At 66.9% G+C, this 115343-nt stretch carries 103 protein-coding genes and 1 tRNA gene (2 of these 104 running past the window's edge); 43 read left to right on the forward strand and 61 right to left on the reverse strand.

The window, feature by feature from the left end; genetic code table 11:
• Nucleotides 1-137 carry the 5' end (the start) of a 50S ribosomal protein L25/general stress protein Ctc gene (locus E3O06_RS13230; RefSeq protein WP_134503821.1) on the reverse strand. The gene continues 475 nt to the left of window position 1, outside the view, so the window shows 137 of its 612 coding nt (coding positions 1-137); it begins with the start codon at nt 135-137; its stop codon lies beyond the left edge, outside the window.
• Nucleotides 138-383: 246 nt separating this feature from the next.
• Here E3O06_RS13230 and E3O06_RS13235 point away from each other — a divergent pair, with 246 nt between their 5' ends.
• The gene (locus E3O06_RS13235; protein ID WP_134503822.1) at nt 384-1097 is read left to right on the forward strand and encodes a FadR/GntR family transcriptional regulator; all 714 of its coding nucleotides are present in this window, start codon (nt 384-386) and stop codon (nt 1095-1097) included.
• Nucleotides 1098-1104: 7 nt separating this feature from the next.
• Here E3O06_RS13235 and E3O06_RS13240 read toward each other — a convergent pair whose 3' ends face one another.
• Together E3O06_RS13240 and E3O06_RS13245 are read right to left on the reverse strand one after the other, a co-directional pair.
• The gene (locus E3O06_RS13240) at nt 1105-2505 is read right to left on the reverse strand and encodes a GntP family permease (protein ID WP_174843230.1); all 1401 of its coding nucleotides are present in this window, start codon (nt 2503-2505) and stop codon (nt 1105-1107) included.
• Nucleotides 2505-3017, reverse strand: coding sequence for a gluconokinase (locus E3O06_RS13245; protein WP_241980182.1), 513 nt, complete (start codon nt 3015-3017; stop codon nt 2505-2507). Before E3O06_RS13245 ends, E3O06_RS13240 begins: the two co-directional genes overlap by 1 nt.
• Before the next feature lie 251 nt (nt 3018-3268).
• Here E3O06_RS13245 and gndA point away from each other — a divergent pair, with 251 nt between their 5' ends.
• Together gndA and E3O06_RS13255 are read left to right on the forward strand one after the other, a co-directional pair.
• Nucleotides 3269-4672, forward strand: coding sequence for an NADP-dependent phosphogluconate dehydrogenase (gndA, locus tag E3O06_RS13250; protein ID WP_420898886.1), 1404 nt, complete (start codon nt 3269-3271; stop codon nt 4670-4672).
• An 85-nt stretch (nt 4673-4757) separates the two neighbouring features.
• Nucleotides 4758-5231, forward strand: a complete 474-nt coding sequence (locus tag E3O06_RS13255; RefSeq protein WP_134503824.1) for a hypothetical protein — start codon at nt 4758-4760, stop codon at nt 5229-5231.
• Here the strand turns inward: E3O06_RS13255 and E3O06_RS13260 are convergent.
• The 3 genes from E3O06_RS13260 to E3O06_RS13270 all read right to left on the reverse strand — a co-directional run bounded on the left by E3O06_RS13260 (nt 5203) and on the right by E3O06_RS13270 (nt 7739).
• Nucleotides 5203-6180: a ribose-phosphate diphosphokinase gene (locus E3O06_RS13260; protein ID WP_134503825.1), complete on the reverse strand. Its 978-nt coding sequence runs from the start codon at nt 6178-6180 to the stop codon at nt 5203-5205. The two genes, E3O06_RS13255 and E3O06_RS13260, sit on opposite strands and share 29 nt — an antisense overlap.
• Complete coding sequence (gene glmU, locus E3O06_RS13265; RefSeq protein WP_134503826.1) at nt 6181-7632, reverse strand: bifunctional UDP-N-acetylglucosamine diphosphorylase/glucosamine-1-phosphate N-acetyltransferase GlmU; 1452 nt, start codon at nt 7630-7632, stop codon at nt 6181-6183. It lies immediately after the preceding gene.
• A 35-nt stretch (nt 7633-7667) separates the two neighbouring features.
• Nucleotides 7668-7739, reverse strand: a tRNA-Gln gene (locus tag E3O06_RS13270).
• 122 nt (nt 7740-7861) lie between these two features.
• On the opposite strand from E3O06_RS13270, the gene E3O06_RS13275 reads away from it, so the two are divergent.
• Complete coding sequence (locus E3O06_RS13275; protein WP_134503827.1) at nt 7862-8353, forward strand: MarR family winged helix-turn-helix transcriptional regulator; 492 nt, start codon at nt 7862-7864, stop codon at nt 8351-8353.
• 13 nt (nt 8354-8366) lie between these two features.
• Here E3O06_RS13275 and E3O06_RS13280 read toward each other — a convergent pair whose 3' ends face one another.
• The 10 genes from E3O06_RS13280 to rsmI form a co-directional block, all read right to left on the reverse strand.
• Complete coding sequence (locus E3O06_RS13280) at nt 8367-9026, reverse strand: methionine ABC transporter permease (RefSeq protein WP_134503828.1); 660 nt, start codon at nt 9024-9026, stop codon at nt 8367-8369.
• Nucleotides 9026-10054 carry a methionine ABC transporter ATP-binding protein gene (locus E3O06_RS13285; RefSeq protein WP_134503829.1) on the reverse strand — a complete coding sequence of 343 codons (1029 nt, stop codon included), beginning with the start codon at nt 10052-10054 and terminating at the stop codon, nt 9026-9028. The genes E3O06_RS13280 and E3O06_RS13285 overlap by 1 nt, the downstream gene beginning before the upstream one ends.
• A 135-nt stretch (nt 10055-10189) precedes the next feature.
• Entirely contained in the window at nt 10190-11095 is a 906-nt protein-coding gene (locus E3O06_RS13290; RefSeq protein ID WP_241980185.1) for a MetQ/NlpA family ABC transporter substrate-binding protein, read from the reverse strand.
• A 182-nt stretch (nt 11096-11277) separates the two neighbouring features.
• Nucleotides 11278-13071, reverse strand: a complete 1794-nt coding sequence (locus E3O06_RS13295) for an ABC-F family ATP-binding cassette domain-containing protein (protein ID WP_134503830.1) — start codon at nt 13069-13071, stop codon at nt 11278-11280.
• Between the two features lie 29 nt (nt 13072-13100).
• Complete coding sequence (locus tag E3O06_RS13300) at nt 13101-14027, reverse strand: 4-(cytidine 5'-diphospho)-2-C-methyl-D-erythritol kinase (RefSeq protein WP_134503974.1); 927 nt, start codon at nt 14025-14027, stop codon at nt 13101-13103.
• Between the two features lie 48 nt (nt 14028-14075).
• The gene (rsmA, locus tag E3O06_RS13305; protein ID WP_134503831.1) at nt 14076-14951 is read right to left on the reverse strand and encodes a 16S rRNA (adenine(1518)-N(6)/adenine(1519)-N(6))-dimethyltransferase RsmA; all 876 of its coding nucleotides are present in this window, start codon (nt 14949-14951) and stop codon (nt 14076-14078) included.
• The gene (locus E3O06_RS13310) at nt 14948-15943 is read right to left on the reverse strand and encodes a TatD family hydrolase (protein ID WP_134503832.1); all 996 of its coding nucleotides are present in this window, start codon (nt 15941-15943) and stop codon (nt 14948-14950) included. Before E3O06_RS13310 ends, rsmA begins: the two co-directional genes overlap by 4 nt.
• Complete coding sequence (gene metG, locus E3O06_RS13315) at nt 15936-17522, reverse strand: methionine--tRNA ligase (RefSeq protein WP_134503833.1); 1587 nt, start codon at nt 17520-17522, stop codon at nt 15936-15938. Before metG ends, E3O06_RS13310 begins: the two co-directional genes overlap by 8 nt.
• Before the next feature lie 40 nt (nt 17523-17562).
• Complete coding sequence (locus E3O06_RS13320) at nt 17563-18570, reverse strand: NADP-dependent oxidoreductase (RefSeq protein WP_134503834.1); 1008 nt, start codon at nt 18568-18570, stop codon at nt 17563-17565.
• Between the two features lie 49 nt (nt 18571-18619).
• Entirely contained in the window at nt 18620-19492 is an 873-nt protein-coding gene (gene rsmI, locus E3O06_RS13325) for a 16S rRNA (cytidine(1402)-2'-O)-methyltransferase (RefSeq protein ID WP_134503835.1), read from the reverse strand.
• 39 nt (nt 19493-19531) lie between these two features.
• On the opposite strand from rsmI, the gene E3O06_RS13330 reads away from it, so the two are divergent.
• The 5 genes from E3O06_RS13330 to E3O06_RS13350 all read left to right on the forward strand — a co-directional run bounded on the left by E3O06_RS13330 (nt 19532) and on the right by E3O06_RS13350 (nt 25556).
• The gene (locus E3O06_RS13330; protein ID WP_241980187.1) at nt 19532-21133 is read left to right on the forward strand and encodes a dolichyl-phosphate-mannose--protein mannosyltransferase; all 1602 of its coding nucleotides are present in this window, start codon (nt 19532-19534) and stop codon (nt 21131-21133) included.
• Nucleotides 21134-21288: 155 nt separating this feature from the next.
• The gene (locus tag E3O06_RS13335; RefSeq protein ID WP_134503836.1) at nt 21289-22389 is read left to right on the forward strand and encodes a fatty acid desaturase family protein; all 1101 of its coding nucleotides are present in this window, start codon (nt 21289-21291) and stop codon (nt 22387-22389) included.
• A 106-nt stretch (nt 22390-22495) separates the two neighbouring features.
• Nucleotides 22496-23896 carry an L-serine ammonia-lyase gene (locus tag E3O06_RS13340; RefSeq protein WP_134503837.1) on the forward strand — a complete coding sequence of 467 codons (1401 nt, stop codon included), beginning with the start codon at nt 22496-22498 and terminating at the stop codon, nt 23894-23896.
• Nucleotides 23897-24067: 171 nt separating this feature from the next.
• Nucleotides 24068-24493: a LysM peptidoglycan-binding domain-containing protein gene (locus E3O06_RS13345; RefSeq protein WP_166788210.1), complete on the forward strand. Its 426-nt coding sequence runs from the start codon at nt 24068-24070 to the stop codon at nt 24491-24493.
• A gap of 97 nt (nt 24494-24590) precedes the next feature.
• Nucleotides 24591-25556: a sulfurtransferase gene (locus E3O06_RS13350; protein WP_134503838.1), complete on the forward strand. Its 966-nt coding sequence runs from the start codon at nt 24591-24593 to the stop codon at nt 25554-25556.
• A 19-nt stretch (nt 25557-25575) separates the two neighbouring features.
• Here the strand turns inward: E3O06_RS13350 and E3O06_RS13355 are convergent, their stop codons facing one another.
• The gene (locus tag E3O06_RS13355) at nt 25576-28089 is read right to left on the reverse strand and encodes a DEAD/DEAH box helicase (protein WP_134503839.1); all 2514 of its coding nucleotides are present in this window, start codon (nt 28087-28089) and stop codon (nt 25576-25578) included.
• A 111-nt stretch (nt 28090-28200) separates the two neighbouring features.
• On the opposite strand from E3O06_RS13355, the gene E3O06_RS13360 reads away from it, so the two are divergent.
• Entirely contained in the window at nt 28201-29781 is a 1581-nt protein-coding gene (locus E3O06_RS13360; protein WP_174843231.1) for a molybdopterin-dependent oxidoreductase, read from the forward strand.
• A gap of 6 nt (nt 29782-29787) precedes the next feature.
• Here the strand turns inward: E3O06_RS13360 and E3O06_RS17600 are convergent, their stop codons facing one another.
• From E3O06_RS17600 to E3O06_RS13390, 7 genes are all read right to left on the reverse strand, one after another.
• Complete coding sequence (locus E3O06_RS17600; protein ID WP_166788211.1) at nt 29788-29949, reverse strand: hypothetical protein; 162 nt, start codon at nt 29947-29949, stop codon at nt 29788-29790.
• Between the two features lie 92 nt (nt 29950-30041).
• Entirely contained in the window at nt 30042-30998 is a 957-nt protein-coding gene (locus E3O06_RS13365) for a ferritin-like domain-containing protein (protein WP_134503840.1), read from the reverse strand.
• Between the two features lie 149 nt (nt 30999-31147).
• Nucleotides 31148-31903, reverse strand: a complete 756-nt coding sequence (tatC, locus tag E3O06_RS13370) for a twin-arginine translocase subunit TatC (protein ID WP_134503978.1) — start codon at nt 31901-31903, stop codon at nt 31148-31150.
• 41 nt (nt 31904-31944) lie between these two features.
• On the reverse strand, nt 31945-32169 hold the full coding sequence (tatA, locus tag E3O06_RS13375) for a twin-arginine translocase TatA/TatE family subunit (protein ID WP_134503841.1): 225 nt from the start codon (nt 32167-32169) through the stop codon (nt 31945-31947).
• Nucleotides 32170-32295: 126 nt separating this feature from the next.
• The gene (locus E3O06_RS13380) at nt 32296-33939 is read right to left on the reverse strand and encodes an FAD-dependent oxidoreductase (RefSeq protein WP_134503842.1); all 1644 of its coding nucleotides are present in this window, start codon (nt 33937-33939) and stop codon (nt 32296-32298) included.
• Nucleotides 33932-36091 (reverse strand): molybdopterin oxidoreductase family protein, encoded by a 2160-nt coding sequence (locus E3O06_RS13385; RefSeq protein WP_134503843.1) that lies wholly within the window; start codon nt 36089-36091, stop codon nt 33932-33934. The genes E3O06_RS13380 and E3O06_RS13385 overlap by 8 nt, the downstream gene beginning before the upstream one ends.
• A gap of 7 nt (nt 36092-36098) precedes the next feature.
• Nucleotides 36099-37505, reverse strand: a complete 1407-nt coding sequence (locus tag E3O06_RS13390; protein WP_134503844.1) for an MFS transporter — start codon at nt 37503-37505, stop codon at nt 36099-36101.
• 254 nt (nt 37506-37759) lie between these two features.
• Here E3O06_RS13390 and E3O06_RS13395 point away from each other — a divergent pair, with 254 nt between their 5' ends.
• Nucleotides 37760-38545, forward strand: coding sequence for an RNase H family protein (locus E3O06_RS13395; protein WP_134503845.1), 786 nt, complete (start codon nt 37760-37762; stop codon nt 38543-38545).
• A gap of 2 nt (nt 38546-38547) precedes the next feature.
• Here the strand turns inward: E3O06_RS13395 and E3O06_RS13400 are convergent, their stop codons facing one another.
• Nucleotides 38548-39786 (reverse strand): exonuclease domain-containing protein, encoded by a 1239-nt coding sequence (locus tag E3O06_RS13400; protein ID WP_134503846.1) that lies wholly within the window; start codon nt 39784-39786, stop codon nt 38548-38550.
• A gap of 110 nt (nt 39787-39896) precedes the next feature.
• On the opposite strand from E3O06_RS13400, the gene E3O06_RS17605 reads away from it, so the two are divergent.
• Nucleotides 39897-40040 (forward strand): hypothetical protein, encoded by a 144-nt coding sequence (locus E3O06_RS17605; RefSeq protein ID WP_166788212.1) that lies wholly within the window; start codon nt 39897-39899, stop codon nt 40038-40040.
• A 169-nt stretch (nt 40041-40209) separates the two neighbouring features.
• Here the strand turns inward: E3O06_RS17605 and E3O06_RS13405 are convergent, their stop codons facing one another.
• The gene (locus E3O06_RS13405) at nt 40210-42114 is read right to left on the reverse strand and encodes an HNH endonuclease signature motif containing protein (protein ID WP_134503847.1); all 1905 of its coding nucleotides are present in this window, start codon (nt 42112-42114) and stop codon (nt 40210-40212) included.
• A 446-nt stretch (nt 42115-42560) separates the two neighbouring features.
• Between E3O06_RS13405 and E3O06_RS13410 the strand changes: the two genes are divergently transcribed.
• Nucleotides 42561-43457, forward strand: a complete 897-nt coding sequence (locus tag E3O06_RS13410) for an oxygenase MpaB family protein (protein WP_134503848.1) — start codon at nt 42561-42563, stop codon at nt 43455-43457.
• Nucleotides 43458-43465: 8 nt separating this feature from the next.
• Here the strand turns inward: E3O06_RS13410 and E3O06_RS13415 are convergent, their stop codons facing one another.
• The 7 genes from E3O06_RS13415 to E3O06_RS13445 all read right to left on the reverse strand — a co-directional run bounded on the left by E3O06_RS13415 (nt 43466) and on the right by E3O06_RS13445 (nt 51772).
• Nucleotides 43466-44323 (reverse strand): Cof-type HAD-IIB family hydrolase, encoded by an 858-nt coding sequence (locus E3O06_RS13415; RefSeq protein ID WP_134503849.1) that lies wholly within the window; start codon nt 44321-44323, stop codon nt 43466-43468.
• Between the two features lie 79 nt (nt 44324-44402).
• Nucleotides 44403-45824, reverse strand: coding sequence for a glycoside hydrolase family 1 protein (locus E3O06_RS13420; RefSeq protein WP_134503850.1), 1422 nt, complete (start codon nt 45822-45824; stop codon nt 44403-44405).
• 35 nt (nt 45825-45859) lie between these two features.
• A complete protein-coding gene (locus E3O06_RS13425) occupies nt 45860-47710 on the reverse strand; it encodes a beta-glucoside-specific PTS transporter subunit IIABC (RefSeq protein WP_134503851.1) in 1851 nt (616 codons plus the stop codon).
• A 199-nt stretch (nt 47711-47909) separates the two neighbouring features.
• Entirely contained in the window at nt 47910-48797 is an 888-nt protein-coding gene (locus E3O06_RS13430; protein ID WP_134503852.1) for a PRD domain-containing protein, read from the reverse strand.
• Between the two features lie 46 nt (nt 48798-48843).
• Nucleotides 48844-50121 carry a M18 family aminopeptidase gene (locus E3O06_RS13435; protein ID WP_134503853.1) on the reverse strand — a complete coding sequence of 426 codons (1278 nt, stop codon included), beginning with the start codon at nt 50119-50121 and terminating at the stop codon, nt 48844-48846.
• Between the two features lie 49 nt (nt 50122-50170).
• Nucleotides 50171-50908: a hypothetical protein gene (locus tag E3O06_RS13440; RefSeq protein WP_134503854.1), complete on the reverse strand. Its 738-nt coding sequence runs from the start codon at nt 50906-50908 to the stop codon at nt 50171-50173.
• Between the two features lie 99 nt (nt 50909-51007).
• Entirely contained in the window at nt 51008-51772 is a 765-nt protein-coding gene (locus E3O06_RS13445) for a DUF4386 family protein (protein ID WP_134503855.1), read from the reverse strand.
• Nucleotides 51773-51983: 211 nt separating this feature from the next.
• On the opposite strand from E3O06_RS13445, the gene E3O06_RS13450 reads away from it, so the two are divergent.
• From E3O06_RS13450 to E3O06_RS13465, 4 genes are all read left to right on the forward strand, one after another.
• The gene (locus E3O06_RS13450) at nt 51984-54131 is read left to right on the forward strand and encodes a RecQ family ATP-dependent DNA helicase (protein ID WP_134503856.1); all 2148 of its coding nucleotides are present in this window, start codon (nt 51984-51986) and stop codon (nt 54129-54131) included.
• A 145-nt stretch (nt 54132-54276) separates the two neighbouring features.
• Nucleotides 54277-55080, forward strand: a complete 804-nt coding sequence (locus E3O06_RS13455; RefSeq protein WP_134503857.1) for an amino acid ABC transporter substrate-binding protein — start codon at nt 54277-54279, stop codon at nt 55078-55080.
• 10 nt (nt 55081-55090) lie between these two features.
• Nucleotides 55091-55759, forward strand: a complete 669-nt coding sequence (locus E3O06_RS13460; protein ID WP_134503858.1) for an amino acid ABC transporter permease — start codon at nt 55091-55093, stop codon at nt 55757-55759.
• Nucleotides 55746-56615, forward strand: coding sequence for an amino acid ABC transporter ATP-binding protein (locus E3O06_RS13465; protein WP_134503859.1), 870 nt, complete (start codon nt 55746-55748; stop codon nt 56613-56615). The genes E3O06_RS13460 and E3O06_RS13465 overlap by 14 nt, the downstream gene beginning before the upstream one ends.
• 39 nt (nt 56616-56654) lie before the next feature.
• On the opposite strand, the gene E3O06_RS13470 is transcribed toward E3O06_RS13465, so the two are convergent.
• Nucleotides 56655-56951, reverse strand: coding sequence for a hypothetical protein (locus tag E3O06_RS13470; RefSeq protein ID WP_134503860.1), 297 nt, complete (start codon nt 56949-56951; stop codon nt 56655-56657).
• A 97-nt stretch (nt 56952-57048) separates the two neighbouring features.
• On the opposite strand from E3O06_RS13470, the gene E3O06_RS17610 reads away from it, so the two are divergent.
• Nucleotides 57049-57366 carry a hypothetical protein gene (locus E3O06_RS17610; RefSeq protein ID WP_166788213.1) on the forward strand — a complete coding sequence of 106 codons (318 nt, stop codon included), beginning with the start codon at nt 57049-57051 and terminating at the stop codon, nt 57364-57366.
• A gap of 255 nt (nt 57367-57621) precedes the next feature.
• Here the strand turns inward: E3O06_RS17610 and E3O06_RS13480 are convergent, their stop codons facing one another.
• The 3 genes from E3O06_RS13480 to E3O06_RS13490 form a co-directional block, all read right to left on the reverse strand.
• Nucleotides 57622-58161, reverse strand: a complete 540-nt coding sequence (locus E3O06_RS13480; protein ID WP_134503861.1) for a 5' nucleotidase, NT5C type — start codon at nt 58159-58161, stop codon at nt 57622-57624.
• A gap of 116 nt (nt 58162-58277) precedes the next feature.
• Entirely contained in the window at nt 58278-61367 is a 3090-nt protein-coding gene (locus tag E3O06_RS13485; RefSeq protein WP_134503862.1) for an AAA family ATPase, read from the reverse strand.
• Complete coding sequence (locus E3O06_RS13490) at nt 61364-62545, reverse strand: exonuclease SbcCD subunit D (RefSeq protein WP_134503863.1); 1182 nt, start codon at nt 62543-62545, stop codon at nt 61364-61366. The genes E3O06_RS13485 and E3O06_RS13490 overlap by 4 nt, the downstream gene beginning before the upstream one ends.
• A 148-nt stretch (nt 62546-62693) precedes the next feature.
• Between E3O06_RS13490 and E3O06_RS13495 the strand changes: the two genes are divergently transcribed.
• From E3O06_RS13495 to E3O06_RS13525, 7 genes are all read left to right on the forward strand, one after another.
• Nucleotides 62694-63482, forward strand: a complete 789-nt coding sequence (locus tag E3O06_RS13495; protein ID WP_134503979.1) for a DeoR/GlpR family DNA-binding transcription regulator — start codon at nt 62694-62696, stop codon at nt 63480-63482.
• A complete protein-coding gene (locus E3O06_RS13500) occupies nt 63479-64480 on the forward strand; it encodes a 1-phosphofructokinase family hexose kinase (RefSeq protein ID WP_134503864.1) in 1002 nt (333 codons plus the stop codon). The genes E3O06_RS13495 and E3O06_RS13500 overlap by 4 nt, the downstream gene beginning before the upstream one ends.
• Nucleotides 64477-66498, forward strand: a complete 2022-nt coding sequence (locus E3O06_RS13505; protein WP_134503865.1) for a PTS fructose transporter subunit IIABC — start codon at nt 64477-64479, stop codon at nt 66496-66498. Before E3O06_RS13500 ends, E3O06_RS13505 begins: the two co-directional genes overlap by 4 nt.
• A 93-nt stretch (nt 66499-66591) precedes the next feature.
• Nucleotides 66592-68328, forward strand: a complete 1737-nt coding sequence (gene ptsP, locus E3O06_RS13510; protein WP_134503866.1) for a phosphoenolpyruvate--protein phosphotransferase — start codon at nt 66592-66594, stop codon at nt 68326-68328.
• 43 nt (nt 68329-68371) lie between these two features.
• Nucleotides 68372-68650: an HPr family phosphocarrier protein gene (locus E3O06_RS13515; protein ID WP_134503867.1), complete on the forward strand. Its 279-nt coding sequence runs from the start codon at nt 68372-68374 to the stop codon at nt 68648-68650.
• 124 nt (nt 68651-68774) lie between these two features.
• The gene (locus E3O06_RS13520; RefSeq protein WP_241980189.1) at nt 68775-69047 is read left to right on the forward strand and encodes a hypothetical protein; all 273 of its coding nucleotides are present in this window, start codon (nt 68775-68777) and stop codon (nt 69045-69047) included.
• Nucleotides 69048-69049: 2 nt separating this feature from the next.
• Nucleotides 69050-69994, forward strand: a complete 945-nt coding sequence (locus tag E3O06_RS13525; RefSeq protein ID WP_241980191.1) for an FHA domain-containing protein — start codon at nt 69050-69052, stop codon at nt 69992-69994.
• Nucleotides 69995-70041: 47 nt separating this feature from the next.
• Here the strand turns inward: E3O06_RS13525 and E3O06_RS13530 are convergent, their stop codons facing one another.
• Nucleotides 70042-70548 carry a DUF2231 domain-containing protein gene (locus E3O06_RS13530; protein ID WP_134503868.1) on the reverse strand — a complete coding sequence of 169 codons (507 nt, stop codon included), beginning with the start codon at nt 70546-70548 and terminating at the stop codon, nt 70042-70044.
• A gap of 132 nt (nt 70549-70680) precedes the next feature.
• Between E3O06_RS13530 and E3O06_RS13535 the strand changes: the two genes are divergently transcribed.
• Together E3O06_RS13535 and E3O06_RS13540 are read left to right on the forward strand one after the other, a co-directional pair.
• On the forward strand, nt 70681-72552 hold the full coding sequence (locus E3O06_RS13535) for a gamma-glutamyltransferase family protein (RefSeq protein ID WP_134503869.1): 1872 nt from the start codon (nt 70681-70683) through the stop codon (nt 72550-72552).
• Nucleotides 72553-72720: 168 nt separating this feature from the next.
• Nucleotides 72721-72921: a hypothetical protein gene (locus tag E3O06_RS13540; protein WP_134503870.1), complete on the forward strand. Its 201-nt coding sequence runs from the start codon at nt 72721-72723 to the stop codon at nt 72919-72921.
• Nucleotides 72922-73048: 127 nt separating this feature from the next.
• Here the strand turns inward: E3O06_RS13540 and E3O06_RS13545 are convergent, their stop codons facing one another.
• The 8 genes from E3O06_RS13545 to E3O06_RS13580 form a co-directional block, all read right to left on the reverse strand.
• Nucleotides 73049-74311, reverse strand: a complete 1263-nt coding sequence (locus E3O06_RS13545; RefSeq protein ID WP_134503982.1) for an allantoate amidohydrolase — start codon at nt 74309-74311, stop codon at nt 73049-73051.
• Between the two features lie 2 nt (nt 74312-74313).
• Nucleotides 74314-75438 (reverse strand): FAD-dependent oxidoreductase, encoded by a 1125-nt coding sequence (locus E3O06_RS13550; protein ID WP_134503871.1) that lies wholly within the window; start codon nt 75436-75438, stop codon nt 74314-74316.
• A 38-nt stretch (nt 75439-75476) separates the two neighbouring features.
• Nucleotides 75477-76757 (reverse strand): ammonium transporter, encoded by a 1281-nt coding sequence (locus tag E3O06_RS13555; RefSeq protein WP_134503872.1) that lies wholly within the window; start codon nt 76755-76757, stop codon nt 75477-75479.
• Nucleotides 76758-76797: 40 nt separating this feature from the next.
• Nucleotides 76798-78117, reverse strand: coding sequence for an FMN-binding glutamate synthase family protein (locus E3O06_RS13560; RefSeq protein ID WP_134503873.1), 1320 nt, complete (start codon nt 78115-78117; stop codon nt 76798-76800).
• A 29-nt stretch (nt 78118-78146) separates the two neighbouring features.
• Nucleotides 78147-78863, reverse strand: a complete 717-nt coding sequence (locus E3O06_RS13565; protein WP_241980192.1) for a protein glxC — start codon at nt 78861-78863, stop codon at nt 78147-78149.
• A complete protein-coding gene (locus tag E3O06_RS13570; protein WP_134503875.1) occupies nt 78860-79789 on the reverse strand; it encodes a class II glutamine amidotransferase domain-containing protein in 930 nt (309 codons plus the stop codon). The genes E3O06_RS13565 and E3O06_RS13570 overlap by 4 nt, the downstream gene beginning before the upstream one ends.
• 21 nt (nt 79790-79810) lie before the next feature.
• Nucleotides 79811-81202: a type III glutamate--ammonia ligase gene (gene glnT, locus E3O06_RS13575; protein WP_134503876.1), complete on the reverse strand. Its 1392-nt coding sequence runs from the start codon at nt 81200-81202 to the stop codon at nt 79811-79813.
• 533 nt (nt 81203-81735) lie between these two features.
• On the reverse strand, nt 81736-82503 hold the full coding sequence (locus tag E3O06_RS13580; protein WP_134503877.1) for a gamma-glutamyl-gamma-aminobutyrate hydrolase family protein: 768 nt from the start codon (nt 82501-82503) through the stop codon (nt 81736-81738).
• Nucleotides 82504-82723: 220 nt separating this feature from the next.
• Here E3O06_RS13580 and E3O06_RS13585 point away from each other — a divergent pair, with 220 nt between their 5' ends.
• From E3O06_RS13585 to E3O06_RS13595, 3 genes are all read left to right on the forward strand, one after another.
• Nucleotides 82724-83455, forward strand: coding sequence for a PspA/IM30 family protein (locus tag E3O06_RS13585; protein ID WP_134503878.1), 732 nt, complete (start codon nt 82724-82726; stop codon nt 83453-83455).
• Nucleotides 83456-83598: 143 nt separating this feature from the next.
• Complete coding sequence (locus E3O06_RS13590) at nt 83599-84432, forward strand: arginase family protein (protein ID WP_134503879.1); 834 nt, start codon at nt 83599-83601, stop codon at nt 84430-84432.
• A gap of 36 nt (nt 84433-84468) precedes the next feature.
• Nucleotides 84469-85257 (forward strand): crotonase/enoyl-CoA hydratase family protein, encoded by a 789-nt coding sequence (locus tag E3O06_RS13595; RefSeq protein ID WP_134503880.1) that lies wholly within the window; start codon nt 84469-84471, stop codon nt 85255-85257.
• 98 nt (nt 85258-85355) lie between these two features.
• Here the strand turns inward: E3O06_RS13595 and E3O06_RS13600 are convergent, their stop codons facing one another.
• Genes E3O06_RS13600 through E3O06_RS13610 form a run of 3 tightly spaced genes read right to left on the reverse strand, consistent with a single transcriptional unit; the run spans nt 85356 to nt 87813 of the window.
• Nucleotides 85356-86060, reverse strand: coding sequence for an esterase/lipase family protein (locus E3O06_RS13600; protein WP_134503881.1), 705 nt, complete (start codon nt 86058-86060; stop codon nt 85356-85358).
• Nucleotides 86057-86824, reverse strand: a complete 768-nt coding sequence (locus tag E3O06_RS13605) for an alpha/beta fold hydrolase (protein ID WP_166788214.1) — start codon at nt 86822-86824, stop codon at nt 86057-86059. Before E3O06_RS13605 ends, E3O06_RS13600 begins: the two co-directional genes overlap by 4 nt.
• Complete coding sequence (locus E3O06_RS13610) at nt 86821-87813, reverse strand: diacylglycerol/lipid kinase family protein (protein ID WP_134503883.1); 993 nt, start codon at nt 87811-87813, stop codon at nt 86821-86823. The genes E3O06_RS13605 and E3O06_RS13610 overlap by 4 nt, the downstream gene beginning before the upstream one ends.
• Before the next feature lie 274 nt (nt 87814-88087).
• Here E3O06_RS13610 and E3O06_RS13615 point away from each other — a divergent pair, with 274 nt between their 5' ends.
• Entirely contained in the window at nt 88088-89575 is a 1488-nt protein-coding gene (locus E3O06_RS13615) for a dihydrolipoyl dehydrogenase family protein (RefSeq protein WP_134503884.1), read from the forward strand.
• Nucleotides 89576-89579: 4 nt separating this feature from the next.
• Nucleotides 89580-89939 (forward strand): Fe-S oxidoreductase, encoded by a 360-nt coding sequence (locus E3O06_RS13620; protein ID WP_134503885.1) that lies wholly within the window; start codon nt 89580-89582, stop codon nt 89937-89939.
• Between the two features lie 77 nt (nt 89940-90016).
• On the opposite strand, the gene E3O06_RS13625 is transcribed toward E3O06_RS13620, so the two are convergent.
• The gene (locus tag E3O06_RS13625) at nt 90017-91507 is read right to left on the reverse strand and encodes a catalase (protein ID WP_134503886.1); all 1491 of its coding nucleotides are present in this window, start codon (nt 91505-91507) and stop codon (nt 90017-90019) included.
• Between the two features lie 46 nt (nt 91508-91553).
• Nucleotides 91554-92036, reverse strand: coding sequence for a Fur family transcriptional regulator (locus tag E3O06_RS13630; protein ID WP_134503887.1), 483 nt, complete (start codon nt 92034-92036; stop codon nt 91554-91556).
• 109 nt (nt 92037-92145) lie between these two features.
• Here E3O06_RS13630 and E3O06_RS13635 point away from each other — a divergent pair, with 109 nt between their 5' ends.
• Nucleotides 92146-94203, forward strand: coding sequence for an MMPL family transporter (locus E3O06_RS13635; protein ID WP_134503888.1), 2058 nt, complete (start codon nt 92146-92148; stop codon nt 94201-94203).
• A gap of 31 nt (nt 94204-94234) precedes the next feature.
• Here E3O06_RS13635 and E3O06_RS13640 read toward each other — a convergent pair whose 3' ends face one another.
• Entirely contained in the window at nt 94235-95665 is a 1431-nt protein-coding gene (locus tag E3O06_RS13640; protein ID WP_134503889.1) for an amidase, read from the reverse strand.
• 77 nt (nt 95666-95742) lie between these two features.
• Between E3O06_RS13640 and E3O06_RS13645 the strand changes: the two genes are divergently transcribed.
• On the forward strand, nt 95743-96567 hold the full coding sequence (locus E3O06_RS13645; RefSeq protein ID WP_134503890.1) for an SDR family NAD(P)-dependent oxidoreductase: 825 nt from the start codon (nt 95743-95745) through the stop codon (nt 96565-96567).
• A 4-nt stretch (nt 96568-96571) separates the two neighbouring features.
• Here E3O06_RS13645 and E3O06_RS13650 read toward each other — a convergent pair whose 3' ends face one another.
• The 8 genes from E3O06_RS13650 to E3O06_RS13685 form a co-directional block, all read right to left on the reverse strand.
• Nucleotides 96572-97150: a GNAT family N-acetyltransferase gene (locus E3O06_RS13650; protein ID WP_174843232.1), complete on the reverse strand. Its 579-nt coding sequence runs from the start codon at nt 97148-97150 to the stop codon at nt 96572-96574.
• On the reverse strand, nt 97143-97865 hold the full coding sequence (locus E3O06_RS13655) for a uracil-DNA glycosylase (RefSeq protein ID WP_134503891.1): 723 nt from the start codon (nt 97863-97865) through the stop codon (nt 97143-97145). The genes E3O06_RS13650 and E3O06_RS13655 overlap by 8 nt, the downstream gene beginning before the upstream one ends.
• A 7-nt stretch (nt 97866-97872) precedes the next feature.
• Nucleotides 97873-98580, reverse strand: a complete 708-nt coding sequence (locus tag E3O06_RS13660) for a Type 1 glutamine amidotransferase-like domain-containing protein (RefSeq protein WP_134503892.1) — start codon at nt 98578-98580, stop codon at nt 97873-97875.
• Nucleotides 98577-99140, reverse strand: a complete 564-nt coding sequence (locus E3O06_RS13665) for a phosphoribosyltransferase (protein WP_134503893.1) — start codon at nt 99138-99140, stop codon at nt 98577-98579. Before E3O06_RS13665 ends, E3O06_RS13660 begins: the two co-directional genes overlap by 4 nt.
• A 99-nt stretch (nt 99141-99239) precedes the next feature.
• Nucleotides 99240-100379 carry a bifunctional 2-methylcitrate synthase/citrate synthase gene (locus E3O06_RS13670; protein ID WP_134503894.1) on the reverse strand — a complete coding sequence of 380 codons (1140 nt, stop codon included), beginning with the start codon at nt 100377-100379 and terminating at the stop codon, nt 99240-99242.
• Between the two features lie 9 nt (nt 100380-100388).
• Complete coding sequence (prpB, locus tag E3O06_RS13675; protein ID WP_134503895.1) at nt 100389-101318, reverse strand: methylisocitrate lyase; 930 nt, start codon at nt 101316-101318, stop codon at nt 100389-100391.
• Nucleotides 101318-102853, reverse strand: coding sequence for an MmgE/PrpD family protein (locus tag E3O06_RS13680; protein ID WP_134503896.1), 1536 nt, complete (start codon nt 102851-102853; stop codon nt 101318-101320). Before E3O06_RS13680 ends, prpB begins: the two co-directional genes overlap by 1 nt.
• 14 nt (nt 102854-102867) lie before the next feature.
• Nucleotides 102868-103581, reverse strand: a complete 714-nt coding sequence (locus E3O06_RS13685) for a GntR family transcriptional regulator (protein WP_338144864.1) — start codon at nt 103579-103581, stop codon at nt 102868-102870.
• 88 nt (nt 103582-103669) lie between these two features.
• Between E3O06_RS13685 and E3O06_RS13690 the strand changes: the two genes are divergently transcribed.
• From E3O06_RS13690 to E3O06_RS13700, 3 genes are all read left to right on the forward strand, one after another.
• On the forward strand, nt 103670-105598 hold the full coding sequence (locus E3O06_RS13690; RefSeq protein WP_134503897.1) for an AMP-binding protein: 1929 nt from the start codon (nt 103670-103672) through the stop codon (nt 105596-105598).
• 80 nt (nt 105599-105678) lie between these two features.
• Nucleotides 105679-106026: a DUF485 domain-containing protein gene (locus E3O06_RS13695; RefSeq protein ID WP_134503898.1), complete on the forward strand. Its 348-nt coding sequence runs from the start codon at nt 105679-105681 to the stop codon at nt 106024-106026.
• On the forward strand, nt 106023-107639 hold the full coding sequence (locus E3O06_RS13700) for a solute symporter family protein (RefSeq protein ID WP_134503899.1): 1617 nt from the start codon (nt 106023-106025) through the stop codon (nt 107637-107639). The genes E3O06_RS13695 and E3O06_RS13700 overlap by 4 nt, the downstream gene beginning before the upstream one ends.
• A 66-nt stretch (nt 107640-107705) precedes the next feature.
• On the opposite strand, the gene E3O06_RS13705 is transcribed toward E3O06_RS13700, so the two are convergent.
• Nucleotides 107706-108485, reverse strand: coding sequence for an SDR family NAD(P)-dependent oxidoreductase (locus tag E3O06_RS13705; protein WP_174843233.1), 780 nt, complete (start codon nt 108483-108485; stop codon nt 107706-107708).
• 29 nt (nt 108486-108514) lie between these two features.
• Here E3O06_RS13705 and E3O06_RS13710 point away from each other — a divergent pair, with 29 nt between their 5' ends.
• From E3O06_RS13710 to E3O06_RS13735, 6 genes are all read left to right on the forward strand, one after another.
• Nucleotides 108515-109627: an acyltransferase family protein gene (locus E3O06_RS13710; RefSeq protein WP_241980194.1), complete on the forward strand. Its 1113-nt coding sequence runs from the start codon at nt 108515-108517 to the stop codon at nt 109625-109627.
• 113 nt (nt 109628-109740) lie between these two features.
• Complete coding sequence (locus tag E3O06_RS13715) at nt 109741-111072, forward strand: bifunctional o-acetylhomoserine/o-acetylserine sulfhydrylase (RefSeq protein WP_134503900.1); 1332 nt, start codon at nt 109741-109743, stop codon at nt 111070-111072.
• A gap of 72 nt (nt 111073-111144) precedes the next feature.
• On the forward strand, nt 111145-112347 hold the full coding sequence (gene metX, locus E3O06_RS13720) for a homoserine O-acetyltransferase MetX (RefSeq protein ID WP_134503901.1): 1203 nt from the start codon (nt 111145-111147) through the stop codon (nt 112345-112347).
• A 71-nt stretch (nt 112348-112418) separates the two neighbouring features.
• Nucleotides 112419-113588 (forward strand): sensor histidine kinase, encoded by a 1170-nt coding sequence (locus E3O06_RS13725; RefSeq protein WP_134503902.1) that lies wholly within the window; start codon nt 112419-112421, stop codon nt 113586-113588.
• Nucleotides 113585-114898, forward strand: a complete 1314-nt coding sequence (locus E3O06_RS13730; protein ID WP_134503903.1) for a hypothetical protein — start codon at nt 113585-113587, stop codon at nt 114896-114898. Before E3O06_RS13725 ends, E3O06_RS13730 begins: the two co-directional genes overlap by 4 nt.
• Before the next feature lie 45 nt (nt 114899-114943).
• On the forward strand, nt 114944-115343 hold the 5' portion of the coding sequence (locus E3O06_RS13735) for a response regulator transcription factor (RefSeq protein WP_092111590.1). It continues 257 nt past the right edge of the window; 400 of the gene's 657 nt are visible here — the first part of the coding sequence; it begins with the start codon at nt 114944-114946; its stop codon lies off the right edge, out of view.

A 115343-nucleotide genomic window follows, 5' to 3' on the forward strand; every position in this document is an offset into this window, starting at 1 on the left:
AGCGACACGTGCACCGGCTCGGTGCCGTGGCCGTAGATGACGGCCGGGATCTTGCCGAGCACGCGCAGCTTGCGGGCCGCGCCCTTGCCGAAGCTTTCGCGCAGTTCAGCGGCGACGGCGGTAACTTCTTTAGCCATGATATTTCTCCTTGCGGGCGTGGGCCCAGGTCGTGGGATAGTGATTCAACTCGAACGCATGTCAGCGTGAGGAAAAGCCCAGGGCCTCGTCCGCCGCGTCGATAACGGATGCCGCCGGCCCACTATACTGGCCCGGCCGTATCCCTCGCCGAAGTTCGTACTCAAGCTTACACAGTTCGGGCGGAGCCTGCAGCCCGGGCGTGTCGCACGCCGCGCTGGTGACGACGCAGGCGTTAGGGTCGGAGCATGCCATCCAGCCTGCACAACCGCGTGGTCGAGGCGGTGGGCACCCCCATCGTCGACGGCCGCACGCCGGCCGGAACCGTCATGCTCGCCGACGAGATCGCGCGCACCCAGGGTGTCAGCCGATCGGTCGTGCGCGAGGCCGTGCGCGTGCTCGCCGCCATGGGGCTGGTCGAATCGGTCAAGCGCGTCGGAATCCGGGTGCGTCCGCAATCGGTGTGGAACGCGTTCGATCCTCTGCTCATCCGCTGGCGTCTGGCCGGGGCGGGGCGCGGCGCGCAGCTGCGTTCACTGACCGAACTGCGGGCATCCGTTGAGCCGATGGCCGCCGAACTGGCCGCCCGACACTGCCCGCAGGTCATGTCGGGCGAACTCATGACCGTGGCCGCGCAGATGCGCACGGTCGGGCGGTCCGGTGACCTGGAGCGTTTTCTCGAGTTGGACATCCACTTTCACCGGCTCGTGCTGCACGGATCGGGCAACGAGATGTTCGCCAAACTCGACGAGGTGATCGCGGCAGTGCTGTCGGGGCGCACCGGCCTCGGCCTCATGCCGGCCCACCCGCACGAAACCGCCCTGCAGTGGCACGTCGACGTGGCCGACGCCATCCAGGGCGGCCATCCCCTGCAGGCCCGCGAGTCGATGGAACTGATCATGCGGCGCACCATCGCCGAAGTGGAAGAGGCCTGGGCCGATACGCCCCGGCTCTTCTTCTAGACGCAGGTCAGAACAGGCTCGCCACGAGGTAGATGGCGAGGGCAATCGTGAAGCCGACGATTCCGACCAGGGCCTGACCGACGGTCCAGGTCTTGAGCGTGGTCTTGGTATCCATGCCGAAGAACCGGCTGACCAGCCAGAAGCCGGAGTCGTTGACGTGCCCGGCGAAGACCGACCCGGCGGCCAGTGCCAGCACGATAGCGGCGAGCTCGACCGGGTTGAACGTGCTGTTGCCCATCACGACCGGTTGCAGGAGCGCCGCGGTAGTGGTCAGGGCTACGGTCGCTGATCCCTGCGCGATGCGCACGAGAGCGGCTATCACGAAACCGGCCACGATCACCGGCAGGCCGATGGCGTCGAGCGACTCGGCCAGGGCGTTACCGATCCCGCTGGCACGCAGCACGCCGCCGAACATGCCGCCGGCGCCGGTGATCAGGATGACGGCCGAGACCGGGCCGAGCGCGCTGTCGACGACGGACTCGACGAGGGTGGCCGACTTGCGCTTCTTCCAGCCGAGCAGGGCCATGGCGAGCACCACGGTGATCAGCAGGGCCACCGGGGTCTCACCGATGGCGCGCAGGATTTGCACCCAGGCGTCGTCGAGGGAGACCAGCCCGGCGGTGGCGGCCATGTTGAGGCCGGTGTTGAGAAAGATCAGGCCGATCGGCAGCAGGAGCAGGGTCATGATGATGCCGACACGGGGCGCGGAGGCGAACTCGGTGAAGTTACCGGTGCTGCCGCGCAGGATGGACGGCACGGGGATGTCGTACTTGCGGCCGACGTAGCGACCGAACAGGTGACCGACGACGTACCAGGTGGGCAGGGCCACCAAGAGGCCGAAGATCAACACGAGTCCCACGTCGGCGCCGAGCAGGCCGGTCGCAGCGACGGGCCCCGGGTGCGGGGGCACGAAGATGTGCATGACCGAGAAGGCCACGGCCGACGGGAACGCATAGCCGAGGAAGGATCCGCCGAGGCGTCGCGCGACGGCGAAGATGATCGGCAGCATGACCACGAGGCCGGCGTCGAAGAAGATTGGAAAACCGAGCATGAGCGATGCGACCGCGAGGGCGATCGGCGCGCGCTTCTCTCCGAAACGGGAGATCAGGGCATCCGTCAGTACTTGCGCGCCACCGCTGGTCTCGAGCATGCGACCGAGCATCGCGCCGAGGCCCACGAGCAGGGCGACGCCGGCGAGGGTGCCGCCGAAGCCATCGAGCAGGGTCGGCATGAGGCGCACCGTCGGGATGCCGGTGGCGACGGCGGTGAGCAGGCTCACGATGATCAGCGACAGGAAGGCGTGCACCTTGAACTTCATGATGAGCACGAGGAGCACCGCGATGGCGCCGGCGGCGACGCCGAGCAATCCGGGGGTGCCGAGCACCCAGTTCATTTCAAGATCGGTCATCAGTGAGCTATCCCTTTGTGGATCAGGCCGACGAGCTCGTCGGGGGTATGGATGAGGTCGACGCGGAGACCCGCTTCGTCGGCGGCGAGGGGTTCGAGCGTCGCGAATTGCGAGTCGAGCAGGGTGGGCGGCATATATTCGTGGTTGCGGTGGGTCAGACGCTCGGCGATGAGTTCCTGGCTGCCGTAGAGCTCGGCGAAGACCAGGGTCGGCACGAAGGAACGCAGCAGGTCGCGGTAGCTGCGCTTCAAGGCCGAACAAGCCACGACGAGGGGGTCGCCCTGGTGCAGCGACGCCGCCAGCGTCTCGCCGATTCGGGTGAGCCAGGGCAGCCGATCGTCATCGGTGAGCGGATGTCCGGACGCCATCTTGGCGCGTGCCACCTCGCTGTGCAGGTCGTCACCGTCGAGAAAGCGCAAGGCCCTGGCCTCCGCCAGTGCGAGGCCGACGGTCGATTTGCCGCAACCCTGAACGCCCATCACGACGATAGGGGTGTAGAAGTGATCAGGCATGGTGCTCCTTCGCCGGCCGCTGCTTCATTGCATCGAATTACGACGCAACACGCACGTAATAAATCTGATTACAACGAGCACGCTAACACTTAAATCTGCTTCAATGAAATCGGGCCTGACCCCCGCTTGCGGGACCGATCAGGCCCGTGGGCTAAACTCGCAGGTGGTCTGCTCAATACAGCCCCGAAGGAGAAAACGTGTCAGAGTCCGGTTCAGCACAGGCAAATATTGGTGTCGTCGGTCTGGCGGTGATGGGCTCGAACCTCGCCCGCAACCTCGCCGGCCGCGAGGGAAACACCGTCGCGGTCTACAACCGCTCCCCCGAACGCACCCGCCTGCTCACAACCGAGCACCCCGAGGCCAACTTCGTCGCGTCCGAGAACATCGCCGATTTCGTCGCCTCGCTGAGCAAGCCTCGCACCGCGATCATCATGGTGCAGGCCGGCCGCGGCACCGACGCCGTCATCTCTCAGCTCTCCGAGCTGTTCGAACCCGGCGACATCATCGTTGACGGCGGCAACGCCGAATTCACCGACACCATCCGTCGCGAGAAGGAGCAGAGTGCCAAGGGACTCAACTTCGTCGGCGCCGGCATCTCCGGTGGCGAAGAGGGCGCCCTCAACGGCCCGAGCATCATGCCCGGCGGCTCGGTCGAGGCGTACAAAACCCTCGGCCCGATCCTCGAATCCATCGCCGCCGTCGTCGACGGTGTGCCCTGCGTCACCCACATCGGCACCGACGGCGCCGGCCACTTCGTCAAGATGATCCACAACGGCATCGAATACGCCGACATGCAACTCATCGCTGAGGCCTACGACCTGCTCCGCAAGGTCGGCGGGCACTCCCCCGAGGCCATCGCCGAGGTCTTCACCGACTGGAACAGCGGGGAACTCAACAGCTACCTGATCGAGATCACCGCGGAGATTCTGCGCCAGGTCGACGCGAAGACCGGCGAGCCGTTCATCGACGTCGTACTCGACGAGGCCGGCTCCAAGGGAACCGGCGTCTGGACCGTGCAGAACGCCCTCGACCTCGGCGTTCCGGTCGGCGGCATCGCCGAGGCCGTCTTCGCCCGCGCGGTCTCAGCGCACCCGGAGCAGCGCGGACCGGTGCGCGCCACCCTCACCGCTCGCCCCGAGATCGCCGTCGTCGGCCACACCTTCCAGGAAGACGTGCGCCAGGCCCTCTACGCCTCGAAGATCGTCGCCTACGCGCAGGGATTCGACGCGATCATCGCCGGTGCGAAGAAGTACAACTGGAACATCGACAAGGGCGCCATCGCCACCATCTGGCGCGGCGGCTGCATCATTCGCGCCCAGTTCCTCAACCGCATCGTCGACGCTTACATCAACGACCCCTCCATCCCGAGCCTGCTCGTTGACCCGTACTTCGCCGAGGCCGTTGCCTCCGGTGAGGCAGCCTGGCGCCGCGTGGTCTCGACCGCCGCGCTGTCGGGCATCCCGGTTCCCGGATTCGGTTCCAGCCTCAGCTATTTCGACTCGCTCGCGAGCGAGCGCCTGCCGGCCGCTCTGGTGCAGGGTCAGCGCGACTTCTTCGGAGCGCACACCTACCACCGCGTGGACATGCCCGGCACCTTCCACACCCTGTGGTCGGGCGACCGCAGTGAGATCGCCACCGAGGCGTCCACGCACTGATCATCCGCGTTGCCGGCCGGCAGCATCCATTTCTCACGCGCTGAGAACGGATGCCGCCGGCCGGCTCTGAAAGAAGGGGGCAGCCATGACTGATGATCACCCCGAGCTCTCCGGCTACGAGCCGAACGACAGCTACCGCCCGCTGCGCGGCAAGCATTTCGCGACCATTCTGCGGGTCGTCGTGGTTCTCGGACTGATCGCCCTCGTCGTTCCCGGTGTGCTCACGACCATGCGGGTGGCCTCCGACACCGCCGCCAACGCCTGCGCGACCGCGGTGGCCCAGTATTACCCCTCGGCCGTCGACTTCGACGCTCGCTTCGAGTTCGCCGGACCGGGTGGGTTCGGCTGGCAGTGCTACGCCGTCGACCTGAACGAGCGCGACACCTTCGTGACGCCGCTCGGCATCATCCCTCCGCGCCACGCCAGCTTGCCCCCGGAACGCCCACCTAATTTGCATCATCGAGGTGTGAGTTTCGACGCGAAAAATCGCAAAAATCGGGCTAAACCTCACACCTCGGCAAGGTTTGAACCTACGCGGCGCCGTCGAACATCGAGGTGACCGAACCCTCGTCGAAGACCTCGTGGATGGCGCGGGCCAGCAACGGGGCGATCGGCAGCACGGTGAGGGTCGGAAAGCGCTTCTCCGGCGGGATCGGCAGCGTGTCAGTGACGACGACGGCGCTGATGGCCGGGTTCTGCAACATGTCAACGGCCGGGTCGCTGAACACGGCGTGGGTGGCGGCGACGACGACGCCGATGGCGCCGGCGTCGCGCAAGGCCTCGGCGGCTAGGGCGATCGTGCGACCGGTGTCGATCATGTCGTCGACGAGCAGGCAGACGCGGCCCTCGACCTGGCCGACGATCTCGTGCACGGACACGCGGTTGGGCACGAGGGGGTCGCGGCGCTTGTGAATGATCGCGAGGGGCACACCGAGGCGGTCGCTCCAGATGTCGGCGACGCGCACGCGGCCCATGTCGGGCGAGACCACGGTGAGGGTGGCCGGGTCGAGCTTCTCGCGGAAGTGCTCGAGCAGCACCGGCATGGCGAACAGGTGGTCGACCGGGCCGTCGAAGAAGCCCTGGATCTGGGCGGCGTGCAGGTCGATCGACATGATGCGGTCGGCGCCGGCGACCTTGAACAGGTCAGCGACGAGGCGGGCCGAGATCGGCTCGCGGCCGCGACCCTTCTTGTCCTGCCGGGCGTAGGGGTAGAACGGCGCGACCACGGTGATGCGCTTGGCGGAGGCCCGCTTGAGGGCGTCGACCATGATGAGCTGTTCCATCAGCCATTCGTTGATCGGCGCGGTGTGCGACTGGATGACGAAGGCGTCAGAGCCGCGCACGCTCTCGTCGAACCGGGCGTACAGTTCGCCGTTGGCGAAGGTGCGTGCGTCAGTGTGGAGCAGCTCTGAACCAAGCTCCGTGGCGATGTCGAGAGCGAGCTGCGGGTGCGCTCGCCCCGAAACCAGTACTAGTCGTTTGTCGCCGCTGGTCTTGATTTCCGACACCTATTCTCCAGTCTTTTCGCTGCTTGTGGGGCGCAGGCTTGCGACCGCCGCCGTATCCGCGGCCGTGCCAGGACGGTTGGCGTGAACCCAGCCATCCATATTGCGTTGCGGGGCCACGTTGATGGCCAGTGCGCCGGCCGGAACGCTCTTGCGAACGACCGTGCCAGCTCCCGTGTACGCGCCGTCTTCAATTGTAATCGGCGCGACGAACACGTTGTGCGACCCGGTGCGCACGTGCGACCCGATTGCGGAATGGTGTTTGGCGACGCCGTCATAGTTGGCGAAGATTGTTCCGGCTCCGATATTCGATCCGACACCGACCGTGGCGTCGCCCACGTAGCTCAGGTGCGGCACCTTGCTGCCGGCACCGATCTGGGCGTTCTTGGTCTCGACGAAGGCGCCGATCTTGCCTTCTGCGCCGAGCACGGTGTTCGGGCGCAGGTACGAGAACGGGCCGACGGATGCCCCGGCCTCGATCACCGCGAGCGTCGCGTCGGTGCGGTTCACCCGCGCACCCGCGCCGATCTCGCAGTCGCGCAGGGTGGTGTCAGGGCCGATGATGGCGCCGGTGGCCACGACGGTGGCCCCCTCGATCTGCGTTCCCGGCAGCAGCGTCACGTCGGGTTCGAGCACGGCCTTCAGGTCGATCCAGGTCGTCGCCGGGTCTTGCACGGTCACACCGGCCAGCTGCCAGCCGCGCACGATGAGGGCGTTGAGCTTCTGTGCGGTGTCGCCGAGTTGGGCTCGATCGTTGATGCCGGCGACGATCCAGGCATCGGCGACGGGAACGGCGCTGACCTCTGAGCCGGCCCGGCGCAGCAATTCGATCACGTCGGTGAGGTACTTCTCACCCTGCGCGTTGGCGGTGGTGAGTTCGGCCAGCTGCTCGCGCAGCGCGGCCAGGCCGAACAGGTAGACACCAGCGTTGATCTCGGTGACGGCCAGTTCGGCATCCGTCGCGTCTTTCTGCTCGACGATGCGGTCGAAAGCTCCCTCGACCGAGCGGATGATGCGGCCATAGCCGGTCGCATCCTCTGGGTAGGCGGACAGCACGGTGCCCGCGGCGGCGCCCTTGCGGTGCGAGGCGATGAAGGAGGCGAGGGTGGCGGCGTTCAGCAGCGGCACGTCACCATTGATGACGAGGACGTCACCGTCGAAATCGTTTGGAAGCGCCGCGACAGCCTGTTCGACGGCACGGCCGGTGCCGGGAATCTCATCCTGGTCGACGATGGTGCTCTCGGGGAGGTCCTCGGCCACCACGGCGGCGAGCAGGTCACGTTCGTGCCGCACGACGGTGATGACGTGGGCGGCGTCCAGGGCGCGTGCGGTGGCCAGCACGTGGCTGACGATCGGCACACCGGCGAGCGGATGCAGCAGCTTCGGCAGGCTGGACTTCATGCGGGTCCCCTGGCCGGCGGCCAGCACGATGATGGCGAGGCGGGCGTCTGTCACAGGATTCCTTACGCAGTGGTGAGAGAAAGAAGAGGCTCCGCCACCAGGATTCGAACCTGGACCGAACAACTCCAAAGGTTGCCGTGCTGCCGTTACACTATGGCGGACCATGCTGACCGGGGCCAGCAACCTGTCAAGTCTGCCAGATTCTTAGCGCCGGCATGCACCGCTGGAGCCGTCAGACCACCCCCGGGCGAAGAAACCCCCCGGTAAGCGGGATAATGGAGCAATGCCTGGCCATGATGAAGTCGACCGAATCGTCGGTTCGTGGCTGCGCGAACGTCCCGATCTTGATTTCGCGCCGCTGCAGGTGCTCAGCCGGGTCGCCCGTTTGTCGAAGCACCTCGACCGGGCCCGCCGCACCGCGTTCTCCCGCTCGGAGCTTGCGTCGTGGGAGTTCGATGTACTCTCGGCCCTGCGCCGGGCCGGCACCCCCTACGAACTGAGTCCCAAAGCCCTGTTGCAACAGACCCTCGTCTCGAGCGGCACCATGACGAACCGCATTGACGGCCTGGTCGATCGCGGGCTGGTGAAGCGCCGCTCCGCACCCAACGATGGTCGCGGCATCCTCGTCGGCATGACGCCCGCCGGCCTTGCCAGAGTGGATGCCGCCATCACCCGGCTGGTCGACGCCGAAGCTGAGCTGCTCAGCACTCTGTCGGTGACCGACCAGGAGCGGCTGGCCGGTCTGCTCCGCAAGCTCAGCCTCGACTTCGACTAAGACCCCGCGACAGCTACCGGCGCAGGGCCTTGCGGGCGAGGTAGTTGCCGAAGAACTGCACGAGCTGCACCAGGACGATGATCAGCAGCACGGCGGCCCAGGTGACGACGGGCTCATACTGCCGGTAGCCGTACTGCAGAGCGAAGTTTCCGAGGCCGCCGCCGCCGACGAAGCCGGCGACCGCCGACATGTCCACGAGGGCGACGAAGATGAACGTGAAGCCGAGAATCAACGGGCCGAGTGCCTCGGGCAGCAGCACCGTGAAGATGATGCGAACCGGCCCCGCCCCCACGCTGCGGGCGGCGTCGATCACTCCGGGCGTGACCGTCAGCAGGTTCTGCTCGACGATGCGGGCCATCGCGAACGAGGCAGCGAGCGAAATCGTGAAGATGATGGCGTCGTTGCCGATGCCGCTGCCGGTGACGGCGCGGGCAAGCGGCTGGGCCGCGGCGAGAAAGATGATGAACGGGATCGGCCGGATCACGTTCACGAGCACGTTGAGAACAACGAAGATCGGCTTGTTGTCGAGGATGCTGCCGCCGCGGGTCAGGTACAGCCCGAGGCCCACGATGAGGCCGCCGATTCCACCGAAGAAGAGGGTCGCCGCGACGATGTACAGCGTCTCGCCCGTCGCCGTCCACAGTTCGGGCAGCAGGTTGGTGAGCGCATCCATCAGCGCACCTCCGTGACGGTCGTTAGCTGGCGTACCCGCTCGAGCGCGGCATCCACCAGCTCGTCATCGGCGTGTAGGGCGAGGGTGAGGTGCCCGAACGGGCGCCCCTGAATTTCGTTGACGCCGCCATAGATCACCTGGAAGGGAACGCCCGCGCGCACGAATTCGCCGAATACCTCTGACTGATCGACCGCGGTGTCGCGAAACGACAGCGTCACGATGCGCCCGGTGTGGCGTTCGCGCAGCACCTCAAGCTCCGGCGCGGAGGGCACGCCCTTCACGACGGTCGACACGAAGCGAGCGGATGCCGGGTGCTGCGGGTTCGAGAACACGTCGAACACGGGTCCCCGCTCGATGACCTTGCCCTGGTCCATGACCGCAACCTTCGTCGCGATGGTCTGGATCACATCCATCTCGTGCGTGATCACGATGATGGTGATGCCGAGCTCGGCGTTGACCCGCTTCAAGAGCGCGAGCACCTCGTGCGTCGTTTCGGGATCGAGCGCGCTTGTGGCCTCGTCGGCGAGCAGGATGCTCGGGGAGGTCGCGAGCGCTCTCGCGATGCCGACACGCTGCTTCTGCCCGCCGGAGAGCTGGTCGGGATAAGACTTGGCCTTGTCGGTCAGGCCGACGAAGCTGAGCAGCTCGGCGACCCTGGTGGCACGGTCCTGCTTCGGAAAACCCGCGACCTCGAGCGGATAGGCCACGTTGCCGGCGACGGTACGCGAGCCGAGCAGGTTGAACTGCTGAAAGATCATGCCGATGCCGAGCCGAATCTTGCGCAGCTCGCGCTCGGGCAGGGTCGCAATATCGCGCCCGTTGATATGGATTTCGCCGCCGGTGGAGCGTTCGAGGGCGTTGACGAGCCGCACCAGCGTGCTCTTGCCGGCGCCGGAGTATCCGATGATGCCGTAAATGTCGCCGGCCTCGACGTCGAGGCTCACCGAGTCGATGGCCATGACGGAGGCGCCACCCTTCGTGCTACTCGGGTAGCTCTTACTAACGTTCCGCAGCGACACAACGCTCATACGGACTCCTGTTCTGCTCTTCGTGGTGCTGACTTAAAGTCACGCGAGTGAGCAGTTTGTGCTCTTCCCGGACTCGGGAAGCGCCACAACTGCTCACTCGCGAAACGGGTACGCGTCGTGCTGGTGGTGCGTGAGCTACTTGGCGGCTTCGACGTCGGCGGTCACGTCGGCGAGGGCGGCTTCAAGTTCGGCCGTGGTCGCGGCGAGCGGCACCGCGGTGTCGCCGGAGACGGCCATGAGGCCGTCCTGAACGTCCTGGTTGGTCTGGAAGATCTCGATGAGCTTGAGGAAGGTCTCGTTGTCCTTGTCCTCGGCGCGGGCGGCGAAGACATTGATGTACGCGAAAGCACCCGCATCGGTCGGGTCGTCGGCGGCGAGGGCGCCCTCGAAGGTGAGGCCGGCCTTCTCTACGAAGTCATTGTTGATGACGGCCGCGGCGACATCGGCGAGCGACGCGGCGGTGAGCGACGGCTCAAGGGCCGTGACGGTGACCTTGGAGTTCTCCTCGTCGATGTCATCGAGACCCGAAAGGTTGGTGCCGCCACCGTCGAGGGTGATGAGGTCTTCGGCCTGCAGCAGCAACAACGCGCGGGCAAGGTTGGTCGCGTCATTAGGAACGGCGACGGTGTCACCCTCTTGGATCTCGTCGAGGCCGTCGTACTCAGTCGAGTACAGACCGAGCGGGTAGATCGCGGTTGAGCCGATCGGTACGAGGTCGGAGCCACTTGAGACGTTGTAGTCCGCGAGGAACACGAGGTGCTGGAACTGGTTCATGTCGAGCTCACCCTCGCTCACGGTGGGGTTCAGCTGCTGGTAGTCGGCGAAGTCGACGAGTTCGATGCTGATTCCCTCGTCGGCGGCGGCGTCCTGGTAGATGTCCCAGTACGGGTCACTGGCTCCGATGACACCGATCTTGATGACGTCGTCTTCGGTGCCGGTGGCAGCTCCATTGGAAGCTCCAGCACAGCCGGCCAGAAGGGCCACCAGCGGGATGACGGCGACTGCGGCGAGTATGGTTTTCTTGTTCACAGACTTGTTCACGATGATTCCTTCAGGCGATCTGGGTTGTGGTTGCTCCAGGCACACAACAACGACCGGTCAAACCAGAAGGCTGCGCCCACGATGAGCTACGTACCGCGGCTGCGCGGGTACCCCTTAACGATACGTGCCGAAGCTGCGACGCGTGGCCTGTGCCGACACACTGCGTCACAGCTTCTGCGAAACTAGCCCTCGATCAGCTCAGTAAGTTCGACCCAGCGCGTTTCGAGCGTGGCGATGGTCTCCTCGAGTTCGGTCAGCTTCGCGCCGAGCTCGCCGAGGCCGGCAAAGTCGGACTGATCGTGGGCGGCGAGCTTCTCATGCTTCTGGGCAATTCGCTCCTGCAGTTTGACGACCTTGCGGTCGATCGAACCGAGCTCCTTCTGGGCGTTCCGCAGTTCGGCGCCGCCGAGCGTGGGGATCTTCTTGCTCGCACCCGAGGCATCCGTCGGTGAACCGGATGCCGGACCGGCGACCGCCTTGCGGCGCACCTCCAGATACTGGTCGACACCGCCTGGCAGGTGACGAAAGCCGCCGTCCATGACCGCATATTGGTTGTCGGTGACGCGCTCGATGAGGTACCGGTCGTGCGAGACGACCAGCAGGGTGCCGGGGAAGGAGTCGAGCAGGTCTTCCATGGCGGCGAGCATGTCGGTGTCGAGGTCGTTGGTGGGCTCGTCGAGGATGAGCACGTTGGGCTCGTCGAGCACGATCAGCAGCAGCTGCAGGCGGCGCTTCTGTCCACCGGAGAGGTCCTTGACCTGGGTCGTGAGCTGGGCGCTCAGAAAGCCCATGCGTTCGAGCATCTGGCCGGGCGTGATCTCCTTGCCGCCGGCCATGTAGCTCGTCTTCTGGCGGCCGATGACGTCGCTCACGCGGTCGTTGCGAATCTCGTCGAGTTCGAACAGCTGCTGGGTGAGCACGGCGACCTTGATGGTCTTGCCGCGCTTCACTGTGCCGGTTGTGGGCTGCAGGGTGCCGGCGACCAGGTTCAGCAGGGTGGACTTGCCGGCACCGTTGACCCCCATGATGCCGGTGCGCTCCCCCGGCGCGATGCGCCAGGTCACGTCGTTGAGCACGGTCTTGTCGCCGAACTTCACGCCGATGTCGATGAGGTCGACGACGTCCTTACCGAGGCGCTGCATGGCCATCGACTGCATCGAGACGGTGTCGCGGGGCGGCGGCTCGTTTTCGATCAGCACGTTGGCGGCATCGATGCGGAACTTGGGCTTCGCGGTGCGGGCCGGGGCGCCGCGGCGCAACCAGGCCAGTTCCTTCTTCATCAGGTTCTGGCGCTTGGATTCGACGACGGAACTCATCCGGTCGCGTTCGACGCGCTGCAGGATGTAGGCGGCGTAGCCTCCCTCGAAGGGCTCGATCAGGCGGTCGTGCACCTCCCAGGTGATGTTGCAGACCTCGTCGAGGAACCACCGGTCGTGGGTGACGACGACGAGTCCACCGCTCTGCGCAGCCCAGCGGGTTTTGAGGTGACCGGCAAGCCAGGAGATGCCCTCCACGTCGAGGTGGTTGGTGGGCTCGTCGAGGAAGATGACGTCGTAGTCGCCGATCAGCACGGCAGCGAGGGCCACCCGGCGGCGCTGGCCACCGGAGAGGTCGTCGACGAGGGCGTCCCACGGGATGTCCCGCACGAGGCCGCCGATGACGTCGCGTACCTTGGCGTCGCCAGCCCAGACGTGTTCTTCGATGCCGCCGACAATGGTGTGGCCGACGGTCTGGCCCGAGGCGAGATCGTCGGACTGGTCGAGCATGCCGATGGTGACGCCGCGACGACGGGTGACGCGGCCCTCGTCGGGTTCCATCCGGCCGGCCAGCAGGCGCATGAGGGTGGACTTGCCGTCGCCGTTCTTGCCGACGACGCCGATGCGGTCGCCTTCGTTGAGGCCGGCGGTGACGCTGTCGAAGATGACGCGGGTGGGAAATTCGAGGTGCAGGGACTCAGCCCCGAGAAGATGTGCCATAGCCTCCGAGTTTACGGCACGCCGATGGGTTAGATGAGGCGGGCGCCGTGCACGGGTCCGGTGGCGCGAACGACCTTCAGGCGGCTGGCGGAGAGCGCGACCTGCAATTCGAGCGCGCTGTCGGCATCCGCTACCAGGAAAGCCACGGTCGGGCCGGAGCCGGAGAGGATGCCGGCGAGGGCGCCGTTCTGTTCGCCGAGCTGCAGCACCTTGCCGAGACCCGGGGCGAGGTGCAACGCGGGGGCCTGCAGGTCGTTGTGCAGCACATCGGCGAGCATGTGCGGGTCGCCGGCGCGCAGCGCCTGCAGCACATTGGCGTCGACGGATGGCTGGTGCTCGGCCGGGAAGATGTCCTGGGCGTGGCGATCGCGGTGCCGGTCGAGCTCCTGGTAGACGCCGGGCGTGGACATGCCAAAGTCGGCGAGGGCGAGCACCCACTGGAACTTGCCCTTGGCCAGGGCGGGGCTCAGCTGGTCGCCGCGGCCGGTGCCGATGGCGGTTCCGCCGGTGAAGGAGAAGGGAACGTCGGCGCCGAGCGTGGCGGCGATGGCGAGCAGCTCGTCCTTGGCGGCGCTCGTGCCCCAGAGGGCGTCGCAGGCGAGCAGGGTGGCTGCCGCATCGGCGGAGCCGCCGCCCATCCCGCCGGCGATCGGTACGTTCTTCTCGATCTCGAGGTGAACGCCGCCTCGATAGCCGGCCTTGCGGGCGAGGGCGCGGGCCGCCTTGATGGCGAGGTTGCTGCCGCCGGTCGTGAGGCCGGAGGTGTCGATGCTGCCGCTGAACTCCACCGAGAAGTCGCTGGCCGCCGTCGCCCGCACCTCTTCGAACAGGGAGACGGCCTGGTACGCGGTCGCGAGGTCGTGGTAGCCGTCTTCCATGACCGCGCCGACCTTGAGGAAGACGTTGATTTTGCCGGGGGCCCGCGCGTGCACGACGGTGGTGGCGGCGGTCGTCATCATGCTTTTAACTTAGCCCAGCCCGTCGGCCCGCACGGACCGTGCGGGCTACGCCGGCGCCCAGACCCGGGCGATGGCGAGAAAGTCGTGCACGGTCAGCTGCTCGCCGCGCGTTGTCGGGTCGATGCCGGCCGCGCTCATCACAGCGGATGCCGCCGCCGAGTCCCCGAGAACGACCGACAACGACTGACGCAGCATCTTGCGCCGCTGCTGAAAAGCGGCGTCGATGAGCGCGAAGGTCTTGAGGCGCAGTTCTTCGGATTCCAGCGGCTGGGGCCGCCGGTCGAAGGCGATGAGGATGGAGTCGACGTTCGGAACCGGCCAGAACACCTGGCGGCTCACCTTGCCCGCGGTGCGAAAATCGCCGTACCAGGCGGCTTTCACGCTCGGGCTGCCGTAGATCTTGTTGCCGGGCGGGGCGGCGAGGCGTTCGCCGACCTCGGCCTGCACCATGACGACACCGGCGCGAATCGACGCGAAGTGTTCGAGCAGGTAGAGCAGCACTGGTACAGAGACGTTGTAGGGCAGGTTGGCGACGAGCCGGGTGGGGTCGCCGGGCAGCTCGGTGATTTTCAGGGCGTCGGCGCGGATGACGGTGAGCCGGGCGCCGGGCTGCATCAGTTCGACGGTGAGCGGCAGCTGCTCGGCGAGGCGGTCGTCGATCTCGACGGCGACGACGCTCGCACCGACCTCGAGCATGCCGAGGGTGAGCGAGCCGAGGCCGGGGCCGACCTCGACGACGGTGTCGCCGGGGGCAACGCGGGCGACCTTGACGATGCGCCGCACGGTATTGCCGTCGATGACGAAATTCTGGCCGAGCTTTTTGGTGGGGTTGACTCCGAGCATCTCGGCGAGGTCGCGGATTTCGGCCGGGCCGAGGAGCGTCTTGACGGCTTTGGCCGCGTCAGCTGCATCGTCGGTCATGCCAGGCCTCCGCGGGGGGTCTGCTCGGGGCGGGGGTCGTCTTCCTGGCTGGCGAAGGCGGCGGTGACCGGTTCGGCGTCCCAGCGGCCGTAGACCAGCTCGGTGTTCGCGGTGATTTGGGCGGAGAGCAGGGAGACATCCGTTTCGAGGTGGGCGGCCATGCCGCGCAGCGTGTTGGGCAGCAGGTAGGGCGCATTGGGCCGGCCGCGGTAGGGCAGGGGGGTGAGGAACGGGGCATCCGTTTCTACCAGCAGCAGGTTGCGGGGGGCGGCGAACAGGGCGGCCCGCAGCATGGACGCGTTCTTGAACGTGACGTTGCCGGCGAAGGACATGTACCAGCCGTGATCGGCGCACAGCCTGGCCATGTCGGCGTCGCCGGAGAAGCAGTGGAAGACGGTGCGCTCGGGGGCGCCGACCCGCAGCAGGGTTTCGATCACGGCCTCGTGGGCGTCGCGGTCGTGGATCTGCAGCGCGAGGTTGCGCTCCTTGGCGATGCGAATGTGCGCTTCGAAGGAGCGAAACTGGGCGGCACGTCCTTCTTCGGGGGTGCGAAAAAAGTCGAGTCCGGTCTCGCCGACCGCGACGACGCGCGGCTGCCCGGCGAGTTCGTTGATCACGGCGAGGGCGTCGTCGAGGGTCCCGGCCGTCTCGAGCGCGGGCGCCTCGTTGGGGTGGATCGCGACGGCGGCGAGCATGCGCGGTTCGATCAGGGCTGCGGCGGCCGACCAGCGTGAGGTTTCAACGTCGCCGCCGACCTGGATCACTCCGCGCACGCCGACGCTCGAGGCGCGGTCAAGCTGTTCCCGGTAGCTGAGCGGATGCTCCCCGTCGCTGATTTCGAGATGGGTGTGGTTGTCGTAGACGGGCACCGTGAGCGGCTCCGGCAGCGGCGGGTAGCTCAGGTCGCGGCCCGCGGTGTTCTCGCGCTTGCGAATAGCACTGCCGTAACCGTCGACGCCGCCGCCGAGGCTGACCAGGGAATCACTAGCCATCGGCCGGCTCCACGATCGATTCGATGCGCGGGAACAACGGCTCGAGCGCGCTGACCTGGACGCCCCCGGTCCACTCCCAGGCGCGGTCGACGCGCTGGTCGGCGAGGGCGCCGTCGCCGCCGAGGGCGGTCCACAGCTTGCCGGTGGCGACCGGAATGACCGGGGACAGCAGCACGGTGAGGGTTCCGAGGCCGCGCACCGCGGTGTGCAGCACGGTGCCGAGGCGTTCGCGGCTGTCCGGGTTCTTGGCCAGCGCCCACGGCTCCTGCAGGGTGATGTAGCCGTTGAGCTCGTCGACGAGCTGCCACACGCTCGCGAGGGCGTCGTGAATGGCGAGGGTCTCGATGAACGATGTGGCGGCATCCGTCACACGCTGTTCGGTGGCCTGGATGGCCAGGTCCTCGGCCGTGAAGGCGCCGGCTGTGCCTTCAGACAGTGCGGGCACAACGCCGTCGCAGTACCGCACGACCATGGCGATCACGCGGGAGGCGAGGTTGCCGAAGCCGTTGGCGAGTTCGGACTGGTAGCGGGCCGAGAGGTCTTCCCAGCTGAACGAGCCGTCCTGCCCGAAGCTGATGGCGCGCATGAAGTAGTAGCGAAAGGCATCGGAGCCGAAGGTGTCGGTGATCTGGCTCGGGGCGATGCCGGTGAGCTTGGACTTGCTCATCTTCTCGCCACCGACCAGCAGCCAGCCGTGGCCGAAGACCTGCTTGGGCACCTCGATACCGGCGGCCATCAGCATGGCCGGCCAGATGACCGCGTGAAAGCGCAGAATGTCCTTGCCGACGATGTGGGTGGCCGGCCAGCGGCTCGCGAACTCCTCGTCGTTCTGGCCATACCCGGCCGCGGTGATGTAGTTCAGCAGCGCGTCGAACCAGACGTAGACGACGTGTGATTCGTCCCACGGCACCTTGATGCCCCAGTCGAAGCTCGAACGCGAGATCGACAGGTCGGACAGGCCGCGCTTGACGAAGGACATGACCTCATTGCGGGCCGCTTCCGGCTGCACGAAATCAGGGTTCTCCTCGTAGAGAGCCAGCAGTTGCTCGGCGAAGGCGCTCATCTTGAAGAAGTAGTTCTTCTCGTGCAGCAGCTCGACCGGCTTGGAGTGGATGGCGCAGACGAGCTGGCCGACGTACTCGCCGGTGCCGTCGACGAGGTCGCTGGTCTGTTTGTATTCCTCGCAGCCGACGCAGTAGTAGCCCTCGTACTCGCCGGTGTAGATGTGGCCCTCGTCGTGCAGGTGCTGCAGGAACTTCTGCGCGTTCACCTCGTGACGTTCGTCGGTGGTGCGGATGAAGTCGTCGTTGGCGATGTTGACGGTTTTAAGCAGCGGCTTCCACGCGGTCTCGACCAGGCGGTCAGCCCATTCCTTCGGCGTGACGCCGTTGGCGATCGCGGTGCGCAGAATCTTCTGGCCGTGTTCGTCCGTGCCGGTGAGCAGCCAGGCGTCATCGCCGGACTGCCGGTGCCAGCGTGCGAGCACGTCGGCGGCCACCTCGGTGTAGGCGTGCCCGATGTGCGGCACATCATTCACGTAGAAAATGGGCGTGGTGATGTAAAAAGAGCCTGCGGACATGCGTTCATCTTATGCGGCGAGCGGACCCTGACGTTTTGTGTTACTCGATGTAGGAGCCCTCCGTGACTGGGCCGGCGGTCGAAAGGTGGTGTCGGTGACCGAACACCGGCGGGAGCGCCTCGCGGTTGGGCGGAACCGGCGGGCGGTTCGGGGCATCCTTGGTGGCCTCGGTCTCGCGCAGGTCGATGCCGTGCACCTTCTGGTGCGGATACTCCACCGGCATCATGCACAGCACGATTTTGCCGTGGGCGTGTCCAGCTTCCAACTCTCGATAGGCGTCCCGCACTCGTTCGAGCGGGTAAATGGCCGCGACGGGAATCACGAGCTGATGGTCGGCGATCAGGCTGGCAATCTTTTGGAGAACGACGGTGTCAGTCGAGTCGACATTCATCAGCACGTTGTCGCCGAGCCGGTTCAGCTCGGCGTCGACGCCGTCTGGCGCGATCCGCTGCAATCGCTCGGCGAATCCTGGACCGTATTCCACCGGGATCACGCCGATTTGGCGGAGGTAATCAAAACTGTCCGGGCTGGCGGTGCCGATGACGCGCGCTCCGCGTCGTTTGGCGAGCTGCGCCGCGATCACGCCGACACCGCCGTGGGCCGCGTGCACGAGCACCGTGCGACCGGGACCGGGGTTTGCACCGGAGACAGCTTGCCAGGCGGTCGCTGCGGCGACATAGAGGCTGCCGGCGATCTCCCAGGGCAAACGCTCTGGCTTGTGAATCACGTTCCCGGCCGGAACGGTGACGAAATTCGCCTGCGAACCGCGCACGGTGTGACCAAGCACCGCGTCGCCGATTTTCCACCCCGTAACGCCCGCTCCGGTGCCTGCGATAAAGCCGGCGAAGTCGCTGCCCTGCCCCGCCGGAAAGTGCGCAGGCCACTCCTTGTCGAGTCGGCCTTCCCGGATGCTGGACTCGCCCGGATTCAGTCCTGCCGCCATGACCTCGACGACTACCTCGCCGACACCAGGTACAGGCGTGGTTATCTCAACCAGATCGAGAACTTCCGGCCCCCCATAGCGGGAGAATTGCACCGAGTGCCACATAAAAACCTCCCGAGGTTAGTCGCAACCGCGCGACTCGCGCTTAGCGAAATTAACGCTGAGGAAGGATCGGGTATTCCGATTTTTTCACGGCAACCTTGCCGGGGCCGGCCTTGGCCTGCAGCGCGTGTTCGTACAGTTGGCGTTTTCCGAGGCCGCTGGCCGCCGACACGTCGGCCGCAGCCTCCTTCAAACGGATGCCGCCCGCCACCAGGTCGAGTACCTCGGCCACACCCATGGCGAGGTCCAGCACCCGAACTTCAGCGCCCGCGACGACGATGCAGATTTCGCCGCGCACGCCCGCCGCCGCCCACTCGGCCAGCTCTGCCGCCGTGCCACGCTTGACCTCTTCGAAGAACTTCGTCAGTTCCCGGCAGACCACGACGCGGCGGTCGTCGCCGAGCGTGGCGGCGAGGTCGGTCAGCGAATCGGCCAGACGGTTGGGCGATTCGAAGAACACCATGGTGCGGCGTTCGGCGGCGAGGTCACGCAGCAGCTTGACCCGTTCGCCGTGCTTTCGCGGCAGGAACCCTTCGAAGGTGAACCGGTCGGTCGGCAGCCCGGAGACGGCGAGTGCGGTCAGTACGGCGGACGGACCGGGCAGGGCGGTGACCTGCACGCCGGCCGCCACCGCGGCATCCACCAGATGAAAGCCAGGATCGGACACGGTCGGCATTCCGGCGTCGCTCAGCACCAGGATGTCCACGTCGCGGGCCAGTTCCACGAGTTCGGCCGCCTTACCGCGTTCGTTGTGGTCGTGCAGGGCGATGAGCCTGGGCCGGTTCTCGATACCGAGGGCTTTGAGCAGGTGCACGGTGACGCGGGTGTCCTCGGCGGCCACGATGGTGATGGTCGTCAGGGTCTCGATCAGGCGCCGGGAGGCGTCGCCGAGGTTTCCGATCGGGGTGGCAGCAAGGATGATCATGGGTCCAGTCTCGCAGTCGCTGCTCAGTACGATGGTCAGGTGCTGGCAACTAGTCGATGGGTTCACTGGATTCGCTGGATGCACTGGATGCACTGGATTCGCTGGATGCACTGGGGCGCGCCCCTCCTCGTGGTCCTGCTGGCCGCCGGCTTACGTCTGTGGAACCTCGGCATACCGCATGCGCTCGTGTTCGACGAGACCTTCTATGTGAAGGATGCCTGGAGCCTGTTCAACAACGGCTACGAGTCCACCTGGCCGGCCGACGCCAATCCCCTGTTCGAGGCCGGGCAGACCGACATCTTCACGACGGATCCCTCGTTCGTGGTGCATCCGCCGCTCGGCAAGTGGCTCATCGCACTCGGCATGAACCTGCTCGGCCCCGGCAACCCGTGGGGCTGGCGCCTGGCGACCGCCGTGGTCGGGGTGCTCGCGGTCGTGCTCATCATGCTCGTGGCCCGCCAGTTGTTTCGGTCGCGGCTGCTCGCCCTGATCGCCGGTTTTCTGCTCGCCATCGACGGCCACGCCATCGTCATGAGCCGCGTGGCCCTGCTCGACAACTTCGTCATGTTCTTCGCCCTGCTCGGGGTCGCCGCCATTTTGCTGGACCGGCAGTGGCACGAGACCCGCCTGGCCAGCCGACTGGCCGGCCTGGTCGAACCGGGCTGGGGCCCCACCCTGTGGTGGCGCCCCTGGCTGCTCTGTGCCGGCCTGGCCTTCGGGCTGACCAGCTCCGTAAAATGGTCGGGATTGTATTTTCTGGCCGCCTTCGGCATCTATCTCGTCGTCGTCGACGCGCTCGCCCGGCGCCGGCACGGGGTGTCTTTCTGGGTCAGTGCCGCCATTCTCAAGCAGGCCCCTGCAACCTTTCTGCTCTTGGTGCCGGTGGCGGTCACCACGTTCCTGGTGTCGTGGACGGGCTGGTTTGTCACCCGCGGCGGGTATTACCGGGAGTGGGCCGATGGGGCCGACGCAGCCTGGACCGGGCCGCTCGCCTGGGTTCCGAACACCTTGCAGAGTTTCTGGCACTACCAGGCGGCCGCGTACACCTATCACGTGGGGCTGGCCACGCCCCATCCGTACCAGGCCAATCCGTTGACCTGGCTATTCATGATTCGGCCGACCAGCATGTACTACCAGGGGTCGAGCCAGGGCGAATTCGGCTGCCAGTTTCAGAGCTGCTCGGAGGCCATCACCTCGGTCGGCAACCCGCTCATCTGGTGGGCGGCAACGGCTGCGCTGTTCTACCTGGTCTATCGGCTCGCGCGATATCGGGAGTGGCGGGTCGGCTTCATTCTGATGGGCATGGTCGCCGGCTATCTGCCCTGGCTGATGTATTTGAATCGCACGGTCTTCCAGTTCTACACGATCGCCTTCGAGCCCTACCTGTTGCTGGGCCTCACCTGTGTCATCGGGCTGCTCCTGGGGCGAATTCCCGATCAGGCGCGGCCCGAGCGTCGACACTCAGCACATTCGCAGGTGTACGAATATGACCGCCCGTCGAGTGCCGGAGCCCTCGCAGCCGTGACCGTCGGGCTGGGGGTCGCGCTCCTGCTGACCGCATTCTTCTTCCCCGTGTGGACCGGAATGCGGACTCCGTTCGCGTTTTGGCAGCTCCACATATGGATGCCAAGTTGGCGATAGATCGGTCGAATACATTCCATTTTTGGCATATAATCACTGGGAAACGCGTGTGAATTGGGCACGATGGCGGGCTTCACGAACGTAGACTGACGCCTATCTGCTTTACGAGTAATTGCTCACGTCCCGGCTGAGAAGTCCCGATCCACTAAGGCCTCATGTCGGAAGCACTAGCCGCACCCTCGGTCCGCATCATCAGGACCCGGCCGGGTGGAGACACGAAGAACCCCACTACCGAATATTCGGCACTCTTGCACACCGTGCGTAATCTTGGCCTTCTCGGCCGTCGCACCGGCTTCTACTGGATAGTCTTCTCCATCCTCGTGGCGGCCACCCTCGGCGCTGCAGCTGGTTTCGTTCTGCTCGGTGACACCTGGTACCAGCTGATCATCGCTGGCGCACTCGGCCTCATCTTCACCCAGTTCGCTTTCTTGGCCCACGAAGCCTCGCACCGCGCCGTGTTCACCTCCGGCAAGGCCAACGACCGGGCCGGCCGCGTCCTGGCGAACCTCTTCGTCGGCATCAGCTACGCCTGGTGGATGACCAAGCACAGCCGTCACCACGCCCAGCCGAACGTCATCGGCAAGGACCCGGACATCGAGCCCGACTTCATCGTGTTCCGCGAAGAAGACGCCGCGAAGGTGAGCCGGATTGGCGCCATCGTCACCCGCAAGCAGGGCTATTTCTTCTTCCCTCTGCTCATGTTCGAAGGCATCAACCTGCACATCCAGGGTTTCAAGACCGTCTTCGGCAAGAACAAGGTCAGCGAACGCTGGGTCGAGATCACCATGCTCGTCACCCGCCTCACCGCCTACTTCGCCGTGATCTTCTACTTCCTGCCGCTCGGCATGGCCTTCGCCTTCATCGGCGTGCAGATGGCCGTCTTCGGTGTCTACATGGGGGCATCATTCGCTCCCAACCACAAGGGGATGCCGCAGCTTCCGGCCGAAAGCAAGGTCGACTTTCTGCGTCGCCAGGTGCTCACCAGCCGCAACATTCGCGGTGGCACCTTCATCGACACTTACATGGGTGGCCTCAACTACCAGATCGAGCACCATCTGTTTCCGAACATGGCCCGGCCGCACCTGCGCAAGGCGCAAGAGATCGCCAAGGAATACTGCCTGACGCACGACGTGAAGTACACCGAAACCGGTGTCTTCGAGAGCTACGGCATCGTCATCGCCTACCTCAACAAGGTCGGCCTCGCGGCGCGTGACCCCTTCGATTGCCCGATGGTGCAGCGCTTCCGCACGCACTAGAAGCACGGTGTGCGCCAGTGGACCTGTCGGGTAACGCCCCGCACCTCACGGTGCGGGGCGTTGTCGCATTGAGCACCCTCGCGTGCGGGTGCCGTACCATGAGGGCGTGACTGCGTACGTCTCAGCCCTGGACCTGTTTTCCATTGGAATCGGCCCGTCCAGTTCCCACACGGTGGGTCCGATGCGCGCTGCCCGCGTGTTCGCTGAAGACCTCGTGGCGACCGGCCGCCTGAATGAGGTGGGGCGCATCCGCTGTTCTCTGTTTGGATCTCTGGGTTCCACCGGTCTGGGCCACGGCACCCCGGATGCCGTACTCGCCGGCCTGACCGGACTCCGCCCGGAAACCTGCGACCCCGACGAGGTGCGCGCCGCCTGGTCCGGCCTCACGGATGGAGCCACCCTCACCCTGCTCGGCGGTCATACCATTCCAATCAGCACGAGCGACGTACGATTCGAGCCGCGCACCCGACTGCCGGGGCACCCCAACGCCCTCACGCTCACCGCCTGGCCGACCGACAGTGCAGCGACGGACGATTCATGGACTGGCGCCCCGCTGCTCGAGGAGACGTTCTACTCGATCGGCGGCGGTTTCATCCGCCGGGGCACCGAGCGCTCGAGCGCCCAAACCCGCGTCGCCCAGCCGCTCCCCTACGATTCCAGCGCCGAGCTGCTCGCCCTGTGCGACGCCCACGACCTCGCGATCTGCGAGGTCGCCCGCCGCAACGAAGAGGCCATCCACGGCGCCGCAGCGCTCAATGCAGGGCTCGACGCCATCTGGGAGGCCATGCACACCTGCGTGCAAGCCGGACTCACCGCCACGGGCGTGCTGCCGGGCGGCCTCAAGGTCAAGCGTCGAGCCGCCGCGGTACGTATGCGCCTGGAGGAATATGACGTCCAGCCACTGCGCGATCACGATACCTCAACCGAATGGCTGCATGCGTTCGCGCTCGCGGTGAACGAGGAGAATGCGGCCGGCGGCCGGGTCGTCACCGCGCCGACCAACGGGGCGGCCGGCATCATCCCGGCAGTCGGCCACTACTATCTGCGTTTCGTTCCCGGAGCGGATGCGGCGGGCATCCGTCGCTATCTGCTCACGGCCGTCGCGATCGGCTCGCTGGTGAAGGCCAACGCGTCGATCTCCGGGGCGGAGGGCGGCTGCCAGGCCGAGGTGGGCGCCGCCTGCGCGATGGCCTCCGGCGCGCTCTGTGCCGTGCTCGGCGGCACCCCCCGGCAGGTCGAGAATGCGGCCGAGATCGCCATGGAACACCACCTCGGGCTGACCTGCGATCCGGTCGGCGGCCTCGTGCAGGTGCCCTGCATCGAGCGCAACGCGATCGCCTCGTCGACCGCCGTGTCAGCGGCCCGGCTGGCGCTCCACGGCGACGGCACCCACCTGGTCTCGCTCGACACCGTCATTGAAACGATGCGGCAGACCGGGCTCGACATGATGACGAAGTACAAGGAAACCAGCGAGGGCGGGCTCGCGGTGAACGTCATCGAGTGCTGACCCGCCACCTGAACGGGGGTAGCCCGCATGGTTGTTGCGCCACCTTGTCGGCCTAAGCTGGCTGAACGCGTGCATCGACGAGGTCGCCGTGCGCCTTTGAGAAAGGCTTGAACCATTCGCAGCTCACTCGCACGCCGCCCTTGGGGCATCATCGTTGCCGCTCTCCTGCTCGTGACGGTGGCCGGTTGTGCCGGCGAACCGGCCCCGGCCGTCACGGTGACCATCACGCCGACCGTCACCCCCACGCCGACACCGAGTCCGACGCCGACACCCACGCCGACTCCTACCGAGGAGGCGGCGCTCATCCCGAATCCACAGGTGCCCGACCTGGTTCCCAACGCGGAGCCGGTGCCGCTGCCGCAGGGACCGGCCGCGGACCTCGGCAGCACCCCGGGAGCCCGCGGCACCACGACCGCTGACGGGGCCGGAGCCCTGCTCACTTACACGGTCGTCGAGGGCGACGCGTTCTTCGACATCGCGCAACGATTCAACGTTCCGGTGCAGCTGATGCTGACCATGAACCCCTCGGTGCCCGGGCTCGGCGAGAACATCTACATCAAGCAGATCATCAACCTGGACTGGACCACCACTCGGTAGCCGGTTGAGTGGAGGGCTAGCGCGTCTGTGTGTCGCCGGATGACTCACACCGGCACCGGTTCCTCCCCGTGTCGGAGGCCCCCGCTAGCCTTGGACCATGAGCGCACCCGTTCCGTCCTCGCCCGCCGTGTCCAGCCCCGCCGCGTCTAGCCCCGTCGTGTCTAGCCCCGTCGTGTCTAGCCCCGTTGTCTCCACTCAATGGCTGGCCGACCACCTCGGTTCCGACAACCTGGTCGTTCTCGACGCCACGGTGTTCGCCCTGGCCCCGTCCTCGACCGAAGCCGGCGCGGCTGGGCCACGCTACCTCAGCGGGCGTGACGATTACCTCACCAAGGGACACATTCCCGGCGCCGTGTTCGCCGACCTGTTCGACGTCTTCTCCGACCCGGCCGGTGACTACGATTTCTCCCGGCCGAGCGCAGAGCTGTTTGAGGCGGCTGCGGCATCCGTCGGTATCGACAACGGCACGACCGTCGTCGTCTACGACGCCGTGGTCGGCCAGTGGGCAGCGCGCATCTGGTGGCTTTTCCGCTCGTTCGGCTACGACGACGTCGCCGTACTCGACGGCGGTCTCACCAAGTGGCACGCCGAGACACGTCCGTTCGCCACCGGCGGCACGCGCCCGCGGAACGCCGGCGGTTTTGTGGCCAAGCCACGCCCCGAACTGTGGGTCGACAAGAGTTTCGTCGAGTCGATCGTTGCCGGTAAAGCGGATGCCGCCCTCGTCTGCTCGCTGCCGCCGGCGGAATTCGCCGGAACGGCCGGGTCACGCCCGCGCGCCGGGCACATCCCCGGCAGCATCAGCCTGCCGGCGGGCGCGCTCGTCGACCCCGCCACCAATGCGTTCCTGCGCGGGGACCGGCTCACCGCCACGATCGCCCCGGCTGTCGCGGCCGTCGGGTCATCCGGGCACCTGGTGACCTACTGCGGCGGCGGTATCGCCGCGGCCGCGAGCGCCCTCGCGCTCGTCCGCGCCGGTAACGAACACGTGTCGATCTACGACGGCTCGCTCAACGAGTGGGCCGCCGACGCCTCGGCTCCGTTAAGCGCGCCCGGCCGGTAGCTGACAACAGCTGAGCGCGCTACAGCCGATTCACCCCGGTCACGCGCACGACCGCCGCGCCGAGCTCGTCGGAGTCGGCGAGGTTCACACTCGCGCTGATCCCCCAATCGTGGTCGCCGGCCGGATCGTCGAGAATCTGCCGCACCGTCCACTCCTCGGCACCCTCTTCGATCATCAGCAGGTCGGAGCTGCGCGCGTTGCCGCCGGTGAGCAGCTCATCGTGCTCGGCGAAGTAGCCGTCCATGGCATCGGCCCAGACATCGGCCGAGTAGCCGTGCTCCCGGTCGAGTTCGCCGAGCTCGTCGTAGTGCTCGAGCGCGGCCAGCTGCACCCGACGGAACAGTTCGTTGCGTACCAGGATGCGAAAGGCGCGCACGTTGGTGGTGAGTCGACGCGGGGGCGGCGGCAGAATGGCGTGCGCTTCGGCCTCGTGCGCGGCGAGGTCGGGGTGCAGCAGTTCTTCCCACTCGTCGAGCAGGCTCGAGTCCACCTGGCGCACGAGTTCGCCGAGCCACTCGATGAGATCGAGCAGGTCTTCGTTCTTGGCTTCGTCGGGGATGGTCTGCCGCGCCGCCCGATAGGCGTCGGAGAGATAGCGCAGCACGACACCCTCGCTGCGGGCAAGTTTGTAGAAGGCGATGAACTCGCCAAACGACATGGCCCGCTCATACATATCCCGTACAACGGCCTTGGGCCGCAGTTCGAAGTCGGCGATCCACGGCTGGGAGGCCTTGTACGTGTCGAAGGTGTAGTTCAGCAGCTCTTCGAGCGGCTTAGGATGCGTGATCTCCTCGAGCAGCGCCATCCGCTCGTCGTATTCGATGCCCTCACGCTTCATCGCGTTCACGGCCTCACCCCTGGCGGCGAATTGCTGCCCCATGAGTACCGGCCGGGGGTCATCGAGGGTCGACTCCAGAACCGAGATCATGTCGAGCGAGTAGGTGGGCGATTCCGGGTCGAGCAGCTCGAAAGCGGCCAGGGCGAACGGTGAGAGCGGCTGGTTCAGCGCGAAGTTCGCCTGCAGGTCAACGGTCAAGCGGATGTTAATACGGTCGTTGAGCTTGTCGAAACGCTGCTCCACAATGCCCGCCTCGCGCAGGGTCTTGTAGATGCCCAGCGCACGCCGGGCCAGCACCAGCTGGCGCCGCCACGGTTCGTGGTTGTCGAACACGAGCGAGTGCACGTGGGCGAAGGCGTCGCCGCCGCGCCCGATCACGTTGATCAGCATCGCCGCGGTCATCTGCATGCTCGACGACAGGGTTTCGGGCTCGGCATCGACCAGGCGGCGAAAGCTCGGTTCGCCCCAGGACACGAAGCCGTCCGGCGCCTTCTTCCGCACGATTTTGCGCTTCTTCTTCGGGTCATCGCCGGCCTTCTCGATGGCCTTGAGGTTGTCGCTCTCATGTTCCGGCGCCTGGATGACCACGGTGCCCGCCGTGTCGTAGCCGGCCCGCCCGGCCCGTCCGGCGATCTGGTGAAACTCGCGCACGTTCACCTGGCGCATTTTCACGCCGTCATATTTGGTCAGGGCGGTGAATAGCACGGTGCGGATGGGCACGTTGATACCGACGCCGAGGGTGTCGGTGCCGCAGATCACGCGCAGGTAGCCGCGCTGGGCGAGCTGCTCCACCAGCCGGCGGTACTTCGGCAGCATGCCGGCGTGGTGCACACCAATACCCATGCGAATGAGCCGGGACAGGGTCTTGCCGAAACTCGTCGTGAACCGAAACTCGCCGATCAGCTCGGCGATGACGTCGCGCTGTTCGCGGGTGGCCACCTTCGCGCTCGCGAGCGCCTGCGCGCGTTCGAGGGCTGCGGCCTGGGAGAAGTGCACGATATACACCGGCGCTTTGTCGGTATGCAGCAGTTCCTCCACCGTTTCGTGCACCGGCGTCTGCTCGTAGTAATAGCTCAGCGGAACCGGACGCTCCACCCCGGTGACCACGGCCGTGGGCCGCCCGGTGCGCCGGGTGAGGTCATCGCTGATGAATTTCACGTCGCCGAGGGTGGCCGACATGAGGATGAACTGCACCCGAGGAAGCAGCAACAGCGGCACCTGCCAGGCCCAGCCACGTTCCGGGTCTCCGTAGAAGTGGAATTCGTCCATCACGACGAGGTCGACCTCGGTGTTCTCGCCGTTCCGCAGCGCGAGGTTGGCCAGAATCTCGGCGGTGCAGCAGATGATCGGGGCATCGGCGTTGACGCTCGAGTCGCCGGTCATCATGCCGACGTTTTCGGCACCGAAGGTTTCGACCAGCGAGAAGAACTTCTCACTCACGAGGGCCTTGATCGGCGCGGTGTAGAAGCTGCGCTTGCCGGCCGAGAGCGCCGCAAAGTGCGCACCGACGGCCACGAGCGACTTGCCGGTTCCGGTCGGGGTGCTCAAAATGAGGTTGGCACCCGAGACGATCTCGATGACCGCCTCTTCCTGCGCCGGGTAGAGCGTCAGCCCCTGCTCGGTCGCCCAGCTTTCGAAGGCCTCGAAGAGCACGTCGGGGTCGGTTTCGTTTTCGAGGCGTTCAAGCACAGACATAGTCCCTCAAGACTGCACTACCGAAGCAGCAAGATGTGACGGATGTCTGACGAAACCGCCTCGACGTCCCCGCCGGGTGGTAATCCCAGCCGCCGGTTCTAGGCTGGCAACATGGCCTCCCCCATTACCGTGAGCACCCCGACCCGGCGGCACGCCCCCGTGGTGCGGCGGTTCTGGCGGCCGGCGGCCGCCGGTCTTGCCGCCGCCATCGCGGGACTCGGCCTGGCCGAATTGACCGCCGCGTGGCTCGCCCCCGGCGCGAGCCCGGTACTCACCGTCGGCGCCCTCATCATCGATATTGTTCCGCCCGCCGTCAAGGAACTCGTCATCGGCCTGTTCGGCACGGCCGACAAGATCGTGCTGATCGTGACCATCGTGCTCGTGCTGCTTCTGGTCGCGGCCCTCGCCGGCATCCTCGAGAGTCGACGCCCGCCGTTCGGCCGCCTGCTGGTGGTACTCATCGGCGGGATCGCCCTGTTCGCGGCGCTCTCCCGTTCCAGCGCCTCGACCCTCGACGCCGTGCCCGCCGTCGTCGCCATGGGCGCCGCGGCCATCGCGCTCACTTTTCTCTGCACCCGGCTGCCGAGTCCCCCGGCACCGGCCGAGGCTGCGCCCGGCCCCGACCGCCGCCGCTTCCTCGTCTACACCGGCATAACCGCGGGCATCGGCGTGCTCGCCCTCGCCGGCGGCCAGCTCAGCGCCGCAGCAACCAGGGCAGCGGATGCCGCGCGCGCCTTATTCACCCTGCCCGCAGCATCCGTTCGCCAGGCCGCGATACCGGCCGGAGCGAGCCTCGACGTGCCGGGCATCACCCCGCTGATCACCCCGAACGCCGACTTCTACCGCATCGATACCGCCCTGAGCGTGCCGCGCATCGACCCGCGCGAGTGGCGGCTGAGAATCACCGGAATGGTCGAGAACGAGGTCGAGATCGATTTCGCCGAGCTACTGGCCCTGCCGCTCGAAGAGAGCACGACCACCCTGGCCTGCGTGTCGAACTATGTGGGGGGCGACCTGATCGGCAACGCCACCTGGCTCGGCTACCCGATCCGCGAGCTGCTGGCCCGCGCCAAACCCACGAGCGGCGCCGACATGGTGCTCTCCACGAGCCAGGACGGCTTCACCGCCGGCACCCCGATCGAGGCGCTCACCGACGGGCGCAACGCCATCCTCGCCGTCGGCATGAACGGTGAACCACTCCCCCTCGAGCATGGCTACCCGGTGCGCATGGTCGTGCCAGGCCTGTACGGCTACGTCTCAGCCACGAAATGGGTCGTCGAGCTCAAGCTCACCCGATTCGACCAGGAGCAGGGCTACTGGACTCCGCGCGGCTGGTCCGAGCTGGGACCGGTCAAGCTCTCCTCGCGCATCGACGTGCCCCGCGAGGGCACCACGGTTCCCGCCGGCTCCGTTGTCATCGCCGGTGTCGCCTGGTCGCAGCACGTGGGGATCAGCGCGGTCGCCGTGCAGATCGACGACGGCCCGTGGCGAGACGCCACCCTCGCCGACGCGATCTCGGTCGACACCTGGCGGCAGTGGGCCTACACCTGGGACGACGCGAGCGCCGGCGACCACACCGTCAGGGTGCGGGCAACGGATGCCGTCGGCCTCGTTCAGACGTCAGCCACCGCCGACGTCGCCCCCGACGGCGCCACCGGGCTGCACGAGATTTCGGTGTCCGTCTCGGGATGACCCGAGTCAGTTGCCCTCGTAGGCGGCGCGCAGCCAGCCGAGCAGCTCGTCGTCGACGTCGGCGAGGCTGGTGGTCACCGACACCTTGTGGGTGCACATCCCGCCGGCCAGCAGCAGGCGGTCGGTGGGCGCGGCATCCGCCAGATTGATGCCCAACTGCAGGCGCATGGCGCTCGCCGGTTCGATCAGGAGGTGCGCCGGTGCGTGGGAGTTCTACTCCCGCGCACCGGCGCACCTCGAGCACGACCCGACGCCGGTGGTTAGCCGTTAGCGCCGCTCGTGTTGATGACGCCGTTCACGCCGGCCGGGAAGAACCCGCCAGAGCGCACCGGCGCCGCGTTGAGATAGGTGATATTGAGCACCTGGGCGGCGCTACGGCTGAAGGCCAGGCCGTTGGCGTCGGTCGGCACGAGGTTGGCCTTCGAAGCGTTGCCGATGCCCTGGTCGAGGTCGGTCGGGCCGTCGACGGCGTCGCGCACGTCAGAGATGGCCTGCGCGGTCGTGTAGACCGAGGGCAGTGCGATCCCGAGCGCGTAGAGCGTGCTGCGGATGACCCCGGCGTGGTAGGCCTCGACAGCGAGCAGGCCGGCGGCCGCCTCCAGGAACGTCTTGTTCGAGATCAGCGGAGCCGCGCCCTTGTAGGCGGTTACTCCGACATCTTCGAAGATGAACGCCCCGAACAGAAAGTTCGCCTCGTTGGCGTACACGTCGAACTTCTGCCCCGGCTTGACCAGCCCGGCCGCCTGGGCGGCCGCAGTGAAGCTCGCGTCGAGGTTGATCTTCGGGCGAGATACCTTTGCGCTGCCCAGTGCGGACCGCAGGAAGGCCACGTGGGCCTTCTCGTCGGCGGCGATTTCATCGGCGTACTTCTTGATGATCCCGGTTTTGAAGTTCACCATGCGTCCACCGGTCACACCGCCGCGGGTGCCGGTTCCCGTGGTCATGTTGTCGGGCAGCCCGCTCCCGGTCGTGGCGCGCAGGTAGAACTCGGCCTCGAGGTATTCGAGGTTGAGTGCGAAGTTCAAGATGGCCGCGTCACTCGGTGCTCCTGCCGGCGCCTCGGACGCCTCTGCGGCCAATGCCGGCCCGCCGGTGGCGAGCATCGCTGCTCCTACACCGAAGCCAGCCACACCAGCCGCGCGCAGAAAGTTGCGGCGGTCCGAAGAATTCTCCGCGCTACGGTTGATGGCGTTGGTAATGAAACCCTGATCGAACATCCTTGTTCTCCTGACGTTGTATGAATGTGTCGGGCATGTCTGAAAAGACGTCGTCAACGTACCCGCAGTAAGCAATCGTTCGAAAGGCTGGACACGGCACGTAAGCAAATGATAAGAAATTTTCTCACTTTTTCGCGGACAGCGGCGGGTTAGAGCAGGAGGCCGTCGACACCGACCGGGGGCAGGCGCCGGGCGGCGCGACGATCGTGCAGCACCGCGATGCCGTACGCGGCGAAGTAGAGCACCACCATGGGAACGGCCAGCAGGAACATCGACACGACGTCGGCCGCCGGCGTCGCGATCGCGGTGAACAGGACGATCACCAGTATCGCCACCCGCCAGGACTTGATGATGGAGCGGGCGCTGATCACACCGGCAAAGTTCAGCAGCACGACGAACACCGGAAGCACGAACGCGATTCCAATGGCGATCATGAGTTTGAGCACGAAATCGAAATAGTTCTGCGCGTTGATGAGCGCGGCATCCTGTTGCGGCGCGAAACTCGTCATGAGTTCGACCACGTGCGGCAGCACATACCAGCCCGCAGCACACCCGGCCAGGAACAGCGGCACGGCGGTGAAGAAGAAGCCGAAGGTGTATTGCTTCTCCTTGCGGGTGAGCCCGGGGGTGAAAAAAGCAAAGATCTGATACAGCCACACCGGGCTCGACACGATCAAGCCCACATAGAACGAAATGCGCAGCTTGAGGTCGAACGCACTCGTGATATCGGGATAGTTGATCTGCGCATTGCGGTTTTGGGCGCGCACGATCGCGTAGATCGGCTCGCGCAGGCCGTCCCAGACGAGGCCAGACAGGAACCAGCCGGCGATCGCGCCGACCAGGATGCCGAGTGCCGCCAGAAAGAGGCGCTTGCGCAACTCCAGCAGGTGCTGGCCGAGCGACATCGTGCTCTTATCGCGGTGCACGCCCTGCACGACCATCTGGTCTACGCCTTCGGGTTCGGGGGGCCGCTCGAGTCGGTACCGGCATCCGTGCTGTCATCCGTGCCGGCGCGGTTGGACTCGGTGCGGTCCGGTGTGATCTCACTCTTGAAGATCTTCATCGACTGGCCGAGACTGCGGGCCAGCCCCGGCAGCTTCGGAGCGCCGAACAACAGCAGGATCACGACGAGAATGACCAGAAAATGCCAGCCGGTCAGGTTTTGAAGCATGCGAATTCTCCCTTGAATCATGTCGGTCGTGCAGCAGTGTAACCGCCGCACCGCCGACACAACCGGGTCAGTCTCAGCATTTACTACGGCTGTAAGCTTTTCTCGAGAAAAGCCTGAGACGGATGCCTACCCGGCGGCGGGTTCCGCCGCCCGGAAGCGCTCGAGAACGTCGCCAATGCGCACCCTGCAGCCGCCGCATCCGGTACCGGCTCGGGTGGCCGCGCCGATGCAGGCAACGGTGGTGTTGCCGGCTGCGGCCGACTCGGCAATGGCTCCGACGGTAACCCCGTTACACCAGCACACGGTCGCATCGAGCGCGAACGCACTGCCGGCGGAGGGCTCGTAGTCCGGTCCGTCGTAGCGCAGCAGCACCGAGCGATCGGCCGGCAGTTCGCTGCCGCGCTCGAACAGCAGGGTCAGCTCGGCAGCTGTGCGCGGCATCCCGACGCAGACGAAGCCTTCGAGGATGCCCTTGCGGGTGACCATTTTCACGTAGCGACCGTGTTCCGGATCGGCCCACTGCGCTACCCGCAGCGGCGCGACGGCGCATCCCGCCGCATGATCGTCGGCTGCCGGTTCATCAACTGTGCGATCCCACGGGTCGGCGGCGGTGTTGCCGACCGACACGACGTCGATGCCGTCTGCCTTGAGCATGACCACGGCTGAGGCAGAGACCGCGAGGTCCGGGGTCTGGCCGCGACCCAGCACCTCCGCGGCGAACCGCGCGGCGAGCCAGTCGGCCTGGCGCCAGCCCGGCCCGATCAGGCCGCTCGGCCCGCCGGCCGGAAGGGCTGTGGAATCGCCGGCCTGGGGCGCCGCGGCCACGTGCGCGCAGTCGCCGATCGCGTAGATCTGCGGGTCATTCCAGCTCTGCAGGTTGTCGTCGACCAGGATTCCGGTCGATACCGGCAGCCCGGCCAACTGCGCAAGCTCGGTACGGGCGCCGACGCCGCAGGAGAGCAGCAGCAGGTCGCCGTGGATCTGTTTGCCGTCGGCGCAGATCAGGGCGTCGAACCGGTCGACCCCGTCGTCGTCCTGGTGAAAGATCAGGCTCTCGGCGCGGGAGTGGTTGACCATGGTCACGCCGGCTCGCCGGGCGCTCTGCGCGAGCACGCTGCCGCCGCCGCGGTCGAGGTTTCGGGCCATCGGAATTTCACCGTGGTAGACGACGCAGGCCTGTGCACCGGCGCTCGCAGCGGCGAGCGCGATCTCCATGCCGAGCACACCGGCGCCGAGCACCACGATGCGGGATCCGGCCGTGACGGCAGCGAGCACCCGTTCCGCATCGTCGAGGTCACGCAGCACGGTGACCCCGCGCGGGAGCGAGGCGCCGCTCGTGTCGAGGGTGGCGGCATCCGCTGCGGGCATCATTCGGCCGCGACGCACCCGGGTGACACCGTCAAGGGTAGGGATGTTGGCGCGTGCACCGGTGGCGAGCACCAGCCGGTCGTAGGGCAGCAGGGTGCCGTCACTGAGGGAGACCACCCGGCGGCTGCGGAGGATGGCCGTGACGCTCACGCCGCGGCGCAGGTGCACGCCGGCTTCGCGGGCCGTGAGGGTGTCGGTGATTTCGAGGCTGTCCCGGGCGATATGGCCGACCGCGTATTCGGCGATGAGCACCCGGTTGTAGGCGTCGGCGCTCTCGGCCCCGACCACGGTGAGCGTGGCGGCGCCCTGACGCACGAGCGGCAGCAGTTCTTCGACGAAACGGGCTCCGACCGGGCCGTAGCCGACCAGCACAATGCGCTCGGGATGGGGTCGCTCAGACATCGGCGCCTGCTTTCACGAGTGCACGCACTCGAACGGTGGTCTTCTTGAATTCGGGCATGCCGCTGATCGGATCGGTCTCGTCGTCGGTCAGCAGGTTAGCGCGCTGGTCGCCACTGAAGTGGAACGGCAGGAAGACCGTGTCCAAGCGGATGTCCGTGCTCACCTGGGCCCGGCAGCGCACCGTGCCGCGGTCGTTGCTGACCTCGACCCAGGCCTCGTCGCTGATGCCGAGCTGCTCGGCAGTGGCCGGGTGCAGCTGCAGGCGGGCGTCGGGCTGGGCGTCGGAGAGCTCCCGCACCCGCCGGGTCTGGGTGCCGCTCTGGTAATGCTCGAGCAGACGGCCGGTGATCAGGGTCAGCGTGCCGCCGACCTGGGCGGGCGTGCCGAGACGTCGTGCCGTGACGGCCACCAGGCGGGCCAGGCCGTCGGGGTGGGCGAACCTGTCGAGAAACAGTCGGGGCGTACCGGTCGACCCGACCGGGTACGGCCAGAAGGCCGGTTCCTCGGTGTCGAGCAGGGCATAGCTCAGGCCGGAATAGTCGGCCAGGCCGCCCTCCGACGCCCGGCAGAGTTCGTCGAACACCTCGCTGGCCTGGGCGCTGAAGGTACCAGCGGAGCCCAGCCGGCGGGCCAGCTCCTGCCAGATCCACAGTTCGCTGCGCACGCCGTTTGGCGCGTCGACGGCACGGCGGCGACGGATCACGCGCCCCTCGAGCGAGGTCATCGTGCCTTCTTCCTCTGCCCACTGGGTCACGGGCAGGACGACGTCGGCGAGCACCGCGGTTTCGGAGAAGAAGAAGTCGGCCACGACCAGAAAGTCGAGGGTTTTCAGGGCGGCACGCACCCGGTCGGCGTTCGGCGCGGAGACGACGACGTTAGAACCGTGCACGAGCAGGCAGCGGATGCCGCCCGGCTCCCCCAACGCGCTCAGCAGCTCGACTGCGGGCAGGCCGACGCCGGGCAGGCTGTCGGGGTCGACACCCCAGACCCCGGCGACGTGGGCACGGGCGGTGGGGTCGGAGATCTTGCGGTAGCCGGGCAGCTGGTCGCACTTCTGCCCGTGTTCGCGACCGCCCTGCCCGTTGCCCTGGCCGGTGAGGGTGCCATAGCCGGAGTGCGTCGTGCCGACGAGGCCGAGCAGGAGGCTGAGATTGATTGCCGCGGTGGCCGTGTCGGTGCCGTCGGCATGCTGTTCGACGCCGCGTCCGGTGAGGATATAGGTGCCGTTACCGGTCGCTTTTCCGCGTGCAGCCCCGGCCGCGAGGCGGCGGGCCAGTTCGCGCAGCTGCCAGACCGGAACGCCGGTGTGTTCCTGCACTCTGGTCGGCCACCACTGGCTCACGCTCCGGCGCACCGCGTCGAACCCGGTGGTGCGGGCTTCGAGGTAATCCAGGTCGGCGAGCTTCTCGGCGATGACGATGTGGGCCAGGCCGAGCAGCAGCACGAGGTCGCTGCCCGGGGTCGGCTGCACGTGCATGCCGGCGCCGTCGTCGGTGAGCCGGGCGGTCGCGGTGCGGCGGGGGTCGACGACCACGAGTCCGCCAGCGGCGCGGGCGCCCTCGAGGTGACCGATGAACGGCGGCATGGTCTGCGCCACGTTGGAGCCGAGAATGAGGATGGTGTCGGCCGCGTCGAGCTCGTCGACCCGAAACGGCAGCCCCCGGTCGAGGCCGAAGGCCCGGTTGCCGGCGGCTGCAGCGCTCGACATGCAGAAGCGGCCGTTGTAGTCGATGCGGCTGGAGCGAAGCGCCACCCGGGTGAACTTGCCGAGCTGGTAGGCCTTCTCGTTGGTGAGTCCGCCGCCACCGAACACGCCGACCGCGTCGGCCCCGAATCCGGCGCGGGTCTCGTGCAGCTTCGCGGCAACGAGGTCGAGCGCGTCGCTCCAGGACGCCGGCTCGAAGGTGCCGTCCACCTGCCGCAGCAGCGGTTCGAGGATGCGGTCAGGCGAGACGAGGAGTTCGGCGGCGGTCCAGCCTTTCTTGCACAGGCCGCCCCGGTTGGTCGGGAAGGCCCGGCCGGCGACCGTCACCGCGCCGGCCCGCACCGTGGCTACCGGCGCAGCGACGCTGTCAGCATCCGCTGTGGTGGTACTGAGCGTCATCGCGCACTGCAGGGCGCAGTACGGGCAGTGGGTTCGGGTGCCGCTCAACGGATGCCTAGATTTTCTGGCCGGCGACGGAGGAACCGCGGCGCAGGTAGACGAAGGCGGTGACACACATCATGACAACATAAGCGATCGCAAAGGCGTAGATGGCACTGGAATAGTCGCCGGTGCTGGTCTTGGAGAAGCCGAGTACCTGCGGGATGATGAACCCGCCGTAGGCGCCGACGGCAGAGATGAGGCCGAGGGCCGCAGCCGTTTTGCGCTGCGTGTTGACGTCACCCGAGTTCTGGTGGGCATTTTTCACCCCACTGCGAGCCGAGAACACGCTCGGGATCATGCGGTAGGTCGAGCCGTTGCCGATTCCGGTGGCGACGAAGATGAGCAGGAAACTGCCGAGGAACGCCCAGAAGTTGCCGAGCGGCAGCACCGCGACGACCACGAGCGCGCCGACGGCCATCACGCCGAAGGCGGCGACGGTGACGGATGCCCCGCCGAAGCGGTCGGCCAGGCGTCCGCCGGCCGGACGGGCCAGCGAACCGACCAGGGCGCCGATGAAGGCGAGCGACAGGGAGGCGGACGCGACCTGGAAGGTGGAGTACGCCGGGAACTGGTCGGCGATGAGCTTGGGGAACACGCTCGCGAAGCCGATGAAGGAGCCGAAGGTGCCGATGTAGAGCACGGCGAGAATCCAGAAGTGCGGTTCCTTGATCGCGGCGATCGACCCGGCAAAGTCGGCCTTGGCGTTGGTGAGGTTGTCCATATACTTCCAGGCGCCCCACATGGCGACGAGGATGAACGGGATCCAGAACCAGCCGGCGAAAGAGATGTTCAAGGTTCCGACGGCGCCGAGGGTGATCACGATCGGCACGATGAGCTGGGCCATCGAAGCGCCGAGGTTGCCGCCGGCAGCGTTCAGGCCGAGCGCGTAGCCCTTCTGGCTCTGCGGGTAGAAGTAGGTGATGTTCGACATCGAGCTGGCGAAGTTACCGCCGCCGAAGCCGGCGAGCGCGGCGACGAACAGCATCACACCGAACGGGGTGTCGGGGTTGCCGACGCAGAAGCCGAGGGCGATCGACGGGATCAGCAGCAGCCCGGCCGAGATGATGGTCCAGTTGCGGCCACCGAACCTGGGCACCATGAAGGTGTACGGAAAACGCAGGGTCGCGCCGACGAGGCTCGGCATCGAGATGAGCCAGAACACCTCCGTGGTGGAGAAGGTGAAGCCGGCGGCCGGAAGCGACACGACGACGATGCTCCACAGCTGCCAGACCACGAAGCCGAGGAACTCGGCGAAGATCGACCATTTGAGGTTGCGGGCGGCGATGAGCTTGCCGCCCTGTTCCCACTGGCGCTTGTTCTCGGGGTTCCAATTGTCGATCCAGCGTCCCGGACGGTGCACGAGCACCGCCGAATCGGTATCGATCAGGTTCGGTGCTGATTCAACGGTGCTGGATGTCATCGAAGTCCCCTCGGGATGAAACGGCAGGCAGCCCAAGCGGCTGGCCATGACTTCGACGTTAGCCAGCGCGTGTTTCCGGCAACCGTGACACCCGTTACCTTTCGATCACCAGATGATCACAGGCCGTTCGGGGGGGTGTTGGGGCGCTGTTACATGACGGACACAAACCCCTGGTGCGGACGGGCAGCGGATGCTGTGGGTGGCAGACTTAGACAACCCGCGCTTACGTATTCCTCTGTTTGAAAGGCCCGCACATGACGATCACCGCCGCCGCCGACGGTTCTGCCCTCGGAAACCCCGGACCGGCCGGTTGGGCCTGGTACGTCGACGATTCCTGCTGGTCGGCCGGCGGCTGGAAGCACGCGACCAACAACCAGGGTGAGCTGAAGGCCGTGCTCGAGCTGTTCCGGGCCACCGCGCACCTCGACGACGACCTGCTCATACTGTGCGACAGCCAGTATGTGATCAATTCGGTGACGAAGTGGATGAGGGGCTGGAAGGCCAAGGGCTGGCGCAAGGGTGACGGCAAGCCGGTGATGAACCTGGACTTGCTCAAGGAGATCGACGAGGCCATCGCCGGGCGTCGGTACCGGTTCGAATGGGTGAAGGGTCACGTCGGGCATCCGCTCAACGAGGCCGCCGATGTGCGCGCGCGCGGTGCGGCCGAGGCGTTCCAGCGCGGGCGGCCGGCGCCGGCCGGACCGGGTTTTCGCGGCGGCCAGGCGGCAGCTGAACCTGCGGTTCCCTCGCGGGCGGCGGCATCCGCTGGGCACAGCGCGTCAGCCCCGACGACGGAGCGCGTCACCGAACGGGCCGGCGTCTACGCGCACGATGAACTGTTCTCGCTCGACGACCTTGGCGACGACTTCGGCGAGGATCACCGCGACCTGACCGACCCGCACGGCCCTGACGCGACGCGCAGTGACGGGGAGCTGCACCGGGTCACGCTGTCGCTCAGCGCCGAGGAACACCGACGGGTGCTGCAGCGGGCCACGGCCGGCGGAGTGACCGTCGAGGAGTACCTGCGCGGCCTGATCTGAGGTTAGCGCACCCCGATGAGAGACCGCAGGCCGAATTCGGAGACGATGGGAATGCCGTAGTCGCGGGCTTTACCGGTCTTCCCGGTGACCGACTCCGGGTCGGCGGCAACGAGCAGGCGGGTGCGCAGGGTGACCGCCGTACCGAGCGAGAGGCCGCGAGCGACCAGTTCCCGGCCCCAGTCGGAGCGGGCGCGGGCCATTTCACCGGTCAGCACCACGATGTCGCCCTGTTCCAGCAGCACCGTGTCGATCGAGGCGATCAGCGGGCGCGCGATCGATGACGGTGCCGCCAGCGCGGCGGCGGTGCCCGCGGGGGCGATGTCGAGCATGCGGGCGACCGCGATCAGGTCGGCGGAATCCGCGACGCTGAGGGCGCCGTTGCACCGGGCCACTCGCACCAGGTCGTCAAAGTACCGCTGGTGCAGGATGGCACAATCGGCCACAGTGATGCCGCTCAATTCGGCCAGAATGTGAAGTTCTCGCGTTTGGCCAGGCGAGCACACCCGATCGAGCAGGCACAGGTCGAGCAGGGCGAGATAGTCGAGGTGTTCTTCCGGGCCGGTGTAATCGGGAAGTTTCACGGCCGCCCTGGCCAGGAAGCTCGGGGTCGGCACGGCGTCGATTGTCGTCGACGGGTCGCGCTGCACCCACTGGGCGGCGCTGGCGCCCGCCATTCTCGGCCAGTCGCACTGCTCGGCCCGATCGAGGGCGTTGATCCACGGTGCCGCGCTGGGCGAGCCGTGCACGTATGCTGCCAACAGGCTGGCACACGCCACTGCCTGCGCCAACGCGCCGGGGCCGGGCTCGATCTCGATATCGTAGGCCGCGCAACAATCGATGAGCAGCCGGCCGGCTCCCGGCAGGTAGCTGCGAGCCAGGTGCATGGTGCAGACCGCCTCGAGTCCACGCCCGGGGGCATACCCGATCAGTTCAAACTCGCGCATCAGAAATCCGGTGACGAACTGGGCGTTGTGGGTCACCAACACCCGGCCGCGCAGCAGGTCGACCAGACGTGGTGCGATCTGCTCAAAGGTCGGCGCTCGCAGCAGCTCAGCAGTGCTGACGCCATGGCCAGCCACATCACCGGCGTTGCTGCCGGGATTAATGACGGTCTGCCAACGGGCAGAAATGTGACCACCCACGTCGAGGTGCACCACGGCGATCTCGACGACCCGGTCCCGCTGATACGGGAACAGTCCGGTGGTTTTCAAACATATAACGGCGTATCCACGTTCGGGCATGGTCACACTCCACAATCTTGTTCTGCGAAGTTATCCGCAAACCCGTCGCGTTGCGACAACCCGTTCGGGGGCTTGTGGGTATCGCCGCGCACTGCTTAAATGCGCCCTAAATGCCTAGCAGCACCCAGTACGCCACCGTTCCGTGCTCCCGGTTCGGGATTCAAGCAGTCTGCAGCCTGTCCTACTCCGGACATATGCCGACCGTGATCGCCCCCAACCTGTCAATCCTTCCGCCCGATCGCGCCCAGAACTGACGGCAAGGTAGAGGTAAAGCCGTACCACGAAGACGCCCAGCCGAGTGGATGCGCACTCGGGCGGAATTGGAATCTCGCGTGGCCGTGTTGATCTGGCCGTGTTGATCTGGCTGCGTTGATCTGGCTGCTGATCTGGCCGCGTTGATCTGGCCGAATTCGCGACGTGGGCCTACTTGTCCCAGTTGGGTTGTTCGGTGGGGGTGGCAGCGCGGTGGTGGCTGGCGGGGCGCCAGGTTTGGGTGGGGTCGAAGAGGAGGGGTCCGCGGATCCAGGGGCGGCCGTCTCTCATGTCGATGTCCCAGCCGGAGGTGTCGATGCTGGCGTGGCCGGCGTTGCAGAGGAGTACGGCGTTGCCGATGTCAGTGGGGCCGCCTTGGTGCCAGGGGATGACGTGGTGGGCCTGGGTGTAGTGGGGTGGCACGGTGCAGCCGGGGATGACGCAGCCGCCGTCGCGGGCGGCCAGGGCCCGGCGTTGACTCGCGGTGAAGTACCGGCTGGTGGTGCCGAGGTTGAGGATTTTGCCGGTGTGGCCGAAGAGGATGGGTTGGTAGCCGCCGGCGCAGATGAGTTCGTCGACTTGTCGGGTGGTGAGGGGGCCGTCGATGCCGTCGATCCAGCCGGCTCCGCGCCCGGCGAGGAGGTCGTTGATGTTGATGTGCACGAGCACCGTCGGTGCGGCGCCACCCATCGTCGGGGTGCCCGGCTGCCTTGCTGCGGCTTCGAAAACGGCGCGGAGGATGCCGGCGCGCTTCTCACTGATCGACCGGGTGTCATCGGGCTGCTGCGGGCAAGGACCGAGCGGGTCCGGCTGGATACTCTCGTCAGCGTCAGCGTCGATCTCGACCGCGTTCTCGCTGGCCGCCGCCTCCTGGTTGTCGTTGGCGGAGACATCGTTCTGTTCGTTGCCCTCGTTGCCCTCGTGGTTTTCGGTGTTAGTGGGCTCGGTTTCGCGGAATTCGACCGTGGCCCGCGGAGCGGTGCCGCTGGTGCCGGACACCGGGGTGGTGCTGGCGGGAGCCGGGGTGGCGCCGGGGGTGCTGGCGCCGGGGACGGGGTTGGCCGCCGCGGCGGAGAGGTAGGCGTCGAAGACGTTGCCGATGATGGCGCGGTCGAGGGTGGTGAACCAGCCGTTGAGGCTGTAGCCGCCGTTGCTCAGGCCGCCGAAGGTGAGCCAGCTGCGCCGTTCCGCGGAGGTTTCGCCGGGCGCGGTGCCGTCGGGGGCGAGGCGTGCCTGCCACTGAATGCCCTGCTGCCGCAGCAACTCCGGCGCGAAGGCGATGCCAGCGCCGGGAAGGCCCTCGGTTTCGGGGGTGATCGCGCCGGAGCCGCTCGCGACCAGGGAGCGTTCGACCCGATCGAGGTCCTCGATCAGCACGGAGGAGCGCAGGCCGTCGAGTACCTTCACGATCACGCGGGCCTGCTCCACCCCGACTGCTCCGCCCTGCAGTGCCTCGCCCAGAACAGGATAGGTGGGGTTAAGGGGCCGGCCGAGCAGCATCCGCTCGCCAGCTTTCTCGCCGAGCGCGGCACGCTGGCGCACCTCGGCGCGGGAAAGCCGGGCCAGGGTACAGATCAGATCCACGCCGCTGCGGCAGCCGAGCCGGCGCGCCAGTGTCGGCGCGGCCAGAGCCGCCGCCGCACCCGCCACGCTCGGAACCATGCCCAGCGCCGCCGCCGCGTCCGGCAGCACCGACTCCGGTATCACCGACTCCGGTATCACCGACTCCGAACCAGTAGCCTCGGCACCAGCAACCTCCACACCAGCAACCTCCACCGCGGCAGTCTGGACAGCGACGGCCCGAGCTGCGGCACTCTTCGCAGCAGCAGCATCGAAATATTCGGAGCGACGCAGCACATCGGTCGTCGAGAGCACCCGTGCCCCATCGACGATCCGACCCACGCTTTCGAGGGCGAGCAACATGGTCAGGGATTCCTCGTCACCGAGCAACCCGAACGACACCCCGCCCAACGCCGCCAGCAACAGATCCCTGGCCTGCTCCACCGCCACAATGACGGGATTCGAGCCGGTGCTGCCAGGGTTTTCCATGAACATGGGCGCCAGTGCCTCCTTCACAACGATTCTACCGCAAATCGAACAGGAAAGCGAGAAAAACTCAACAGGACTAGGAAATCCAAATTTTGCGACCCTGCGCCTGGCTACCAAGAGTTCGAGTCGAATCCGCTGGGTACCGGGCCCCAGTGCGTTCTTCCGCCGGGAGTATACGGAGCCTCGTTTTGCCGGGTCGAAGTCTTAATCGAATTCTTGTCATTCCCTGCTTCCGGTGCAGAGCCAGACCCTGCCCTACGGCCAACACGGCGATCCGCAGTACCCGGCCCATATTCTGACCGTGGGCCCAGTTTCCAACCTGGGCCCACGGCCCGGGCCCCGTCCCAGAACTGCAGGCCCGGGCGGCGGGGGCCAACGCGGCCCTCGGCAGCCGTTCGCGGCGGGCGTTCGCGGCGGGCGTTCGCGGCGGGCGTTCGCGGCGGGCGTCCAGCGAGGCCGGGCTATCATCTTGAATGAGCAGATTCACGGACAGCTGGCGCTCGCACCTCCTGGTGACGCTTTCGGGGAACAGCGACGGGCGGCCCGGCTGGGTCGACGAGATCGAGACCGGCGACAATGCCGGATTCTTCGGTCCGGGAAGTGCGGCCTGGACGGTGCACGGCGGAATGGCGACCATGGTCGCCGGTATTCGTGCCCTACTCATGCAGACCCTGCATCCGGGCGCCATGGCCGGTGTTCATGATTGGTCCCGCTATCACGAAGACCCGCTCGGCCGCCTGGCGGGAACGATCCAATGGCTCGTCACGGTGACCTTCGCCGACACTGTTGTGGCCGAGCGCGAATCGGGCCGCGTCGCCCACTTTCACGAACGTGTGGCCGGGACCTACCGCGATGCGCGCGGCGAAAACCGCGCCTACGCCGCGGGGGATCCCGAACTGCTGTCGTGGGTGCACGTGGTGTTCACCGACGCATTTCTGCAATCCCACCTGCTCTGGGGCGACGCCATTCCTGGCGGGGCCGACCGCTACGTCAGCGAATGGGCGACCGCCGGCGAACTCATCGGCGTGCAGGACGCCCCGCATTCCGCGGCTGAGCTCGCCGCCCAGCTCGAGGCTTTTCGCAGTGCCGGGACGCTGAAAAGTGACGACCGCGTCGCCGACGCGGTGCGGTTCATCCGCTACCCGCCGCTTCGCCGCGGCATGCTGCCGTTCTACCGCATCATGTTCGCCGGCGCCGTGGCATCGCTTCCGCGCGAGTATCGCGGCATGCTCGGCCTGAAACGATCCAGTCTGCCCGTCATCTGGGGTACCCGGCTCGTTCTGCGGGTCGTGCGCAGCCTGCTCGGCCCGACTTCGACCTCAGAGGATGCCGCCCGCACGCGTCTCGCGCGGCTCGCGCGGGTCGCCTAGTTTCTCGGTCAGATCAAGCCGTGGCGCCGGAAGGCGTTCCAGACGCCGTCATCGAGCACGGCCGTCGTGATCTCATCGGCGTGAGCCTTGATGTCAGCGGTGGCGTTGCCCATGGCGATGCCGACTCCGCAGACCTGAAGCATCTCGATGTCATTGCTGCTGTCGCCGATACCAATCGCGGCTGCCGCGTCGATTCCGAGGTGGTCGAGGAGCTGCAAAATCGTGCTGCCCTTGTTCACCCCGCTGAGCGTCACCTCGCCGCTGCCCGTTCCCATGTGCGGGATGGTGCCCGTGATGACGTGGAACTCCGAGCTCAGTGCCTCAGACACGCGGTCGTACGCCATCAGATCACCGGCAAGAAAAACTGATTTCGCGATCCCGGAGTAGCTGAGCGGGCGCACGTTGGCAAACGCCTTTAACGCTGGGTGCTCGTCGAGGTCGGCGACGGAGTGCAGATCCGTGCGATCGTCGCCACGGCGCTCCCGATCCTGCTGGAGGTAGGTCGCGAAGCGCGCGCGCACTCCGGGGCTCGGGTAGAGGTGTGTGAGCGATTGCAGGTAGAAGTCGTACCCTGATTCCTCGTAGAAGCCGACCATGCGGGCGACCGCTTCCTCGGGCATCGTGCGGGCGATCACGAGTTCGTCCCCGACTTCGGCGAATCCGCCGCCGGCGCTGATCGCGCCGTCGAAGCCGATGTCGCGAATGGCGGGGTAGATCTCCACCGCCGCCCGCCCGGTGCTGAGGTAGACCAGGTGCCCGTTCTGGCGGGCGGTGCGCACCGCGTCAATCGTCGACGGGGCGATCACCTCCCCGGCGTCGATGAGGGTGCCGTCGACGTCGAGGAACGCGATGCGCGGGGAAAACATGTGGTCCTCCAAACGAGGCGGTCTTGCGGGACGACACTCGACCGCAAGACCGCCGACTGGTTAATGCCTGGTTTCGACGCTAGCGGGTGAGGCTCACACCGTTCGACGCGATGACGTCGGCGTACCAGTGGAAGGACTTCTTCTTGTACCGGTCCAGGGTGCCGGTGCCGTCGTCGTTGCGGTCGACGTAGATGAAGCCGTAGCGCTTGCTCATCTGCGCGGTACTGGCGCTGACCAGGTCGATGCAGCCCCAGGATGTGTATCCCATGACGTCGACGCCGTCGGTGATCGCTTCCCCGACCTGCACGAGGTGGTCGTTCAGGTAGGCGATGCGGTAGTCGTCGATGACGGTTTGGCGGCCGTCGACCGTGACGAGCTCGTCTTTGGCGCCGAGACCGTTCTCCACGATGAAGAGCGGCTTCTGCCAGCGGTCCCAGAACTGGTTGAGCACGATGCGCAGTCCAACCGGGTCGATCTGCCAACCCCACTCGGATGCCTCCAGCGTCGGGTTGTGTACACCCCCCATGATGTTGCCCTTGCCGATGACGCGCTTGGTCTTGTCGGCGGTCTCGGCCACGCTCATGTAGTAGCTGAAGGAGACGAAGTCGACGGTGTTCTCTTTGAGCAGCGTGCGGTCCTCGTCGGTGATCACGAGGTCGACGCCCTGGTCGCGCAGGCTGCGCAGGTAGTAGCCCGGGTATTCGCCGCGCACGTGGATGTCGCCGAAGGCGAGGTTGGTGCGCTCGGTGGTGAGCGACGCCATGACGTCGTCCGGGTCGGGTGACAGCGGATAGGCGGGCATCGCCAGAACCATGCAGCCGATCTGGGCGTTGGGGGCTAGTTCTCTGGCGGCCTTGGTGGCCAGGGCGCTGGCGACCAGTTCGTTGTGGATGGCCTGATAGAGGTCGGTCTTGGAGAGCTCGTTCTGCGGCGTGTTGATGCCGCCGGACATCAGCGGGGCGTGCAGCACGGAGTTGATCTCGTTGAAGGTGAGCCAGTACTTCACGCGGGCGCCATAGCGGGAAAACAATACCCGGGCGTAGCGCTCGTAGAAGCCGATGAGGGCGCGGTTGACCCAGCCGTCGTAGGTGTCGGTGAGGTGCAGGGGCGTCTCGTAGTGCGAGATCGTGACGAGCGGTTCGATGCCGTGCTTCTCGCATTCGTCGATCACGCGGTCGTAGAAGGCCAGGCCCTCTTCGTTGGGCTGTGTCTCGTCGCCCAGCGGGAAGATGCGGCTCCAGGCGATGGAGAAACGGAAGGTCTTGAAACCCATCTCGGCGAACAGCGCGATGTCTTCCGCGTAGCGGTGGTAGAAATCGATGGCCACCTGCTTGAGATTGTCGTCGGTCGGGCCCTCGGTGCGCGGCGTGGTGATGCCCTGCGGCATGACGTCCTGGATCGACAGGCCCTTGCCGCCCTCGTTGTACGCACCCTCAATCTGGTTGGCGGCTGTAGCGCCACCCCAGAGGAAGTCGGCGGGGAAGCTTGATGAATCAGTCATTCGTGTACTCCTTATTACTTTCTTACGCAGTTCAATCAGGCGAGGGTCAGTTCTTCGGCGACGGCCAGGAAGAGCGGGTCTCCGTGCGCCACTGGGCCAGAGGCGGGCGAGCCGATGGTGGGGTACTTCCTGGGGTTCGTGATGATCACCGGGGTGGTGACGTCATACCCCGCCGCGGTGATCGCACTGATGTCGAACTCCACCAGCAGGTCGCCGGCCACAACGCGCTGGCCCTTTTCGACCTTGAGCGAGAAGTGCTTACCGCCGAGCTTGACGGTGTCGATTCCGATGTGGATCAGCGCTTCAGCGCCGTCGGCGTGTCGCAGACCGATCGCGTGGCCGGTCGGGAACGCGGCAACCACCTCGGCGTCGAAGGGTGCGTAGACGGCGCCGACTCGGGGAAGGATCGCGACCCCCCGGCCCAGGGTGCCAGCGGCGAAGACCGCGTCGGCAACCTCGGTCAGCGGAACCGCGGTGCCGTCCAGAGGGCTGAGCACCTGCAGGTCGGTTCCCAGGGCGAGGGCCGCGGTCGCCACGACCGGGTCCTTGAACCCGACGATGACGGTGAGGAGGAACGGCACGATGATGGCAACGGCGAGGCCGATGAACAGCAGGACCAGGTTTCCGGTGCCGAGCAGCGCGGGAATTCCCAGGCCGGATGGAAGGACGAACGCATTGCCGGCAAGGCCGCCGGCCGAGATCAGGCCACCACCGAGCACACCACCGACGACACCGAACACGAACGGTCGCTTGAGGGGAAGGTTCACGCCGTAGATCGCGGGCTCGGTGACACCGGCCAGGAAGCCGGACAGCGCCGCCGGGGCGGCGAGGGACTTGAGGTTCTCGTCCTTGGTGCGCACCCAGACGCCGGTGACCGCTGCGGCCTGTGCGAGCACGGCGGCGAACAGCGGTGCGATCAGGTAGATGTAGCCGCTGGTCTGCAGTTCAGCGGTCATCAGCGGCACGAAGCCCCAGTGCAGGCCGAAGATCACGAAGACCTGCCAGAGGCCACCCATGATGGCGCCGCCGAGCCACGGCACGACGTTGAAGATCCAGCCGATGCCGCCGGCCAGTCCTCCGCTGATCAGGTTGGAGACCGGGCCGATGACGAGGAAGGTCAGCGGAACCAGGATGAGAACCAGAAGCATCGGGGTGACGAATCGGCGGATCGCAGCGGGGAGTTTGGCGTAGAGGAACCGTTCGGCGTGGCTCTGCAGCCAGACGATGACGATGATCGGGATGACGCTCGAGACATAGCTGACCATGGTGACCGGGATGCCGAAGAAGGTGAGGTCGGGAACACCATTGAGGTCGACCATCGACGGGTACACGAGGGCACCGGCGATCGCGAGCGAGGTGAACTGGGCCGCGTTAAAGTACTTTGCTGCCGTGATCGCGAGCGCGAGCGGCAGGAAGTTGATGAACGCATCGGACAGCGCATTGAGGATCAAGAAGGTGCTCGTCGTGTTGTCGAGCCAGCCGAAGGTGACGGCCGCGGCGAGGAACGCCTTGAGCAGTCCGGTTCCGGCCAGGGCCCAGAGCAACGGTGTGAAGATCGCCGAGATCATCGCGATGAAGCGGTTGAGCAGGTTGCCCTTCGGACCATCCGACGCCGAGTTCTCGTTCGAGGCAGGGCCCGCGAGGTTCGAGATCCTGGCGATCTCGGCAAAGACCTCTGGGACCTCGTTGCCGATGACGACCTGGTACTGGCCGCCGGCTTCGGCAGTGGCGATGACCCCGGGTGCTGCTTTCACGGCCGCGGTGTCAACCAGGGCGTTGTCTTTGATGACGAAACGCAGTCGGGTCGCACAGTGCACGAGCGACGACACGTTCTTCTCGCCGCCGACGCCCTGGAGCACCGCAGCCGCGGTCTTGGAGTAATCCATCGTTCTGATTCACCTTCCGCCGCTACATCGCGGCTTATCGTGCACAAGGAAGGGATTCACGGATTCTGGGCAAAAAAAAGACCTGAACTCATGCACCGCGCAATGCGGTGAGAGTCCAGGTTTTGCCTGCTTGCGCAGTAACAATCCAAGAAGCTTCCACAGGTCGTCTTCGCCCTGTGTCGCCGACGATAGCACACTGTCAGGTGGTCGCGCTATCAACGACCTGATTGGCCAGACGCTCGACGTGCACGATCACGTACAGGAGCTCCTCATCGGTGAGGTCGGAGCCGGTCGCCGCGCTCACGTACAGCTTGACGTCGGAGGCGATGGCGTAGGAACGCGGATAGCTGCGCTTGGCGAAGTCGAAGAATGACGTGTCGGTTCCGCGCAGCATCGACTGTGCGCCCAGGCGCTGCAGCAGAAACTGCACGTGGAGGATGAACCTGGCGTAGTCAGGGCTCGCCGGATCCAGGTGTACGCCGAGGCCGGTCTCCACCGTCTTCATCACGTGCTGCACACGTCGAAAGAGCAGCGCCGCGGTGCCGTTCGGTTCATCCCGCGTGGCGTTCAACAGGTGCATCGTGAGAAAAACAGCTTCTTCTTCGGGAAGCTCGGTCGCGAGGCTCGCACTGACCGACTGGGCCATCGCAGTCGCCGCAGCGAATTCCTGCGGGTGCAGCACGCGCAATTCGGGCATGGCGGCGCTCGGGATGCGGATGCCCTTCTGCAGGCGCTCGAGGACATATTGCACGTGGTCGATGACGGCGAGCGGCAGGCGGCGGCCCAGGCTGCGGCCCAGCATCCGTTCGGCTTCGTCGACGGCCCGCGTGACGGCTTCGATCACCGGGTACGGCACGGACGTCAGGAGCTGCCGGGCGTGGTCGGCCTCGCTGCCCTGTTCGAGGATGAAGGTCTTCTCGACCCTGGCCGGGTCGACGGTGTCGGTCGGGAGCAGTTGGAACCCCAGCCCGCGCCCCATCAGCACCCGTTCCTGACCCGACTTGTCGACGGAGATGACGACGTTGTTGTTGAGCACTTTGTACACAACCGCTGCCTCAGCGCGCGCCACCCTGGGATCCGTCGCCATAGGACCATTCTAGAGCGGATGCGTCGGGCCCAGCTCAGGCGAACCGTTACTCTTCCGGGGCGAAGAAGGCGGCCGCGGCCTTGCTCAGCGCCTGGGGATCGTTGACGTGGCACAGTTCTCGCGCGGAATGCATTGACAGCAGCGGCACGCCGACATCGACGACGCGAATGCCGAGCCGGGTCGCGGTGAGCGGCCCGATGGTCGAACCGCAGGGAACCGTGTTGTTCGAGACGAATTCCTGGTAGTCAACGTTCGCCTGGGTGCAGGTGCGGGCCCAGAGCGCGGCGCCATGGGCATCCGTCGCGTAGCGCTGGTTGGCGTTGATCTTGAGCAGCGGGCCACCGCCGAGAATTGGCGTGTTGGCCGGATCGTGACGTTCGGGATAATTCGGGTGCACGGCATGACCGGCGTCGGCGGACAGGCACCAGGATTCGGCGTAGGCCTGCAGGCGCTCTGACCCGGTCGCGCCAAGGCCGTGGCCGATCCGGGTGAGAACATCGCCCTGCACCGGGCCGCTTGCTCCCGAGCGGGACTGGGAGCCGATTTCTTCGTGGTCGAACGCGGCGAGGACGCTGATCGGGCCGTTGTCGGTGGTCCGCTCGCTCGCCCGGATCAGGGCGCACAGGCCGGCATAGACCGAGGAGAGATTGTCGAGGCGGCCGGCCGCGAACAGCTCGTTGCCGAGCCCGAAGGTGGCGGGCGGCTGGGTGTCAGCGGTGAGGATGTCGTAACCGGTGACATCCGCTGCCCGCAAGCCGGCCAGGCCGGCGAGGTGGGCCACGAGGTCGGCCTCGGCCGCGTCGCCGACGCCGAAGACGGGTGTGAGGTGGCGCTGCCGGTCGAGGGTGAGACCGCTGTTCACCTCGCGGTCGAGGTGCACGGCGAGCTGCGGGATGCGCAGGAACGGTCCGGTGCGCACGAGGTGCTCGGTGCCGTCCCGGGTGACCAGGCGGCCGGCGAGCTCGAGCTCGCGGTCCAGCCAGGAGTTCTGCAGCGGCCCGCCGTACACCTCGACGCCGGCCTGCAGCCAGCCGTGCCCGCCGATCGTGGGCTTGGGTTTGAGTTTGAAACCCGGGGAGTCGGTGTGGGCGCCGAGGATGCGAAACGGGGTAGTTGGACCGGCGCCGACCGGCTGCGACCAGGCAATGACGGCGCCGTCGCGCACGACGTAACAGCTCGTGGCGGCAGTACCGGTCCAGCTCTCCGACTCGCTCCGCCTGGTGAAACCGGCCACGTCGAGTCGCCGGGCGACTTCGGCCGCCGCGTGGTACGACGACGGTGACGCTTGTAGAAAGGCGGAGAAATCAGCGGTGTAGGCATCCATTCATCCATCCAACCACCGCACGGGGACAGCGGATGCCGCGGGCCGCGTGCTACGAGTCGTTCGGTGCGTCGGACTGCAGCGCGGCGCGAGCGAAGGCGGCACCACCGACGGTGACCGTGCCGCGGTCGCCGTGCCAGGCCTCGGTCTGCTCGAACGCGCCGAGCCGGTCGAGCAGGCGCCACTTGGTGTCGACGAGGCGCCAGACCGACTCTGTCGTCGGCTCCTGGCCATCGGACTGCACCCAGCCGAGCGAGCCCAGTGCGCGCGACAGGGTCGTGAGATAGTCTTCGCGGCGGGCAAGGCCGCGGGTCGCGACGAACAGCAGCAGCAGGCGGGTGGCGTCACTCACAGCGGGCGTCCGACTGTGGTGGATGGTGCGGGCCAGGTGCCACCAGAGCTCGCGAGGCGACCCGGAGAGGGCGGTGCTCTTTCTGGTGAGCACGAGCATCCCCTTGCTGATCCGCAGCAATCCGACGTCGCGCAGGTGCCCGCGTAGTTCCTGCAGCGGACGCAGATGCACTTCGCGGTTGACGCTGATCGGCCAGCCCCAGTCGAGCTCGGCGGACGCCTCGATGACGATGGCCGGCGGCAGGTGCCCGGCCTTGGTCAAGCGGATGCCGTCGGCGCCGACCCGGGTCAGGATCCACTGCGCCGGGGCAACCATGCGCGCCATTGCTCGCTCCTGCAGCAGGATCGGATCGTTCACCCGCGCCTGCCCGATGAGTCGGCGAAAACCGACAACGGCCTGTTCCGGCAGTCGCGTTTCGATCTCCTGAATCACATTCACCCACCGAGCCTACTGAGCGATCCGGTTCCGGGGCGACGGATGCCCCGCGACACGCGCGGTGGACCCGCCCTCAGCGTCCGCGGGGCTCAGCAGGTGTGTCTACCGGACGGGTTCGGCGGGGGACTTGACCAACAGCACAACGCCGAGCCCCAGCCACCACAGCATTCCGAGTGGGATCAGTGCCATGGAGGCGAACCAAAGAAACCCGGGGAAGTCGATACGTGCTGCCGTCAGGAATGGCCCAGCCATGAGCATCACGAGACGGAGGCCGGCGACTAATCCCAGGACACACAACCAGATCGGAAGGGAGCGGGAGCGAGCCCCGGCCACACAGATGCCCACGGACCAGACACCGAGCGCAATGAGGCTCGCCCCCAGGAAACCATGGGTTCCCAACATCTGAATGGTGAGGTAGGCGGACTCGCCCCATCCGCTATTGACCGAGTCGATGTACAGCAACGGCCCCACCGACTCGCGCAAGACCCCGTGCATGAACAAGAACGCAGCCGCAAAAAGTCCGAGTGCGCTCAAGCTTCGGCGAGTGATGCCACTCGTGCGTGGCGCAAGCACATCTGAGATAGCGAAACTCGCCACGATGTAAGCGAGTGCCATGATGAATTCTGCGACCGCCGCCAGAGCGTAAAACTGCGGATACTGGCGCAGATATTCGAGGCTCACTGCGGGGTTGTCGGTGTCATCGAAACCGAGAACCGGCCCCATGAGCTCAAGTGCAAACATCGCGATGCCTGCGAGCCCGGCGATGATCACCGCTATCCCGCCTGCCCGCAACGCTGTCCGATTGGTGTTCCCGGCCGCCGTCTTCACCGGCGCGGTACTGCTGATGTGTTCGCTGGTTGCACGCATAGCGCACTCCTCCTGATCGCTTGCGCGCTGGCAGGATTGGCGAGCCGGTCACGGTATCGCGATGCGCTGAACAGTACGCGCAAAGTCGGCCGGGCGGAATGGATTCTCCAGGCGCCTCCCCGGCCATGAACGCATGACCATAGCCGATTTTCGCATCGGCGACCAGCCGAGCGCGATCGGGAATGTCGGCGGCATCTGGCACGCTGGGAGGATGACCGACACTCGCGCATCCGCTCTGGCCATTCTGCGTACCCTCGTGGGCCAGGGCGACGCGGACTTTCACACGGGACAGTACGAGGCCATCGAAACCCTCGTCGACCTCCGCCGCCGCGCGCTCGTGGTACAGCGCACCGGGTGGGGCAAATCGGCCGTGTACTTCGTGGCCACCCTGCTGCTGCGACGCCAGGGCGCCGGCCCGACCATTCTGGTCTCGCCCCTGCTGGCACTGATGCGCGACCAGGTCGCCGCCGCGGCCCGCGCCGGCGTGCGGGCGGTGTCGATCAACTCGTCGAACGCCCACGAGTGGACCGACGTGCTGCGCCAGCTCGACGCCGACGAGGTCGATGTTCTGCTGGTGTCGCCCGAACGACTGAACAATCCGTCCTTTCGCGATGAACAGCTGCCCGCCCTGATCGCCCGGGTCGGCCTGCTCGTGGTCGATGAAGCGCACTGCATCTCCGACTGGGGCCACGATTTTCGCCCGGACTACCGCCGCCTGCGCGACCTGATCGCGCAGATGCCGGCTGGCGTGCCCGTGCTCGCCACGACGGCCACCGCCAACAGCCGCGTCGTGCAGGATGTCGCGGAGCAGGTCGGCATGGTCACCACCGGCTTCGAGGGTGCCGGCACGATCGCCGGCACCGCCGAGGTCGTCACCATTCGCGGCCCGCTCGCCCGCTCCTCGCTGCGGCTCGGCGTGCTGCGCCTGCCCGATTCGCGCGCCCGTCTGGCCTGGCTGCTCAGCCATCTCGGCGACCTGCCGGGCAGCGGCATCATCTACACCCTCACCGTGGCGGCCGCCGAAGATACCGCCCGGCTGCTCCGCGAGGCCGGTCACGCGGTGCGCGCCTATACCGGGCAGACCGACACGGCCGAACGTGAAGAATCCGAGGGGCTGCTCAAGACCAACCAGGTCAAGGCGCTCATTGCGACGAGTGCTCTCGGCATGGGGTTCGACAAACCCGACCTCGGCTTCGTGCTGCACCTCGGGGCCCCATCCTCCCCCGTCGCCTACTACCAGCAGGTCGGTCGCGCCGGCCGTGCCACAGCCTCGGCCGACGTGCTGCTGCTGCCCGGCGCCGAAGACGAAGCCATCTGGCACTATTTCGCCACCGCCTCGATGCCCAACCAGGCCAAGGCCCTCGCCGTTCTCGGCGCGCTCGAATCCGCCGGCGCTCCCCTGTCGACCCCGGCCCTCGAGGCCAGGGTTGACCTTCGCCGCACCCCGCTCGAGCTGCTCCTGAAGGTGCTCGACGTCGACGGCGCCGTGCGCCGGGTCAAGGGCGGCTGGCAGTCCACCGGGCAGCCCTGGGTCTACGACGAGGAGCGCTACGAACGCATCGCTACAGCCCGGCTCGGTGAGCAGAAGTCGATGCTCGAATTTGAAACCACCACCGGCTGCCGCATGGAATTCCTGCAACGCGCCCTCGACGACGACACCGCCGTGGCCTGTGGTCGCTGCGATAACTGCCAGGGCGCCTGGTATCCCAGTGATGTGGCCGAGGGCGCAGCGGCCACAGCCGCGAAGTCGCTCGACCGGGTCGGCGTCGCCATCGACGTGCGCGCCCAATGGCCCACCGGCATGAGCAGCCTCGGCGTCGCGGCCACCGGCAAGATCCCGGTCACCGAACGAGCCGAGCCCGGTCGCGCGCTGGCCCGGCTGACCGACCTCGGCTGGGGCGGCCCCCTGCGTGACCTGTTCGCGACCGGCCAAGCGGATGCCGCAGCCCCGCCCGCGATGCTGGCAGCCTGTGTGCGTGTTCTCGCCGAGTGGGGGTGGGCCGAACGACCGGCGGCGATCGTCTCGATGCCGTCGCGGCGGCATCCGCTGGCCGTTGATTCGGTGGCCCGTTCCCTCTCGGAAGTCGGCCGATTGCCGTGGCTCGGCGCCCTGGACTGGGCAAACGGCGGCCCCACCGGCGAGCCGGGCGGTAACAGCGCCTACCGACTGGCGAGTGTCTGGGACCGCTTCACCGTCGGACCCGAACTGGCCTCGGCACTCGCCCCGTTCGCCGGGCGCCCCATTCTGCTCATCGACGATGTCGCCGACAGCCGATGGACCCTGACCGTGGCGGCCCGCGTACTCCGCCGGCACGGCGCCTCGGCCGTGCTGCCGTTCACCCTGGCCCTTCGCTCGTAGCCCCTCTTCGGGCGTACTCGGAATATTTGGGGCTTGCGGCTCCTTGTTACGCTGAGTAGGCCGCCACCCGCGGTCTCCGCACACTCTGGGGCAGCACCCGCACGACCCGCGCTCTCCCCACCTAGTTCGTTAGGCGTTCCTCTTCATGAAGTTCAGATTCATTCCGGCTGCCCTGCTCAGCGTCGTCGCCCTCACCCTCACCGGCTGCTCCGCCTCGACCGGTGACAGCGCGGCCGGCACCGACGATTCGCTCAGCAGCGTGCTCGACTCCGGCACGCTCGTGATCGGCACCGAGGGCACCTACCGGCCGTTCTCGTTCCACGAAGACGGCTCGGGCGAACTCACCGGCTACGACGTCGAGGTGGCGCGAGCAGTCGCCGCCGAGCTCGGCGTCGACGCCGTGTTCGAAGAGGCCCAGTGGGACGCCATCTTCGCCGGCCTCACCGCCGGACGCTGGGACACCATCGCCAACCAGGTATCGATCACTCCGGAACGCCTCGAGGCGTACGAGTTTTCCACGCCGTACACCTACTCCACCGGTGTCATCGTCGTTCCCGCCGACAACACGTCGATCACCTCGTTCGCAAGCCTCGACGGCCTGACCACGGCGCAGTCGCTCACCAGCAACTGGTATACCCTCGCCACCGAGAGCGGCGCGACCGTTGAAGGCGTCGAGGGCTGGGCCCAGTCGGTCACCCTGGTCGAACAGGGTCGGGTAGATGCCACGGTCAACGACAAGCTGACCTTTCTCGACTACCAGAAGTCCACTGGCGCCAAGAACCTGAAGATCGCCGCCGAAACCGAGGACCGCTCGGAAAGTGCTTTCGCCTTCGCCCCGGACGGCACCGCGCTGGCCGAGGCCGTGAGCGAAGCGCTCGCGACCCTCACGGCCGACGGAACGCTCGCCGAGCTCTCCGACAAGTACTTCGGCGCCGACGTCAGCCAGTGATGCTCATTCGATGATCCAGCCTGATTGGGAGTTGTTCTTCAGCTCGCTGTGGCCGATGCTCGACGGCGCGGTACGGGGCACGATTCCGCTTGCCCTGATGTCGTTCGCGATCGGTCTCGTGCTCGCGCTCATTCTCGCGCTCATGCGGTTGTCGGCGAAGCGCTGGTTGTCGGGTATCGCCCGCGGCTACATCTCGATCGTGCGCGGCACTCCACTGCTCGTGCAGCTGTTCGTGATCTTCTTCGGGCTGCCGTCGATCGGAGTGACGATCGAGCCGTGGCCGAGCGCCGTGGTGGCGTTCTCGATCAACGTCGGCGGCTACGCGGCCGAGGTAATCCGCGCCGCGATTCTCTCGGTGCCCAAGGGCCAGTGGGAAGCGGCCTACATGATCGGCATGTCCCACAGTCGGGCGCTCACTCGCATCATCCTGCCGCAGGCCGCCCGGGTGTCGGTCCCGCCGCTGTCGAACACCTTCATCAGCCTGGTGAAAGACACCTCGCTCGCCTCGCTCATCCTGGTCACCGAGCTGTTTCGCGAAGCGCAGCAAGTGGCCGCGTTCAGCAGTCAGTTCATGCTGCTCTACCTCGAAGCAGCCCTGATCTACTGGGTCATCTGCCTTGTGCTCTCCACCGGGCAGGGATTTCTCGAGAAACGATTGGACCGCTATGTCGCCCGCTGATCTTTCAACGCCGACCAGCCAAGCGGATGCCGCGGCATCCGCTTGGCTGCTGCGGGTTCGGGGTCTGCAGAAGAGTTTCGGCAGCAACCGGGTCTTGGAATCGGTGGACCTCACCGTGGGCCGCGGCCGCGTGCTCGCCCTGATCGGTCCGTCCGGCTCCGGCAAGACCACCATTTTGCGCTGCCTGAATGGGCTGGAGCTGCCCGACGGGGGCATCATCGAGATCGCCGCAGCCGCCGATACCGACCGCGGCCGTGCCGGCCAGGCTTCGGGTCGCGGTACCAATTCGGCCGTGCCGGTGAGCGTCGATTTCACCACCAAGACCACGTCGAAGCAGCTCGCAGGCCTGCGTGACCGGTCGGCCATGGTCTTTCAGCATTACAACCTGTTTCCGCACAAGACTGTGCTGCAAAACGTGATCGAGGGACCGGTCGTCGTACAGCGCCGCCCGGTCGCCGAGGTCACGGCCGAGGCGCTCGTGCTGCTGGAGAGGGTCGGCCTGACCGACAAGCAGGGCAGCTTCCCGTTCGAACTCTCCGGCGGCCAGCAGCAGCGAGTCGGCATCGTGCGGGCGCTCGCGCTGCGCCCGCAGCTGCTCTTGTTCGACGAGCCGACCTCTGCTCTCGATCCGGAGCTCGTCGGCGACGTACTGCGCCTGATCAAGGAGCTGGCCGACGAAGGCTGGAGCATGGTCATCGTCACCCACGAACTCGAATTCGCCCGCGAGGTCGCGCACGAGATCGCTTTCGTGGACGGCGGCACCATCGTCGAGCATGGCGAGCCGAAACACTTGCTGCGGCACCCGCAGCAGGAACGAACCCGCCAGTTTCTGCATCGGCTGCTCCACCCGTTCTAGGGCCCAGCAGCCGAGCGACGTCCGTTCCGCTGTGGTGCGCTACGGGTGCGGGGTGATGATCACGACGGTGATGCGATCGAGGCCAGGTCCGTAGTGCCAGTAGATGCGGCCGGCCGTCGGCGTTCGGTGCTCGATGTAGGAGTCCCAGACGGCCTCACCCTTCTTGCCGGCGAGCGACACATACTGGTGCGAGCGCAACGCCGGGTCGTCGGGGTTCAGCTGCAGCCGTCCGAGTGCGGTGCGCACTCGTTTGAGACGGCCGACCAGCTGCGGCTTCGTTTCGAGAATGGACAGTCCCGATGCTGCTTCCCTCGTGAGAAGGAGCGTGAAACTCATGACTGGGGCTCGGCGGGTGCAGCGGACTCGTCGACCGCATGCTCCTCATCGGCGTATCGAGTGAAGTCGCCCCCTCGCTCGTCTCTTCCTTGCTGCTGTGTTCGAGGCCTCGCACCAGGGCGGCACGGATGCCTTCGTCATCCCAGACCAAAAGTTCGCGGCGGGGGATGGACACGAGCGGGGTCAGAAGAATTTCACCCTCAGCGTTCACGGCGACGGCGTAACGATCATCGCGGTGCACCCCGGCTTTGCCGAACGCCATGCGGGAGCGCTCATCGGCGCTGACTTCGCCCATCGGAACGAAGTCCGATTTCAGTTCCGTCATCTTCTTCAGGTCCACCATCGTCTTCACCCAATCTTCTGGTGGCCCGCACCCGTCCGGGTGATGTACCGGGACCGATTCGAGCCTGTCTGAAAGTGAGATTACCCCAGATTTACATGTGGGTAAACCCCTGGACAAACAATTTGGACGATGTATGGTATCCCGCGCGCATTGCACAGGTGCACGAGTCGTGCGCGCGGAAATGGAAAGACCAGTCCGGTCGGCAGGGCGATCGGACTGGTCTAAGCAAAATGAATATACCGGGCGCGGTGCAGGCGTTCAAGGGCCAAATTCACTTATTTTCTTGCCAGAATCGCGAAATCGGGTTAGTGGGTTTTGAGTGAGCTGCTACGGGGCCAGCACCGCCCCGCTGTGGAGCGCCGGTCGGCGCAGCGAGCGGGGAGTGAACTCCGGGCACGGTGCGCTATCGGCGCGTTCCAGCAGGTAGCGCGTCACCGTATTCCAGTCCGGAAAGAGCGGGGTCAGAAACTTGATCAGCTCGCCCTCGAAGCGGTCAGCACCGATGGCCGACCCGTCGTCGACGAGAAAGTCGCCCCGGTTGAGATGCTTGTGGTGCGAGAGGATCAGCCGTTTGTAGGCCGGGCCGCCGACATCCGCTCCGAGATGTTCCTGCACCCACTCGAGCTTGTGCTGCCAGGCACTCGCGTTGCCCCACGGAGCCATGGACAGAATGTAGGTGTCGAATGATTGGGCGAGGATGTGAAACGCGTCGATGGCGCCACTTATCGGTTCCATCCGGGCGAAAATACCGGGTACTTCGTCGAGCCGCTTCTCATACCGGCTGTACTCGGCATTGGTGAGTCGGTCGATTCCCGACTGTACGTTGACGAGGGTGTTGTCGAGGTCGATATAGAGGATCTTTTTCATTCGGGCTCCCTGGCGCGGCTCGCTTCGTTGCGGCAACGCTCCGATCGTGACAGGCTCACGCCGGATCGGCAATGCCTGCGGTCAACCCCGTCAGGGCCGACCGCCACTGCCCTGGGTCAGTCAACGGTCGTGTCGGCCTCGATTCGGCTGTAGCCCTGGTCGGTCACCCAGATGCGCAGCGTGGCCGGAATCTGCTCTTTCATGGAGTCGACATGGCTAATCAGGCCGATCGTGCGGCCGCCGGCGCGCAGGGTGTCCAGGGTGCTCATGGCGGTCTCGAGGGTTTCACTGTCGAGCGAGCCGAAGCCTTCATCGACGAAGAGGGTATCGAGCGTGATGCCGCCCGCCTGCGCGGACACCACCTCGGCCAGGCCGAGCGCGAGGGCCAGTGAGGCGAGGAATGTCTCGCCTCCGGAGAGGGAATGCGTCGCGCGCGCACGGCCGGTGAATCCATCACGGATCATCAGGCCCAAACCGGAGCGCGCACCACCCTTGACGCGGGAGTCATCGTGTTCGAGTGCGTACCGTCCGCTGGTCATCGTGCGCAGCCGCAGGTTGGCCGCCACGACGATCTCTTCCAGCTGGGCGGCCAGCACGTAGGTTTCCAACCGCATGCGCTTCGTATTCGGTTCGTCGCCCTGCATGACGTCGGCCAGCTGGCGCACCTGGGAGTGCACGGCCAGCAGATCAGCGGATTCCGCGAATCTCGTCGTGACTTCGCGAACGAGCTCCGCGAGCTGGCCGGCACGCTCGCCGAGCGAGCCGTGCGTGCTCACAGCGGCATCGCGCGTGCTGCCGGCAGCCTCGAACGCTCGGAGAGACGGCTCGAGATCGACCGGTTCTGGCGACAGATCGGCCAGCTCGGGATCCGCCGCTGCCGCCCGCGCTGCTGCACGCTCGTCGTCAAAGGACCGCACGACGGTCTCCAGCCGTGTGGTCTCGCCCTCGCCCCGCTGCGCCGCGAGGGCCGTCTCCTCGTCGTCGAAGCCTTCTTCCCGCAGCTGGCCCGTGAGCTGAAGGGTCGCGGCGTTGTTAGCGGCGGCGCGTTGCCGGCTGAGGGTGAGCGCGCCGTCGAGTGCGCGCGCGCAATCCAGCTCGTGCTGCAAGGCGCGTACCTGGTCGGTCACGCTGTCGCACTCGCCGCGCTGCGCGCCGACGCGTGCAGCGAGCAGGTCGCGCTGCCCGGACCGCACGCTGTGAGTGTCGGCTGCCGTATCGCGTGACGCGCGGACGGCCAGCACTGCGGCCTGAGCCAGGGTCAGTCCATGGCGAAGATCGGTCTGTTCCTGCCGAAGCCCCCCGATCAGATCGGCAGCCGTGTGCGCGGTCGACAACCGGGCACCGGCGGCAGCGCATTCAGCGCGGAGGTCAGAGACGCTTCGTTGCCCGGCCAGCGCCTCCGCCTGCGCGAGCCGATTCGTCAGGGCAGTCGCGGTCTCCTGGGCATCGGCCAGTTGCTGCTGCCGACCCTGCAAGTGTTGACGGGCAGTGGAAAGGTCGGCGGCAGTCACCAGCCCGCCCTGGGTCGCCGCCGGGGCAGGGTGTTCGATGGACCCGCAGACCGCACAAGCGTCACCATCGACGAGATAACTGGCAAGTTCCGACGCCTGGCCAGAAATCCGTCGGGCCACGAGCGCCTCATAGTCGACGGCGGCCGCCGCATTGTCGCGACTGCGGTCGAGCAAGTGCTCGTGCGCCCCGACCAACTCGGACCGCACGGCCACCACGTCTTCGGCGGCCGCGAGCCCGGCGTCGGCACGGCGCACGGCCTCGTCAGCGTCGGCCTCACCGGCGGCGGTGAGTGACGCTGCCACGAGCTGCACGCCGACGAAATCGATCTGCTGGGGCAGCTCGTCGAGTCGCTGCTGGGCACGCGTCAGGTCATCGGTGTGGACGGCAAGCAGATCGAACAACGCCGTGATTTCGTGGTCAAGGGCCGGGAGCTGCTTTTCTTCCGCGAGCACCTCGGCGAGCGCTCCGAGCCGTCCCACCAGGGCATCCATGATCGGTCGAAGTGCCGGCTCGGAACCCCCCGACGCATCGACGCCGCTCATACCGGCACCGTTCGCATTGGCACCGTTCGCATTGGCACCGTTCGCATGGGCACCGTTCACATGGGCGCCGTTCACATTGGCGCCGTTCACACCGACGCCGTTCACACTGAGCGGTAGGTCAAACGGCAGCCAGGCGGCCCGAGCCGAGGTTTCGTCGGTCAGGGCCGCCTGCCACGCAAGAGTCGCCGCCCGGCTGCTGCGAATGTGCGGCCAGACCCGAGCCGCCCGCGCGGCCTGGCGCAGCGTACCGCGCTGTTCTTCAACCTCGCCGGAGCGTGCGTCGAGCATCGCGAGAGTGGTCTCGGCGATGGCACGCCTGGCCTGAAGCCGCTGTGTCTCGGTGGCCGCTCGGTGTTGCACTGTCGCCTTTTCCAGCGTCGCCGCTGCGGTCTCCGCGTCGTGCGCGGCAACGTCGACCGCGCGATTCAGGCCGGCGAGGGAGTCCCGGAACCAGTCGAGGTCGGGCTCGACGGGCAGCGCAGAAAGTCGCAACTGGTGCATGGCTGCGGTGGCATGCTCCGCGACATCGCGCTGAACGGCCGCGAGACTCTCGTCGAGAGATTTGCGGCGCGTGATCAGCGCGGACTCCAACTGTTCGAAGCGGGTGGTTCCAAACAGGGTGCGCAGCACCGCACGACGTTCCTCGGTTTTGGCCAACAGGAAGTACTGGAACCGGTTTTGAGCGAGCAGGATCACCTGGAGGAATTGGTCGGCCTTCAAGGGCAGGATGGTGCTCAGTTCGAGGCCGACTTCTCGGGGCTTGGCCGCAATACCCCGCCATTCCCCGCCCTGGCGAAGCTGCAGCACAGCCGTCGGCGCCGCGCTGGTCGTTCCGGTACCGTTCTTCTTCGCTCGCTCATATTTCGGGCTGCGCAGCAGCCGGTAGTCCCGCCCGCGCAGGCTGAAGTCGAGTTCGACGAAGGTGGGATCATCGGGCTCGCAGTAGTCGCTGCGCAAGCGCTGCTCGGTGTCGGTGAAACGCGGCACCTGGTCATAGAGAGCAAAACAGATTGCGTCGAGAATACTGGACTTGCCAGCGCCGGTCTTGCCCGTAATAAGAAAGATTCCGTCGGAGTCGAACCGCTCGAAATTGACGATCTGCTCGTTCTTGAATGGTCCGAACCCGGCCAGACGCAGTCGCTTAATCTTCATGCGTTCACCTCTTTCGCGCCCAGTTCGGTCTGAAGCTCAGCGATCAACGCACTCTCGAATTCGCTGGGCCCGACCCCGTTTCGCACGAACGACAGGAAGCCCGCCACGATCTCTGCATCACTCGTGGCGGCACGAATGCGCTCGGCGTAGGTGGAGCCATCCGCTTCGAGCGTGATCGTTGGCCGGTGCTCGAGCGCAACACAGTGCGGGAATCTGGTCTGCAGTGAGCGCATGGCGTCGAGCGGGCGCACCTGGTCGGTGAGAATGACCTTCACCCAGTCACCCTCGTTGCCGGCCAGGCCCTCATCGTCGAGCAGCGTGGCGAGTTCGCCGGTGAGCACCGTGAGCCGGCGCGGTACGGGCAGGTCGACCCACTCGACGGCAGGGGTTTCAGTAGTACTGAGGCCCGCCGCGCCGAGTTCGACGAGCCACGCCCCGCGCGGCTTGCCGACCTCCGAGAAGGAATAGTGCAGGGGCGCTCCGGAGTAGCGTACCCGCTCGGTCAGGGTGGCCCGCCCGTGAATGTGGCCGAGCGCGACGTAGTCGGGGCCGTCGAAGACAGCGAGCGGCACGACGTCGAGCCCTCCGGCGGTGATATCGCGCTCCACATCGCTCGCCTCGGTGGCCGGTGCCACGCCCGCCGCGAAGCAGTGCGAGAGCACGACGCCGCGGCCGCCGCGGCCGGCCAGGTCGGCACGAATGCGCGTCATCGCGAAGTTCAGCACCTGCTCGTGAGTTTTAAGCGGCACGCCGGGATGCAGGTGGCGAATGAGCACAGGCTCCAGGTAGGGAATGCCATAGAAATGCACCGGGCCGTGCTCGTCGGTGATGGTGACCGGTTCGAGGTACTGTTCCGGCCCGGTCACGACGTGGATGCCGGCCAGGGCCGCCCACTCCGACTGAAAGCCGAGCCGGGTCGCCGAGTCGTGATTGCCGCTCGTCATGACAACGGATGCTCCGGCCTCTTTGAGTCGCCGCAGCGTGCCGGTCAGCAGCGCGTAGCCCTCTTTCGAGGGCATCGCTGAGTCGAATACGTCGCCCGCCACGGCCACCACGTCGACGCTGCGTTCGCACACCAGCTCTACCAGCGCATCCAACACGATGCCGAGGTGATCGAGGGTGGAGTGGGTGTGGAAGGTGCGCCCGATGTGCCAGTCCGAGGTGTGCAGAATCTTCATACTCATGACGCTACCGGGGTGCACCGACAGTGCCGACCGACGTGATTCTTTGTTTATCTTCTTTTTCTTGACAAACAAAAACAAACACAGCTAAAGTCAACTAAACCAACTTCTTGTGACTACGTCACTCACCGTCGAGGAGGCATTCGTGTTCGCCGAAGAACGTCAACTCTTGATCGCCGCACTCGTGGCAACCCAGGGTCGGGTCACCGTGACCGACCTCGCCACGCGATTTGCCATCACCGCCGAGACCGTACGCCGCGATCTCGACACCCTCGAAGCCGCCCGCCAGCTGCGCCGTGTGCACGGCGGGGCCGTCGCCATCGACCGTCTGAGCCTGTCGGAGCCGAGCCTCGACGAACGCCAGACCCAGCGTCTCGACGAGAAGTCGCGCATTTCCGACGCGGCGATGCGCATGATTCCCGCGAGCCGCACCGGTTCGATCGTGCTCGACGCCGGAAGCACCACCGAGCGTCTCGCCGACCGCCTGGCCGACTGGACGCCCGCCGTGACCGGCGACCAGCTGCTCGTGATCACCAACGCGGTACCGATCGCCGGCAAACTCTCCCGCAACGAGACCATCCAGCTGCACATTCTCGGCGGCCGCGTGCGCGGACTGACCAGCGCCATCGTCGGTGCCGGCACCGTCGCGCAGCTCGAGGCGCTCCGCCCCGACATTGCCTTCATCGGCACCAACGGCATCAGCGCCGCTTTCGGACTCAGCACCCCCGACTCGGTGGAAGCAGCCGTCAAGTCCGCCATCGTCACGTCGGCCCGGCGCGTCGTCGTGCTCGCCGATTCCAGCAAGCTCGACCAGGAAACCCTGGTCCGCTTTGCCACGCTCGCGGCGATCGATACCCTGATAACGGATGCCGCGCCATCCGCTGAGCTCGCCGCCGCCCTCGCCGCCGCCGACGTCGACGTGGTGATCGCATGATCGTCACCCTGACCCCCAACCCGAGCCTGGACCGCACCATCGAGCTCGCCGGCCCGCTCGTGCGCGGCGAGGTGCAGCGGGCCGTTGCCGCCCACAGCGAGCCCGGCGGTAAGGGCGTCAACATCTGCCGCGCCCTCGAAGCGAGCGGCATCAGCAGCCTCGCCATCCTGCCCGGCGATGCCGACGACCCGGTGCTGCTGGCCCTGACCAGCCACCAAATTCCGCACCTCGGCCTGCCGATCGGCGCGCCGCTCCGCAGCAACGTCGCGATCACCGAACCCGACGGCACCACGACCAAGCTCAACGAACCCGGCCCGGTACTGAGCCTCGCCCAGCAGGATGCCCTCGTAGAACTCGTGCTGGAACAGTCGGTCGGAGCGAGCTGGCTCGTGCTGGCCGGTTCGGTTCCGCCCGGAGTGTCAGACGATTTCTATGCCCGGATCATTCGTGAGCTGCGCGCTCGACTCGGCAGCCAGGCACCCAGGGTCGCCGTGGATTCCTCGGGCGGCCCGCTCGCCGCCGCCGCGCTGGCCCACCCCGACCTGCTCAAGCCCAACGGCGAGGAACTCGCCGAGCTCAGCGGACTCTTCGACGGTGACACGCTGGAGGCGAACCCCGGCCTCGTCGTCGATGCGGCTCGCGTTCTGATCGCGGGCGGCGTAGGTGCCGTGCTCGCGACTCTCGGAGCGAGGGGCGCCGTGCTCGTCACCGCCGAGGGCAGCTGGATCGCCACCACTCCCCCGATACTCGCCGTGAGCACCGTCGGGGCCGGCGACTCAGCACTGGCCGGCTACCTGCTGCAGAGCAATGCCGGAGCGAGTGCCCCCGACTGCCTGCGCCAGGCCGCCGCCCACGGCGCGGCCGCCGCCTCCCTGCCCGGTTCCACCGTTCCCGCCCTGCACCAAACCAACCCCAGCGCCGTCACCGTGACGGACTTTGCCCCAGCATCGGCCGCACGGCCAGTGCTGGCCACACATCCAAAGGAGGATGACCAGTGAGTGCACTGATTACCCCGGAGCTTGTTGCTCTGGACACCCATCTCGGAACAGAGCCGAAGGACGTCATACGGCACCTGGCCGAGCTCGTCGTCGCCGCCGGCCGCGCCACCGAAATCGAGGCGCTGTACGCGGATGCCCTCGCCCGCGAAGCGAAGACCGCCACCGGCATTCCGGGTGGCCTGGCTATCCCGCATTGCCGTTCCACCGCCGTGCTGGAGCCCACGCTCGCGCTGGCCCGCCTGTCGACCCCGGTCGATTTCGGATCCAAGGACGGCCCGGCTGACCTGGTCTTTCTCATTGCAGCACCGGACGGCGCCGACCAGGAGCACCTGAAGATTCTGGCCAAGCTGGCCAGGTCGCTCATGAAGAAGGACTTCACCGCCGCCCTGCGGTCCGCGTCGACCGCGGAGCAGATCGTCGAGCTGGTCAACAATGTTGTCGCCCCGGTTGCCGTTGTCGCGGGCGCCCACTCCAGCGACAATGCGAACGCCGGCACCGGCCCGGCTGCGAGCGGCGCCGCGTCACCCAGCAGGGCGCGCATCGTCGCCGTCACCGCCTGCCCGACCGGCATCGCGCACACCTATATGGCCGCCGACTCGCTTGTGGCTGCGGCTAAAGCGGTCGGAGTCGACCTGCAGGTGGAAACCCAGGGTTCGGCGGGCCTCACCCCGCTCGACCCCGCCGTCATCGCCGCGGCCGACGCCGTGATCTTCGCCGTGGACGTCGACGTGCGCGGCCGGGAACGTTTCGCCGGCAAGCCCGTCATCAACGCCCCGGTCAAGCGCGGCATCGACGAACCCGGCCGGTTGATCGAGGAGGCCCTCGCGGCTGCCCTCAACCCCAACGCCCGTCGGGTCAGCGGCACCGCAGACCAGAGTGGCGCGTCGGAGGAGAGGAGCGAGCACCTGGGCCAGAAGCTCAAGCGCGCGCTGCTCACCGGTGTCAGTTACATGATTCCGTTCGTCGCCGGCGGAGGCCTGCTCATCGCCCTCGGCTTCCTGCTCGGTGGCTACGAGATCACCGAGGTCGCGGATGACGTTGTCATCAACAACAGCCTGTTCAACCTGCCAGACGGCGGTCTCCTCACCTACCTCGGGGCGGTCTTCTTCAAGATCGGCGCCCTGTCGATGGGCTTCCTGGTTCCCGCGCTGGCCGGCTACATCTCCTTCGCCATCGCCGACCGTCCCGGCATTGCCCCCGGCTTCGTCGCCGGCGCTGTCGCCGGATTCATGGGTGCCGGGTTCCTCGGCGGCATCGTCGGCGGCCTGCTCGCCGGTGTCGTCGCCGCGAGTTTCGCCAAGCTCAACGTTCCGCGTTGGCTGCGCAGCCTGATGCCCGTCGTGATCATTCCCCTCATCGCGTCGATCGTCGCCTCCGGTTTGATGTTCATCGTTCTCGGCGGGCCGATCGCCCTGCTGACCGTCGGTCTCGGTGACTGGCTGAACGGCATGACCGGAGCATCCGCTGTGATTCTCGGTGTCATTCTCGGCCTCATGATGGCCTTCGACCTCGGCGGACCGGTCAACAAGGTCGCCTATGCCTTCGCCGTAGCCGGCCTCGGTGCAGCAAGCCTCGCCAACCAGGCGCCGTGGCAGATCATGGCCGCGGTCATGGCAGCCGGCATGGTGCCGCCGCTCGCGATGGCCCTCGCTACCGTGATCGACAAGAAGCTGTTCAGCCTGTCCGAGCGCGAGAACGGCAAGGCGGCCTGGCTGCTCGGTGCCTCGTTCATCTCTGAAGGTGCCATTCCGTTCGCCGCCGCCGACGTCTTCCGGGTGATTCCGGCCGCCATGCTCGGCGCTGCGGTCACCGGTGGCCTGTCGATGGCCTGGAACATCACGAGCAAAGCGCCACACGGCGGAATGTTCGTGTTCTTCGCTATCGACAACTTCTTGCTGTTCGTGCTCGCGATCGTGATCGGTACGCTGGTATCGGCGTTCGCCGTCGTCGGACTCAAGCGGTATGCCGTGCGGAAGCGCCCGGTTGATGCACCGGAAGCTGCCCTGGTCAACGCCTGACCCGACCGCTTCTCCCGCGCGGGCTACCCGCGCGGGGCAGCAGTTCCGCAGTACAGTGACGCCAGCCGAATGCTGGGAATTTAGGAATCGAGGATGATCGTGCAGACGATTTCAGGCCAGGCCAGTACCGACAAGGCCGAAACCGGCCGCACGTTCGCCGGAGTCGGCGTCAGCCCCGGCCGCATCATCGGCTCCATCCTGTTGATGCCCAAGGCCGTACGTGAGCCCGCGGTGGGCGAGCGGCTGGCCGAGGGCACCGCACCGGAGGACGCATCCGCTGCCCTGCGCACCGCCGCGAAGGCTGTGCAGACCAACCTCACTGCCCGTTCGGCTGGCGCCTCCGGCGCCGGCCGGGAGGTGCTCGAGGCCACGGCACTGATGGCGAACGACCCGATGCTGGTCAAGGCAGCTGTCAAGCTCATCACCAACGGCGCTTCGGCCGAGCGGGCCATCTGGGACGCTGCGGCCTCGGTCGCTGAGATGCTGCACAATCTCGGCGGCTACATGGCCGAGCGCGCGACCGACGTGCTCGACGTGCGCGGTCGCATCGTCGCCGAACTGCGCGGCGTTCCCGCCCCGGGAATCCCCTATTCGGACACCCCGTTCATCCTGGTCGGCGAGGACCTCGCGCCGGCCGACACCGCCACCCTCGACCCGGCCAAGGTGCTCGCGCTCGTCACCTCGAGCGGCGGACCGCAATCCCACACCGCCATCATCGCCCGTGCCCTCGGGCTGCCGGCTGTGGTCGCCGCCGCCGGGGTCGAGGGCCTGCATGACGGCACCCTCGTGTTCGTCGACGGGGCCGCCGGCACCATTCTGGTCAATCCCGGCGCCGACGAGGTCGCCCTCGCCAAGGCGTGGGAAACGACGACCGCGGCCCTCGCCATGTTCGACGGCACCGGGCGGCTCAAAGATGGCCACCTCGTTCCCCTGCTCTCCAACGTCGGCGGCGCCAAGGATGCGGTCAAGGCCGCCGCCGCCGGAGCCCAGGGCGTCGGCCTGCTGCGCACCGAGTTCTGCTTCCTCGAACGCGACACGGAACCCACCATTGCCGAACAGGTTGAGGCCTACCGCGGCGTCTTCGACGCTTTTCCCGGCAAAAAGGTTGTCGTGCGCACCCTCGACGCCGGCGCTGACAAGCCGCTCCCCTTTCTGACGGATGCCTCCGAGCCCAACCCGGCCCTCGGCGTGCGCGGCTACCGCACCGATTTCACCTCCCCCGGCGTGCTGGAACGTCAGCTTCAAGCCATCGCGCAGGCCGCAGATGGAACCGAAGCCCAGGTCTGGGTGATGGCCCCGATGATCTCGACCGCCGAGGAGGCCGAGCACTTCGCCGGCCTGTGTACGGCCGCCGGGCTCACGACTCCCGGCGTCATGGTCGAGGTTCCCTCGGCCGCGCTGACCGCGGCGAGCATTCTCGAACACGTGGATTTCGTCAGCCTGGGCACCAACGACCTCACCCAGTACGCCATGGCGGCTGACCGGCAGCTCGGCCCGCTCGCGGACCTCAACACCCCGTGGCAACCCGCTGTGCTGCAGTTGATTCGACTGACCGTGGCCGGGTCGCGTGACGAGGGTCACGGCAAGCCGGTCGGCGTCTGCGGCGAGGCCGCAGCCGATCCCGCCCTCGCGGTGGTTTTGGTCGGACTCGGCGTTTCGACGCTGTCGATGACCGCCAGAGCGCTTTCCGCCGTCGCCGCGGTACTGGCCAGCGTGACGCTGCCCGAGGCGCAACAACTGGCCGCGCTGGCCCTGACCGCGCACTCCGCAACGGATGCCCGTCGCATCGTTCGCGAAAAACTCCCGATACTTAATACGCTGGGTTTGTAACCAGCCACACTCTGCAACCCGCTCTGTCTACCTTGGAGGATCCATGCCCGAACGAACCGCCGTCATTGCCAGCCGCGTCGGCCTGCACGCCCGCCCAGCCGGAATCTTCGTCGCCGCCGTCGGCGAACTGCCCCTCGAGGTCACCATCGCGATGGCCGGCGAACCGGCTGAAGACGCCATGGACGCCTCGAGCATCCTCTCGATCATGAGCCTCGGCGCCTCCAACGGCGACACCGTCGTGCTGCGCGCCGACGGTGAGGGCGCCGACGAGGCTCTCGACTCGCTGGTCAAGATTCTCGAGACCGACCTCGACGCCGAATAGTCGCTCGATTCAGTTGGGTAAAACCCTTGGACACTCGCAAGTACGTAACTAAGCTAGGGAAATCGGCAGGCATCCATCCGGGTACCCCGCCACTACCCTGCGTGCGACGAAGAAGGACTCCACTGTGACCGAACGACAGACTTACCTGGGAAACGTTGAAACCGGCGCCAGCGATGAAGCGCACACTATCAAGGACTGGGCCGATCTCGGCCAGGAAATGTGGTCGTATCTCACCGGCAAGGGCGCAGCCATCAACTACAGCTTCATTGACATGGTCGTCGAGGTTCCGCGCGATATCGGCCCCGATGCACCCCGCGCCGTGTGGAAGCTCAACGGCACCCTGCGGGTCACCACGAGCGATGAGAAGTCTCTCGGCTCCGATCCGTTCCGCAGCTAATCGTGAGCTCCTCCGCGAGCGTACCCACGGCCTCCCCCGTCGGCCTGCACATCGACCTGGCGTTCTCGCTGGAGGAACCGACGGCCGCGCCCGATGGTTCCTCCGACGGCTCCACCGGGGACTCCTTTGGAGCCACCGACACGATGCAGGGCACGATCACCGCTGACGGAACCGACGTGACCATCTACACGAGCAACCCGGAAATGTTCGTGCAGGGCCGCGCTCTCAACCTGGAACCGCTGCGCGCACTGGCCGCGGAGCTGGCTGCCCGAAAACTGACCGTCTCCATCACCGGGCCGGTCGGGCTGATCGCCCGCCTAGGTGACGTGCAGGCATCCGTCACGCAACGGCTCGTGACGCGGTCGCCGCACATCGTTCTCGGGTCGCGAAACGCGCTGGGTCCGCTCGTGCAGGCACGCCTGCGCGGGCAGGCACGGATGCCGGTGGCTATCCCGCTGCCGCCGACGACCGTGTTCCCCCTCGCACCGACCTTCGACCGGCGCAGCCGCCGCACGGTCACCACGACGCACTACACGCCGGGAAGCGGGCGTCCGCGCCTCATCTTCGTCGTGGGGTCACAAAACTGGAACGGGCAGATGCCCCGGGAATTCAACCTGTTGTCGGGCACGACCACGATCGGGTCGTCGCCCGAAGCCGACCTGCAGCTGCCGGGGTTGAAGCCGCTGCACGCCGAGATTCGCCACGATGACAACGACGAGTACCGCCTGTTCGCCATCGGTGAGGTCGCGGGGAGCTCGCGCCCAACCGACGACGGCCGCAGCATCGGCAACGGGCAGATTCTACGCACCGGTTCGCGGCTCGAAATGGGTCCGTGGCGGATGGGCTACTTTCGGGAGGAGTTCGCCGATCACGGCCGTCCGTTCGGCGGACGGGTCGGCGGCGAACTGGCCGTGCAGAAGCCGCAGCCGCCCCGGCCGCGCGCCTGACCCTGGCCGCCACCGCGTGGGGGTGCCGCACCAGCCGTGCGACACCCTCACGAAGTGAAGACGTCGGTCCAGACCGCTCTCGACCCTGACTCCCCGATCAGCGCGACCGTGACGACCGCACCGATCGCGCTGACCAGAACGACCAGGTCGAGCACGACGGTCGCCACGAGCCGCCCCGTACGGTTCGGCAGAGCGGATGCGAAACGGGCACCCTCAGCGGCGATATAGCGGTACCAGACCCACTGCAGCGCGGCCGCGAGGAACAGGGCGATCACCCACGGGAGCATCGTCGTGCCGAGCGACGTGTGCGCGCCCAGCAGCGGGCTGACATTGACGAGGCGCGACTGCAGCCACTCTCCCGCCTGCACCGCGACCGGAACCAGCACGAGCGCCGCGAGGGCGACGAGCGGCGTCACGATGCCCAGTCGCCGCCGAGCGACCGGCCAGAAAGCCGTAAGCACCGCGCACAGCGCGGCCAGCGGCACCACGATCACGACGGCGTGCACGATCAGCACGTGCAGCGGCAGTCCGTTGAATTCCCAATCAATGATCATAATGCGTCTCCAGTTCAAAGCTGTGACTTCGGGGGACTCAGAATGGGCGGTCGGGCCGCTTGGCCTGATCATTGCACGATTCCATCCGGCAGACCCGCAACCTTCTTGCTGGTCTCGTGCGAGGGTAGACGGGTGACCTATACCGCTCCGAACGCATTCACCACCCGTCCGACCCTGCAGGGAACCTTCGGGATGACCGCCTCGACGCACTGGCTCGCAACGGCCTGCGCCCAGGCCGTGCTCGAGCGGGGCGGCAACGCCTTCGACGCCGCGGTGGCCGGCGCCTTCGTGCTGCACGTCGTGGAACCGCACCTGAACGGGCCAGGCGGCGACCTGACCGGCGTCTTCATCACGGCGGGTGAACCGGATGCCCCGCGCGTCGTGATGGGGCAGGGGCCGGCCCCGCAGGCGGCCACCATCGACCACTACCGCGCCGAGGGCCTCGACCTGGTTCCCGGATCGGGGGTGCTCGCCGCTGCCGTACCCGGCGCGGTCGACGCCTGGCTCGTGCTGCTGCGCGATCACGGCACCTGGGAGCTGGCCGACGTGCTTTCCTTCGCCCGCGGGTACGCGCGCGACGGACATCCGATTCTCGGCCGGGTCGTCGCCACGATCGGCTCGGTCGCGACACTCTTCACCGAGCACTGGCCGACCTCGGCCGCGCAGTGGATGCCGAATGGCCACCTTCCCCAGGCTGGCGACCTCGTGACCAATGCCGCCTGGGCGACGACCCTCGACCGCCTGCTCGCGGCGAGCTCGGGCTCGGGCTCGGCCGTCGCCAACCGCGCGGGGCGCATCGACGCGGTCCGAAGGGAATGGCGGGAGGGGTTTGTAGCCCGTGCCATCGTGGATTTCGGGCGCACACCGCACCGGCATTCCTCGGGCACCGACCATGCCGGCGTGATGACCCTGGCCGACCTCGCCGGTTTCGAAGCGAGCATCGAGGAGGCCACTACCGTGGTATTCCGCGGCCACACGATCGCCAAGACCGGCGCCTGGGGGCAGGGGCCGGCGCTGCTGCAGACCCTGATGATTCTCGACGGGTTCAGCGACGAGCACCTTGACCCGTCGACCGCGCTCGGCGCGCACACCATCCTCGAGGCGCAGAAGCTGAGTTTCGCCGACCGGGAAGCCTATTACGGGGACGACGACGTCCCACTGGATTACCTCCTGTCTGCCGACTACGCGGCCAGCCGGCGGGCGCTCATCACCGGGCAGGCCTCCCCCGAGTTGCGCCCGGGCGTCGTGCCAGGACGCTCCCCGTACCTGCCGGTGCTGCGCACCGAGTACACGACGGAGGCGCTAGCGAAGCAGGGGGCGGCGGCATCCGCTGCGGTCGGCGAACCGACGGTCGCCGCGCCCACTCGCGCCGCACGCATCGAAACGGAGCCCGAAACGCTCTCGACCGGTGAGCTGCGCGGCGACACCTGCCACATCGACGTCGTCGACCGCTGGGGCAATATGGTCTCCGCGACGCCGTCGGGCGGCTGGCTGCAGTCGTCGCCGACGATTCCCGAGCTGGGCTTCTGCCTCGGCTCCCGCCTGCAGATGACCTGGCTGGAGCCCGGTGCGCCCTCGGCCCTGACCGGCGGCAAACGCCCGCGCACGACCCTCACCCCCACACTCGTTCTGAAAGACGGGCAGGCGGTGACGGCGCTCGGCTCCCCCGGCGGCGACCAGCAGGACCAGTGGCAGTTGCTCTACCTGCTGCGCACGATCGTGGGCGGCTACACTCCGCAGCAGGCGATTGATGCGCCCGCCTTTCACAGCACCTCGTTTCCGGGTTCGTTCTGGCCGCGCACCTGGGAACCCGGCGGCGCCGTCGTGGAAGACCGCCTGGGCGAGGCGGTCATCGCCGAACTCGAGCAGCGCGGCCACCGAATCACCCGGGCCGGCGACTGGGCGCTCGGCCGTATCTCGGCGGTCACCCGCGACCCGAAGACCGGATTGCTGCAGGCGGCGGCCAATCCGCGCGGGGCCCAGGGGTACGCCGCGGGTCGTTGACCCGCAGCAAAGTACCACCGAATCGGGTTTTCTGCTGCCCCCACGACGGGGGAGGACATCGACCTGTCTATCCCCACTACATTGGAGCTATCGCACCGATTACCCGAGTCGGCGATGGAACGGACAATCGTGAAAATGTTGCAGACAGAGTGCCCAGAATGCCAGCAAATGGTGTGGATCACGTCGGATACCCGGTTCGCGACCTATCACTCCCTGGCCAACTCCACCGAGGATTGCCCCGGATCCCGAATGACCGTTCCGGTACCCCCCAAACAGACTGCCGCAAGCCGTCGGCGCGCCCAAGCCGAACTGCTCGCCTGGGCCCACTCCACCACTGCGGTGGGCGCCGGCAAACACAAGGCCGCCTGACCGCACAAACCCAACGACATCAATCAACCCGAACGATTGATGCCGGCTGTCTGCTCGTCGAAAGCGGGTAACGGTTGCTTCAGCCGGCTGAGGTCACCGTTTACCCGCTTTAGCGTGCAAGCCGGGCTCAGGTACTCGCAGGCACCAGCAGGTCGGCGAGCACCAGGGCGAGGGCGCGGGCACCGGCCTCGGCGTCGTCGTCCTCGACGTATTCCTCTGGCGAGTGTGAGACCCCGGTGGGGTTGCGCACGAAGAGCATCGCGGTCGGCACGAACTGGGTGAGGATCCCCGCGTCGTGACCGGCGCCGGTGTCTTGCACCGGCGCATCCGGAAGGAGCAGGCTCAGGTGGTCGCGCAGGGCCGAGTCGAAGCTGACCGTGCGACTGACCGACTCTTCGGTGAGCTGCACCGTGCAACCCTCGTTCGCCGCGATCAGACGGGCTTCGGCCAGAATGGTGGCCACCACGGCTGCCGTCACCGCGTCGTCGGGATGCCGCGCGTCCAGCCACAGGTCGACCCGGGAAGCGATCACGTTAGTGCCCCCCGGCACCGGTTCGAGCCGTCCGACGGTGGCCCGGGTGCCCGGCTGGGCGCGGGCGGTGTCGCGGATGGCCATGACGATGCCCGCCGCCGCGATCATCGGGTCGTGTCGGTCGGTCATGAGCGTGGTGCCGGCGTGGTTCCCCTGGCCGGTCACGCTCAGGCGCCAGCGACCGTGGCCGAGGATCGACGAGCCGATGCCGACTGGCTGGTGGCGGTCGATGAGCACGCGGCCCTGCTCGACGTGCAGCTCGATGAACGTCCCGATCCGGGCCAGTGCCTCCGGGTCCGGTCCGAGAAAGGCCGGGTCGAAGCCGCTCTTCGCTGCCACCTCGGCGAACGAGTCGCCGTTCTGGTCGCGCAGGCCGCGGGCCAGGTCCACGTCGATCGCGCCGGTGAGCACGCGGGTTCCGAGGCAGGCCACACCGAACCGCGATCCTTCCTCCTCCGGGAACACCGCGATGGCGAGCGGGCGTTCGGGGCGAAGGCCGCCGGCCCTCAGAATATCGAGGGCGACAAGCGCGGAGGCGACCCCGAGCGGACCGTCGAAGGCGCCGCCGCCGGGCACCGAGTCGAGATGACTGCCGGTGACGACAGCGTTGGCGGTGTCACCGGCTGGTGTGTACCACCAGGCCCAGATGACCCCGTTGCGGTCCGTCTCGACGTCGAGCCCACGTTTGGCCGCGTGGGCGAGGAACCAGGCGCGGAGGTCGAATTCGGCGCTGGAGAAGACCGGCCGAGAATAGCCGCCGCGGTGCGGATCGGCGCCGACCCGGCTGATCTCGGCCAGCAGCCCGGCGACCGTGTCGGCGGGGGCGGCCGTGCGGGGCCCGGCGGCCGGGGCGGGCACCGTCACGGGTGTACCCGGAACTGCGGCGGCACCGACCCGACGCCGGTCGCCAGGTCGGCGGCGAGCTCGCCGATCACCGGCGCGAACTTGGCACCGTGCCCGGAGCACGGTGAGAGCAGGGTGATGTTGTCAACGCGGTCGATGATGAAGTCCTCCGTCGGCGTGTTGGTGAACAGGCAGGTGGTCTCAGCGTACGGCGTGGGGTCGAGGCCCGGCAGGTAGCGGGCCACGTAGTTGACGACCCGTTCACGGTTGGCCGCTCCCATGATGCCGTCCTGGTCGGCCGCCGAGGCGAGGTGTTTGCCGCCGTTGTACTCGGCGATTTTCTGGCCGCGAAAAGAGGCGTCACGGCCGCCCGGCAGCCCGTACACCTGCATGCCGTCCATCTTGTGAATGAAAGTCGGCCAGTGCCCGGTGGTATCGGGTTCGACGTAGGGAAAGTGATAGGCCTGCTCCTGCATGACCGTGATCGTGGGGATCTGCGCGCGGAAGGCACTCGGCAGCGGCAGCTCTCCGAGCAGGCTCGGCAGCCAGCCGCCGGCGCTGACGATCACGTTCTCGGCGTCGACGGTCTCGCCAGTGGCGCTGTGCACCCGATATCCGGTGGCCGTCTCACTCACCCGGGCCACCGGCCAGTTGTTCCGTAACTGCGCGCCCGCCGCGCGGGCCAACTCGACCATGGTGGTCACAGCCGTTTCGGCGTCGATGACTCCGGCGCCCGGGTGCCAGAGTACCGGGGTGTCGAAGGCGATCTGCGGCCAGCGCTGGCGGGCAGCATCCGCTGTGAGCAGGTCGTGGTCGATGCCGGCGCCCTGCAGCACCCGGGCGAGCGCTTCGGGCTCGCGCAGCGTTCCGTAGTCGAGGGAACCGGTGGGGGTGATGAGCTGCCGACGGCCCAGCCGGGTCAGTTCGTCCCAGCCGACTTTGGCCTGCTGCACGAGGCCGGTGTAGAACGCCTCGGGGTAGGCGTAGCGAAAGATGCGCGCCGAACCGTGCGAGCTTCCAGCATCGTTGGCGGGGGTGGACCGTTCCAGGATGGTGACCTCGTGGCCACGACGGGCGAGCTGCCAGGCGGTGGCCGCTCCGGCCAGGCCTGCTCCGATGATGACGTACTGTGCGCTACTCACTGTGTTCTCCTGCTCGACTTATGGGATAAAGCGGATGCTTACGGCGCCGACACCAGGTCGGCGGCGGTACTGGAATCGGCGTGGTCGTCGTAGGCGTCTTCGGCGTGCGCGTGCCGGTCGATCCCGTCGACCTCATCTTTCTCGGGGATGCGCAGTCCGATGGTCAGGTCGAGCACCTTGGCGATGAGCCAGGTGACGACGAAGGAGTACAGCAGCACGGCGCCGGCGGCGAGGGCCTGGATACCGAGCAGCTCGATACCACCACCGTAGAACAGGCCGTTGCGGCCGTTGGGGGCGGCATCCGTTGCGAAGAACCCGATCAACAGGGTACCGACCAGGCCGCCGACCATGTGCACGCCGACGACGTCGAGGGAGTCGTCGTAGCCGAGCGTGAACTTCCATTCCACGGCGAGGCAGCAGACGATGCCGGCGATGGCACCGATGGCGATCGCACCCATCGGGCTGACCGCACCGCAGGCCGGGGTGATCGCCACGAGGGCGGAGATCAGGCCGGACGCGGCGCCGAGGCTCGTGACCGAACCATGGCGGAGTCGGTCGACGAGGGCCCAGCCGAGCAGGCCGGCGCAGGCGGCCACGGTGGTGTTGAGAAAGACGACGCTCGCGGCGTTGCCGGCGCTCAGGGCTGAACCGGCGTTGAAGCCGTACCAGCCGACCCAGAGCAGGCCGGCCCCGACGAGCACGAGCGGCCGGTTGTGCGGCTTGAGCGGGCCGCCCCAGCCCTTGCTGCGGCCGAGCACGATGGCCAGGGCGAGGGCGGCCACGCCGGCGTTCATGTGCACCGCGGTGCCGCCGGCGAAGTCGATAGCGCCGAGGTCGTTGGCGATCCAGCCGCCGACGACGCTGTCGCCGTCGAAGGCGAACACCCAGTGCGCCACGGGAAAGTAGACCAGCGCGGCCCAGATGCCGGCGAACAGCAGCCAGGCGCCGAACTTCATGCGTCCGGCCGCGGCCCCGGCCACGAGGGCGGTGGTCACCCCGGCGAACAGCAGCTGGAACACGATGAACAGCGCGAGCGGCAGGGCTGCGTCGGGGTCGTCGGCGAGGATCGTTTCGAGTCCGAAGAATTCGAGCGGGTCGCCGAGCAGCCCGAGGCTGCCGAGCGAGTCACCGAAGGTGGCCGAGTAGCCGAAAATAACCCAGAGAACGGCGACGAGACTTGCGCCGCCGAAGCACATCATCATCATGTTCAGAATGCGTTTCGAGCTGACCATGCCACCGTAGAACAGGGCGAGGCCGGGAATCATCAGTGCCACGAGTGCCGAGCTGGTCAGCAGCCAGGCTGTATTGCCAGTATCCATGAGCGTGTCCTTGTCGTTTATCGGTGAAGAGAGCGGATGCTCAGCGGCCGGGAATCCAGCTGGTGCCGGCGAGCGGCACCCCGGCCATCGCGGCGGCTTCCACCGTGAGGGCGACGAGGTCTTCGGGTTCGAGGTGGTGCAGGTGTGACTTGCCGCAGGCCCGCGCGATCGTTTGGGCTTCCAGGGTCAGTACACGCAGGTAGTTGGCGATGCGCTTGCCGCCCGCGATCGGGTCGAGCCGCGCGGCGAGCTCCGGGTCCTGGGTGCTAATGCCGGCCGGGTCCTTACCGTCCTGGAAGTCGTCGTAGAACCCGGCGGATGAGCCGAGCGCTTCGTATTCGGCCTGGTAGCGCGGGTCGTTGTCGCCGAGGGCGATGAGCGCTGCGGTGCCGATCGAGACCGCGTCGGCGCCGAGCGCGATGGCCTTGGCCACGTCGGCACCGTTGCGGATACCGCCGGAGACGATGAGCTGCACCGTGCGGTGCACGCCGAGCTCCTGCAGGGCGGCGACCGCCGGACCGATCGCGGCGAGGATCGGGATACCCACGTTCTCGATGAAGACCTGCTGGGTGGCCGCCGTTCCGCCCTGCATACCGTCGAGCACGACCACGTCGGCGCCGCTCTTCACGGCGAGCGCGGTGTCGTAGTAGGGCCGGGAGGCGCCGACCTTGACGTAGATCGGCGTGTGCCAGTCGGTGATCTCGCGCAGTTCGGCGATCTTGATCGCGAGGTCGTCCGGGCCGGTCCAGTCGGGGTGCCGGCAGGCCGACCGCTGGTCGATGCCCACCGGCAGGGTGCGCATGCCGGCGACGCGTTCGGTGATCTTCTGGCCGAGGAGCATGCCGCCGCCACCGGGCTTGGCGCCCTGGCCGAGCACAATCTCGATCGCATCGGCTTTGCGCAGGTCATCGGGGTTCATGCCGTAGCGGGACGGCAGGTACTGGTAGACGAGGTGGCGGGACTGCCCGCGTTCCTCGGGGGTCATGCCGCCGTCGCCGGTGGTGGTGGAGGTGCCGGCCTCGGTGGCTCCACGGCCGAGGGCCTCCTTGGCGTTGGCTGAGAGGGCGCCGAAGCTCATGCCGGCGATGGTGATCGGAATGTCGAGGGTGATCGGCTTGAGTGCGTGGCGGCCGCCGAGGGTGACGTCGGTGCCGCACTTCTCGCGGTACCCCTCGAGCGGATACCGGGACACGCTCGCGCCGAGAAAGAGCAGGTCATCGAAATGCGGCAGGGCCCGCTTCGCGCCCCAGCCGCGAATATCGTAGATACCGGTCGTGGCGGCCCGCTGGATGTCGTTGATGGTGGCACGGTCGAAGGTGGCCGATTCGCGCAGGCCCCGGCTGGCATAGCTGTTCGTCATGGTGTGTCCCTTGATTTCGTGAGCGGCGTTTAGTAGGCGGCGGCGTTGACGGCGGCGAAGTGGTACAGCGTGCGGGCTGAGCCGTAGCGGCGAAACTCGGCCGGGTCATCCGTTCGACCGGCCAGGGCGAGCAGTTCGGCCAGTTCAGCCAGGTGCTCGGGCCGCAACGGCTTCTCGATGCAGTCGGCGCCGAGGGAGGCGACCGTGCCCTTCACGTAGATTCGGGCCTCGTAGATTGAGTCGCCGAGGCCCTCTCCGGCGTCGCCGCAGACCACGAGCCGACCCGCCTGAGCCATGAACGCCGAGGCGTGGCCGATGTCACCGCCCACGACGATGTCCACGCCCTTCATCGAGATACCGCAGCGGGCGCCGGTGTTGCCGTCGACGACGACGAGGCCGCCCTGCCCGGTGGCCGCGGCGGCCTGCGAGGCGTCACCGGTGACGTGCACCGTGCCCGACATGATATTCTCGGCCAGTCCGACGCCGGCGCTGCCGTGCACCGTGACGCGGCCTTTCTGGTGCATGCCGGCGAAATAGTAGCCGACGTGCCCGTTGACCACGAGGTCGAGGTCACGGTCGATGCCGACGGCGATGTTGTGCTGCCCGGCCGGGGTGTCGACGACCCAGCTCGTGCCGTCGTCGGTGGCGTGCAGGGCCTGGTTGAGGTCGCGGACGGTGCTCACCGCGAGGTCTATGGCGGTGATCCGCGCGGTGTTCGTGGGTGCGGGAGCGTGGGTGATGGTCACAGGGTCACCAGTTCTTTGGTCGAGTCGAGGGTCCAGGTGTAGACGACGCCGGGAGCGGGTTCGAAGATGCGCGCGTTCGCAATGCCGGGGAGGTGCGCGAGGGCGCGATATTCACTCGCCATCGCGACCCAGGCATCCGTTTCGGCGATGATGGCGGGCTTGCATGCGATGGGGTCGCGCACAATAGCCATGCTCGTGGCGGTCGTGACGACGAGCGTGTAGAACCCGTCGAAGACGCCGCCAAGCTTTTCGAGGGCGGTCGTGAGGGTGTCGCCGGCTGCGAGGCGCCAGGCGATGTAGCGGGCGGCGACCTCCGAGTCGTTCTCACTGTCGAAGGTGACGCCCTCGGCGCACAGCTGGCGACGGATGGTGGCGTGGTTGCTGAACGATCCGTTGTGCACGAGGCAGAGGTCGTCGGCGACGGTGAACGGATGCGAGCCGGCGGCGGTCACGGCCGACTCGGTGGCCATGCGGGTGTGTGAGAGCCCCTGGCTGCCGGTCGCCGCGCGCAGGTCGTACTGCTCGGCCAGGTCAAGCGGATGCCCGGTGCCCTTACGCACCGCCACGTGCTCGCCGCGGCCGGCGATCTGCACGCCGGGAAGGATGCTTGTCACGGCCTGTTCGAGCGCGCTCGTGCCGATCTGGGCATTGATGAGGGTGGTCTCACCGAAGCCGGTGACGGTGACGCCGACGGCCGGCGGCACTGCGTCCCGGAGGGCTGCGGCGAGCGCGTCGGGGTTCAACTCGGCGTTAAGCACGGTGACGGTGCTCGTGCCGGCCGGGGTGAGGCTCGGGTCGTTGTAGATGGCGAGTCCGGCCGAGTCGGGGCCGCGATCGACGATGCCGCACAGCATGCCGTGCATGAGCTCGCCGAGGCTGGCGCGCAGGGCGACGTCGCGAATTTGAAGTGCTGCAATGCCACACATAGGGGATCCTGTCTCTTCGAGTTAGTAAGCGGTGAGGTAGGAGTTGATCTCCCAGTCGGTGATCGTGTTGTGCCAGGTCAGGAATTCGTCTTCCTTCGCCTGGGCGAAATATGCGCCGACCGGATGCGCGATTCCGAACGAGTCCAGCAGCACCCGGTCACCGCGCAGCGCCTCCACCGCGTGCAGCAGGGTCTGCGGCAGTACCGCGGAGGTCGCGCGCGACTCCCCCGGCCCGCACGGGTCCCCCGGGTCGATCGCCTGGTCGAGCCCGTCGAGCCCGGCGGAAATCGTGGCAGCAATGGCGAGATACGGGTTGGCCGAGCCGTCGCCGGCGCGCAACTCGATGCGCTTACCGTCGGGCACCCGGATGAAGTGGGTGCGATCGTTTCCACCGTAGGTGGCCTTCTTCGGCGACCAGGTCGCCCCGGACGCACTCGTGGACGCGCCGCGGCGCTTGTAGGAGTTGACCGACGGCGCCAGGAAGGCTTGCAGCCCGGAGGCGTGGGCCAGGATGCCGCCGATGAAGGCATAGGCGGTCGGCGACAGGCCGAGGCCTCTCCGGTCGTGATCGTCGGGGAACACCGGGGCGTCGTCAGCCCACAGCGAGAGGTGAAAGTGCAGTCCGCTGCCGGCGCGATCGGCGAAGGGCTTGGGCATGAACGTCGCGGTCATGCCGCGCTGTTCAGCGAGCACGCTGATCAGGTAGCGCAGGGTGACCACCCGGTCGGCGGTGACGAGGGCGTCGTCGTAGGCGAAGTTCTGCTCGAACTGGCCCGCGGCATCCTCGTGATCGTTGGCGTAATTGCCCCAGCCGAGGGTGTTCATGGCGTCGCTCACCGCGGTGAGGTGGTCGTACATGCGGGTCACGCCGCGGGCGTCGTAGCAGGTGCGCGCACCGTCATCGCGGCGGTCTGCGGTGCTGATGGCGCCGGCTTCGTCCTGGTGCACGAGAAAGTATTCGACCTCGGCGCCGACCTTGGCCTGCAGGTTGCGCTGGGCGAGGTCCCGGATCGCCTTCTTGAGGATGACCCGCGGAGCGTACGGCCACGGTTCGCCGTTCACGTGCGGGTCGCAGTGCACGATGCCGAGGCCCTCCTTCACGAACGGGATGGCCACGAAGGACGACAGGTCGGGAACGGCGATGAGGTCGGGATCCTGCGGACGCTGCCCGATCAAGCCGGCCGCGAAACCGGCAAAGCCTAGGTCGCCGGCTTCGAGCTGGTCGGCCGCCGCGGTCGGCACGAGCTTGGCGCACGGCTTGCCGTTCAGATCGACGAAGACGGCGAGGATGAAACGCACGCCGTCCGCCTCGGCGAGTTCGCGCAGGGTTGGTGGGCTGAGTGTGGCTGATTGCGGTGAAGCTGTGACGGCCTGGGCCCGTCGCGCCTCCCCCAGCTCTGCAATATTTGTCATTCCCGACCTCTCCTCTGGGTGGTGATCCCTGTTCGGCAGTTCACTGTGAGTGAATCTTGTTGCTTCAGAGTAACCAGATGAATTGATCGGGGTATGACCGGGATGTTACGAACAGGTAAAAGAGCGGACGAAGGATGCGCCCCGAACGGGGAGGCGCTGTCGGGCCAGTGGTTGCAACGGATGCATAACAAACCGACCGACCGGGAGAACCGAATCCCGCACCGGGGTAGACTCGATTTTCGGTTTTTGTCAGCCTCTTCTCAGGCCATCCCCCGTACGGTTACACACGGAGTTCCCCCACTCCAACGATTGGCCCCGGCATATTTCTCACCTCCCCCCAGGCGAGAAGTGCCGGGGCTTTTTCGGTCTCGGGCTCGGCAAAAGAACGCATCCGGAGCGACCGGGCCCACCCTGTGAAACTGGGCCCATGATCTATCGTGGTCCCGTTTTCCGGGCCCGGGCCCGGAAAGTGTGGAGCCCAGGGATATCCGCTCCGACGCGAACCGACCCGAGGCGCGGTACTGTGCAGCTGGTTAGGCGGCGGCGAGGGACTCGGCTAGGGCGCGGGAGTCGTGCTGGGCGGCCAGGCCGGCCAGGAGCAGGGCGAGCTGGTCTGCGGGGGAATCGGGCGCTTCGGGGTGCCACTGCACGCCGGTGATCGGCGCGCTCTCGTGTTCGAGGGCTTCGATCAGGCCGTCGGGGGCGTGGGCTGCGGCAACGAGTCCGGCGCCGAGGCGGTCGACGATCTGGTGGTGGGCACTCTGCACCGAGATGTCGACCCGGCCCAGGCTCGACGCGAGGGTGCTGTCGGCGGCGAGCGTGACTGGGTGGGTGGAGAGGATCTGGTCGATCGGCACGTCGATGTTCTTGTGGATGCCGTCGTCGATGTGCTGCACGAGGGTGCCGCCGAGGGCGACGTTGATGATCTGCAGGCCACGGCAAATGCCCAACAACGGGGTCCCGAGGGCGAAGGCACGTTGCACGAGGGCGATCTGACCCTCGTCGGCGGTGGCAAAGTGCGCCGTCTCGCCCTCGTAGCCGGTGGTGCCGCCGTAGTAGCGGGGGGTCACGTCTTCGCCGCCGACGATGACGAAGGCGTCGGCATCCGCTGTGCGGCGCAGCAGTTCGGCGGGCGTGACGTCGGCCGCGGCGATGCGCACCACGGCCCAGCCGGCCGTTTCGGCGTCGGCGACCACGCGAGAATTGAGCACCTGCACCTTGGCGTGATACGCGGGGCGGTCGGGACGCGTGGTGGTGACCTCGACGACGACGAGCATCCGGTTCGTGAATTCTTCGTTCATGCCGCATCTCCCGTCGGTATCGAATTGCGCTCCTGAGTCAATTGTGGGCGGCGCGGCTTGAGCACGCGAGTGGCCCTGTAACACTGGGCAACATGCTGATCATCGGTATTTGCCGGGGTTCCCAGACTCGCGCCGGTCGGTCACCCTAAACTTTGGACACACCCGCATTTTCCTGGCGAAATTTTTCACCCAGGACCACTCCTATGGAAGGGACCTCCGAATGACCAAGCAGTCCATTTTCGGCCGTATTTCCCAGCTCGCGAAGGCGAACATCAACGCCATCCTCGACTCGGCGGAAGACCCGGCGAAAATGCTCGACCAGATGGTGCGGGACTTCTCGAGCAGCATCTCCGACGCCGAGAGCGCGATCGCCGAGACCATCGGCAACCTGCGCCTGCTCGAAGACGACTATCGCGAAGACCAGGAAGCCGCCGTGGAGTGGGGCGACAAGGCCCTCGCCGCGAGCCGCAAGGCCGACGAACTGCGTCTGGTCGGCAAGACCGCCGACGCCGACAAGTTCGACAACCTCGCCAAGGTCGCGCTCGGTCGTCAGCTCACCTCCGAGAAGGAGGCGAAGACCGCCGAACCGCAGATTCAGGCGCAGACCGCGGTCGTCAACCAGCTCAAGACCGGCCTGGGCGCCATGAAGGAGAAGCTGGTGCAGCTCACCAACAAGCGCGCCGAGCTGATCGCCCGGTCCAAGACGGCCAAGGCGCAGGCTCAGGTGATGGACGCCGTCAAGAGCATCGACATGATGGACCCGACGAGCGAGGTCAACCGGTTCGAGGACAAGATCCGCCGCGAAGAAGCCCGCGTGCGCGGCGCCCAGGAGCTCGCCGCGTCGAGCCTCGACGCCCAGTTCGAAAGCCTCGACGACCTCGGCGAACTCACCGAAGTGGATGCCCGCCTCGCGGCCCTGAAAGCCGGCAACACCGCCGCCATCGAGAGCTAGTCGCTGGGTGGACGACTTTGACGAGCGGTGACCCCGGGACTGGGTCAAGGTTGTCGAGTGAGATTTCACGCATCCGCTTCGCAAGAAATTCGCTGATGGCGAAGCGGATGCTGACCTGCCCGGTCGCTGCGCCATACTGAGGTATGGCTCCCACCTTCGTTGTAGTGCCGCAGTGGCAGGGTTCGATTTCTCCGCGCGCGATGCGCCTGGTCGACGGGGCGGCGGCCATTCAGGGCGACCTGCCCTTCTCGGCCACCCGCCTGGTCGACGTTCCCGTCGAGGCCGGTGATGCGCTCGATACCGGGGTGCACCGGTTCTCGGCGATCCAGGTGGTGCGCGAGCGCCACTCGGCCGTCTTGAAGGACACCGCCGACTGGGCCCTCTCCATCGGCGGCGACTGCGGCATTGCGCTGGCCGCCGTGGAACACGCGGCACGCAGGCATCAGGGCGACCTGGCCGTGGTCTGGTTCGATGCCCACCCCGACCTGCACACCCCCGAATCCTCGCCGTCGGGCGGATTCTGCGGTATGGTGTTGCGCGCGATCAGCGGCGAGGGACCGGCCGAACTGGAGCTGACCGCCACGAGCACGGTGCCACTGGCGAACGTCGTGCTGGCCGGGATTCGCGACGTCGACGACGCCGAAGACGTGCTCCTGCAGGACCGCGGACTGGTGAGCGTGTCGTGCTCCGAGCTGGCCGACCCGGCCGCGCTCGTCGCGGCGGTCGCTGCGACCGGTGCGAAGCATGTCTTCGTGCACGTCGACCTCGATGTACTCGACCCCTCGGCGCTCGAGGGCCTCAGCGACCTGATCCCGTTCGGGCTGAGCGTGGCCGATCTCAATGGGGCGATCACCGCGTTGCGCGCGGAGTTCACGGTGGCCGGCGCGACCATCACCGGGTTCGCGCCCGCGTCGCCCGAAGCGGCGACCGACGACCTGCCGAGCATTCTGCGCATCATCGGGGCGCTCACCCGCTGACCCAGCACGTTCGTCACGCAAGCCAATGGAGGCCCCATGACCGACCAGCCCCGCATCCTCACCGAGCGCCGCGGCCACATTCTGCTGATCGGGTTCAACCGGCCGGAAAAACGCAATGCCGCGGACTTCTCGCTGCTGCAGCAGCTCGCGCTCGCCTACGGTGAGCTCGACCGGGATCCCGAACTGCGCGTCGGCCTGGTCTACGCGGTCGGCGAGCACTTCACCGCCGGACTCGACCTCGCCGACATCGGCCCCCGGCTCGGCCCGAACGGGCTCGAGATGGTGCCGGAGGGCGGCATCAACCCGTGGCAGGTGGATGGCGTGTCCCTGCGCAAACCGGTCGTCATCGCCGTGCAGGGCACCTGTCTCACCCTCGGCATCGAGCTGATGCTCGCGAGCGACATCGTCGTCGCCGCCGCATCGACCCGGTTCGGGCAGATCGAGGTTTCCCGCGGCATTCTGCCGTTCGGCGGCGCGACGATCCGGTTTCCGCGCGCGGCCGGCTGGGGTAACGCCATGCGCTGGCTGCTCACCGGCGACCTGTTCGATGCCGTCGAGGCACACCGCCTCGGCCTCGTGCAGGAGATCGTGCCCGACGGCGCCCAGTTCGACCGCGCGCTCGAACTCGCTGAGAAGATCGCGGCCCAGGCGCCGCTTGCCATCGCGGCCACCCTCGCCAACGCGCGGCTGGCGCAGCGGGAGGGGGCGGCATCCGCTGAAGCAGCGCTGCAGCCCGCCCTCGCCCGCCTGGCGGCGACCGAGGACTCCCGAATCGGCATGCAGTCGTTCCTGTCTCGAACTCCCGCCGCCTTCGTGGGTCGCTGACCCCCCCTCCTCGTTTCCGGGCCCGGGCCCGGAAAGTGGGCCCATGATCGATCATGGGCCCAGTTTCAGAAGGTGGGCCCCGAGTCGCAGTGCGGCCGTTATTCGACGCTCATCCCGTCGCGGGGCTGGCCGAAACCGGCCAACGCTGTCAGGACAGCATCCGCAACGCGCACGTCGGCGAGGAGACGAAAGTGCCCACCGGCGTCGATCTCGATGTTTGTCGCCCCCGCCAGGGCACTTCCTTCCGGAATGTGCGGGTCGAACCGAGCAAAAATCGAGGTGATCTTGCGATTGGTTTCGGTGTTCGCGTTCAGGCCGGTGATGTGTTCATTGCTCGCAGCGAATGACCGAAGCCCGGGCGAGAGCATGTACCTCGCGTAGCTGGAGCCGGAAAAGGGGGCAGCTACTGCGATCATGCCCGCGATGCGCGAGCCAGCATCGTGTCCGGTCATCACAAATTTTCCGATGAGGCCGCCCTTGCTGTGCGCGAGCAGGACGACGCCGGCCAGGCGCTCTTCAAAGATGAGATCTGCGACGTGCCGAGCGGCGTCGGGCACGGGCGCGAGATTCCAGGACAGCCGGTCGACAACGTACACGGGGTGCCCGGCATCGTGCACCCGAGTGATCAGCGGCTGGAGAAATTTCCAGGTTTCGTACACTCCGGGGATGATCACGACCGGACACCCGTCGCCGGTCTGAAAGCCGCGAGGGCCCGAGCGCGATGTGATCGCCCGCAGCTGCCTCTCGGCAGCGTAGACGTAGTCCTGAGCCCACGAGAGCAGATCACGGATGCCCACGGTCATGTCACGGGTCCGCGCCCGACACCCGAGAACTCCACGATGCAGTCCGCGACGCGGTCGGCAGCACTGTAGTGAACGAGGTGACGGTGCCCCGGAATTTCCACGAGGCGACCGTGGCGGGAATTGTGCACGAGGCCACGGCACCAGCCGTGTCGTGCGATCGGGTCGTCGCCGCCCCGAACGACGAGCAGGGGCGAGGCCACGCGCACGATATTCTCATCGGTCGCATAGGCGAGCATGGCACTGAGAGTTTTCGTGTACCACAGCGGGCCACAGCGCGCGTAGTCGCCGAAAACCACTACGTTCGCGCGCAGCGGCTCCTTGAGCGTGTCCCGGTATAGGTCGACGGCCTGGGCCACGACTGTTCGACGACGGGCATCGGCAACCGGTCCGATCAATACGACCTGGGAGACCAGCTCGGGCCGTTGAATGGCCAGTTCGGTGACGAATTGGGCACCCATCGAGTGGCCGATGATGACGCAGCTGGTCAGGCCGAGCGTGTCCAGGAGAGTGCCGAGCAGGTTCGCGTAGTCCTCGACCCACAATCGGTGTCGCGGTGTGCTCGTCCCGCCAAAGCCCGGCAGATCGACCGAGTAGGTACTATGCCCGGCTGCGATAGCGCGGTGCAGTGGAACGGAATACCGGTGTGAGGTTCCAATGCCGTGCACGATCACGAACACCGGCGTGGTGACCGCTCCCGACGACGCGGGAGAATACTGCACGCCGAATTCAAAACCGTCGATTGTGATTCGACCCGGAAGGGTCATGAGGGAACGATGGGAACTCGGACCCGAAGGCTGCCGGGCTCCATCCATGCTTTGAAGGCTAGGGCCCTGCCGAACTCGTCCCCATCAAGTTCGATCTGTTCCGGCCGTGAGAAGCGTGCGGTCAGCACCGAACCGGTTTCGTAGCGCAGATCCTTGTCGTTCTTGTGTTCCCCGGCGATAGCCCGGCCAGCTTTGGTCCGTCGCACGATGCCGTTGGTCCAGGCTATCTTCACCCACACCCGGATCCAGCCCAGTGCACCGCCCGGCCGGGTCATCATCACATCGAACAGGCCGTCGTCGAGGACCGCTTCCGGCATCAGCAGAATGTTCGCGGGCAATGACCCGCAGTTGCCGAGTATGAGGGTATGCACCGTGGCACGCTTGATGGGTTGATCATCGAGCCGGAATCGCAAATGGAGTTCCTCAGGGTCACGCAGGGACGCGACGAGTGCTTTCACGTACGCTGCCCACCCGGCCTTCTTCTTGAGGTCTTCGTCGGTATTGGTGATCATTTTCGCGTCCAGTCCCAAGCCGGCCATCACCACGAACGCGTGCTCATCGCGGGTGCCGTCTGCTCGCTCGACCCGGATCATGCCCAGATCAATGGCGCGATCCTCGCCCGCAAAGGCGGTACGCACGCTTTCAGGCATGTCGTTGAGGGTCATTTTCAAGTTGCGGGCGAGAAGATTCCCCGTGCCCGATGGCAAGAGGCCGACGGGAACATCTCGCCCTCGGACTGCCTCGACGACCGCTCGCACGGTACCGTCACCACCAGCGACAATAATCAGGTCAACACCGCGCGCCAGCGCTTCGGCGGTCACCCCCTGGCCGATGTCGTCGACGGACGTTTCAAACCAGACGCTCTCCGCCCAGCCAGCGGCAGCCGCTTCCGTGTTCACCGCTTCCCGAAGCGCGTCGATATCGACCTTCACCGGATTATAGATAACGGCAGCATGCCTGCGCTCAGGCGTGGACGGTACATGCTTCATGGAGACCTCCGGGTAATTGTTCGGGCAATATCGGCCGGCTGGCATCAAGCTACAGTAGCTGAATTTAAGTCAGATTCAAGACGCGAGGAGCGGATGACCCGTTCCCGCCGCGAGCTCAATACTTTCCGGGCCCGGGCCCGGAAAGCGGGACCACGATAGATCATGGGCCCGGTTTCCGAAGGTGGGCCCGGGGCGCCCAGACAGCACACCCCGAACAGCAGCGACCTCGGCTAGGCTGCTCCAAACGCGCCCCCACCCCAGTCAAGGAGATTCAATGTCGAGTCAGAACTACGACGTCATCGTGATCGGCGGCGGCGCTGTCGGGGAGAACGTTGCCGACCGCACCGCACAGGGCGGACTGCGCACGGTCGTCGTCGAGAGCGACCTTGTCGGTGGCGAATGTTCGTACTGGGCCTGCATGCCGTCGAAGGCGCTGCTGCGCAGCGGCGCCGCTCTCGCCGGCGCCCGGCGGGTGCCGGGCGCCGCAGAGGCCGTCACCGGAACGGTCGACGCGCGGGCCGCCCTCAAGCAGCGCGATTCCATCGCCAGTCATTGGAAGGACGACGGCCAGGCGAGATGGCTCGACTCCGCCGGCATCGGCCTCGTACGCGGCCACGCCCGCCTCACCGGCGTCAAGGAAGTCACCGTGACCGCAGCGGATGGCGCGGTGACCGTTCTCACCGCCACCCACGCCGTCGTCGTCAGCACCGGATCGGCGGCGCTGCTGCCCGACATCGACGGCCTCACAGCGGTCGGCCCGTGGACCAGCCGCGACGCGACGAGCGCCCAGCAGATCCCGCAGCGCCTCGCGGTGATCGGCGGCGGCGTCGTCGCCGCCGAGATGGCCGCCGCCTACGCCTCGCTCGGCTCGGCGGTGACCGTCATCGCCCGCAGCCCCCTGCTCGGCGGGCAGGAACCCTTCGCCGGCGAGCTCGTCACCGCCGCGCTCGAGAACAACGGGGTGACCGTGCTCGTCGGCCCGTCCACCACGAAAGCGCACCGCGACGACGACAACACGATCACGCTCACGCTCGATGACGGCAGCACCGTCGCGGCCGACCAGGTGCTCGTGGCCATCGGACGCACCCCGCGCACCCACGATCTCGGCCTCGACGTGGTCGGCCTCGATGCCGGAGACTGGCTCGACGTCGACGACACCCTCCTCGTGCAGGGCGGCTCCCCCGCGCTGACCGGCGACTGGCTCTACGCCACCGGCGACGTCAATCACCGGGCCCTCCTCACCCACCAGGGCAAATACCAGGCCCGGGCAGCGGGCGACGCGATCGTGACCCGCGCGGCCGGCGGCCCGGTCGACGATGCTCCGTGGGGCGCCCATGTCGCGACCGCCGACCACGCCGCTGTTCCGCAGGTGACCTTCACCGACCCGGAAGTCGCCTCGGTGGGGCACACCGCCGCATCCGCTGTGAAGGCGGGGTTTCGCATCCGTATTCTCGATTACGACCTCGCCAACCTCGGCGGCGCCTCGGTGCTCGCTGTCGGCTACGTCGGCAAGGCGCGGGCGATCGTCGATCTCGACCGGGAGGTGCTGCTCGGCGTCACCTTCGTCGGTCAGGACGTGGCCGAACTGCTGCACTCGGCCACGGTCGCCATCGTCGGCGAGGTGCCGATCAACCGGCTCTGGCACGCAGTGCCAAGCTACCCGACGCTCAGCGAGGTGTGGCTGCGCCTGCTCGAAGCCTACGGGCGCCCCGGCTTCACCGACAACGACACCAACAACGACACCGAGGAAGAATTAGGCTGACCGGATGCGACGCATCCTCTTTGATTCGCCCCTGAGCCGGGCCGGCTACCTCTACGCGACGGCATTCGGGCTGGTCTGGGGGTCGATCTGGAGCACCGGCCGCGTCGAAAAACGGTCGGGCCTGTTCGTGTTCCGCGGAATGCCACCCTGGACGTTCGGGCGCGGCGGCTCGTGCGTGGGCGGCTGCTACCTCACCGACCAGAACGTCACTGCCAACGTGCTCGACCACGAAGCCGTGCACAAACGCCAGTGGCAACGGTTCGGCCTGGTCTTTCCACTGCTGTACGCGGTCGCCGGCCGCAACCCGCTGAAGAACCGCTTCGAGATCGAGGCCGGCCTGAAAAAAGGCGGCTACATTCGCTAGCTCAAGCGGATGCGTGCCGGCACAGACAACCGCCCGGCCTGCAAACAGGCCGGGCGGTTCTGCTTGGGCGGGAAGTGCTACTGCGCGGCGACGTACTCGGCGTCGACGGCGGCAGCCTCGGCGAAGACCGCGAGGTTCGCGCGCAGCTTGGCGCCAAGGTCGGCGTCAACGCTGGTCCAGTAGCCGATGGCCCGCTCGGTGACCTCGGGGCGGGTCACCCCGCTGATGGCACCGGTGATGGTGTCGAGAAAACGGGCCTTCTGCGCGTCGTCGTAGACCTCGCGGTACAGCGTTCCGGCCTGGCCGAAGTCGTCGTCTTCACTGCGCAGGGTCGCGGCGGCACGCAGCAGCGAGCCGTCGTTCTCCCACGAGCCCTCGCCCGCAGCGGCGGGATCGGCGACGGGACCGCCGAGGGAGTTCGGCGCGTAGTTCGGTTCGCTCGGCGCGTTGTAGAAGTGACGCTGCGCGCCATCCTGCGAGTAGTTGTTCAGCGGGCTGATCGGAGCGTTCACCGGCAGCTGGGCGAAGTTGGTGCCCACGCGGTAGCGCTGTGCGTCGGGGTAGGAGAAGATGCGCGCCATGAGCATCTTGTCGGGGCTCGCCGCAATGCCGGGCACGAAGTTCGCCGGCGAGAACGCAGACTGCTCGATCTCGGCGAAGAAGTTGTCGGGGTTGCGGTTGAGCGTGTGGGTGCCGACCGGGATCAGCGGGAAGTCGGCGTGCGGCCAGACCTTCGTAACGTCGAAGGGGTTGAACCGGTAGGTGTTGCCCTGCGCGTAGGGCATGACCTGCACGGACACGTTCCAGGACGGGAAGTTGCCGGCGGCGATGGCGTCGGACAGGTCGCGACGGTAGTAGTCGGCATCCGCTCCGGCTAGAGCCTCGGCCTCGGATCCTTCCATCTCGACGTTGCCCTGGTTGGATTCGAAGTGATACTTCACCCAGAAGCGCGAGCCTTCGGCGTTGATCCACTGGTAGGTGTGCGAGCCGAAGCCGGGCATTTCACGCCAGGAGCGCGGCAGGCCGCGGTCGCCCATGAGGTAGGTGACCTGGTGGGCCGACTCCGGGGAGAGGGTCCAGAAGTCCCACTGCATGGTTGCGTCGCGGAGGCCAGTGCCCGGCAGGCGCTTCTGCGAGTGGATGAAGTCGGGGAACTTGATGCCGTCGCGGATGAAGAACACCGGGGTGTTGTTGCCGACGATGTCGTAGTTACCCTCGGTGGTGTAGAACTTCACCGAGAAGCCGCGCACGTCGCGCCACGTGTCGGGGCTGCCCTGCTCGCCGGCAACGCTGGAGAAGCGCTGCAGGGTGGGGGTGACGGTGCCCGGCTGGAACACGGCCGCGCGGGTGTACTTCGAGACGTCGCCGGTGACGACGAATTCGCCGTGCGCTCCGCCGCCCTTGGCGTGCACGATGCGCTCCGGAATGCGCTCACGGTTGAACTGCGCGAGCTTCTCGACCAGGTAGCGGTCGTGCAGCGCGGTAACGCCGTCGGCGCCGACGGTGAGGGAGTGCGCGTCGCTGGCGACGGGCGTTCCCGTCTGGTCAGTAGTGGGCTTGATAGTCATGGTGCTCCTTGATTGTGAACAGCAACGCGAGGTTGACGGAGGAAGTTTAGGGGTTCGACGTTGCGGCCTGGCAACTGGAACACAGACCCCAGTAGATGACCTCGGCGGCGCGCACGTCGAAGCCGAGAGCATCCGCTGGGGTGAGGCAGGGGGCGTGGCCGACGGCGCAGTCCACATCGTGAACCACGTTGCAGCGGGTGCACACGATGTGGTGGTGGTTGTCGCCGACCCGGCGTTCGAACAGCGCGGGCGAGCCGGCCGGTTCGATCTTGCGCACGAGCCCGGCGGTGGTGAACGAGGCGAGCACCCCGTAGACCGCCTGCAGCGAGGTGCCAGGCAGGCCTGCGTGCACGAGCCCGAACAGGGCGTCGGCGTTGGAGTGCGGCCGGTCGGTGAGGGCGCGCAGCACGGCCAGGCGCGGCGCGGTCACCTTGAGACCCGCCGAGCGGATGCTGCCGGCCAACAACTCGGGCTCGGCCGCGGCCAGGCGCAGGCCCGCGTGGTCGCTGCTCGAATCGGTCGTTGTCATGCTTCGACCCTAGCATTTGTTTTGAGTAATTCAAAACAATATGCGGAGTCTTAACTGGTGCGGGGTTTTAGCTAGCTAGGATAGCGAACGTCAAGGTTCTGGAGGAACTGTGCTCGTGATCACCCGCTTCATCACCGGCAAACGCACCGCGTGGGCGGTACTGCTCGGCACCGTAATGGCCGTCGGCCTGCTGTTCGCCCTGCTGCCGGCCAACGAATCCGAGGATTTTCCGACCGCCGGACTGCCGGAAAGCAGCCAGGCCGCGCAGGTCACCGCACTGCTCACCGAATTTCCCTCGGCCGACCGGACCGCCGCGATCGTGGTCTGGAGCCGGGACGGCGATCATCTCACCACGTCCGACCGCGCCGCGATCACCGCCGCGGCCGAGAACCTCGGCGCTGCGTCGATCGCCCCGCGCGCGACCACACCGCAGTTCAGTGACGACGGGCAGGCGGCACTGAGCGTGATGCCGCTCGAGGCCCTCGGAGCGACTGCCGATATCGAGAAGACGGCCACGACCATCCGTTCGACGGCGTCGGCCGGGCTGCCGGGCGGGCTGACCGCCTATATCACCGGGCCGGTCGGGTTTCAGGCCGATATCACCAACGCCTTCGCCGGAGCGGACTTTCGCCTGCTGCTCGTGACCGTCATCGTGGTCGCGGTGCTGCTCATCGTGACCTACCGCAGCCCCGTGCTCTGGATCGTGCCGCTCGCCGTGGTCGGCCTCGCCGACGGCCTCGCCGGCAAGGTGGCCGGCGCGCTCGCCGAACCGCTCGGCTTCGCCCTCGACGCCTCGATCTCGGGCATTCTCTCGGTGCTCGTGTTCGGCGCCGGCACCAACTACGCCCTGCTGCTCGTGGCCCGCTACCGCGAAGAACTGCTGCACACCGAGAGCCGCAATGTCGCCATGCGCACCGCTGTGACGAGCGCCGGCCCGGCAATCGCGGCCAGTGGCGGCACCGTCGCGTTGAGCCTCGCCACCCTGGTCTTCGCCGAACTCGCCGGTAACCGCGCGCTCGGCATCGCCTGCGCGATCGGTGTGCTCATCGCGATCGGGTTCGCCCTGCTCGTGCTGCCGGCCGCCCTCGTGGTGTGCGGGCGCGGCTTGTTCTGGCCGTTCATTCCGCGCCCGAAGGGCGAAGCTGCGCCGGCGCGCACCGGCCTCTGGACCCGGCTCGGTCGTGGCGTGGCGCGGCACCCGGCCATCGTCACGGTCGTGTCCGTTCTGGCGATCGGTTCGCTCGCGTTCGGGCTGAACGGCGCCGCGGTCGGGCTGTCCCAGGCCGACCAGCTGCTCGGCAACCCGGAGTCGGTCGTGGCGCAGGAGATCGTGGATGCGTCGTTCTCGGCGGGGCTGACCAGCCAGACGGTCGTGCTCGCGCCGGATGCGGCATCCGCTGACGCCGTGGCCGTGGCCCTCGACACCGCAGGCGTGTCGGCGGCGGTCGCCGGCGAGAATGCCGGCGGGCTCACCCGCATCGACGTCACACTCGACAGCGAACCGGGCAGCGACGAGACCTTTGCGACGATCGCCGCGCTGCGCACCGATTTAGCGGATGCCCCTGGCACGGTTTCGCCGTCGCTGGTCGGCGGCAGCGATGCCACGGCCCTCGACACGAAGACGAGCGCCGAGCGTGACCAGGGCCTGATTCTGCCGCTCATTTTGGGCATCGTGTTTCTGATTCTCGCGCTGCTGCTGCGCTCGCTCGTGGCGCCGGTGCTGCTCATCGCCACCGTGCTCGGCACCTTCTTCGCCAGCCTCGGCGCCTCGAACCTGATCTTTCAGAACCTGCTCGGCTTCACGGCGTTCGACACCAGCGTCGTGCTGTTCTCCTTTCTGTTCCTGGTGGCCCTCGGCGTGGATTACAACATCTTCCTGACCACGCGGGCGCGCGAAGAGGCGCGGCATTACGGCACCCGGGAGGGCATGGTGCGGGCGCTGTCCTCCACCGGCGCGGTGATCACGAGCGCCGGAATTCTGATCGCGGCCGTGTTCGCCGTGCTCGGGGTGCTGCCCGTCGTGGCGCTCACCCAGATCGGTGTGATCGTCTGCATCGGTGTGCTGCTCGACACCCTCGTCGTGCGCACCGTACTCGTGCCCGCCCTGGTGTTTCTGGTCGACGACCGATTCTGGTGGCCGTCCCGGCCGGTCGCGACGCGTCGGTAGCCCGGCCCGCCAGAACCCGGCCCGCCAGAACCTAGGCCGGCTCGGGCGGCACCCGGTCCTGCCAGCGGATGCGCCGCTCCAGTTGCGCTCCGAGCGCGAGCAGGGTGGCTTCACCGCCCGGCCGGCCGATGAGCTGGACGCCCATCGGCAGGCCGTTCTCGGTCTGGTGCACCGGAAGCACGATGGCCGGCAGCCCGCTCACGTTGATCATCGAGGTGAACGGCGTGTACTGCACCTGCTGAGCGAAGTTCGCTTCGGCGTCGTGCGCGTCATACCAGCCGACCGGGCGCGGGGTCAGGGCCATGGCCGGGGTCAGCACGGCATCGAATTTCGACAGCTGGCGGATGAACGACCGCTCGAACGCGGTCAGTGCGGTGAGGGCCTCGGCGAGGTCCCGGGCGTTGAGGGCCCGGCCGCGGGCGAGCAGCCATTGGGTCAGCGGTTCGAGCAGGGCGATCTCCGCGTCGGTGTCGGCGGGGATGGTCGCCGCCCCGGCCTGCCAGATGGTGCGAAACGCGGGCACGTAGCTCGGGTCGGGCTTCAAAGCCGTCTCCTCGAGTCCGTGATGCAGCGCGGCGAACCCGGCGACGGCCAGGTCGAGGGCGGACTGCGCTTCCGGGGCGATCGTAATGGAGTAGTCGTCGTCCCAGGCCGAGGTGGTCATCACGCCGAGCTGGAAGCGGCCCTCGCCGCGTACGGCCGCCGCGAGCAGCGGCGTCTCGTTATCGGGGGCGCGCAGGGCGTAGTGGTGGTCGGGGCGACCGTCTCGGGGCGCGATCATGGCGTCGAGCAGGAGGGCGGCATCCGCCACGGTGCGGGCGAGCGGCCCGCCGACGGCAAGGCCGCCGAGCTTGTCGATGCCGGAGGCGGACGGCACCCGGCCGCGGCTGGGCTTGAGCCCGACGAGCCCGCAGGCGGCCGCGGGAATGCGAATGGACCCGCCGCCGTCGGAGCCCGGAGCGAACGGCAGCAGTCGGGCGGCGACCGCCACGGCGGCGCCGCCGCTCGAGCCGCCGGCACCGAGCGCGAGGTTCCACGGGGTGCGGGCGGGCGGGGCCGCGAGGCTCTCGGTGTACGACGCGAGCCCGAATTCGGGGGTGTTGGTCTTGCCGAGGCTGACTCCCCCGGCGTCGTCGAGCGCCAGCACGAGGTCGTCGGACTCGTCGGGCACGTAGTCGGCGAGCAGGCGCGACCCGAACCGCGCTGGCACCCCCGCGCGCAGGTGCAGGTCTTTGTCGGCGAACGGGAGGCCCCAGAGCGGTGCGGTGCGCGGCATCCGCTCTTCGACGTAGCGGGCCCTGGCCCGGGCGGCATCCGCGGTGACGGTGACGAAGGCGCCGAGCGCCGGGTTGAATTTCTCGATGCGGGCCAGGTAATGTTCCGCGAGTTCGCTCGGGCTGATCTCGCGGCTCTGCAGGGCCTGCCATTGTTCCAGGGCGGTCAATTCGTGTGGATCAGCCATATGCCGAGCCTAGTTCGACCGGGGCGGGCGGCCAGCCAACACTGGTTATGCACGCGCAGGACGGCTAGCCTCAAGCCATGGCCAGCGCTTTGTACAACCCCATCGGCACCACCGCGCTTATCACCGGAGCGTCGAGCGGACTCGGCGTCGGGTACGCCCACGAGCTCGCGCAGCGCGGCGCGGATCTCGTGCTCGTCGCCCGCCGGCAGGCTCGCCTCGAAGCCCTCGCGGTGGACCTCGCCGAGAAATACGGCACCGTCTCCACCGTCATTCCCCTCGATCTCACCGAAGCGGATGCCGTTCCCGAGCTGGTCAGCGACCTGCGCGAGCGCGCGATCACCATCGGCACGCTCGTGAACAATGCGGGTTTCGCGACCTTCGGTACCGTGCTCGACTCCGACGAGGAGCGGGAACGGGAGCAGGTGGCCCTCAACGTGCACGCGCTGACCGCGCTGACCCACGCCTTCCTGCCCGACCTGGTCGAGACCGCGTCGGTGCACCCGCACACCGCGGCGCTCGTGAACCTCGCGAGCACGGCGGCGTTCCAGCCCGTGCCGCGCATGGCGGTCTACGGCGCGACGAAGGCCTACGTGCTCAGCTACACCGAAGCGGTGAGCTACGAGACGCGGGCGAGCGGGCTCAAGGTGACAGCGATCTGCCCGGGCCCGGCCGACACCGAGTTCTTCGAGGTTGCTAAAACCGGCGGCGGCAGGAAGGGCACGCCGCTCACGGTCGATGAGGTCATGCGTGCGTCCTTCGCCGCGCTCGACCGGTCGGTGACGCCATCCGTCGTGCTGGTCGGCGCCCGCAACGCGCTGCTCGCCCGGGTCGCGAGTATCTACCCACGCCGCGTCGTGCTGAACACCGTCGGCCGCCTAAACACGCCGCGCGACGCGCGCTGACGGCCTACTTCAGGCTCTTCTGCAGCAAAACGGTGCCGAGCCAGCGCTCGAACTTGAAGCCGACCTTGCCCATTCGGCCGATTTCCTCAAAGCCGAAGTCGCGGTGCAGCTTGATCGAGGCATCCGCTCCTTGGTCGGCGATGACGGCGATGATCTCCTTCAGGCCGGCCGCTTTGGACCGTTTGATCAGTTCGCCGAGCAGTTCACGTCCGAGTCCCTTGCCGGTCGACGCCGCGCCGAGGTAGATCGAATTCTCCACCGTGAACCGGTAGGCCTTCTTCTGCTTCCACGGGCTGACCAGTGCGTAGCCGAGAATCTGACCGGCCGGCGATACGGCAACGATGAACGGCATGCCCTGCTTGTTCAGGTAATAGAACTTGTCGCGCCACTCGGTGAGGGTCATGGCATCTTCGTCGAACGTGACGGTGCTGTTGGCGACGTAATAGTTGTAGATCTCGCGAATGTGCGGCAGGTCGGTCGCCCGCACCTCGCGCATCTCGTATTCGAACGGCGCCTCGGCCGCAATCTCCGGCCGCAGGTGGCGGGGCAGCCGACGACGAGGCTCGTACTCTTCCTCAAGCACCGGGCACTCCCCTTTCTGGTTGGTTCCAGATTACCGGAAGCGCCCAGGCAACCGGCGCCGCCCCCTGCTCGGTCAGAATAAGGTTGGCCCGGCTGAACGGCGCCGCGCCGAAGAATCCGCGACGGGCCGACAATGGGCTCGGGTGCGCCGACTCGAGCACGGGTGTGTCACCGAGCAGGGGCTTCAGCGCGCCGGCATCCTTGCCCCAGAGAATTGCCACGAGCGGACGCTGCCGCTCCACCAGCGCACGAATCGCCTGGTCGGTCACCGCTTCCCAGCCGTGCCGTCGATGCGATCCGGCCGCGCCCGAGCGCACGCTGAGCACCCGGTTGAGCAGCAGCACGCCCTGGTCGGACCAGGCCGAGAGGTCACCGTGCTGCGGGCGTGGCAGGCCGAGGTCGGTACCCAGCTCGGTGTAGATGTTGCCGAGGCTGCGCGGCAGCGGCCGTACGTCGGCGTTGACGGCGAAGGCCAGGCCGATCGGATGTCCTGGGGTCGGGTACGGATCCTGCCCGACGATGAGCACCCGCACGGCGTCGAACGGCTGGCGGAACGTGCGCAGCAGGTGCTCCGGTGCCGGCAACACCTCGTGCCCGGCGGCCCGTTCGCTCGCCAGGAACGCGCCGACCCTGGCCAGGTCATCGGCCACGGGGGCGAGTGCCTGCGCCCAGCCCGGGTCGATCTCGCCGCTGGCCGCGAGGACATCGAGGTTCACGAGCGACTCAGGCGCCGATGGTGCTCACGAGCACGCCTCCGTCGGCCTGGCTGACCTTCCAAATGCTGCCGGCACCGAGAACGCGGAGGGCACCCTCGCCGATCACGAGCACGGTATTCTCGTCGATGGCGAGGCCGCCATCGACGAGGCCGGCCTCGGTCGCCGCGATCAGGCGGGACAGGCTGCCGGACTGGGCGGCGTGCACGTCGACCGTGACGTCGAGCAGGCCGATGCCCTGGGCGAGGGTGATCTCGTCGAGCCCCTCAGAGACGTCTTCGGGCGTGACCTCGACCCCGCCGATGCGCCAGCCGCCGATCAGGGCGCGTTCGGCGGCGATCATCGCGCCGGCCGAGAAGCCGAGGTAGGGCACGCCGGCCGAGACCTGGCGGCGAATCTCGCCGGCAATCGGCAGCAGCGCCGCGAGATAGTCGGGCGTCACGCCGCCGCCGATGACGATGCCGTCGACGGCGCCGAGAGCGGTGAGGGCTGCCGTGTCGCCGGGCGCGAGCACCGTGCGGCGGGTCTGCACGCTCACACCGAGCGACGCGGCGAGCTCGTCGGCGTGGGCGCTGCCCGGCCCGACGGTGATGATCGCCACGATCGGTTCATCGCGGCCGACCTGGCTGGCCTGAAAAGTGACCTCGGACAGGAAAGTTCCGAACACCTCGGCGTCGTGTACGGGGTCTCCCCCGCCGCCGACCAGGTGCACGCTCACGCCGTGACCTCAGCAGCCAGGTCGGCGAGCGCTTCGGGCGCGATTGTCTCGGGGGCGCCCGGAACCGGCGGCAGCGCCGACCAGGGGAACACGATCCACTTGTCGGTTTCGCGCCAGGTGAAATCGGGCACGTGCACGGTGCGCGGCTTGGTATAGAGCGTCGCGGTGCGCACCTCCATCGCGGTTTCGCCGAGCAGGCGCATGACGAGCGCGAGGGTGTGGCCGGAGTCGGAGACGTCGTCGACGAGCAGCACCCGTTTGCCGGCGAGGGCCGGGGCGTCGAGCATCGGGGCCGACAGCACGGGTTCCGGCAGGCGTTCGTCGATGCCGGTGTAGAACTCCACGTTGATGCTGCCGCAGTTCTTGGTGCCGAGCGCGTACGACACGGCGCCGGCCAGCAGCAGGCCGCCGCGGGCGATGGCGATCACGACATCCGGGTGAAAACCGCTCTCCCGCACCCGCACGGCCAGCTCGCGCGACGCCGCGGCGAAGTCGGTCCACTGCAGAATTTCGCGGTCGAGCACGGATGGTGTGGGCACAGCCTCGGCATCAGGTGTCATCCGTCAATGCTAGCGACGATCCACAGCACCCCGTTCCGATCGGCGCAAACGGATGCTGCGCGACCGGCCGGCCGCGCAGCATCCGCTCGGGAGGGAACGCTACGGAACCTGGCGCTGGTCGACGCCGTTGTAGGCGGACAGCGGGCGGATGAGCGCGTTGCTCTTCTTTTGCTCCATGATGTGCGCGGTCCACCCGGTGATGCGCGCCGCGACGAAGAGGGGCGTGAAGGTGAGGGTGTCAAAGCCCATCAGATGGTAGGCCGGGCCCGAGGGGTAGTCGAGGTTCGGCAGGATCGCCTTGCGGGTGGTCATCGCCGTCTCGAGGGCTTCGTAGAGTTCGAGCAGTTCCGGCTTCTGGTAGTGCTGGGCCAGGGTGACGAGCGAGGCCCGCATGGTCGGCACCCGTGAGTCGCCGCTCTTATAGACGCGGTGTCCGAAGCCCATGATCTTGCGCTTCTCAGCGAGGGCCTGTTCGAGCCACGGTTCGGCCCGCGCGGCCGAGCCGGTTTCGAGGCCGATCTCGGTGAAGGTGTGCATGACGGCCTCGTTGGCACCGCCGTGCAGGGCTCCCTTGAGCGCTCCGACCGCGCCGGTCACGGCCGAATACAGGTCGGACAGGGTCGAGGTGATGACCCGGGCGGTGAAGGTCGACGCGTTGAAGGAGTGCTCCGCGTAGAGGATCATCGATACGTCGAAGGCGTTCACGACGACGAGTTCTGGCACCTCGCCGAAGGCCATGTGCAGAAAGTTCGCCGAGTAGCCGAGGTCGTCGCGCGGTTCGACCAGGTCAAGGCCGTGGCGGCGACGCTGGTCGTAGGAGACGATGGCGGGCAGCTGGGCGAACAGGCGAATCGACTTGGCGAGGTCGGATTCCGCCGACGGGTTTTCGGCGTCGGGGTCGCTCGCGCCGATGACGCTCACCGCGGTGCGCACGACATCCATCGGGTGGGCGGTCAGCGGCAGCTCGTCGATGATGCGTTTGATCACCGGGCTGAGGTGACGCAGCGAGCGTTCGCGGGCTTCGAAATCGGCGAGCTGCTGGTCGTCGGGAAGTTCGCCGTGCCAGAGCAGGTAGGCGACCTCTTCGAAGCTCTTCTTCGCCGCGAGCTCCTGCACGGGGTAGCCGCGGTAGAGCAGCGAGTTGGTCTCCGGATTGACCTTGGAGACCGCGGTCGTATCGACGATGACGCCGGTGAGTCCTTTATAAACGTGGGGTTCCACCGTTTGGATGTCAGACATGGTGCTCCTTTAGACCTGCGTCGAACTGGACGTCGAAATGTGCGGGTTCAGCGTGAAATCGAAGATACCCGAATCGAACTGGCTGTACGACGCATAGTCGAGCAACTCGTACAGGTCGGCCCGGTGCTGCATCTCTGGCAGCATCGTGGTGAGCGAGCCGTGCTGTTCGATCGCGTCGAGTCCGCGCGCGGCGGAACCCATCGCGAGGCGCAGCAGCGACACCGGAAAGATCACGAGATTCATTCCCACGTTCTCGAGCTGCTGCACCGTGTACAGCTCACCCTTGCCGAACTCGGTCATGTTCGCCAAAATCGGCACCGATACGGCCGCCCGAATGGTCTCGAACTCGGCCAGGCTGCCCATCGCCTCGGGGAAGATCGCGTCGGCCCCGGCGTCCTGCAGCTGCTTCGCACGCGTCACGGCCGCGTCCAGCCCGTCAACGGCACGGATGTCCGTGCGCGCCATTACGAGAAAGTTCGGGTCACGCCGAGCGTCGACCGCCGCGCGGATGCGCTTGATCGCGGTGTCGGCGTCCACGACCTGCTTGCCGTCGAGGTGACCGCAGCGCTTCGGGTTGATTTGGTCCTCGATGTGCATGCCGGCGAGGCCCGCATCCTCGAGGGTCTGGATCGTGCGCGCCACGTTCATCGGCTCGCCGAAGCCGGTGTCGGCGTCGACGATCGCCGGCAGGTCGGTCATGCGGGCGATCTGCTGCGACCGGCCGGCCACCTCGGTGAGGGTGGTCAGGCCGATGTCGGGCAGGCCGAGGTCGGCCGAGAGTACGGCGCCCGAAATGTAGACGCCCTCGAACCCCTTCTGCTGGATCAGCTTGGCCGAGAGCGGGTTGAAGGCGCCGGGGTAGCGCAGGATCGTGCCGCTCGACAGGCCGGCCCGCAGGGCACTGCGCTTGTCGGCGGCCGTGGCCTTGGCATACAGCATTAGAAGATGCCGTTCGGGGTGGCGATCGTCTCGAGCAGTCCCGGCTTGGCCACGATGGTCAGGCCGCCGAGGTCGGCGCCGCCCAGCTCGGGGAGGCGCTGCGCCAGGGCGAGGAAGCGTTCGATCTGGGATTCCTCCATCACCGGCGCGGCCAGGGTGCGGAACTTGTTGATGTACTCGGCGCGGGCGAACGGTCGAGCGCCGAGCGGATGCGCATCGGCCACGGCGATCTCGTCGACCAGGCGGTTTCCGTTGGCCAGCTCGATTTCCACGCGACCGCCAAAGGCCTTCTCGGCCGGGTCGAGGGAGTGGTAGCGGCGCGTCCACTCCTGGTCTTCGGTCGTGGTGACGGTGTTCCACAGGGCGATCGTGTCGGGGCGACCGGCACGCTCCGGACTGTAGGAGTCGACGTGGTTCCAGCTGCCGTCCTGCAGCGCCACCGTGAAGATGTAGGGAATGGAGTGGTCGAGGGTTTCGCGGCTCGCGGTGGGATCGTACTTCTGCGGGTCGTTGGCGCCGGAGCCGATCACGTAGTGCGTGTGGTGGCTGGTGTGGAGACGGACGCTCTTAATGGCACCGGCCACGAGCAGTTCGGGGTGTTCGTTGTGCAGCTTGCGCGCGAGGTCGATCCACGCCTGGGCCTGGTATTCGGCCGAATGCTCCTTGGTGTAGCTGTCGAGAATGGCGCGCTTGATACTGCCAGCCGCGGGCAGCGACACGTCGTAGGCGGCGTCGGGGCCGTCGAGCAGCCAGGCGATGACGCCGTCCTCACCCTCGTAGATCGGGGTCGGGCTGGTCTCGCCGCGCAGCGCACGGTCGACGGCTTCGACCGCCATCTTGCCGGCGAACGCGGGGGCGTGGGCCTTCCAGCTGGAGATTTCACCCTTGCGCGACTGGCGGGTCGCGGTCGTGGTGTGCAGCGCCTGGCCGACGGCCTGAAAGATGGTCTCCTTGTCCAGGCCGAGCAGGGTTCCGATGCCGGCGGCGACCGACGGGCCGAGGTGGGCGACGTGGTCGATCTTGTGCGCGTGCAGGCTGATCGATTTCACGAGGTCGATCTGGATCTCATAGCCGGTGGCGATGCCGCGGATCAGGGCGCTGCCGGTCAGTCCGCGGGACGCGGCGAGGTGCTGAGCGACGGCAACGATCGGCGGGATATTGTCGCCGGGGTGCGAGTATTCGGCGGCCAGGAAGGTGTCGTGGTAGTCCAGTTCACGCACGGCGACGCCGTTGGCCCAGGCCGCCCATTCCGGGGACACCCGGCGGGCGGGCGCGAGGCCGAACACGGTCGCTCCGTCGCCACCGTTGGAACGCGGGTGCGCGAGTGCCTGGGATCGAGCGGCGATCACCGGGCGACGGGTCAGGCTGGCCGCGGCCACGGAAGCGTTGTCGATCACGCGGTTGATGACCATTTCGGTCACTTCCTCGGAGACCGGGGCGGGGTCGGCGGCGACCTCGGCGATCTTCCAGGCCAGCTGGTCCTCGCGGGCCAGATTCTCGTCGCTCTTGTGAACTCGAACGTGATGAAGCTGCACTGTGGATCCCTTCGTTAGTCGGCCGCAGTCGTTGATCGACTGCTGACCGAGTCCTCATCGATCGCCGCGAGGACGCTCAGGAGGCTTTGGTGAAGATGAATATGGGTGGCATGGGCTGCCAGCGACGGGTCGCCGGCAATGATGGCGTCGATAATCAGCAGATGCTCCGCCGCTGCGGCACGCAGCCGCAGCGGATTTCTACGGGCGAGCCGACGGATACGGGCCAGGTGGGTGCGTACGGCGCGCAGGGCGCCGACGAGAAAGGGGTTTTCGACGGCGGCGTCGACGGCGTCTTCGAGTTCGTCAATCAGCACGTAGTAACGGTGCACCCCAAGGTCGCCCTGCTCCAGAAGGTTCGGCGCAGTGAGGAAAGCATCGCGCAGTTCCTGGAACGGCGCGGGATCACGCCGTGTCGCGGCCAGGCGAATGGCCTGCACCTCGAGCGCCTGTCGCAGCTCATACAGCTCGGAGATGCTGTCGACGGAGATGTCGGTCACTTCGAAGCCGCGCCCCCGACGGCCGACGACGAGGCCGTCGGCGATCAATCGGGCCACTGCTTCTCGCAACGGGGTGCGGGAGACACCGATGCGCTCGGCCTGTTCCACTTCGAGCAGGGCGGCGCCCGGGGCGAGGAGTCCGTTCAGGATCTCCCCGCGCAGCTGACGATACGCCCGCTCGCTGGCGCGAAGCGGTACGTCTAACCCCAACATTGCGGTTTCTGTATACACAAGAGCGATCCTATTCCACATTGCTGGGTTATATGCAATACTTCAACCACTCTTTGTATACAGAGACTCTTCGATGGAGAAGGTAGACATGAACGGCGAATCAGGTGGGGGCTACCGGGAGACCTGGCGACGCAGCATCTCGTCGCCGGAGGACTTCTGGCTGGAAGCCGCCGCGGGCATCGACTGGGTCACGCAGCCGACGAGAGCCCTGGCGGCAGACGGCCCGGCGACCGGTAGCTGGTTCCCCGGGGGAACGCTCAACACGAGCTACAACGCCCTCGACCGTCACGTCCTGGCCGGTCGGGGCGCTCACACGGCACTGATCTACGACTCGGCCATGACCGGTACCCGGGTTCAGCTGAGCTACCTCGATCTGCTCGGCCGCGTCGCCAAATTCGCCGGCGCCCTGCGCGCCAACGGCGTCGGCACCGGCGACCGCGTCATCATCTACCTGCCGATGATTCCCGAAGCGGTCGTCGCCATGCTCGCCTGCGCGCGCATCGGTGCGGTGCACTCGGTCGTGTTCGGCGGGTTCGCGGCCACAGAGCTGGCCGTGCGCATCGACGACGCCCGCCCGAGTGTCATCGTCACGGCGTCGGGCGGGCTGGAACCGGGCCGTACGGTGGAATACCTTCCGCTGGTCGAAAAAGCACTGGCGCTCAGCCAGGGCTCGGTCCACACCGTCATCGTGCGTAACCGCGAGAGCATTCCCGGTTCGGCGGCGGACTACCAGGGCCGTTCCGAAACGGATGTGAACTGGCTGGACTGGGCCGACGAGGAAGCGAAAGCGGCGCCGGCCGACCCGGTCGCCCTCCGCTCCGACGACCCGCTGTACGTTCTCTACACCTCCGGCACGACGGGTAAGCCCAAGGGCATCATCCGGGACAACGGCGGCCACGCCGTCGCCCTGAACTGGTCGATGCGCAACGTCTACGACGTGGGACCTGGTGACGTCTACTGGGCGGCCTCCGATGTCGGTTGGGTGGTCGGGCATTCCTATATCGTCTACGCACCGCTTTTGGCCGGGGCGACCACGGTCATCTACGAGGGCAAACCCATCGGAACCCCGGATGCCGGCGCGTTCTGGCGCGTCGTGGATGACTACAAGGTCAAGGTGTTGTTCACCGCACCGACCGCCATTCGCGCGATCCGCCGCGTCGACCCCGACCTGCTCGAACTGAAGAATCACGACGTGTCGAGCCTGACCAGCCTGTTCCTGGCCGGTGAACGCCTCGACCCGGAAACCTTCCACTGGGCCAATAACGGGCTGCACTGCCCGGTCGTCGACCACTGGTGGCAGACCGAGACCGGCTGGGCGATCTGCGCCAACCTGCTCGGCATCGAAGAGTTGCCGACCAAGCCTGGCTCCGCCACCGTTCCGGTACCCGGTTATGACATCGCCATTCTGGATTCCAAGGGCAAGCCGATCGAGAAGGTCGGCAAGGACGGCAACATCGCCATCCGACTTCCGTTGCCGCCCGGAACCCTGCTCGGGATCTGGGGCAGCACGGAACGATTCACCAGTTCCTACCTCACCGCGTTTCCCGGCTACTACGCCACCGGAGACTCCGGTCATTTCGATTCCGACGGCTACCTGTTCGTGATGGGCCGCACCGACGACGTCATCAACGTTGCCGGGCACCGCTTGTCGACCGGCTCGCTCGAAGAGGTCCTCACGCTGCATCCGGCCGTCGCCGAGTGCGCGGTGCTCGGCGTGCACGACCCGCTCAAGGGTCAGCGTGCCGCTGGTTTCGTCACCCTCAAAGCCGGAAGCCATGTCGACCACGGCGTTCTCGCCGCAGAACTCGTCGCCCTCGTCCGGGAGCATGTCGGCCCGGTCGCAGCGTTTCGCGACGTCACCATACTCGACCGACTGCCCAAAACGCGGTCGGGCAAGATTCTTCGCAAAACCATTCGGCAAATCGTCGACGGTGAAGAATATTCCGTTCCCCCCACCATCGAAGACCCCACCGTTCTCGACGATCTGAAACGGGCGCTGTCAGCATCCGTTTCGTAACCCGGTCACGACCACGCCTCACCGCGCACCCACAAATTTTCTGAAATCCCCTATTTTCGTCCCTGAGGCAAGGAGGCCCCATGAGTGAAGCAGTGAAAGACGCCCCACCGAAGTCCACCATCGACTACGAGGCGTTTGAAAAGACTCCCCGTTTTCTCAAGCTGAAGCGCACCCGCAACAGGTTCGTCGTACCGATGGCCATCTTCTTCCTGGTCTGGTACATCGCGTACGTTCTCGCGGCCGCATACCTGCACGACTTCATGGCGACGCCGGTGTTCGGCCGCATCAACATCGGGCTGCTCCTCGGGCTCGGCCAGTTCGTCACGACGTTCGCAATCACGATGACGTACGTGACCTTCGCCAACCGCAAGATCGACCCCCGCACCGAAGAACTTCGCCTTGAACTCGAGCGGATGGAACAGCGATGAACACACTGCACCTCCTGGCCACGACGGTCAAACCGGTTGAGAACAACCCGGTCCTGAACATCTCCATCTTTCTCGCGTTCGTGGCGGTGACCCTGATCATCGTCATCCGCTCGGGCCGCAACAACAAGTCCGCCGCTGACTATTACACCGGTGGCCGCTCATTCACCGGACCGCAGAACGGGTTCGCCATCGCCGGCGACTATCTCTCGGCGGCATCGTTCCTCGGCATCGTCGGCGCGATCGCGATCAGCGGCTACGACGGGTTCATGTACTCGATCGGGTTCCTCGTCGCCTGGCTCGTGGCTCTGCTGCTCGTTGCAGAGCTCATGCGCAACACCGGCAAGTTCACCATGGCCGATGTGCTCTCCTTCCGGCTCAAGCAGGGCCCCGTGCGCGTGGCAGCAGCCACGACCACCCTCGCCGTCTGCTTCTTCTACCTGCTCGCCCAGATGGCTGGAGCCGGCGGACTCGTCTCGCTGCTCCTCGGCATCAATGACAAGCTCGGCCAGTCCATCGTGGTTACCATCGTCGGCGCGCTGATGATCGTCTACGTACTGGTCGGCGGCATGAAGGGCACCACCTGGGTGCAGATCGTCAAGGCGTTCCTGCTCATCCTCGGCGCTCTCGCCATGAGCATCTGGGTCATGGCGATCAACGGCTTCAACCTGTCGGCACTGCTCGACACCGCGGTCGCCCAGTCTGCCTTCGGCGCCGACGTTCTGGCCCCGGGACTGAAGTACGGAACCAACCCGCTCGACTTCATCTCGCTCGCCCTCGCCCTGGTTCTCGGAACCGCCGGCCTCCCGCACGTGCTCATGCGCTTCTACACGGTTCCGACCGCCAAGGAAGCTCGTCGCTCGGTCGTCTGGGCCATCTGGCTCATCGGCGCGTTCTACATCTTCACCCTGGTGCTCGGCTTCGGTGCCGCGTCACTCGTCGGTGCAGACACCATCGAGGCCGCTCCCGGCGGCGTGAACTCGGCAGCCCCGCTGCTCGCGCTCGCCCTCGGCGGTCCGCTGCTGCTCGGCTTCATCTCGGCGATCGCCTTCGCGACGATCCTCGCCGTCGTGGCCGGAATCACCATCACGGCGGCAACGAGCTTCGCGCACGACATCTACGGATCCGTCATCAAGAAGGGCAAGGGAAACCCCGACGACGAGGTCAAGGTCGCCCGTCGCACCGTCATCGTGATCGGAATCCTCGCCATCGCCGGTGGTATCGGTGTGCAGGGTCAGAACATCGCCTTCCTCGTGGCCCTGGCCTTCGCCGTCGCGGCGAGCGCCAACCTGCCGACCATTCTCTATTCCCTGTTCTGGCGTGGCTTCACTACCCGGGGCGCGGTTTGGAGCATGTACGGCGGACTCGCCTCGGCCGTCCTTTTGATCATCTTCTCGCCGGTGTTCTCGGGCACCGACACCTCGATGTTCGGTGCCGGCGTCGACTTCGCGGTCTTCCCGCTGAGCAACCCCGGTATCGTCTCGATCCCGCTCGGGTTTTTCCTGGGCTGGCTCGGATCGGTCACCAGCACCGTCAAGGAGAGCCCGAAGCTCGCCGCCGAGATGTCGGTGCGTTCGCTCACCGGCCACGGCGCAGAAAAGGCCGTCGAGCACTAACCCCCCGCAGAACAACGAACGGGCCGGCCAGGTTTCCCCTGTCCGGCCCGTTTTGGTGTTTCTTTACTACTCGCGCACAGTCAGGGGGCCGCGGGCGATCCGGGTCGGCGCCGCCTGGGCGACCGGCTTGATCACGATTAGGTCGAGGTTCACGTGGGCGGGTCGCTCCACGCTCGACACGATCGTCTCGGCGATATCCTCGGCCGAGAGCGGATCGGGAACGTTGTCGTAGGCCGCGAACGCCTTGTCAGCGTCACCGTTGAAGCGAACCAGGCCGAACTCATCCGTTTTGACCATGCCAGGCGCGATCTCGATCACCCGGATCGGTTCCCCCGACAGCTCGAGCCGCAACACCTCGGTCATCGCGTGCGCCGCGAACTTCGCCGCGTTGTACCCGCCGCCTCCGAGGTAGGCGACGTGGCCTGCGATCGACGTGACGGTCACGATGTCGGCCGACCCGGCCCCCGAGTCGATGCCGGCGCGCAGCAGCGGCAGAATGGCCGTGGTGACGCGCTTGACGGCCAGCACGTTGATCTCGAACATCCAGGCCCAGTCTTCGATGCTGCCGGCCTCGACGGTGTCGAGTCCCTTGGCGCCGCCGGCGTTGTTGATCAGGGCGTGCACCGGGCCGCTAGCTGCCAGGTAGTCGCGCAGCGCGTCGACATCCGCTTGCACCGTGAGGTCGGCGGTGAAGACATCCGCTCCCGTTTCTGCGTGCAGCGTGGCGAGGCGGTCGGCACGCCGGGCGACCCCCACCACATCCCAGCCTCGAAGCCGGAACAGACGAACGGTCGCCGCTCCGATTCCTGAACTTGCTCCGGTCACAACCACTCGTCGAGTACTCATTTGTCCATTGTGGCGGGAGAATGGATTCAATGAGCACCGTACCGATGAACTCAGTGGGCACCGCCATCACTCAACCGCGTCGTCGCGTACCCCTCTGGGACAACGCGCGCTGGATCGCGATCACCCTCATGGTGGTCGGCCACGCTATTCTCAAACTCATCGGCGAAGCGGATGTCGCGTACACGCTCTACCTGTTCATCTACGCGTTCCACGTGCCGGTTTTCGTGGCCGTGAGCGGCTACTTTGCCAAGAGCGGGCCGCCCGACGCACGGCAGATGCACCGGCTGCTCACCGACATCATCATTCCGTACGTCATCTTCGAGACGATCTGGACCGGCCTGCGCTGGATTTTGGGCGGCAAACTTGTCCTGGACTACTCCACCGCGAGCTGGACCCTGTGGTTCCTGCTCGCCCTGCTGGTCTGGCGCATCGCCCTGCCCTACCTCGTGCTGCTGCGCTACCCCCTGCTGATCAGCATCGCTATCTCCATCGGCGCCGGGTACCTTCCGAATATCGATGGAACCTTCGCCCTCTCCCGCACCCTCGGGCTGCTGCCGTTCTTCGTGTTCGGCTGGAAACTGCGGCAGTGGCTGCTGACCGACACCTGGCTGGAACTGCGCGCCGGCCTCATCTGGCGCTGGCGGGCCGGGGCGATCGGGCTCTTCGCGCTGCTCTACCTGGTCATCGCGCTGAACATCCAGGCCCTGCGGGACCTGCAGGTGCGCCGTTTTCTGCTCTACGACGAGGCCTACGGCGTGTTTGACTATTCCTCATGGTGGGCCGGCGGCATCCGTTTGGCGGTCATGCTGCTCGCCTTCGCGCTCATCGTGGCGTTCCTCATGCTGATTCCCAGGCGTTCGACTTGGTTCACCGATCTCGGCGCTGCCACGATGTACATCTACCTGCTGCACACCTTCGTGCTGTACCCGCTGCGGGAGATGGGCGTGCTCGACGGGCCCCAGCCGGCGTGGGTTCTGCCCGGCATGATCGTGCTGAGCGTGGCCATCTCGATCGTGCTGTCCCTGCCCGTCGTTCGACGGGCGTTTCGGCCGCTCGTCGAGCCGCGGGCGCGGTGGCTGTTCCGGTCTAGTGCGGCCACACCCACCGGAACGATCGTGCTGCCGCAGCGCGATCGCAAATGACCGCTCGAACAACATGACGTTGTGTTTCGCCCGCTGTTGCACGGCCATTCGGGCCTCTTTATGCTCGGGGCCAGAGCGCTGGAGAGTCCGCGCTGTATGAGCCGGAGGCTATCGTGACCGACAATTCTTCATCGTGGAAGTTTGAGACCAAGCAGGTTCACTCCGGCGCTCGTCCCGACCCGGTCACCAACGCGCGGGCCACCCCGATCTACCAGACCACGTCCTACGTGTTCAACAGCTCCGAGCACGCCCAGAACCTGTTTGCGCTGGCCGAATTCGGCAATATCTACACCCGCATCCAGAACCCCACCCAGGCGGTCGTCGAAGAGCGCGTCGCCGCGCTCGAGGGCGGCACCGCGGCGCTGCTGCTGTCGAGCGGCCAGTCGGCATCCACCTTTGCGGTGCTGAACATCGCGCAGGCCGGTGACCACATCGTGTCATCGAGCTCGATCTACGGCGGCACCTACAACCTGTTCAAGTACACCCTGGCCAAGCTCGGCATCGAGGTCACCTTCGTCGAAGACCAGGATGACGCGGCCGAGTGGGAGCGCGCGGTGCGCCCGAACACCAAGCTGTTCTTCGCCGAGACCATCGGCAACCCGCGCATCAACGTGCTCGACATCTCGCTCGTAGCGGATGTCGCCCACACGGCGGGTATTCCGCTCATCGTCGACAACACCATCGCCACGCCCTACCTGATTCGCCCGTTCGAGCACGGCGCCGACATCATCGTGCACTCGGCCACCAAATTCCTCGGCGGCCACGGCACCATCATCGGCGGCGTGCTCGTCGACGGCGGCACGTTCGAGTGGTCGAAGAACGTGGAGAAGTTCCCCGGCCTGACCGAACCGGACCCGTCGTACCACGGCGCGAGCTACACCACGGCCGTCGGCGACGGCATCGCCTACGTCATCAAGGCGCGCGTGCAGCTGCTGCGCGACCTCGGAAGCGCCATCGCCCCGGCGAGCGCCTGGCAGCTGATCCAGGGCATCGAGACGCTGAGCCTGCGCATCGAACGCCACGTGCAGAACGCCCAGGACATCGCCGAGTGGCTCGACAACCACGAGGACATCGCCTCGGTGAACTACGCCGGACTGCCGTCGAGCCCCTGGTATGCGACCGCCAACAAGTACGCTCCGCTCGGCGTCGGCGCGGTGCTCTCGTTCGAGCTCAAGGGCGGCGTCGCAGCCGGCCGCGCCCTCGTCGACAACCTGAGCCTGTTCAGCCATCTCGCCAACATCGGCGACGTGCGATCCCTGGTGATACACCCGGCCTCGACCACGCACGCCCAGCTCACCCCTGAGCAGCAGCTGACCGCCGGCGTCACGCCCGGCCTGGTGCGCCTCTCGGTGGGCATCGAGAACGTCGCCGATCTGAAAGCCGACCTTGAGGACGGTCTGGCCGCTGCCCGCGCCGTCGTCAAGCGCGACCGCGCCGACGCCTAAAGCCGGTCGCCGCCCGGGCGCACAACGTAACATGCGCCCGGGCCGTTCATTCCACCGCCAGAATGGACGTGTATGGAATGGCAATCATCAGCAGACACGGTCCCGTCGAGCTTCATCACCGAAGCCCAGGCGCGCTCGGTCCTCGGCAAGCCTCCGGCGACCGGCGCCTGGCGCGACGGCGACCCGGTCGGCCACCGACAGTTTTTGAACCTCGGCCCGCTCACCTTCGAGGCGGGCGGCAGCCTGCCGAATGTGCGTCTCGCCTATGAAACCTGGGGCACCCTCAACCCGGCCGGCGACAATGCCGTGCTCGTGCTGCACGCCCTCACCGGTGACAGCCACGTGGTCGGCGCACCCGGTCCCGGCCACGAGACCGGCGGCTGGTGGGACGGCATCGTCGGCCCCGACCTGGCCATCGACACCGATCGTTGGTTCGTCGTGGCACCGAACATGCTCGGCGGCTGCCAGGGCAGCACCGGGCCGGCCTCGCTCGCGCCCGATGCGCTGGAGTGGGGCATCCGCTTTCCCTATCTGACCATTCGGGACCAGGTCGACGCGCAGCGCGTGTTCAGCGACCGGCTCGGCATCGACCGCTGGGCCGCCGTCATCGGCGGTTCCATGGGCGGTATGCACGCCCTCGAATGGGCGATCGAGACCCCGGAGCGGGTCGACCGCCTCATCATTTTGGCCGCGCCGCCCGTCACGACCGCCGACCAGATCGGCCTCAACTCGGTGCAGATCGAGGCCATCCGCACCGACCCGGCCTTTCGAGCCGGCGACTATTACGACGAAGCGGATGGCGATGGCCCGACCCGTGGGCTGGCCCTGGCCCGCCGCATGGCCCTGTTGAACTACCGAAGCCCGGCCGAATTGAACGCCCGCTTCGACCGTGGGTGGCAGAGCGGCATCAGTCCGCTCGGCGCCAACGGCCGCTTCGCCGTGGAATCGTACCTCGACTTTCACGGCAATAAATTCACCCGACGATTCGACGCCAACAGCTACATCGTGCTCGTCGAAGCCATGAACTCCCACGATGTCGGTCGCGGACGCGGCGGCGTCGCGGCTGCCCTCGCCCTGATCACCGCCCGCTCGGTCGTCGTCGGAATTGACAGCGACCGACTGTTCCCGGTCGATGGCCAACGCACCATCGCCGCCCACCTCCCGAATAATATCGACGGCCCCACCGCGGTGGTGCTGGAATCCGGGTATGGTCACGATGGCTTCCTCATTGAGAACGAAGCAATCGGCGCCCAGATTCGGCGGGTGTTGCACTAAGGCGATCTGCGCGTGTGTGGCGCCCGGTATGGTGCTGATAGACACGTTCATCTCCAACCCGACAGGCACCCATGCAACGCATTTTAAAGGAGCGCGACCGTCTCCTGCGAAGAGCGGTGCAGGCAGCCGGGCTCACCGGTTCGGCTACGACGCTCACCTGTCTGCTGGTGCCGGGCGGTGTGCAAGCCGACGCTCGTACGTGGGCCGCCGTGTTCGTGCTGTTCATGACTGCCGGCCAGTACCTGCTCGGCAGCACCGGGGCACTGCGCTGGGCCGTGTTGACCGTGCTCAGCGGGCTGGCCATCATCCTGGTCGTCGGATTAGCCAGCCATCCCGGCGTGCCCCCGAACCTGATCGAGGAAAGCGTCATCGGCATGGTCTCCACCGCACCGATGTGCGCGGTCGCGGCCGTGCTGCTGACCAGCCCGCGCCGGCTGCTGCTGCTCGTGACTTTCTTCGTCGTCACCATCACCTGTGTGGCCGTGGTGACGGTCGATGCGCCAGACCGCACGGTGCTGCTGGCCCTGACCGTGAGTATGTGGCTGGCCTTCACTCTCGCCTCTTGGTGGATCGCGCAGAGCGTGCCCCGCGTGATGCACCGCATCGCCGCGATCGGCCGCGCCCATCGAGCCGAACGGCACGCGAGCGAGCTCGAAGCGCAACGCCGCCAGGACGCCCGCCTGCTGCACGACACCGTGCTCGCCACCCTGACCCTGCTCGCGCATTCCGGTGTCGGGGTGAGCCCGACCGCCTTACAGAAACAGGCCGGCGATGACGCCAGGCTGCTGCGCCAACTGCGCCTCGGCGGCCTGCCGACCCCGCGCCGTTCCGGGGTGTACAGCCTGGAACCGGCCACGGTCCTCACCCTCGGCGACACCCTCGACGCCGTGCGCCAGCGGTTCGAACGCCTGGGCCTCACCGTCAACTGGCACGGCAGCGGCCAGGTGCAGCTGCACAGCAATGTGCTCGACTCCTTCCTGCTGGCGCTCTCCGAATGCCTCGAAAACGTGCGTCGCCACTCCGGGGTCGACCACGCCGACGTGACCATAACGGATGACGACACCACCGTTCGCGCGATGGTCACCGACACCGGGGTCGGCTTCAATCTCGGCCAGGTGGGCTCCGAACGGCTCGGCGTTGCCGAATCGGTCATCGCTCGGTTGCGCGACGTCGGCGGCAACGGCCGCCTGTTCTCCTCGCCGGGCGCCGGAACGACGGTCGTCCTGGAAGTTCCTAAGTGAGCCAGTTCAGCGATACCGCGCCCATCGCCACCCACCCGCGCGGTGTCGGTTCGCGTCTGCTCGGCGGCCCCTCCGAGCGGAGCTGGCCGCCGGCATCCGCTGGTCGGCGCAGTCGTACTGACCTGCTGCCGCTGCGGTTTCCGCGCACGATCTTGCGAGGCGACGGCCGCATCACCGTGTTCCGGTCAGACCAGAACGGTTTGGGCGCCCGTCATCTGGGAATCGGCATGCGCGTCAGCGGCGCCTGTATCGCGCTGTTCCTGCTCGTGCGGCTGATCATTCAGTCGGACCCGGCCCACCTTCCGGTGCTCAGCATTCTGGCCTGGGTGATTCTGCTGGCGACCGCCGTGGCCGTGAACCTCGCCGTGCACAAACTGGCGTCCCGCCTGCCGCTCGGGTTGTTCCTGGCTGCCCTCGGTGCCTGCGCGGTCGTGGTGGCACTGGATCTGGCCGGGGCGAGCGACTTCCCCACCGCCGCCCCCGCCGTCGGTGCCTTCCTCCTGTCGATCGTGACGCTGCGGGAAACCGGCGACATCACCATGGCCACCGTCGCCCTCGGCCTGGCCCTGAGCGCGGGAACCCTGTTCGAAACGCGCACAGACCTGCTCACCCTGGGTCCGGACGTGCTGTCCATTGCCCTGGCGGTGGCGCCGCCGCTGGTCGGGGCGAGCATCGTGCAGGCGTTTCGGCGCATGGTGCAGCGCGAACTCGACCTGGTGCTGGTGCAGAGCACGGTGTCCCAGCCACGATTCGCGGTCGGCATGCTCGCCTCCGAGCAGCTGGCCCAGCTCGACCTCGATGCTGAAACCCTGCTCGACGATGTCGCCCAGGGCCGCACCGCGTTGCCACTCGCACCGTCGACGGCGACGACGGCGGCGTCCCTGGCCACCCAGTTACGTCTGCACCTGATCGAGGGCCGCACGGAGACCTGGCTGCACCATGCAATCACCGAGAGTGAATTTCTCGGCCCGGTCGTCGTGCTGAGCGATCCGGCCGGCCTCGCCGGCCTGCTGTCCCCGCCGCAACGCGATGGGCTGCTTCTCACGATTTGGCTCCTGATCGGGGATACGGCGCGGTCAGGGGCATCCGTTTCGCTGCGCCTTGGACCGATTGCCCCCACACATGGGGCAGGGCCGCACCACAAGGTACGTTTTCCGGTCGAATTGACCACAACGGGGGTCGCCCGACGGCGTGTCGATCCGGAAACCTGGCAGGCGATTCGTGCCGTCGGCCCGCATGTGGACTCAAATCGGTCCGGAAGCCTGCGGGTCGACATCGAGTGTAGTGTGGTCAATCCCGCGGATGCCTAATATTGGGGATTTTGACGATAGGGTGCAGGCAGTAGGAGGCAGAAAATGACGACAACAGACCGTCCCATTCGCTTGGCCCTGGTTGATGACCACAGGATGCTCCTGGGTGCACTCACCGAGTGGATCCGGAGCGCCGCTGATGACATCGAGATGGTAGCGGCGGTGACCACCTGGCCCGAACTGCTCACGCATCCCGAATTTCCGGTGGATGTCGTTCTGCTCGACCTCGATCTCAAAGACAACATCCCGGTGTCCCTGAAGATTTCCACGCTCAAGACGACCGGTGTGAAGACGGTGCTCATGAGCACCTATTCCGAACCGGCCCTCGTGCGCGAAGCCCTCGCGGCCGGCGCGCTTGGCTACCTCGTGAAGAGCGAAGAGGCGAGCATGATCGTCGACGCCATTCGCGCCGCGTACAACGGCAAGTCGTACATCTCGGCTGAAC

Origin of the sequence: Cryobacterium glaciale (assembly GCF_004402535.1) — a bacterium.
GTDB classification, from domain to species: domain Bacteria; phylum Actinomycetota; class Actinomycetes; order Actinomycetales; family Microbacteriaceae; genus Cryobacterium; species Cryobacterium glaciale.

Excerpts from the sequence above, each read along its gene's own strand:
- E3O06_RS13540 (WP_134503870.1), top strand. The coding sequence starts at position 72,721 with ATGGTGTGGATCACGTCGGATACCCGGTTCGCGACCTATCACTCCCTG.
- E3O06_RS13400 (WP_134503846.1), bottom strand. The coding sequence starts at position 39,786 with ATGCCCGAACGTGGATACGCCGTTATATGTTTGAAAACCACCGGACTG.
- E3O06_RS13240 (WP_174843230.1), bottom strand. The coding sequence starts at position 2,505 with ATGACCGATCTTGAAATGAACTGGGTGCTCGGCACCCCCGGATTGCTC.
- E3O06_RS13235 (WP_134503822.1), top strand. The coding sequence starts at position 384 with ATGCCATCCAGCCTGCACAACCGCGTGGTCGAGGCGGTGGGCACCCCC.
- E3O06_RS13455 (WP_134503857.1), top strand. The coding sequence starts at position 54,277 with ATGAAGTTCAGATTCATTCCGGCTGCCCTGCTCAGCGTCGTCGCCCTC.
- E3O06_RS13490 (WP_134503863.1), bottom strand. The coding sequence starts at position 62,545 with ATGAAGATTCTGCACACCTCGGACTGGCACATCGGGCGCACCTTCCAC.
- E3O06_RS13435 (WP_134503853.1), bottom strand. The coding sequence starts at position 50,121 with ATGGATGCCTACACCGCTGATTTCTCCGCCTTTCTACAAGCGTCACCG.
- E3O06_RS13280 (WP_134503828.1), bottom strand. The coding sequence starts at position 9,026 with ATGGATGCGCTCACCAACCTGCTGCCCGAACTGTGGACGGCGACGGGC.
- E3O06_RS13615 (WP_134503884.1), top strand. The coding sequence starts at position 88,088 with ATGTCGAGTCAGAACTACGACGTCATCGTGATCGGCGGCGGCGCTGTC.
- E3O06_RS13285 (WP_134503829.1), bottom strand. The coding sequence starts at position 10,054 with ATGAGCGTTGTGTCGCTGCGGAACGTTAGTAAGAGCTACCCGAGTAGC.
- E3O06_RS13470 (WP_134503860.1), bottom strand. The coding sequence starts at position 56,951 with ATGAGTTTCACGCTCCTTCTCACGAGGGAAGCAGCATCGGGACTGTCC.
- tatA (WP_134503841.1), bottom strand. The coding sequence starts at position 32,169 with ATGCTTCAAAACCTGACCGGCTGGCATTTTCTGGTCATTCTCGTCGTG.
- E3O06_RS13630 (WP_134503887.1), bottom strand. The coding sequence starts at position 92,036 with ATGACAACGACCGATTCGAGCAGCGACCACGCGGGCCTGCGCCTGGCC.
- E3O06_RS13255 (WP_134503824.1), top strand. The coding sequence starts at position 4,758 with ATGACTGATGATCACCCCGAGCTCTCCGGCTACGAGCCGAACGACAGC.
- E3O06_RS13670 (WP_134503894.1), bottom strand. The coding sequence starts at position 100,379 with ATGTCTGACATCCAAACGGTGGAACCCCACGTTTATAAAGGACTCACC.
- E3O06_RS13390 (WP_134503844.1), bottom strand. The coding sequence starts at position 37,505 with ATGACATCCAGCACCGTTGAATCAGCACCGAACCTGATCGATACCGAT.
- E3O06_RS13245 (WP_241980182.1), bottom strand. The coding sequence starts at position 3,017 with ATGCCTGATCACTTCTACACCCCTATCGTCGTGATGGGCGTTCAGGGT.
- E3O06_RS13295 (WP_134503830.1), bottom strand. The coding sequence starts at position 13,071 with ATGGCACATCTTCTCGGGGCTGAGTCCCTGCACCTCGAATTTCCCACC.
- E3O06_RS13360 (WP_174843231.1), top strand. The coding sequence starts at position 28,201 with ATGGCCTCCCCCATTACCGTGAGCACCCCGACCCGGCGGCACGCCCCC.
- E3O06_RS13445 (WP_134503855.1), bottom strand. The coding sequence starts at position 51,772 with ATGCGTGCAACCAGCGAACACATCAGCAGTACCGCGCCGGTGAAGACG.
- E3O06_RS13465 (WP_134503859.1), top strand. The coding sequence starts at position 55,746 with ATGTCGCCCGCTGATCTTTCAACGCCGACCAGCCAAGCGGATGCCGCG.
- rsmI (WP_134503835.1), bottom strand. The coding sequence starts at position 19,492 with ATGATCATCCTTGCTGCCACCCCGATCGGAAACCTCGGCGACGCCTCC.
- E3O06_RS13530 (WP_134503868.1), bottom strand. The coding sequence starts at position 70,548 with ATGATCATTGATTGGGAATTCAACGGACTGCCGCTGCACGTGCTGATC.
- E3O06_RS13515 (WP_134503867.1), top strand. The coding sequence starts at position 68,372 with ATGCCCGAACGAACCGCCGTCATTGCCAGCCGCGTCGGCCTGCACGCC.
- tatC (WP_134503978.1), bottom strand. The coding sequence starts at position 31,903 with ATGTCGCTCGGCCAGCACCTGCTGGAGTTGCGCAAGCGCCTCTTTCTG.
- E3O06_RS13690 (WP_134503897.1), top strand. The coding sequence starts at position 103,670 with ATGAACGGCGAATCAGGTGGGGGCTACCGGGAGACCTGGCGACGCAGC.
- E3O06_RS13695 (WP_134503898.1), top strand. The coding sequence starts at position 105,679 with ATGAGTGAAGCAGTGAAAGACGCCCCACCGAAGTCCACCATCGACTAC.
- E3O06_RS13480 (WP_134503861.1), bottom strand. The coding sequence starts at position 58,161 with ATGAAAAAGATCCTCTATATCGACCTCGACAACACCCTCGTCAACGTA.
- E3O06_RS13425 (WP_134503851.1), bottom strand. The coding sequence starts at position 47,710 with ATGGATTACTCCAAGACCGCGGCTGCGGTGCTCCAGGGCGTCGGCGGC.
- glnT (WP_134503876.1), bottom strand. The coding sequence starts at position 81,202 with ATGACAAATATTGCAGAGCTGGGGGAGGCGCGACGGGCCCAGGCCGTC.
- rsmA (WP_134503831.1), bottom strand. The coding sequence starts at position 14,951 with ATGACCGACGATGCAGCTGACGCGGCCAAAGCCGTCAAGACGCTCCTC.
- E3O06_RS13585 (WP_134503878.1), top strand. The coding sequence starts at position 82,724 with ATGACCAAGCAGTCCATTTTCGGCCGTATTTCCCAGCTCGCGAAGGCG.
- E3O06_RS13725 (WP_134503902.1), top strand. The coding sequence starts at position 112,419 with ATGCAACGCATTTTAAAGGAGCGCGACCGTCTCCTGCGAAGAGCGGTG.
- E3O06_RS13645 (WP_134503890.1), top strand. The coding sequence starts at position 95,743 with ATGGCCAGCGCTTTGTACAACCCCATCGGCACCACCGCGCTTATCACC.
- E3O06_RS13665 (WP_134503893.1), bottom strand. The coding sequence starts at position 99,140 with ATGACACCTGATGCCGAGGCTGTGCCCACACCATCCGTGCTCGACCGC.
- E3O06_RS13415 (WP_134503849.1), bottom strand. The coding sequence starts at position 44,323 with ATGTTTTCCCCGCGCATCGCGTTCCTCGACGTCGACGGCACCCTCATC.
- E3O06_RS13365 (WP_134503840.1), bottom strand. The coding sequence starts at position 30,998 with ATGTTCGATCAGGGTTTCATTACCAACGCCATCAACCGTAGCGCGGAG.
- E3O06_RS13600 (WP_134503881.1), bottom strand. The coding sequence starts at position 86,060 with ATGACCGTGGGCATCCGTGATCTGCTCTCGTGGGCTCAGGACTACGTC.
- E3O06_RS13590 (WP_134503879.1), top strand. The coding sequence starts at position 83,599 with ATGGCTCCCACCTTCGTTGTAGTGCCGCAGTGGCAGGGTTCGATTTCT.
- E3O06_RS13555 (WP_134503872.1), bottom strand. The coding sequence starts at position 76,757 with ATGGATACTGGCAATACAGCCTGGCTGCTGACCAGCTCGGCACTCGTG.
- E3O06_RS13395 (WP_134503845.1), top strand. The coding sequence starts at position 37,760 with ATGACGATCACCGCCGCCGCCGACGGTTCTGCCCTCGGAAACCCCGGA.
- prpB (WP_134503895.1), bottom strand. The coding sequence starts at position 101,318 with ATGCTGTATGCCAAGGCCACGGCCGCCGACAAGCGCAGTGCCCTGCGG.
- E3O06_RS13570 (WP_134503875.1), bottom strand. The coding sequence starts at position 79,789 with ATGTGTGGCATTGCAGCACTTCAAATTCGCGACGTCGCCCTGCGCGCC.
- E3O06_RS13500 (WP_134503864.1), top strand. The coding sequence starts at position 63,479 with ATGATCGTCACCCTGACCCCCAACCCGAGCCTGGACCGCACCATCGAG.
- E3O06_RS13350 (WP_134503838.1), top strand. The coding sequence starts at position 24,591 with ATGAGCGCACCCGTTCCGTCCTCGCCCGCCGTGTCCAGCCCCGCCGCG.
- E3O06_RS13275 (WP_134503827.1), top strand. The coding sequence starts at position 7,862 with ATGCCTGGCCATGATGAAGTCGACCGAATCGTCGGTTCGTGGCTGCGC.
- E3O06_RS13710 (WP_241980194.1), top strand. The coding sequence starts at position 108,515 with ATGAGCACCGTACCGATGAACTCAGTGGGCACCGCCATCACTCAACCG.
- E3O06_RS13580 (WP_134503877.1), bottom strand. The coding sequence starts at position 82,503 with ATGAACGAAGAATTCACGAACCGGATGCTCGTCGTCGTCGAGGTCACC.
- E3O06_RS13430 (WP_134503852.1), bottom strand. The coding sequence starts at position 48,797 with ATGGCGACGGATCCCAGGGTGGCGCGCGCTGAGGCAGCGGTTGTGTAC.
- E3O06_RS13410 (WP_134503848.1), top strand. The coding sequence starts at position 42,561 with ATGAGCAGATTCACGGACAGCTGGCGCTCGCACCTCCTGGTGACGCTT.
- E3O06_RS13705 (WP_174843233.1), bottom strand. The coding sequence starts at position 108,485 with ATGAGTACTCGACGAGTGGTTGTGACCGGAGCAAGTTCAGGAATCGGA.
- E3O06_RS13700 (WP_134503899.1), top strand. The coding sequence starts at position 106,023 with ATGAACACACTGCACCTCCTGGCCACGACGGTCAAACCGGTTGAGAAC.
- metX (WP_134503901.1), top strand. The coding sequence starts at position 111,145 with ATGGAATGGCAATCATCAGCAGACACGGTCCCGTCGAGCTTCATCACC.
- E3O06_RS13620 (WP_134503885.1), top strand. The coding sequence starts at position 89,580 with ATGCGACGCATCCTCTTTGATTCGCCCCTGAGCCGGGCCGGCTACCTC.
- E3O06_RS13355 (WP_134503839.1), bottom strand. The coding sequence starts at position 28,089 with ATGTCTGTGCTTGAACGCCTCGAAAACGAAACCGACCCCGACGTGCTC.
- E3O06_RS13625 (WP_134503886.1), bottom strand. The coding sequence starts at position 91,507 with ATGACTATCAAGCCCACTACTGACCAGACGGGAACGCCCGTCGCCAGC.
- E3O06_RS13605 (WP_166788214.1), bottom strand. The coding sequence starts at position 86,824 with ATGACCCTTCCGGGTCGAATCACAATCGACGGTTTTGAATTCGGCGTG.
- E3O06_RS13485 (WP_134503862.1), bottom strand. The coding sequence starts at position 61,367 with ATGAAGATTAAGCGACTGCGTCTGGCCGGGTTCGGACCATTCAAGAAC.
- E3O06_RS13595 (WP_134503880.1), top strand. The coding sequence starts at position 84,469 with ATGACCGACCAGCCCCGCATCCTCACCGAGCGCCGCGGCCACATTCTG.
- E3O06_RS13460 (WP_134503858.1), top strand. The coding sequence starts at position 55,091 with ATGATCCAGCCTGATTGGGAGTTGTTCTTCAGCTCGCTGTGGCCGATG.
- E3O06_RS17605 (WP_166788212.1), top strand. The coding sequence starts at position 39,897 with ATGCCTAGCAGCACCCAGTACGCCACCGTTCCGTGCTCCCGGTTCGGG.
- E3O06_RS13300 (WP_134503974.1), bottom strand. The coding sequence starts at position 14,027 with ATGACGACCGCCGCCACCACCGTCGTGCACGCGCGGGCCCCCGGCAAA.
- E3O06_RS13320 (WP_134503834.1), bottom strand. The coding sequence starts at position 18,570 with ATGTGGCACTCGGTGCAATTCTCCCGCTATGGGGGGCCGGAAGTTCTC.
- gndA (WP_420898886.1), top strand. The coding sequence starts at position 3,269 with ATGGGCTCGAACCTCGCCCGCAACCTCGCCGGCCGCGAGGGAAACACC.
- E3O06_RS13450 (WP_134503856.1), top strand. The coding sequence starts at position 51,984 with ATGACCGACACTCGCGCATCCGCTCTGGCCATTCTGCGTACCCTCGTG.
- E3O06_RS17600 (WP_166788211.1), bottom strand. The coding sequence starts at position 29,949 with ATGCGCCTGCAGTTGGGCATCAATCTGGCGGATGCCGCGCCCACCGAC.
- E3O06_RS13640 (WP_134503889.1), bottom strand. The coding sequence starts at position 95,665 with ATGGCTGATCCACACGAATTGACCGCCCTGGAACAATGGCAGGCCCTG.
- E3O06_RS13610 (WP_134503883.1), bottom strand. The coding sequence starts at position 87,813 with ATGAAGCATGTACCGTCCACGCCTGAGCGCAGGCATGCTGCCGTTATC.
- metG (WP_134503833.1), bottom strand. The coding sequence starts at position 17,522 with ATGTCCGCAGGCTCTTTTTACATCACCACGCCCATTTTCTACGTGAAT.
- E3O06_RS13335 (WP_134503836.1), top strand. The coding sequence starts at position 21,289 with ATGTCGGAAGCACTAGCCGCACCCTCGGTCCGCATCATCAGGACCCGG.
- E3O06_RS13560 (WP_134503873.1), bottom strand. The coding sequence starts at position 78,117 with ATGACGAACAGCTATGCCAGCCGGGGCCTGCGCGAATCGGCCACCTTC.
- ptsP (WP_134503866.1), top strand. The coding sequence starts at position 66,592 with ATGATCGTGCAGACGATTTCAGGCCAGGCCAGTACCGACAAGGCCGAA.
- E3O06_RS13310 (WP_134503832.1), bottom strand. The coding sequence starts at position 15,943 with ATGGCTAGTGATTCCCTGGTCAGCCTCGGCGGCGGCGTCGACGGTTAC.
- E3O06_RS13380 (WP_134503842.1), bottom strand. The coding sequence starts at position 33,939 with ATGTCTGAGCGACCCCATCCCGAGCGCATTGTGCTGGTCGGCTACGGC.
- E3O06_RS13420 (WP_134503850.1), bottom strand. The coding sequence starts at position 45,824 with ATGACTGATTCATCAAGCTTCCCCGCCGACTTCCTCTGGGGTGGCGCT.